General features: G+C 46.7%; 65 protein-coding genes, 2 tRNA genes, 1 pseudogene and 1 other annotated feature (1 of these 69 cut by a window edge). Of the genes and pseudogenes, 49 read left to right on the forward strand and 19 right to left on the reverse strand.

Translation table 11 applies throughout. The features are described 5' to 3' along the window. The 4 genes from QUA23_RS08585 to QUA23_RS08600 form a co-directional block, all read left to right on the forward strand. Positions 1-1,040, forward strand: the 3' portion of a protein-coding gene (locus QUA23_RS08585) for a ParA family protein (protein WP_333073870.1). 25 nt of this gene lie to the left of the window's left edge; 1,040 of the gene's 1,065 nt are visible here — the last part of the coding sequence; its start codon lies beyond the left edge, outside the window; its stop codon occupies positions 1,038-1,040. A 10-nt stretch (positions 1,041-1,050) separates the two neighbouring features. Continuing rightward, positions 1,051-1,653, forward strand: a complete 603-nt coding sequence (locus QUA23_RS08590) for a HEPN domain-containing protein (RefSeq protein WP_333073871.1) — start codon at positions 1,051-1,053, stop codon at positions 1,651-1,653. A gap of 92 nt (positions 1,654-1,745) precedes the next feature. Then, positions 1,746-5,873 (forward strand): amino acid adenylation domain-containing protein, encoded by a 4,128-nt coding sequence (locus tag QUA23_RS08595; protein ID WP_333073872.1) that lies wholly within the window; start codon positions 1,746-1,748, stop codon positions 5,871-5,873. 155 nt (positions 5,874-6,028) lie between these two features. After that, positions 6,029-6,265 (forward strand): hypothetical protein, encoded by a 237-nt coding sequence (locus QUA23_RS08600; protein ID WP_333073873.1) that lies wholly within the window; start codon positions 6,029-6,031, stop codon positions 6,263-6,265. Between the two features lie 52 nt (positions 6,266-6,317). Here QUA23_RS08600 and QUA23_RS08605 read toward each other — a convergent pair whose 3' ends face one another. Further along, positions 6,318-7,697 (reverse strand): inorganic phosphate transporter, encoded by a 1,380-nt coding sequence (locus tag QUA23_RS08605; protein ID WP_445243480.1) that lies wholly within the window; start codon positions 7,695-7,697, stop codon positions 6,318-6,320. A gap of 40 nt (positions 7,698-7,737) precedes the next feature. On the opposite strand from QUA23_RS08605, the gene rplS reads away from it, so the two are divergent. From rplS to rplL, 9 genes are all read left to right on the forward strand, one after another. Further along, entirely contained in the window at positions 7,738-8,121 is a 384-nt protein-coding gene (gene rplS, locus QUA23_RS08610; RefSeq protein ID WP_333054363.1) for a 50S ribosomal protein L19, read from the forward strand. Between the two features lie 133 nt (positions 8,122-8,254). Further along, a tRNA-Trp gene (locus tag QUA23_RS08615) sits at positions 8,255-8,327 on the forward strand. Beyond that, positions 8,298-8,507 (forward strand): hypothetical protein, encoded by a 210-nt coding sequence (locus tag QUA23_RS08620; RefSeq protein ID WP_333073875.1) that lies wholly within the window; start codon positions 8,298-8,300, stop codon positions 8,505-8,507. Before QUA23_RS08615 ends, QUA23_RS08620 begins: the two co-directional genes overlap by 30 nt. Positions 8,508-8,651: 144 nt before the next feature. Beyond that, on the forward strand, positions 8,652-8,885 hold the full coding sequence (secE, locus tag QUA23_RS08625; RefSeq protein WP_172186534.1) for a preprotein translocase subunit SecE: 234 nt from the start codon (positions 8,652-8,654) through the stop codon (positions 8,883-8,885). Then, positions 8,882-9,520 (forward strand): transcription termination/antitermination protein NusG, encoded by a 639-nt coding sequence (gene nusG / locus QUA23_RS08630; RefSeq protein WP_333070762.1) that lies wholly within the window; start codon positions 8,882-8,884, stop codon positions 9,518-9,520. The genes secE and nusG overlap by 4 nt, the downstream gene beginning before the upstream one ends. Positions 9,521-9,523: 3 nt before the next feature. Next, a complete protein-coding gene (gene rplK, locus QUA23_RS08635) occupies positions 9,524-9,949 on the forward strand; it encodes a 50S ribosomal protein L11 (RefSeq protein ID WP_006635588.1) in 426 nt (141 codons plus the stop codon). A gap of 199 nt (positions 9,950-10,148) precedes the next feature. Beyond that, positions 10,149-10,862 carry a 50S ribosomal protein L1 gene (gene rplA / locus QUA23_RS08640; protein ID WP_190663916.1) on the forward strand — a complete coding sequence of 238 codons (714 nt, stop codon included), beginning with the start codon at positions 10,149-10,151 and terminating at the stop codon, positions 10,860-10,862. Between the two features lie 110 nt (positions 10,863-10,972). Further along, positions 10,973-11,145: a sequence feature (ribosomal protein L10 leader region), on the forward strand. Positions 11,146-11,174: 29 nt separating this feature from the next. Beyond that, positions 11,175-11,783: a 50S ribosomal protein L10 gene (rplJ, locus tag QUA23_RS08645; RefSeq protein WP_333073877.1), complete on the forward strand. Its 609-nt coding sequence runs from the start codon at positions 11,175-11,177 to the stop codon at positions 11,781-11,783. Between the two features lie 138 nt (positions 11,784-11,921). Further along, positions 11,922-12,314: a 50S ribosomal protein L7/L12 gene (gene rplL, locus QUA23_RS08650; RefSeq protein ID WP_333037133.1), complete on the forward strand. Its 393-nt coding sequence runs from the start codon at positions 11,922-11,924 to the stop codon at positions 12,312-12,314. A 151-nt stretch (positions 12,315-12,465) separates the two neighbouring features. Here the strand turns inward: rplL and QUA23_RS08655 are convergent, their stop codons facing one another. Together QUA23_RS08655 and QUA23_RS08660 are read right to left on the reverse strand one after the other, a co-directional pair. After that, the gene (locus QUA23_RS08655; protein WP_333073879.1) at positions 12,466-14,082 is read right to left on the reverse strand and encodes an FAD-dependent oxidoreductase; all 1,617 of its coding nucleotides are present in this window, start codon (positions 14,080-14,082) and stop codon (positions 12,466-12,468) included. A 183-nt stretch (positions 14,083-14,265) separates the two neighbouring features. Next, complete coding sequence (locus tag QUA23_RS08660; protein ID WP_333110343.1) at positions 14,266-15,438, reverse strand: ribbon-helix-helix protein, CopG family; 1,173 nt, start codon at positions 15,436-15,438, stop codon at positions 14,266-14,268. A gap of 707 nt (positions 15,439-16,145) precedes the next feature. Between QUA23_RS08660 and QUA23_RS08665 the strand changes: the two genes are divergently transcribed. Together QUA23_RS08665 and QUA23_RS08670 are read left to right on the forward strand one after the other, a co-directional pair. Continuing rightward, complete coding sequence (locus tag QUA23_RS08665) at positions 16,146-16,445, forward strand: type II toxin-antitoxin system HigB family toxin (RefSeq protein ID WP_333073884.1); 300 nt, start codon at positions 16,146-16,148, stop codon at positions 16,443-16,445. Continuing rightward, positions 16,429-16,827 (forward strand): transcriptional regulator, encoded by a 399-nt coding sequence (locus QUA23_RS08670; protein WP_333073885.1) that lies wholly within the window; start codon positions 16,429-16,431, stop codon positions 16,825-16,827. The genes QUA23_RS08665 and QUA23_RS08670 overlap by 17 nt, the downstream gene beginning before the upstream one ends. Before the next feature lie 458 nt (positions 16,828-17,285). Here the strand turns inward: QUA23_RS08670 and QUA23_RS08675 are convergent. Next, positions 17,286-17,370 (reverse strand) — tRNA-Ser (locus QUA23_RS08675). 214 nt (positions 17,371-17,584) lie between these two features. On the opposite strand from QUA23_RS08675, the gene QUA23_RS08680 reads away from it, so the two are divergent. The 8 genes from QUA23_RS08680 to moeB all read left to right on the forward strand — a co-directional run bounded on the left by QUA23_RS08680 (position 17,585) and on the right by moeB (position 24,611). Continuing rightward, entirely contained in the window at positions 17,585-17,953 is a 369-nt protein-coding gene (locus QUA23_RS08680) for a 2Fe-2S iron-sulfur cluster-binding protein (protein WP_333073886.1), read from the forward strand. A 34-nt stretch (positions 17,954-17,987) separates the two neighbouring features. Further along, complete coding sequence (locus tag QUA23_RS08685; protein WP_333073887.1) at positions 17,988-18,503, forward strand: thermonuclease family protein; 516 nt, start codon at positions 17,988-17,990, stop codon at positions 18,501-18,503. Between the two features lie 96 nt (positions 18,504-18,599). After that, a complete protein-coding gene (locus QUA23_RS08690) occupies positions 18,600-19,415 on the forward strand; it encodes an inositol monophosphatase family protein (RefSeq protein WP_333073889.1) in 816 nt (271 codons plus the stop codon). A gap of 101 nt (positions 19,416-19,516) precedes the next feature. Beyond that, positions 19,517-20,461, forward strand: a complete 945-nt coding sequence (locus QUA23_RS08695; RefSeq protein WP_333073891.1) for a DnaJ domain-containing protein — start codon at positions 19,517-19,519, stop codon at positions 20,459-20,461. 482 nt (positions 20,462-20,943) lie between these two features. Then, positions 20,944-22,179 (forward strand): ATP phosphoribosyltransferase regulatory subunit, encoded by a 1,236-nt coding sequence (locus tag QUA23_RS08700; RefSeq protein ID WP_333073892.1) that lies wholly within the window; start codon positions 20,944-20,946, stop codon positions 22,177-22,179. 144 nt (positions 22,180-22,323) lie between these two features. After that, positions 22,324-22,551, forward strand: coding sequence for an indolepyruvate ferredoxin oxidoreductase subunit alpha (locus tag QUA23_RS08705; RefSeq protein WP_006635695.1), 228 nt, complete (start codon positions 22,324-22,326; stop codon positions 22,549-22,551). Between the two features lie 328 nt (positions 22,552-22,879). Further along, the gene (locus QUA23_RS08710; RefSeq protein WP_333073894.1) at positions 22,880-23,359 is read left to right on the forward strand and encodes a M67 family metallopeptidase; all 480 of its coding nucleotides are present in this window, start codon (positions 22,880-22,882) and stop codon (positions 23,357-23,359) included. A 79-nt stretch (positions 23,360-23,438) separates the two neighbouring features. Further along, positions 23,439-24,611 carry a molybdopterin-synthase adenylyltransferase MoeB gene (gene moeB, locus QUA23_RS08715; RefSeq protein ID WP_190743852.1) on the forward strand — a complete coding sequence of 391 codons (1,173 nt, stop codon included), beginning with the start codon at positions 23,439-23,441 and terminating at the stop codon, positions 24,609-24,611. A 211-nt stretch (positions 24,612-24,822) separates the two neighbouring features. Here moeB and alaS read toward each other — a convergent pair whose 3' ends face one another. Further along, a complete protein-coding gene (gene alaS / locus QUA23_RS08720) occupies positions 24,823-27,474 on the reverse strand; it encodes an alanine--tRNA ligase (RefSeq protein WP_333073897.1) in 2,652 nt (883 codons plus the stop codon). Positions 27,475-28,599: 1,125 nt separating this feature from the next. Between alaS and QUA23_RS08725 the strand changes: the two genes are divergently transcribed. From QUA23_RS08725 to QUA23_RS08755, 7 genes are read left to right on the forward strand one after another with little or no spacing between them, the layout of a single operon-like run. Further along, complete coding sequence (locus QUA23_RS08725; protein WP_333073898.1) at positions 28,600-29,208, forward strand: hypothetical protein; 609 nt, start codon at positions 28,600-28,602, stop codon at positions 29,206-29,208. A gap of 6 nt (positions 29,209-29,214) precedes the next feature. Continuing rightward, entirely contained in the window at positions 29,215-31,932 is a 2,718-nt protein-coding gene (locus tag QUA23_RS08730) for an OmpA family protein (protein WP_333073901.1), read from the forward strand. Between the two features lie 2 nt (positions 31,933-31,934). Further along, entirely contained in the window at positions 31,935-32,471 is a 537-nt protein-coding gene (locus tag QUA23_RS08735; RefSeq protein WP_333073903.1) for a Rab family GTPase, read from the forward strand. After that, positions 32,468-34,024 (forward strand): PAS domain-containing sensor histidine kinase, encoded by a 1,557-nt coding sequence (locus tag QUA23_RS08740; protein ID WP_333073905.1) that lies wholly within the window; start codon positions 32,468-32,470, stop codon positions 34,022-34,024. Before QUA23_RS08735 ends, QUA23_RS08740 begins: the two co-directional genes overlap by 4 nt. Positions 34,025-34,081: 57 nt before the next feature. Beyond that, a complete protein-coding gene (locus QUA23_RS08745) occupies positions 34,082-36,907 on the forward strand; it encodes an adenylate/guanylate cyclase domain-containing protein (protein ID WP_333073907.1) in 2,826 nt (941 codons plus the stop codon). Between the two features lie 44 nt (positions 36,908-36,951). Then, positions 36,952-40,659 carry a PAS domain S-box protein gene (locus QUA23_RS08750; protein ID WP_333073909.1) on the forward strand — a complete coding sequence of 1,236 codons (3,708 nt, stop codon included), beginning with the start codon at positions 36,952-36,954 and terminating at the stop codon, positions 40,657-40,659. Between the two features lie 4 nt (positions 40,660-40,663). Next, positions 40,664-41,782 carry an ATP-binding protein gene (locus QUA23_RS08755; RefSeq protein WP_333073910.1) on the forward strand — a complete coding sequence of 373 codons (1,119 nt, stop codon included), beginning with the start codon at positions 40,664-40,666 and terminating at the stop codon, positions 41,780-41,782. Between the two features lie 4 nt (positions 41,783-41,786). Here the strand turns inward: QUA23_RS08755 and QUA23_RS08760 are convergent, their stop codons facing one another. After that, positions 41,787-42,989: an FAD-binding oxidoreductase gene (locus tag QUA23_RS08760; RefSeq protein WP_333073912.1), complete on the reverse strand. Its 1,203-nt coding sequence runs from the start codon at positions 42,987-42,989 to the stop codon at positions 41,787-41,789. A gap of 212 nt (positions 42,990-43,201) precedes the next feature. Here QUA23_RS08760 and QUA23_RS08765 point away from each other — a divergent pair, with 212 nt between their 5' ends. Both QUA23_RS08765 and QUA23_RS08770 read left to right on the forward strand, forming a co-directional pair. Further along, complete coding sequence (locus QUA23_RS08765) at positions 43,202-43,480, forward strand: hypothetical protein (RefSeq protein WP_333070811.1); 279 nt, start codon at positions 43,202-43,204, stop codon at positions 43,478-43,480. 51 nt (positions 43,481-43,531) lie between these two features. Further along, positions 43,532-44,071, forward strand: coding sequence for a DUF2231 domain-containing protein (locus QUA23_RS08770; RefSeq protein ID WP_333070813.1), 540 nt, complete (start codon positions 43,532-43,534; stop codon positions 44,069-44,071). Between the two features lie 67 nt (positions 44,072-44,138). Here QUA23_RS08770 and cutA read toward each other — a convergent pair whose 3' ends face one another. The 3 genes from cutA to QUA23_RS08785 all read right to left on the reverse strand — a co-directional run bounded on the left by cutA (position 44,139) and on the right by QUA23_RS08785 (position 48,395). After that, positions 44,139-44,459, reverse strand: a complete 321-nt coding sequence (gene cutA, locus QUA23_RS08775; RefSeq protein WP_333073913.1) for a divalent-cation tolerance protein CutA — start codon at positions 44,457-44,459, stop codon at positions 44,139-44,141. Positions 44,460-44,732: 273 nt separating this feature from the next. Beyond that, complete coding sequence (locus QUA23_RS08780; RefSeq protein WP_333073914.1) at positions 44,733-45,632, reverse strand: pentapeptide repeat-containing protein; 900 nt, start codon at positions 45,630-45,632, stop codon at positions 44,733-44,735. A gap of 252 nt (positions 45,633-45,884) precedes the next feature. Next, positions 45,885-48,395, reverse strand: a complete 2,511-nt coding sequence (locus QUA23_RS08785) for a VIT domain-containing protein (RefSeq protein ID WP_333073915.1) — start codon at positions 48,393-48,395, stop codon at positions 45,885-45,887. Positions 48,396-48,724: 329 nt separating this feature from the next. On the opposite strand from QUA23_RS08785, the pseudogene QUA23_RS31015 reads away from it, so the two are divergent. The 3 genes and pseudogenes from QUA23_RS31015 to QUA23_RS08810 all read left to right on the forward strand — a co-directional run bounded on the left by QUA23_RS31015 (position 48,725) and on the right by QUA23_RS08810 (position 52,468). Next, a pseudogene (locus QUA23_RS31015) lies at positions 48,725-49,643 on the forward strand (Rpn family recombination-promoting nuclease/putative transposase). Between the two features lie 279 nt (positions 49,644-49,922). Beyond that, the gene (locus tag QUA23_RS08805; protein WP_333073920.1) at positions 49,923-51,581 is read left to right on the forward strand and encodes a CTP synthase; all 1,659 of its coding nucleotides are present in this window, start codon (positions 49,923-49,925) and stop codon (positions 51,579-51,581) included. 464 nt (positions 51,582-52,045) lie between these two features. Next, positions 52,046-52,468, forward strand: a complete 423-nt coding sequence (locus QUA23_RS08810; protein WP_333073922.1) for a hypothetical protein — start codon at positions 52,046-52,048, stop codon at positions 52,466-52,468. A gap of 152 nt (positions 52,469-52,620) precedes the next feature. Here QUA23_RS08810 and QUA23_RS08815 read toward each other — a convergent pair whose 3' ends face one another. The 4 genes from QUA23_RS08815 to QUA23_RS08830 all read right to left on the reverse strand — a co-directional run bounded on the left by QUA23_RS08815 (position 52,621) and on the right by QUA23_RS08830 (position 56,064). Further along, positions 52,621-53,508, reverse strand: coding sequence for an ROK family protein (locus QUA23_RS08815; RefSeq protein ID WP_333073924.1), 888 nt, complete (start codon positions 53,506-53,508; stop codon positions 52,621-52,623). Between the two features lie 224 nt (positions 53,509-53,732). Beyond that, positions 53,733-54,437 (reverse strand): tetratricopeptide repeat protein, encoded by a 705-nt coding sequence (locus QUA23_RS08820; protein WP_333073926.1) that lies wholly within the window; start codon positions 54,435-54,437, stop codon positions 53,733-53,735. A 153-nt stretch (positions 54,438-54,590) separates the two neighbouring features. After that, positions 54,591-55,814: a murein transglycosylase A gene (locus QUA23_RS08825; protein ID WP_333073928.1), complete on the reverse strand. Its 1,224-nt coding sequence runs from the start codon at positions 55,812-55,814 to the stop codon at positions 54,591-54,593. Beyond that, positions 55,807-56,064, reverse strand: a complete 258-nt coding sequence (locus QUA23_RS08830) for a hypothetical protein (protein ID WP_172192361.1) — start codon at positions 56,062-56,064, stop codon at positions 55,807-55,809. The genes QUA23_RS08825 and QUA23_RS08830 overlap by 8 nt, the downstream gene beginning before the upstream one ends. Positions 56,065-56,305: 241 nt before the next feature. Here QUA23_RS08830 and QUA23_RS08835 point away from each other — a divergent pair, with 241 nt between their 5' ends. The 3 genes from QUA23_RS08835 to carB all read left to right on the forward strand — a co-directional run bounded on the left by QUA23_RS08835 (position 56,306) and on the right by carB (position 60,751). Beyond that, positions 56,306-56,566, forward strand: coding sequence for a hypothetical protein (locus QUA23_RS08835; RefSeq protein ID WP_333073931.1), 261 nt, complete (start codon positions 56,306-56,308; stop codon positions 56,564-56,566). A gap of 60 nt (positions 56,567-56,626) precedes the next feature. Beyond that, positions 56,627-56,866: a hypothetical protein gene (locus QUA23_RS08840; RefSeq protein ID WP_333073934.1), complete on the forward strand. Its 240-nt coding sequence runs from the start codon at positions 56,627-56,629 to the stop codon at positions 56,864-56,866. Between the two features lie 573 nt (positions 56,867-57,439). Continuing rightward, a complete protein-coding gene (gene carB, locus QUA23_RS08845) occupies positions 57,440-60,751 on the forward strand; it encodes a carbamoyl-phosphate synthase large subunit (protein ID WP_333073982.1) in 3,312 nt (1,103 codons plus the stop codon). 100 nt (positions 60,752-60,851) lie between these two features. Here the strand turns inward: carB and QUA23_RS08850 are convergent, their stop codons facing one another. Next, complete coding sequence (locus QUA23_RS08850; protein WP_333073936.1) at positions 60,852-61,106, reverse strand: DUF6737 family protein; 255 nt, start codon at positions 61,104-61,106, stop codon at positions 60,852-60,854. A 52-nt stretch (positions 61,107-61,158) separates the two neighbouring features. Further along, positions 61,159-61,761 carry a Uma2 family endonuclease gene (locus QUA23_RS08855; protein ID WP_333073938.1) on the reverse strand — a complete coding sequence of 201 codons (603 nt, stop codon included), beginning with the start codon at positions 61,759-61,761 and terminating at the stop codon, positions 61,159-61,161. Between the two features lie 244 nt (positions 61,762-62,005). Between QUA23_RS08855 and QUA23_RS08860 the strand changes: the two genes are divergently transcribed. From QUA23_RS08860 to QUA23_RS08890, 7 genes are all read left to right on the forward strand, one after another. Beyond that, positions 62,006-62,668 (forward strand): VWA domain-containing protein, encoded by a 663-nt coding sequence (locus tag QUA23_RS08860; RefSeq protein ID WP_332953856.1) that lies wholly within the window; start codon positions 62,006-62,008, stop codon positions 62,666-62,668. A gap of 177 nt (positions 62,669-62,845) precedes the next feature. Beyond that, positions 62,846-63,619: a PP2C family serine/threonine-protein phosphatase gene (locus QUA23_RS08865; RefSeq protein ID WP_333073940.1), complete on the forward strand. Its 774-nt coding sequence runs from the start codon at positions 62,846-62,848 to the stop codon at positions 63,617-63,619. A gap of 92 nt (positions 63,620-63,711) precedes the next feature. Beyond that, a complete protein-coding gene (locus QUA23_RS08870; protein WP_333073942.1) occupies positions 63,712-64,374 on the forward strand; it encodes a hypothetical protein in 663 nt (220 codons plus the stop codon). Positions 64,375-64,524: 150 nt separating this feature from the next. Then, positions 64,525-65,217: a hypothetical protein gene (locus tag QUA23_RS08875; RefSeq protein ID WP_333073944.1), complete on the forward strand. Its 693-nt coding sequence runs from the start codon at positions 64,525-64,527 to the stop codon at positions 65,215-65,217. A 352-nt stretch (positions 65,218-65,569) separates the two neighbouring features. Continuing rightward, entirely contained in the window at positions 65,570-67,336 is a 1,767-nt protein-coding gene (locus QUA23_RS08880; protein WP_333073947.1) for an NACHT C-terminal helical domain 2-containing protein, read from the forward strand. A 264-nt stretch (positions 67,337-67,600) separates the two neighbouring features. Next, positions 67,601-69,718, forward strand: coding sequence for a DNA-binding protein (locus QUA23_RS08885; protein WP_333073950.1), 2,118 nt, complete (start codon positions 67,601-67,603; stop codon positions 69,716-69,718). A gap of 268 nt (positions 69,719-69,986) precedes the next feature. After that, positions 69,987-70,526, forward strand: a complete 540-nt coding sequence (locus QUA23_RS08890; protein ID WP_333073953.1) for an MgtC/SapB family protein — start codon at positions 69,987-69,989, stop codon at positions 70,524-70,526. Between the two features lie 949 nt (positions 70,527-71,475). Here the strand turns inward: QUA23_RS08890 and QUA23_RS08895 are convergent. The 3 genes from QUA23_RS08895 to QUA23_RS08905 form a co-directional block, all read right to left on the reverse strand. Next, positions 71,476-71,769 carry a helix-turn-helix domain-containing protein gene (locus QUA23_RS08895; RefSeq protein ID WP_333073955.1) on the reverse strand — a complete coding sequence of 98 codons (294 nt, stop codon included), beginning with the start codon at positions 71,767-71,769 and terminating at the stop codon, positions 71,476-71,478. 206 nt (positions 71,770-71,975) lie between these two features. Then, on the reverse strand, positions 71,976-72,953 hold the full coding sequence (locus QUA23_RS08900) for a hypothetical protein (protein WP_333073957.1): 978 nt from the start codon (positions 72,951-72,953) through the stop codon (positions 71,976-71,978). Positions 72,954-73,270: 317 nt separating this feature from the next. Next, complete coding sequence (locus QUA23_RS08905) at positions 73,271-73,459, reverse strand: hypothetical protein (RefSeq protein ID WP_333073959.1); 189 nt, start codon at positions 73,457-73,459, stop codon at positions 73,271-73,273. Positions 73,460-73,555: 96 nt separating this feature from the next. On the opposite strand from QUA23_RS08905, the gene QUA23_RS08910 reads away from it, so the two are divergent. Continuing rightward, positions 73,556-73,786, forward strand: coding sequence for a hypothetical protein (locus QUA23_RS08910; protein ID WP_333073961.1), 231 nt, complete (start codon positions 73,556-73,558; stop codon positions 73,784-73,786). Between the two features lie 6 nt (positions 73,787-73,792). Beyond that, positions 73,793-77,464 carry a WD40 domain-containing protein gene (locus tag QUA23_RS08915; protein WP_333073963.1) on the forward strand — a complete coding sequence of 1,224 codons (3,672 nt, stop codon included), beginning with the start codon at positions 73,793-73,795 and terminating at the stop codon, positions 77,462-77,464. A 15-nt stretch (positions 77,465-77,479) separates the two neighbouring features. Here QUA23_RS08915 and QUA23_RS08920 read toward each other — a convergent pair whose 3' ends face one another. Further along, complete coding sequence (locus QUA23_RS08920; protein WP_333073965.1) at positions 77,480-78,583, reverse strand: precorrin-8X methylmutase; 1,104 nt, start codon at positions 78,581-78,583, stop codon at positions 77,480-77,482. Between the two features lie 411 nt (positions 78,584-78,994). On the opposite strand from QUA23_RS08920, the gene QUA23_RS08925 reads away from it, so the two are divergent. Continuing rightward, entirely contained in the window at positions 78,995-80,908 is a 1,914-nt protein-coding gene (locus QUA23_RS08925; RefSeq protein ID WP_333073967.1) for a heavy metal translocating P-type ATPase, read from the forward strand. Positions 80,909-81,229: 321 nt separating this feature from the next. After that, a complete protein-coding gene (locus QUA23_RS08930) occupies positions 81,230-83,296 on the forward strand; it encodes an elongation factor G (protein ID WP_333073969.1) in 2,067 nt (688 codons plus the stop codon). Positions 83,297-83,373: the final 77 nt, after the last annotated feature.

Below are 83,373 nucleotides of genomic sequence, written 5' to 3' on the forward strand. Positions count from 1 at the left end.
ATAAAGGTGGTGTCGGCAAAAGCTTCCTTTGCTTTGTCGCTGCTTCTGAATATGCTCACCGTCACCCCGATTCTGATGTCTACGTAATTGATCTATGTCCGCAAGCGAATGTTTCAGAAACTCTATTTGGTGGATATCTCACTAGCCCAGAGGCAATACGTTCTTTGAACACTAAGACTCCGCGTGCGACGGTAGCTGGATACCTTGAAGCACGCCTGAACTCCCCTTTTAGAATGATTGACGACGTATCACCCTACCTGTGTGAACCTAAACAATTCAATCCGAACATACCAGAAAATTTGAGGCTCATATGTGGGGACAATCTCCTCGAAATAATCTCTGAAGCAATCCGACAGACATCCCAACTTTCGATACCAATTGATGCTTGGAAACAGGTGCTAACTTGGGTACAGGATCTGACAGTTGCTCTCCGCAAACTAAGTGGCGATCGAGACACCCTCTTCGTCATTGACTGTAACCCTAGTTTTGCAATTTATACACAGCTTGCTTTAGTTGCCGCAGAAGGCGTTGTTGTGCCATTTACAGCCGATGATAGTTCGCGTCGTGCCATAGAGAATGTCGTTGCACTTCTCTATGGTATCACCGATCAACATACAGCACCATACGCACGAATCAGCTTTGCAAAACGTGCCAAGGAAGATGGTGTACCTGTACCAAAGTTACATACTTTCGTGAGCAACCGGGTAACTTTATACGAAGGAAAGGCTAGCAAGGCATTTGAAGCTGTAAATAAAACTATTAAGCAGACGATGGATAATATATATAAGAAGCATCGTCATATTTTTGCTAACCCCAAAGAATTTCCCAGTAATAGCTTTATCGAGATCCCATCTCCGAGTAACAGCTTTATTGAAATCCCTGATTATCATAGTGCCTGTGTGGTTGCTGCTACAACTGGCACCCCGTTGCATAAGCTAACACCTGGACCAAAGAACATCGTAGGTGAGCGCGTGCAATTGAATCCAGGTCCATTGGACAGATACAGGGAAGCCCTTGCACAGTTCGTAAACTGTCTCTAGGAGCATCGCCGTGGCGTCACCAGCAGCATTGAGGTACAAGAGCGCGTCCAACACGGCTAGAACACTTCGCCAAACAGCTACCGATCCGCGCTTGCAACCAATATCGCGCAGCCAAACTCAAGTCTACTATCACTCCGCTCTAGCTGCATTTGTTGCTGTATGGGATGCTTACATAAACGAACTCGTTCGCAATTTTTTCGCTGCAACTGCAAATCCTTTAGATCCCAAATTTCATGCCGTACATTCTATTGCTAGAGATGCGGCGGAACGCGCACTTGAAAGATTTAATACGCCAAACGCGGACAACACGCGAAACCTTCTGATTCAAAACACTGGTTACGATCCTATTGGCGATTGGATTTGGTCTGCAAGAAGCCTGAACGGATTAGCCGTTCGGCAGAAGCTAAATGAGATTTTAAAAGTGCGGCACAGTTTTGCACATGGTTTTGCTATTCCCGCTTTTTCTTGGACTCAAACAGCAACCGGAAAAGTTCGGCTTACGGCTAAAGCGATAGACGATGTTGATGTGTTTTTTACACATCTTGTGAATGTTACCGACCTCGGCATGAAGCAGCATATCGAAACGAGTTATAGTCTAGTATTGCCTTGGTAAAGATCTTAATCAAAGAGATGAAATCTTCTCTATGTAATATTTGTAGGCTACTTTGTACGCGCTTTCCTTTGAGGCTTGCCTGATAATTTGATATGACTCAGTATCTTTCCAACAATTCCCTCCCGGCTGGTGAAGAAAAGCTTAATCTTCCCGAAGAAACAGAAGTTTTTGTATTCCCCGCATCATTTGCTCAGCAGCGGCTTTGGTTCCTCAATCAATTAGCACCGGGCAATCCTTTCTATAATGTTTCAACAGCGCTCCGCTTAACTGGTTCGCTTAACTTAAGATGCCTAGAGCAAACCTTCAATGAAATTGTGCAGCGGCACGAAACTTTACGCACCACTTTTACGCTTTTGGAAGGGGAACTCGTACAAGTTATTGCTCCCATTTTAACCGTATCTATCCCCACTATCGACTTACAAAATCTCTCGCCAACTCAGCAGGAAACCGCAGCGCTGCAACTCGCAACCGATGCAGCGCAATGCCCTTTCGATTTAGCCTCTGGGCCGTTATTTAAAGTAACGCTGTTACAACTGAGTGAAACAGAACATATATTGTTGCTGAATTTACATCATATTGTGGCTGATGGTTGGTCGATTGGAGTGCTTATTCGAGAGCTGGGAATGCTTTACACAGCCTTTGTAAAAAATGGGATCTCGCACTTACCAGCACTGCCCGTGCAGTACGCCGACTTTGCAGAATGGCAGCACCAATGGTTGCAGGGCGAAGTATTAGAAACGCAGTTAACTTATTGGCGGCAGCAGTTAAACGGAATTACCACACTCAATCTAGCAACAGACAGGCAAAGGCCAGCCGTTCCATCCTACCGCGGCGCTAAACAATTTATAACACTATCACCTGCTTTGAGCGAGGCGCTAAAGTCATTGAGCCAGCAAGAAAGCGCGACTTTATTTATCACTCTACTAGCCGCTTTTCAAACTTTGCTGTACCGCTATACAGGACAAGTAGATATTGCAGTAGGAACGCCGATCGCCAATCGCAACCTGAGCGAAATAGAAGCATTAATCGGTTTTTTTGTCAATAGTTTAGTGCTGCGTGCAGATTTATCAGGAAATCCAACTTTTCGGGAACTATTGCATCGGGTAAAAAACGTCGCAATGGCAGCCTACGCTCACCAAGATTTGCCTTTCGAGAAGTTGGTTGACGAAATGCACCCCGATCGCGAGTTGAGCCGCAACCCCCTATTTCAAGTTAGTTTTAGCCTGCAAAACACTCCTGTAGCAGCGCTAGAATTGCCGGGAATTGCTGGAGAGGCGATCGACTTTGACGCGGGAACCGCCAAGCTCGATTTAGAGTGCCACTTGTGGGAAAATGCAGGAAGTATTCAAGGGCAATTTGTCTACAGCACAGACTTATTTGATAGCGGCACAATTGCGCGCATGGCGGGACATTTCCAAACGCTGCTCGAAGCCATTGTTGCCAATCCCAAACAGCGCCTCAGCGACTTGGCTTTGCTGACAGCGGCAGAATACCAGCAATTATTAATCGATTGGAATGACACTCAGAGAGATTATCCGCAAAACCAGTGTTTCCATCAGCTATTTGAAGATCGAGTCGCGCGTGAGCCCCATGCTGTAGCCGCCGTCTTTGAAAACCAGCAGTTAACCTACCGCCAACTCAACAACCAAGCCAACCAACTTGCACGTTACTTGCAGCAATTGGGAGCAGCACCAGAAATCTTAGTGGGCCTTTGTGTAGAACGTTCCTTAGATGCGATCGTCGGATTGCTAGGCATTATCAAAGCAGGCGCAGCCTACCTGCCTTTAGATCCAACTTATCCTCAAGAGCGGCTTAACTTCATGTTAGAAGATGCTCAGGTGTCGATTTTGGTAACTCAGCAGCACTTAGCCCAAAACTTGACGCAGCCGAAAAATTACGGAGTTTTTTCAGTAGTGTGTTTGGACTCCGACAGAGAAATTATCGCCCGACAAAGCCCAGAAAACCCAACTACAAATATCCTACCAGAAAACCTAGCCTACGTCATTTACACATCTGGTTCAACCGGAAAACCCAAAGGCGTTTTAATCGAACATCGGGGACTCTCCAACTTAGCCATAGCTCAAATAGAAGCTTTTAACTTAAACTCAAATCACCGCATTTTGCAATTCGCATCCCTGAGCTTTGATGCCTCAATCTTTGAGATTGTCATGGCCTTGGGAACCGGAGCAACACTTTACTGTGCCAAGAAAGAATCTTTGTTGCCAGGACAAACATTAATCCAATTTTTGCAGGACAATGCTATTACTCACGCTACCCTCCCGCCCTCGCTGCTAGGTGTCCTTCCAAACGCCAAACTTCCCGCACTGCAAACAATCATCTGTGCTGGCGAATCCTGTTCCCCGGATATTGTTAAACGCTGGGCTTCCCGGCGCAGATTTTTTAACGCTTACGGCCCTACAGAAGCGACAGTCTGGTCAAGTTTCGCCGAAATTGGCGATTCCCTGCGGGATAGCTTCGCTTCACGCAAAAAACCGCCAATCGGCCGCCCAATAGCTAACACTCAACTCTATATTTTAGATAAAAATTTACAGCCTGTACCCGTTGGAATTCCCGGTGAATTGTACATCGGCGGCAGCGGATTGGCGCGAGGCTACCTGAACCGCCCCGAATTAACCGCCCAGCGATTTATTGCTAATCCGTTTAGCCAGAAAGCAGGAGAACGAATTTATAAAACAGGTGACTTAGCTCGCTATTTTTCCGACGGCAATATTGAGTTTTTAGGCCGCACAGACGAACAGGTAAAAATTCGCGGTTATCGAATAGAATTGGGAGAAATTGAAGCGCTGCTGGTTCAGCATCCAGCAGTCAAAGAAACAGCAGCGGTTGCTGTGGATGATTTGTCCGGCAACAAACGCCTAGTTGCTTATGTTGTCCCCAATCACAATCAGACGCTTAATCCCGGGGAACTACGCAATTTCCTCAAACAACAACTGCCCAATTACATGATTCCCAGTGCTTTTGTGGCGCTTGATTTTCTGCCCCTAACTCCCAATGGCAAAATCGACCGCCTGCGCCTACCTGCACCGGGGAATCTAACAAGCTATTCCATAGATAAAAGCTGCATTGCACCTCGCACGCCAACCGAGTCAACCCTCGCCCAAATTTGGGCCACAATCCTCAACGCCGAGTGCGTTGGCATTCGCGACAACTTCTTCGATTTGGGTGGAGATTCCCTGCTGGCAATCCGCCTCATCAATGAGATTAACCAGCAATTTGAGCGCGAGTTGCCGCTATCTGCCCTTTTTTTAAATCCGACAATTGAAGGTTTAGCAGATTCGCTATCTTCAGAAACAAATTCTCTGGAATGGTCGCCTTTAGTTGCAATTAAGCCTCGCGGTAAAAATCCCCCGTTATTCTGCGTCCATCCCATCTTTGGCGTGGTATTTCCTTATGTCGAGTTAGCCTTTGGGCTAGGAGAAAATCAACCGTTTTACGGGCTGCAACCAAAGGGTATTGACGGCGAAACTTCTCCGTTAACTAGCATTGAAGACATGGCGGCTGACTACATCGCAGCCTTGCGTACAGTTCAACCAAAAGGGCCTTATTTTTTAGGAGGCTGGTCTTTTGGAGGTTTGGTTGCTTTTGAGATGGCTCAACAGTTGCTCGCAGCGGGGGATGAAGTGGCTTTACTTGCTGTGCTGGATACTTTAGCGCCGGTTTCTGCTAACAAACCTTCTTTTTGGGACGGTTGCAAGTTTATTCTGACTACTGTTTCGCGCTCTATCTGGCCTTTTGTAGTAGATTATTTTCGCTTGGTGGCTGCTGCGGAAAATGTTCAAAGTGGCGGTATTGCTGCCAAATTTCCGAAATTAAATAAGATGCTTAATTTGGCAGCTAACTTTTTGCATCGCTGGAATTGGAAACAGGCCGTTATGGTTAGCATCCTATCTCAGGAGTCAAAAGAAAGAAGCTGGCGCGAGCTGGCAATTCCCTCAATGTTTACTGTATTTCAGGCTAACAGTCAAGCAACTCTCAGCTATGTACCGAAAATTTATCCGCAGCGAATTACTCTGTTTAGATCGAGGGAAAAGCTAAGCAGGGGTCATCAAGATCCGACTCTTGGCTGGAGCGAATTAACGACCCAAAAAGTAGAGGTGATTAGAGTTGCTGGAAATCATCTTACTATGTTGAGAAAGCCCTGCGTCGAGGTGCTGGCTCAACAGCTAAAGCATTGCTTGGAGAAGGAATTAAGTGATTGAGTGGCAGTTTTGCTTGCTTGTACCCGGCAACCGGGTTTGATGTGCAAAAGCGCTATTAGTCATGAAGAAGTAGGCAATCTGATGTCCGGTCAAATCACCGTTATCACGTTTGTAGTTAGGATGTAAAAAAATTGCGATCGCCCGAAGAACACTTTTTGCAACTAGAAATCATTATGCAGCGCCACGCCACAGCACTCGAAGCTGAAGTCAGAGCTTTGCAAGCCGCTGACGAAACCGCCCAGTGGCCCGCTGACTGGAAGCGTTACTATAATTGGCGTTTCGCTAAAATTTTCGCTTCAGTGAAGATTTTTCGCAACTGGGGTGCAGATGCTGCGGGTTGGAAGCTTTTGCCTTCGAGAGTTTATCCCAACCGAGGCAATCAGAAAGATTAGTTAACAGTTGACTGTTGACTGTTCTGAAATGCCTCAATCTAAAATCTAAAATCTAAAATTGCCCAATGGATTGGGCGATGCTGAAGATGATAGCAGCCAAACCTGCTGCGATCGGAATTGTCACCAGCCAAGCCGAACCAATTGACAGCAAAGTTTGCAAGCGTACTGTTTTCCAAGCTTTGATCAGCCCGACTCCGACGACTGCACCGACTAAAGCGTGGGATGTGGAAACTGGCAAACCGAAGCGGGATGCTAGCAAGACTGTGGTGGCTGTGGCTAATTCCGCGCAAAATCCGCCGCTGGGTTGCAGTTCGATGATCTTTTCGCCGACTGTGGCAATTACATTTTTGCCCCAGATGGCTAAACCGATGACTATTCCTGCGCCTCCGAGGACTAAAATCCACAGGGGAACGCTGAAATCTTCTGAGGGAAAGGAACCTGTGCGCCGGATGTAGGCGATCGCAGCTAGGGGAGCAACGGCATTTCCTACGTCGTTGGAACCGTGGGAAAATGCTACAAAACAGGCGCTCAAGACTTGAAATCTCGCCATTTGTTGCTCGATGAGAGAGTGACGGTGTGTCGGAGTGGAGGAGGAGTTTGTACTTATTCCTTCTGCCTTTTCCCCTCTGGCTTCTGGGTTTTCAACTGATTCTAATTTTTTCCAGCTATTGAGTGTCAAGGCGATCGCCCCCATACTCCCAATGCCAATCACAATATCGTGAATTGGCAGATTCCAGCCAAATCGATCGTGCGCGGCGGCGATCGCCCCTGTCTGCACCAAAGCGACATTCACAACAGACGGCAGTACAATTATCCCAAATACGCTCAGCATTGCTGCACTCAGCCAAGGTATCCACTCGCGCATTTGAGATAAAGGATCTGGCCGATCGAGAATCGAATACTTCACGACACTGTAAAATAGTGCGGCTAAAGTACCGCTAGCAACAGGTGTCGCCACCCAAGTTAGGGAGATTGTGCCGATGGTTCGCCAATCAACCGCATTAATTCCGGCTGCAACACAGCTAAAACCCGCGATCGCGCCCACCACTGCATGGGATGAAGAAACCGGCAAACCTCGACTGGTAGCGATTTGCAGCCATATCCCGCAAGCTATCAGCACTGACACCATCCCGATCAAAAATACTTGCGGTTTGGCCGCGAACGCTTGTGCATTCACAACTCCTGTTGCGAGAGTTTCGGAAACTCCTTGCCCGAAGAGCACTGCGCCGGAAAACTCCAGTATGCCTGCAACAATTATTGCCTGTCGCAGCGTTAGCGCCTTCGAGCCTACGGATGTTCCCATCGAGTTAGCGACATCGTTGGCTCCCAAGTTGGCGGCGACGTACAAGGCGAGTGCGGCCATTGCCCCTAGTTGCAGAAATACGACCCCAGAGGTATCTAACATAGAAATTTTTTGACATAAAACGGGCATTTCGATATATGATAAGGGATTGTGAGTTTTGGTAAATCCGATGAAAGGCGCAGAAATAATCCGTTCTATCGAGACGGCAGAAATAGATAGAGTCAAGCAAGAACTCAATAAACAAGTTCCCGAAATTTACGTCGGCGACACAGTGCGAGTCGGCGTAAGAATTAAAGAGGGTAACAAAGAACGGGTTCAGCCCTACGAAGGGACTGTGATTGCCATGCGTAACGGCGGGATTAATGAAACAATCACCGTCCGCCGCGTGTTTCAGGGCGTCGGAGTGGAACGGGTGTTTTTGATTCACTCGCCCCGCATCGCCACGATCCAAGTGATGCGCCGCGGGAAAGTCCGCAGAGCAAAACTTTACTACCTGCGCGATCGGGTGGGCAAAGCTACTCGCGTCAAACAGCGGTTCGATCGCTCCCTGTAGGAATGCACCCAGCTTTCCCTTGGTTCATGGTTCATGGGAACTTGAAAAAAATCAAAAAAAGTTTTCCATTTACGAGCGCACTGTGTTAAAATAGAAATCTAGAGGTTAAGCGAATTTCAGCAACCTCACCTGTGCGCTCTTAGTTCAGTTGGTAGAACGCAGGTCTCCAAAACCTGATGTCGGGGGTTCAAGTCCTCCAGGGCGCGCTGAATCACCAAACTTTAAATTCTGCCCGAAAGCGCCCGGATTATTGGCTGGCAACAGTCAAAACCGCAAACTTTCGGGTAGAATTAATTTTTGTGGGCGGTTCGCAAAAAATGCCATCAACAAATGCTCGGTGTGGCTTCTCGATCATCGATTTCGGCGATCGGCATTTACGCCGTTGATTGGTTGGGCTTGTAAAAAAGTCGTGGCTTTAGATGTGAGATTTAAGACTTGGGCGTAAGTGGTTAGTGTCACAAAATCTGAGAGCCGCGGGCCACTCACACCATCTAAAATCTAAAATCTAAAATCGCAAGGGGGATTAAATCGTGGCGAAAAAAGACGAAGCTCAAGAAACTCAAGAAATAACGGCGCCTGGGTTTAACCCTGCGGGCTTTTTTAAGGAAACTAGAGAAGAACTCGACAAAGTGGTTTGGCCCAGCAGGCAGCAGTTAATCAGCGAGTCTTTGGCCGTGCTTTTGATGGTAATCCTCTCAGCAAGCCTGATTTATTTGGTGGATAACTTCTTTAACTGGGGCGCGGGAAAGGTGTTTGGGCCATGACTTTTGCATCAGAAGAATCTGAGTATTCCACAGAAGCGACGGGACAGGCAGCATCGCCAGAGGTGCCGGAGATTGATGCTCGCTGGTATGCTGTTCAAGTTGCCTCTGGCTGCGAAAAGCGCGTGAAGGCAAACTTGCAGCAGCGGATTCAAACTTTGGATGTTGCCGATCGCATCGTTCAAGTAGAAATTCCGCAAACTCCGGCGATCAAAGTCGGCAAAGACGGTTCCAGGCGGCAGTCAGATGAAAAAATCTTTCCCGGTTACGTACTCATCCGTATGTTTATGGACGAGGATACGTGGCAGGTGATCAAGAATACCCCGAATGTAATTAATTTTGTCGGGGCAGAGCAGAAACGCCGCTACGGGCGCGGCAGGGGTCACGTCAAACCGCTACCTCTGAGTCATTCGGAAGTAGAACGGATCTTCAGAAACGCTCAGGAATCAGAACCAGTTGTCAAAGTATCGATGTCTACTGGAGACCACGTTGTGGTACTTTCCGGGCCGTTTAAGGATTTTGAAGGTGATGTGATTGAAGTTAGCCCGGAACGAAACAAGCTCAAAGTTTTACTCTCGATTTTTGGGCGCGATACGCCTGTAGAATTGGAGTTCAATCAGGTTCAGAAACAGAACTAACTAATGGCAAAGAAAGTTGTTGCAGTAATTAAGTTGGCGATTACGGCGGGAAAAGCCAACCCAGCTCCTCCGATCGGCCCAGCCCTGGGTCAGCACGGCGTCAATATTATGATGTTTTGCAAGGAGTACAATGCTAGAACCGCAGACCAAGCAGGTCTGGTGGTTCCGGTAGAAATTTCGGTTTTTGAAGACCGCAGTTTTACGTTTATTCTCAAAACTCCGCCGGCGTCGGTTTTGATTCAAAAAGCCGCTGGCATTGCTAAGGGTTCGGGAGAACCTAACCGCAAGCAAGTAGGGACGATTACACAGGCTCAGTTGCGAGAAATCGCTGAAACCAAAATGCCTGACCTCAATGCTAATGATGTTGAGGCTGCTATGAAAATTGTGGCAGGAACGGCTAAAAATATGGGCGTGGCGATCGCGGATTAAAGTCAGTTGCCAGTTGGCAGTTGTCAGTAATTCATGATTTTGAAGCTAAAATCTTCAAGCTCAAATCGTAAGTCCTAAGTCGATTCAGGGGGAGAAGCAAAGCTTCGCTAAGAATCGCAAATGTTTTAGATTTGAAATGGCCAAAACGGCTCAATTCTAAAATCTAAACTCTAACATCAACTGACCCCAGGAGATAACAATGGCAAAGAAAGTATCGCGAAGACTGCAAGAACTTCAAAAGAAAGTTGAAGACAGACCTTATCTACCGCTGGAAGCTCTGCAACTTTTGAAAGAAACAGCAACCGCTAAGTTTGGCGAAGCTGCTGAAGCTCACATCCGTTTGGGAATTGACCCGAAATATACTGACCAACAGTTGCGGACAACTGTATCGCTACCAAAAGGAACTGGTCAAGTAGTCAGAATTGCGGTGATTGCTAAGGGCGAAAAAGTTAAAGAAGCTCTGAATGCCGGCGCGGATATTGCTGGTTCGGAAGAGTTGATTGATGAAATTCAGAAGGGCATGATGGACTTCGATTGCCTGATTGCTACCCCAGACGTGATGCCGTTGGTGGCAAAATTGGGTCGGTTGTTGGGCCCGCGCGGTTTGATGCCTTCTCCGAAAGGTGGCACGGTGACGACTGACATTGCTCAGGCGATCAACGAGTTTAAAGGTGGTAAACTAGAATTCCGTGCCGATCGAACTGGCATCGTTCATGTTATGTTTGGCAAGGCAGCTTTCTCAGCGGAAGATTTGCTCGTCAACCTTCATGCTTTGCAAGAAACTGTTGACCGCAACCGTCCTTCTGGTGCTAAAGGTCGCTACTGGCGCAGTTTGTACGTATCCGCAACAATGGGCCCGTCGATCGAAGTCGATATCAGTGCCCTGCGCGATACCAAACTTGATGCTGCCTAGTACAGAATTAAGCAGAAGGCAGAAGGTAAAAGACAGCTTCGGCTGTCTGTGTAAATCTCTCACAAGACTTACGCCAGACCCTTGCTAATCTCTGCCTTCTGATGATAGCCTAATCAAAAATCAATAAGCTGAAGACCGCAGGTGCCGACCGCTTAATTTCCTGCCGAGGCTGAAGAAATAAAAACTCAAGACTCAAAGATTAGAAATTTTCTATTTTTAATTCTGACTTGTTAATTTTTAATTCTCTGCCCCGGCTCTAAGGTCGGGGTTTTTGGTGGGCAGTTTTCGATCCTAAAAGGAGGTGAAATAAGTATGGGCAAAACTTTAGCAGTAAAAAATGAGATTATTGCAGACCTCAAGCAAACCTTGAGCGAATCTCAACTGGCGATCGTGATCGACTACACGGGCTTAACTGTTGCTGAAATCACAGATTTGCGTCGGCGTTTGCGTCCGAAAGGCAGCAGTTGCCAAGTGGCAAAAAACACGCTGATGCGAATTGCGGTTGAAGGCAACGAAACCTGGCAGCCGATACAGGAATTGCTGACCGGTACGTCGGCATTTCTGTTCGTGCAAGAAGATATTGGCGGCGCAATTAAAGCTTACCAAGAATTCCAAAAAGTCTCTAAGAAGACTGAACTTCGCGGCGGCGTCATGGAAGGACGGGTGCTGAAAGAAGCTGATGTTAAAGCATTAGCTGATCTGCCGTCGAAAGAACAACTCATGGCTCAAATTGCTGGCGCTATCAACGGTGTCGCAACCAAGTTGGCTGTGGGTATCAATCAAGTTCCTACTTCGATCGCTCGCGGTCTTAAAGCTTATGCTGAAAAAGACGGCGGTTCAGCAGAAGTAGCAGCAGAAGCACAACCAGAAGCACAAGCAGAAGCGCAACCAGAAGCAGAAGCAGAAAGCGCATCTGTGTAAGTCATTAGTAATTAGTCATTAGTCCTCAGTCATTAGTATTTAGCAATAGATAGAAGACTGGAGACGAAAAACTAATGATGAATGAGCAAATCTCAAATTCCAAATCCCAAACCTACAATCGAACTAGGAGTTTAACGAATGTCTACTGCAACTGATGAAATCTTGGAAAAACTTAAGTCTCTGACTTTGCTCGAAGCTTCTGAATTGGTCAAGCAAATTGAAGAAGCTTTCGGCGTCAGCGCTGCTGCTCCTGTCGGCGGCATGATGATGATGCCCGGTACAGGTGGTGGAGCCGCTGCTGAACCCGTAGAAGAGCAAACCGAATTTACTGTCATGCTGGAAGAAGTTCCTGCTGACAAGAAAATCGCCATTCTGAAGGAAGTCCGCGCAATTACTGGTCTGGGTCTGAAGGAAGCAAAAGATTTGGTAGAAGCCGCACCGAAAGCAGTTAAGGAAGCTATTGCTAAGGAAGCTGCTGAAGAAATGAAGAAACAGCTTGAAGCTGTGGGCGCAAAAATTTCTATCAAGTAGTCAGAGAATGTAGTTGATATCAATTCCGGTGACACCGGAATGATGGTTGACTGTTGACTGTTGACTATTCCCTAAAATTAATCGCGCGATAGTTACATCTCTCGCGCGATTAATTATTTTTGGGGTCGGGAAACGGCATTGCCGTGTCCTCTTAGATTTTAGAGGCGGCCTCCATTTGTCGCACTACTGTTAAAGCAGAATAGGAAACACCGGCAGTGCCTTCTCCGGGATGGGTGGAGTCACCTACTAACCACAAATTTTTAATTGGTGTGCGGTTGGCAAATCCGAATGGCCCGAAGGTTGGTATTCGCTGCCCGATTCCACCTACAACGCCTCTATCTCTCGCTGTGTAGTGGGCAAAGGTGCGGGGTGTGGCGGCTTCTTGATGTACGATCGACTCTGGCGTCAAATTGAAATATTCGCTCAAACGCGCGATCGCCCCTGCGGTATATTTTTGCTTTAATCCTTCATAATCAACAGAATTCCACCACATTCGAGTATCAGTAAATGAGGAAGCGATAATTGTCGCCATTCCCTCCGGTGCTCGACCATCACCCGGATGGCTGACTGAAACAAATAAGGAATTATTCTCCCCTATCTCGCCGTCGTAATCGTAGAGAAACTGAAGGTGCGGCGGACAATTTTTCGGAATTGCGCTTTCATGCACTCCCAAATATATGACAAATGCACCGGATGCGGGCGGCAGTTTATCGACTCGATATTTGTAGCCTGCCATTTGATTTGGGAGTTGATTTGTTGTCTCTGAAGTCTCTGATTTAACCGATAAATTATCTGTTAAATTTTCGACAATCGGCTCGCTTGACAACAATTTTACTAAATTTTGCGCGGTCACGTTGGCAACAATGCGATCGGCAGTTTCTGTCCAAACTTCGCCTGTTTTTTGATTGCGAATCACTGTACCTGTGGCTTTGCCGTTGGCTGTGACAATACTTTCAACTGTGTGCCGCAACAAAACTTTGCCGCCGTCTCGTTCGATCGCCTCTACCAGTCGATCGCTCAATACCTGCATACTTCCTTGTAGATGATACAATCCCTGTGGCTCTTGCGAAACTCCTAAAGCCGTCGCCGCGTAAAGTAGCGCCGTTTCTTCGGTATCGACTTGAGAATACAATTTTAACTGCAAATCCAGAAAAGTTTTCAAGCGCAAATTGTCGCCCAACCCACAAAGCCGCAAAGCATCTCCCACTGTCATAAAAGTGAAAGGCAAAGTAATTAGAGTATCGGGGCGAACAGCTTGAATTAATTGCCAGAAATCCCATAAGTTTCTGGGCGGTAAAACTGGATCGCGCCCTTGAAAGTTCCAGCTAGCTTTGAACAATGCAGACAATAATTGCCAAAAAGCTTCGCTTCCAGGAAACTGCCGCTGCCTTTCTTCCTGCCACTTTTGCGGATCTCGCCACACGCTAATCGGTGCGGTTTCTCCCGGCAAAAACACCGCACAAGCGGGATCGCAGGGTGTGGCTGCGGGGAGTTCTATGTCTAATTCTGAGAAAATTCGGTGGTGAATGCCTCCGGGTTCCAATCCTGCAACCTGCGTGGCGCCGACATCGAAGGTAAAGCCTTTGCGTTTGAAGGTGGAAGCGCATCCTCCGGGGACGATCGCCTGGTCTAAGACTAGCACTTTGTATCCTCTGCGGGCTAGCAGAGCTGCTGCTGTCAGCCCGCCGATTCCGCCTCCAATTACCGTGACGCGGCCCTTAGTGTCTGCTGGATTGGATTTGCCAAAAGGGGTGCGATCGCCTCTCATAATTTATTTATTGTAATATTTCTTAATAGTATGCTCATATTTGGCAATAAAAAGCTCTTGTGGCGACAGTTTTAAATCTATCGCTACAAGAGGAAGGAGTCCGAGTTGACAGGACATTTCAGGGGTAAGGTGCAGCCGGATCGCCCAAAGCAACCGGAGTTTTTGCAGTAGCCGATGGGAGAATCAGGGACGCCGCCACTTGTTGAGATAAGCTTCGCCAATCCCCGCCACAGCCTGCATTTGAGCTAGCTGTTCCCGTAAAGCTTTGATGGTTCTTAGCTGTTCTTGAGACTGTTGCTGCAAAGCCTCGTAATTTCGCTGTATCGCCGCACTCTGGCTCAATTCATTTTCCAGATATTGCAACTTGGTCAGTTTAACTTGGAAGTCGCCGATCGCACTTGACTTTTCTGCTAACTCGTGCTTCAAAGATTCGTAACTCGACTTCGACACGGTTTCCTGGAATTGGCTTTCGAGATTTTGCTTTTCGGTGGCGAATTGCTGCTGCAAAGATTCCAGAGCAATGGATTTTTCGGCTAGTTGCTGCTGCAAAGATTCCAAAGCACTGGATTTTTCGCCTAGCTGTTGCTGAAACTCGTGTTCCCGGTGTTCTCTTTCGGCCAATTGCTGCTGCAAAGATTCCAGAGCACTGGATTTTTCGCCTAGCTGTTGCTGCAAAGATTCCAGAGCACTGGATTTTTCGCCTAGCTGTTGCTGAAACTCGTGTTCCCGGTGTTCTTTTTCGCCTAGCTGTTGCTGCAGAGATTCCAGAACACTGGATTTTTCGCCTAGCTGTTGCTGAAACTCGTGTTCCCGGTGTTCTCTTTCGGCCAATTGCTGCTGCAAAGAAGCGAGCGAACTTTCGCGCTCACTCAACTGCTGCTGTAAACTTTCGTAACTTGACTTGGCTACTGTTTCTTGCAATTGGCTTTCGAGATTTTGCTTTTCGGCAGCTAATTGCTGCTGCAAAGAAGCGATCAAACTTTCGCGTTCACTCAACTGCTGCTGTAAACTTTCGTAACTTTCTTGCAGCGGATTTGGCTTTACACTCACCGAGTCCGATACAGTTTCTGCCGTTACAGCCTCATTAATTTCGCTTTCTTCGGCTGTTTCCCCTTGCAAGTCGGGGGCATCTACCTGCGTTTCTTCACCTTTTTTCCAAGTGACAGTAACTTCCGTCTTGTCCTTAGAAATATCCAGAGCGCCTTGTGCCAAGCGTTCTAGGAGTTCTGACCTTGATATTCCGAGCTTGCGAGCGATCACGTTTAATCGATCGGCACTAGAAGAAGTCAGCGAAAGTCCGACTTTGACTTTACTTTCTGAATTGGAACTAACTACATTGCGATTTTTTTTGACCATTGGCATTTTCCTCATGCCAACCTACACTAATAAGTGTAGTGGCTGAAGTTTCTATTAAAATTAATTCTTGTTACTTACCAATTGTGCCAGCTTCTGTTCCCAATTGAACAAAAATTCGTGAATATACCCTTCGGTCGATTCCTCGCCGTAGAACCCCGTGAAGATTCCCTGGCACGGTTTTTTTTTCGGCACGATACCGCAGATATAACAGTTGAGCTTGTTAGATACTATCTAACTTTGCGCCCGATTTGACCGGTTCGGCGCGATCGACCAAATCGCAATAAGATGCCCGATAGTCTTTGAACGCTGCAAAAAGGCTAGTGGCCACAACTTCCATGTGATCAGCCCGAACCACGCTGCTAGAAGCTTTTTTACACGATGAGGATCAAGTCGGGGGAGGAAGAGTGGGATTAAAGACAAAGCCTGCGGTTTCCAACCCCGCCTACACACACAAAACCTACTTGGAGTGGGTTAAAGAATTTTTAGTCGATCGGGCCTTGACATTTTCCTCTCAGATTGAGAGTATGAGTACATAACAGGACTTACGCAAAGACTGAACTTTTACACCACTTGTAGAGTTGTGGTGGGCAGTACCTACCATACAAATAGAGTCTGTGCGTAAGTTTTGTATAGGTAGGGATGGCAATAAATCATGTGTGGAAGCTTCAAGATTATGCAAAACAAAAAAACCAAAAAACCAAAAACAGATGCACGTAATCTCGATTCGCACCCTCCGTAATGATGCTGCCCAGTATCCCGATGTCAAAAATAAAATTGATAGCTGGAACGCAACTGTAAAGCAAGCAGAATGGCAGAATTTGGAGGATGTTCGCAAGATTTACCGGGATGCCGAAGCCGTAGGAAACTTCACCGTCTTTAATATCAAAGGCAACGAATATCGCCTGATTGTCGGCATTAACTACGAGGAGCAAACTATTTTCTACAAATATTTCCTAACCCACGCTGAATACGACAAAGACAAATGGAAAAATGATCCTTACTTTTGATGGAGCCACTTATAGCAAATTGCTTGCAGAAATTGCTCCTAGGGCGATCGAAACCGAAGAGGAATACGATCGCCTCCTGGCAGTGGCAGAACGGCTAACCTTCGCTAAAAACCTCACTCCAGAGGAGAGAGCTTTATACAAGTTGTTAGTCACGCTGATTGAAGTTTATGAGAGAGAAAATTATCCGATCGACAAATCGGAGCCTCATGAGATTTTGCAACACATCATGGAATCCAGCGGCACCCGTCAAGCGGACTTGGTAGGTATCATTGGATCGAGCGGTGTGGTGTCTGAGGTTGTGAATGGGAAAAGAGCGATTAGCAAGGCACAAGCTAAGGCACTAGGCGATTATTTTAAAATCTCACCTAGCTTGTTTATTTAATTTGGAAATTGGGCATTGGGCATCGGGCATTGGTTATTGGTGATTAGAAAAGCTACTAACCAGTAACCGCTAACTATTACCCATGCCCAATGCCCGATGCCCATTTCAGAGACATCTGCCCCTATGCCGGCAGCCCCTGAATGTTACCGATTATTAGGCGTTGCGGAATTAAGGTATGATTAGTTCAAAGATAAATTTGGAAAAAACAATTAAGTGAGGCTCCTAGACCATATCGCTGGCGATTGGTGTAGGAGCCTCACTATGGTTTTCTACTATTGGCATTAGATATGGGCGTTTATTCTCGGCGCGATCGCCCGTAATTTACACTCAAACATTGAAAAGCGAGATCCCTTGATTTTTCTAAAAGAATTCAAGGGATCTCGCTCTAATTAAAGTATTTATCTCATATCAGAGATTTTGTTTGCAAACTGTTTTTTTTGCCTAAACAGCTTGTTTAACGGAGAGGGAGGGATTCGAACCCTCGTTAAGTTGCCCTAAACACACTTTCCAGGCGTGCGCCTTCAACCGCTCGGCCACCTCTCCAGGGCTAAATTCATTCATTTAGCCACAGCTAAACTATCTTAGCAGAACAAATCTGATTTGGGAAGGGGTAACGGCATAAATTTGCTGTTTAATATGGGTAGGGTGTGAAACGGGCAGGCTTGGGTTCTCCTATCGGGGTCACAAACCCATTCATTTCAAGGATCTGGCCCTGCCAACCCCAATCTAAAATCTAAAATCTAAAATCTAAAATTCCATGACTGACTCTTACACAATTAAAATTCATAACAGACAGACAGGCGATCGCCACACCGTGCGAGTACCCGAAGACCGCTACATCCTCCAAAGCGCCGAAAACCAAGGAGTAGAATTGCCCTTTTCCTGCCGCAACGGCGCTTGTACCGCCTGTGCGGTGCGCGTCAATTCGGGGGAACTGCACCAGCCAGAAGCAATGGGGCTTTCTGTGGAACTGCAAAAAGAAGGTTATGCCCTGCTGTGCGTCAGCTATCCCCGTTCCAACATCGAGGTAGAGACGCAAGACGAGGACGAAGTGTACGAACTGCAATTCGGCCGCTACTTCGGCAAAGGTAAAGTTAAAGCGGGTTTGCCGTTGGATGAAGAATAAGGCAATTTGATAAATAATCAACTACCAATTATCCATGCTTTATCGGTTATTTGCGATCGCCCTTTGTCTGTTGTTAGCTAGCTGCCAAAAACCAGAAATGCCTCAAGGTACGATCGCCAAAGTAGAAAGGGCCATCAGCGGGCAAACAATCGAAGTTATCAGTACAGCCGACAAAATAGCCTTATTAGAACAAATCAGGCTGATTGGTATTGATGCACCGGATTTAAAACAGCAGCCTTGGGGAGAAGCAGCCAAACAAAGACTAGAACAGCTAACTAGGGGAAAACAGGTATTGTTAGAATCCGACATCGAAGAGAAAGACCAGTTCGATCGCAAACTAGCCTACTTGTGGCAAGATAAAAATTTGCTCAACGAACAGCTAGTCAAAGAAGGTTATGCCCTGGCCTCAGGGCGATCGCCCAACACAAAATATCAGCAGCGACTCGTGAACGCTCAAGAATGGGCGAGACTCATGGGTAAAGGCCTGTGGAATCCAGAACGAGCTTTGCGCCAAACTCCCGCAGAATTTCGCCAGCAAAATCGGAAATAGTCAGTTGACAGTTGACTGTTGGCAGTTGACAGTTGTCATTGGAAGCAATTCCCAATTCCCAATTCCCAATTCCCAATTCCCACTTCCCAATTCCTAATGACTGACAATCAACTGCAAAACTTCTTAGAAATAGCCACCGAAGCAGCCCTAGCCGCCGGTTCCGTCCTGAAATCTTTCTGCGGAAAATTAGAAAAAATTCAAGAAAAAGGGCGATCGGGCGATTTAGTCACAGAAGCCGACAAAGCCTCAGAAGCGGTTATCTTAGAAATTCTCGGCCGCCACGTACCCGACCACGCCATCCTCGCCGAAGAATCCGGCAAATTAGGGGATGCCAGCAGCAAATACCTGTGGGCGATCGACCCTTTGGACGGCACAACCAATTATGCTCACCAATATCCTTTTTGGGCCGTGTCGATCGGACTTTTAATCGACGGAATACCACAAATCGGAGTAATTTACGACCCTTTTCATAACGAATTGTTTCGGGCAGGCAAAGGATTAGGAGCAACCTGCAACCGTTCGCCGATCGAAGTTTCCCAAATCTCAGAATTGAGAACCAGCTTGCTAGTCACTGGCTTTGCATACGATCGGCGCGAAACAGCAGACAATAACTATGCCGAATTCTGTCACCTCACCCACCTCACCCAAGGCGTGCGGCGCAGCGGTTCCGCATCCCTAGACCTCGCACACCTCGCGATGGGGCGATCGGACGGATACTGGGAACGGGGACTCGCCCCTTGGGACGTAGCAGCAGGTGTACTCATCGTCTCCGAAGCCAGAGGTCAAGTTACAGCTTATGACGGCAGTGCATTTGAGATGAACTCCGGTCGGGTTTTGGCCACAAACGGCAAAATACACGCCGAACTCAGCAGCGAACTGCTAGCAGTTCCTCCCTTATCTTCTTGGAAGTAGCGCCCCCCAGCAATAGATCGGGGGTAGTACGGGGGTCACAACCCCTTGACTCAAGCTACATTAAAGAATAGTGAAAAGCCAGGAAAGGAAGAGTAAAAGTTATGTCTTTTGAAATGACAAAAGGGCTGTTCAAATACGACTTTACAGATCAGCACGCAATTTTGGGAATTCCCTTAGACGCCGAGTTTAACGACATCCGCAAGCGCTACATGAAAATCGCCCGCCGGTTGCATTCGGATACTTGCTCTTTTGAAAGCCAAGCCGATAAAGATTGGGCTAACCAATTTTTGTCAAAAGTAGTCAATCCGGCTTACAACAAATTTTCCAAGGAAAGCGATCGCAAAGAATACAGCCTGCTATTAGCAGCCATCGGCAAGCGCGTTGTTAAAGAACAGGCGAAAATGCAAATTGAAAGCGAAGCAGCCAAACAGTTAGCTACCGCTAAAGATTGGGAAGAAGCTTACAAAACAGCAGTTAGCAAACTCGCTCTCAAGCAGTACGAATCAGTTAAGGAAACGCAAGAGGCGATTAATCTAATTAGCGAACTCAACATGGTTTACCTGCTGCGAAAAGAGCGCCTTGGTGGTGTTGGGGTTGCACCCGCTTCACCCCCGAAAGCTGCAACCCCAACTAGCACAGCAAAAACAGCAACCCCAGCAACCCCAGCAACCCCAGCAACCCCAGCCACCGCTACTCCAGCGCCATCTCCGCCCAAAGTCCAAGACTCGCCGGCCGAAGCCTATTGCCGCCGAGCTCAAGGATTCATGGACAGCAAAAGTTACGCCAAAGCAATTATAGAGTTGAAAGAAGGCGTGAAACGCGATCCGAAACACAGCAAGACCCACGCTTTGTTAGCAATGTGTTACGTTGAACAAAATCAAGCCACAATGGCGAAACTTGAGATGAACAAAGCTTTGGCATCAAATCCTGAAGAACCGACGGCTTTGGAGGTTAAGAAAAAGCTGGAACAAGCTTCCGCAAAAGCCAAAAAAGGTGACGAGAAACCAGGATTTTTTGCAAGTTTGTTTGGCGGTAAGAAGAAGTGAGAAGTGGTGATTTGTGAGTCTTGAATTTTGAGAAAATGGTGAAATGTACAGCAGTGGAGTGATCTCGATCAAAACAATCAAGACTTGGTGAGATCAAAGCCGGTGATATCGGAATGATACCGTCAGTGCGATCGTTCCGCGAGCGCGGGTGATCCACAAAGAGCGGGACGCTTGCACTGACCGGGAAAATGATTATTCCCATGCAAACCAAAACGCTATCACGCCTTAATTTGTTAAAGTCGAAGGTTAAGCTTGCGTGCTTCGACTTTAACACCGTCCATAAAGCTAAGCTTCTAAGCCCAATCTAAAATCTAAAATCGTTCGACTGAGCGCTCACGCCGAAGTCGAAAATCTAAAATTGATATGACACCTTAATTTGTTAAAGTCGAATGTTAAGCTTGCCTGGTTCGACTTTAACACCGTCCATAAAGCTAAGCTTCTGGGCCCAATCTAAAATCTAATGTCTAAAATCTAAAATTGATATGGTTCATCAACCCCCATCCGGTGCAAGAGATTTATTGCCCCTTGACGTTGCTCAAAAAATTTCGATCGAACGACGCTTACAGCAGGTTTTTCACCGCTGGGGCTATCACCGGATTATTACCTCTACTCTAGAAAGGCTGGAGACTTTGATGGCTGGGGGTGCGATCGACCGATCGACCTTAATTCAACTGCAAGACGCCGAGGATGGAGAACTTGGTTTGCGGCCGGAATTGACAGCATCCATCGCCCGCGCGGCTGCAATGCGGATGGCCGGGACTCGCTGGCAGCCTCAGCGCCTCTACTACAACGCCAACGTGTTCCGCAAAGGCCCAGATACTGGCTCAGGCGGGCAACAGGAGTTCTATCAAGCTGGCGTAGAGCTCCTAGGCGCGGGGGGGACGGTTGCGGATGCAGAAGTGCTGCTGCTGCTGTCTGAGTGCTTGCAGAGCTTGGAAATTGATGACTGGCATTTGGTTTTGGGAGAAGCGGGCTTGACTGCAAGATTGCTGGAACCGTTTCCGCCAAATGTGCGCCAAAAAGTTCGGGGGGCGATAGCCAATCTCGATCGAATTGCCTTGGAAACTTTGCCGCTGTCAACCGAATTGCGAGAAAGAGCTCTGCTGTTATTTGACTTGCGCGGCCGCCCAGAAGAGGTGTTGCCAATTGTTGCCAAGCTGGATTTAGATTTGCCACAGCAAGCCGCGTTAAATAATCTCAAATCGGCGATCGAATTGCTGCACCAATGTCAGTCAAAAATTCCCAATCTAAAATCCCACATTCACCTCGATTTGAGTTTAATTCAAACATTTGACTACTACACTGGAATTGTGTTTGAAGTTGTCAGCAGCAGCAAGACAGGACAGCGAGTTTTAGGACAAGGGGGACGCTACGACCAACTGTTGGGACTGTTCGATCCCCAAGGGCAAAATTCCCCTGGCATCGGGTTTTGTCTGAATATTGAAGATTTGCACCAAGTTTTGCTGACAGAGGGGCAATTGCCCACGGAGACGCCAGCTAGCGACTGGTTGGTTGTGGCTCAAACTCCTGAAGCTAGTGCCGCCGCGTTTGCTTACGCTCGCAAACTCCGAGAGTCTACTCACTTAGTTCGGGTGGAAATAGATTTGGAGAGTCGGGAGACAGCAGAGTCTGCGCGGGAATACGCGCGCGATCGACGAATTGCTCAAATTGCTTGGGTAAATGCCGAAGGATTGCCAACAATTGAAACGGTAAATTAGGCTAATTGGTAATTGGTAATTAGTAGTTGGTAATTGGTTAAAAATCACCCGATATGATATTATGTATCCTGCTGATTGATAGAAGGTTTTGCCAATTGCTAATTGCTAATTCCCTATCTACCTAAAATGTTTTGAGAGAACACTATGGCACACACTATTGTTACGAATATTTGCGAGGGAATTGCTGATTGCGTTGGCGCTTGTCCGGTTGCTTGCATTCATCCCGGCCCTGGCAAAAATGTCAAGGGTACTGATTGGTTTTGGATTGATTTTGATACCTGTATTGACTGCGGTATTTGTTTGCAGGTGTGTCCTGTCGAAGGTGCGATCGTTCCAGATGAACGCCCTGAGTTGCAGCAAACTCCCTCTTAATTGCAACTTGATTGCAATTGAGGGCTAAATAGCTACATTAACTAAGGGGTAAGGTGCGCGACCCGGCGCACCCTACAGTAACTTTTTTATGAACCACAGAGGGCGCAGAGGACACAGAGAAGAGGAGTGAGAAATAGTGGAAAAATCTAACGTTTAGATATCTAAGTGCAGGTAATTAATGAGGTTACTTTTGTGAGTTCTTTCTCTTCCCTTATCTTGTCTTCCTACCCTTCGGGAACGGCTTCGCCGAACGTGTCCTTCGCGTCTTCGCGGTTCGTTTAAAAAAAAGCCCGATCGCACTTTACAAAAAAAACTACAATAAAATCCTATGCAGCCGATCGCACTTTCCGACTCTCACATTTTATCCATCCGCACCCACGCCGAAAGCGCTTATCCTGAAGAATGCTGCGGTTTGTTGCTCGGTCGAGTTACTGGCGGTGTTAAAACTTTGGTAGAAGTTTGGCCGACTGATAATGCTTGGAGTTCTGAGGCCCAGGAGAATTGGCCTGAACAAAAAGAATTGACAGAAAGACGCAGATATGCAATTCGGCCCGAAGATATGTTGCGGGCGATGAAACACGGGCGCGATCGCACTCTGGATATTATCGGCATATATCATTCTCACACGGATTGTCCCGCAGTGCCCTCAGAGTGCGATCGGACATTAGCCTGGGCCCAATACTCTTACATCATTGTGTCCGTCCGACAAGGCTGTTCAGAAGACCTCCGCAGTTGGAGTCTTGACGGAGAGGGGAACTTTCAAGCAGAGGAAATTCTCGCACTGGAACCGACTGAGATTAAGAAATAATTAGTAAAAATAACAAACACGTAAAAATGCGAAAGATTCAGATAGGATATAATTCAAAATCTGCGCTACACACAATATCATGCTAAATCCTAATCTGGACGAGATCCAGCTCAACAAACAAGAATACGAACGCTACTCTCGCCACCTCATCCTGCCAGAAGTTGGATTGGAAGGGCAGAAGCGTCTCAAAGCTGCCAGCGTGCTCTGCATCGGTACGGGAGGTCTCGGTTCGCCGCTGCTGCTGTATTTAGCCGCCGCCGGTGTTGGTCGCATTGGGATTGTAGACTTTGATGTTGTAGACCATTCCAATTTGCAGCGGCAAGTAATTCACGGCACTTCTTGGGTTGGGAAACCGAAGATTGAGTCTGCTAAAAATCGGATTTTAGAAATTAATCCTTTTTGTCAAGTTGATTTGTACGAAACTCGCGTTAGTTCGGAAAATGCGATCGACATTGCCACTCCTTACGATATCATTATCGACGGTACGGACAACTTCCCGACTCGCTATTTGATGAACGATGTTTGCGTGCTTTTAAACAAGCCCAACGTCTACGGTTCTATCTTCCGATTTGAAGGGCAAGCAACAGTTTTCAACTACGAAGGCGGCCCGAATTACCGCGATTTGTACCCAGAACCCCCGCCTCCTGGGATGGTTCCTTCTTGTGCAGAAGGCGGCGTTTTAGGCGTTTTGTGCGGAGTTGTCGGTTCTATCCAAGCAACGGAAGCTATCAAGATTATCTTGGGTCAAGGCACTACTTTGAGCGGCAGATTGTTGCTTTACAATGCCTTAGATATGACGTTCCGGCAATTGAAACTGCGGCCGAATCCAGTGCGCCCGGTAATTGAAAAGTTAATCGATTACGAACAATTCTGCGGCATTCCTCAAGCAAAAGCGCAGGAAGCAAGTCAGCAAACGCAAATTCCTGAGATGACTGTCACGGAACTTAAAGAGTTAATCGACAGCGGTGCCAAGGATTTTGTATTGTTGGATGTTCGCAATCCCAACGAGTATCAAATTTGTCAAATTCCTGGGTCGGTTTTGGTTCCTTTGCCGGATATCGAACACGGCGCAGGTGTGGCCAAGGTCAAGGAATTGTTGAACGGCCACCGCTTGATTGCACACTGCAAAATGGGCGGGCGTTCTGCGAAGGCTTTGGGGATTTTGAAGGAAGCGGGAATTGAGGGGATTAATGTTAAGGGCGGGATTACTGCTTGGAGTGAAGAAGTAGACCCGTCTGTACCTCAATATTAAGTTCAATCTTTTTCTGGGGTGGGTTTAGCTAATATCACGAGATACAAGCGAGTAGACTCTGGTCATTAGTGTCAACTTACGCTGAAAAACCTTTGTATCTTTCGTTCACAGCCGAGTCTAGAACCCTCTAAATTCCCCTTTTTTAAGGGGAATTTGACCTTTAGTAGTGAAGCAGGACACGGCAATGCCGTGTCCCTACAAAAAACGCAGATTAACCCAACCCTTCAACTAACAGATTGCGAGCACTTTCCAACGCTTCCTGCAACTTACTTGCATCGCGTCCCCCAGCTTGCGCCAAATTCGGCCGCCCGCCGCCTTTTCCTCCGCAAATTTGAGCAATTCCCCCGATAAACTTGCCAGCTTGCAATCCTTTCTTATTGACTTCTGGACTAAAAGCTGCAACCAAACTTACCTTATCCGGTTCAGGAATTGAGGCCAAAACAACCGCAGCATTTCCTAACTTTTGCTGCAATCTTTCCGCCGCAGTTTTCAGCGCTTCTGTATCCACATCACCCAATTGAGCTACAATGATTTTGAATTCGCCGAGCTCCTCAGCCGCACTCAGCAACTGGTCGGATTTCGCGATCGCCAATTCCGACTTCACAGCAGCCAAATGTTTCTGAGTATCCTTCAACTCATTCTGCAAATTAGTAATCCGGTTCGGCAATTCTTCAGGCTTCGCCTTAAATCGATCGCCCAAATCGCGCACCACCTTATCCCGCACGTTCAAATAGTCCAAAACAGCTTGACCCGAAACCGCTTCAATCCTGCGAGTTCCCGCCGCTACCCCCGCTTCGGAAACAATCTTAAACAGCCCGATTTCTGCGGTATTGCTGACGTGAGTTCCGCCGCACAATTCCATCGAAACGCCGGGAAAATCGATAACCCGCACCACGTCGCCGTACTTCTCGCCAAACATCGCAGTCGCGCCTTTTTCCCTCGCTTGGGCGATCGGCATTTCTGCAACGACCGCAGCGTGCGCCTCAGCAATCCAACTATTAACTAAATCCTCAATTTTCTGCAACTCTTCTGCTGTGACAGCGCGCGGAGAATTGAAATCAAACCGCAATCTTTCTGACGATACCAGCGAACCAGCTTGCGAAATCGAATCGTCCACAATTTTCCGCAAAGCTGATTGTAATAAGTGAGTTGCTGTGTGGTTGGCCTGAATTCGGCGGCGACCGCTATTGTCAATTTTCGCAGTAATACTATCGCCCACTCTCAGCGTTCCCCGTTCCACCAAGCCGAAATGCACGAAGAAATCCGATTCCTTCTTCACATCATCAACTCTTACCAACAAACCATCACCATTATCTCCGCTTTTCAAATAACCTTTATCCCCAATTTGTCCGCCGGATTCTGCATAAAACGGCGTTTGGTTCAAAACAACTTGTACCTCAGTACCTGCAGTTGCTTCCTCGACAGATTTGCCGTCAACCAAGATAACTTCCACCTCAGCTAAACTCGACAATTCAGCATAACCGACAAACTCAGTTCCTTGGATTGTTTCAGCCAACTTATCCAAAGAACCCTGCACCGTCAAATCGATTGTTTGGCGAGCATCTTTAGCGCGAGTTTGCTGTTCCTTCATCGCCCTTTCAAATCCCTCCAAATCCACAGAAATTCCCTGTTCCTCAGCAATTTCTTGAGTCAGTTCTAAGGGGAAACCGTAGGTATCGTAAAGAGTGAAAGCATCTTGACCGCTGATTTGTTGGTTGGTTTGCTGTTTTGTACGATCGACAATTTCCTCCAGCAGCTTCTCTCCGCGTTCCAAAGTCTTGAGAAACTGCGCTTCTTCCCTTGCCAATTCCGCCTTAATTTGAGCTTCCCGCTGCCGCACGTTCGGATAAGCAGCTTCCGAAAGGGCGATCGCACTTTCAGCCACCCGCACCGTAAATTCGCCCTGAATTCCAATCAGTCGCCCGTGGCGCACCACCCGGCGAATCAAGCGGCGCAAAATGTAACCCCGACCAACATTCGACGCGCGAATTTCGTCCGCAATCATGTGCACCACAGCCCGAACGTGATCGCCAATTACTTTCAGCGAAACCTTGACTTTTTCATCGCTGTTGTGGTAATCAATCCCGGCAATTTCTGCTGCCGATTGAATGATCGGAAAAATCAAATCTGTTTCGTAATTATTGGGGACTTTCTGGAGGATTTGCGCCATCCGTTCCAGTCCCATGCCAGTATCAATATTTTGATTTTGCAGCGGTGTTAAATTGCCCTCTGCATCTTTATTGTACTGCATGAAAACCAGGTTGTAGAACTCAATAAACCTGCTATCATCTTCGAGGTCAATATTGTCGCCTCTCTCTGGGTGGAAATCATAGTAAATCTCCGAACACGGGCCGCAGGGGCCAGTCGGGCCGGATTGCCAGAAATTGTCATCTTCTCCCATGCGCTGAATGCGATCGCCCGGAATGCCAATTTCATCGCGCCAAATCGCAAAAGCTTCGTCATCTTCACGGAAAACGCTAACAACCAAATTCGACGCTGGTAAAGCGAAAACTTCCGTGGAAAGTTCCCACGCCCAGGCGATCGCCTGTTTCTTGAAATAATCCCCGAAACTGAAATTGCCCAACATCTCAAAAAACGTGTGGTGGCGGGCGGTGCGGCCGACGTTTTCGATGTCGTTGGTGCGGATGCACTTTTGAGAAGTCGTGGCGCGCGGTGATTCAGCGGCGCGCTGTCCGAGAAATATCGGCTTGAATTGTAGCATTCCGGCGATCGTCAGCAACACTGTCGGATCTTCGGGCACCAAAGAAGCACTCGGCAATATCTTATGTCCCCGCTGAGCATAAAAGTCGAGGAAGGTTTGGCGGATTTGGCTGCCACTGAGAAACTTAGGAGAAATAGACATGACAAAAACACTTAAGTATGTAAAGATGTAGCAACAATAGAATTTATAGGACTTACGCACGGGTGTCCAGAAACCCGGTTTTCAAACCAAAATACTTGCTTAAAATCCTCAATCTGGGTAGAAAAACCCGGTTTCTTGGTTACGAGTGCGTGAGTGCTAACTTACATCTATTTGGAGATTCATATCATTATACTTAGTAATGTAAAGACCTATCAAGTTTTGCAAATAGTGCTTTACTCCTCCGAAAGGTCATGCTAACTTAATAATAGACACCGGGACAGAAAGAGAAGGAGGTCGCTATATTTAGAAAGAAAGTTCAAGGATATAGGCATGGTGTCTCCGGTCTAGATTCCCAGGCGCAGCAGAAATTAACCGAACACAACTTGGAATAGTGGCGAACTGCCGATCGAGCAGTCAAGCCAAACCGCAGTCAAGTAAGACTTAGTTGTCGTTGCTGATTAAAAGTAAAGCTGCACAAGTTGTAAACCCTAGTAAATAACAGTTCTCAATCGGAAACACATCTCGTTTGTTAGAAAAAACAAAGTTCTCATATTATTGGGTCTGATCGCTGTCGATCGGGCCCTATGAATTTTTATAGGGCGATCGCAGGAGAAGAGGCTTCGAGGGGTACAGAGGGACCGAGTTGGGCTGTATAAGTGATTTCTGCTCAAAGGCTACATCCCTGGGAGCGATCGGCGAGCGATCTATGCAGCTTTTGAGTTATATATTATATATAATAGGACGTGGGCGCCCGCCCCCGCCCGCTTTTTGCCGGGGATCAAGCGCTGTGGTATGAGGCACTGTCAAGATGCGATATCATTGAAGATGTCAGTACAAAACCTTAAAACCTACCCCGCTGTCCTGTATAGCAGCAAATCTACGCTTCTCTAAGCTTGCTGCAAGCCAAGGATAGCCAACCGCCATTTTTGGTGACAAGACCAGGCTCAAAAATTTGAATCTCAGGATATTTAGAGTCAAGACTCTAAAAAATCCCATCTCCGAGGCAGGGGTGAGAGTTCAAAAAATAAAAGCCCGCCACTCAAAAAAGCTAGTGCCACCAACAACGGTAGTAAATCACTAGCACAGTTCTTAAACTCACAATCTCCGGAGATTCTAGGTACAAGCATGGCCGAAATAACTAAAGAAGAAATGCGCGAACGGCTGGGAAATATCGACCAAATTCGCGATATAATTTTTGGAGCGCAGCTTAGAGAATATGACAATCGCTTCGATAAAATAGATTCCGAGTTGTCGATGATGCAGCAAGATATGCAAACTCGCATCGAACAAGTAAAAACTGTTCTTTCAGGAGAAATGAGGGCTGCAGTTGATTCGTTAGAAAAGAAAGTTAAATCGCTCACCTCAAACACCCAAGAAGAAAGCGCAGACATCCGTCAGCAAGTCGATCGCGTTAACCGAAAATTCTCCAGCAGCATGGAAGCCCTCGACGAGGCTATTGACAATCAAACCCGTTCGCTTCGCGACGAATTCTCTCAAACCAGAGAGCGACTATCTGAAGAAACCCGCACTTTGAAAACACAGGTTTTTGAAGAGCTAGATCGTCGCTTTTCTATGCTCAGAGATGTTAAAGTTTCTAGAGACGACATGGCAGAAATTCTGTTTGAACTCGGCATGAGGCTCAAAGGAACAGAATTTGTACCCGAACTTAAAGGCGTTGCGGATAATAAGTTAAATACCGAATTTCTGTTGCCGGAGCGCCACCATAACGGATAATAACGCATGGCTTTACCGAAAGAAAATCCGGCTGACGAAAATGAGTTAGAGGGTTTTGTTTCTCAACCTGACGAGTCTGCTGCCGATGCAGCAACCCAGCTAGAACCCTTGCTGAATCTGTTAGTCGATCTCAAAATTATTGCAGGTTCCAACCAGCAAAATGTAGAGCCCGAAGATGACAGCAGTGGCGAAAATAATCAAGCTGGGGCCCTCGGCGGGTTGATGGATTTGTTAGGTATTTCTGAGCAAGGGCCAGAGGAAGTTACAGCGAGTGTACCCCAAACTGGATCTCGCCAACTGGAGTTTGACGATGCCCCGCCTGTTGCAGACGAGTTCAAAAGTTTGTTATTCGCTACTCACAAACTCAACACTTCAGAACTGGAAAAAGACTATTCCTCCGCTAAAACTATAGATGTTTCCGCGATCGCCCAGCCGGATTTGGAGGAGGAGTCACAGCCTGTAGCAGAATTGTCTAACTTGACAAGGAAAGATTCTCTACAGGAAGTACAGGGTCAAAAATCCCACGGGTTCGATCGGCATTTCCAAAATGTTTCGCCTCCCCCAACCGAGTCAAAATCCTCGGAAGTTTCCAATGACTTCATAGTTTCCACAGTCTCAGAGTCACCAGAAACTGCATATTTAGATCCGGTGGTAGCTTCGCTTCAATCGATGCCAAACTTGGTAGAACAGCCGACCACGATATCGCAGCCTACAGAAATATTAAGCCAAATTAAACAAGATTTAAATCAAGCCGACAGCGCGATGGAAACGCTGCAAAATCTGATTTTCGGCTCAAAAATATCAGATATCGAGCAAGTCAAAAATCTGCTGGCAGAAAACGATTTGCCTGGGGTGCGCCACCTGATGGCAACAATCGACGATAAATTAGGAAAATTGGAGCACCAAATCTACGAGCCCCAAGAGTTGATTGAGTTGATGCTGCCTTGGATCGCAGAAATTCTCAGCCGCAAAATTGCCGACTCCAGAGAAGAAGTTGTCAAGGCGATCGGGCCAATTATTGACGAAGTGATTCGGGCAAAAACTCAGGAAAACAAGTCGGCAATGAGTGCGGCAATAGCTGAGCTGCTTCCCGACGCACTTGCTCAACAAATAGTCAATTCGCCAGCGGATATTGCTCGCGCGATCGCCCCAGAAATTGGTCTGGCAATTAAAGAGCAAATTCGCCTCGACCAAGAGTCGATCGCCCAGGCCCTCGCCCCGGAAATGGGTAAAGCGATTACAGCCCAAATAAAACTCGAACGCGACTCTATGGTGGATGCCCTCTATCCCGTAATTGGCAGTACAATTTCCCGATATATGGCAGAAGCTATCAAGACAATCAATGAAAAAGTGTCTAATGCCATCAGCGTCGAAGGATTCCAGAGAAAAATTCGCTCCAAAGTACAAGGAGTCTCCGAAGCTGAATTAATCCTCCAAGAATCAGTACCCTTCACCGTCCAAGCAGCCTTCTTAATTCACAAAGCATCAGGCTTAATAATTTCCGAAGTTCAAAACTCAGAAAGCTACCAGTTAGAATCAGAAATGGTAGCAGGAATGCTCACAGCTATTCGCAGCTTTGTTAACGAGTGCATCGTGCAGCCGGGAGAATCTTCCGAACTAAATCAAATTGAATACGGAGACTCAAAAATTCTGCTAGAAGTCGCGGGATATTGCTACATGGCCGTCGTGATTAAAGGAGAACCGCCAAACTTGTTCATCCAAAAAATACGACAAACCGTTAGTCATCTCATCCTTAATTATGGTCAAGTCATTCACGATTTTAACGGCGACCCCGGTACTATACCGGACTCTCTGCACCCGTCTCTAAAAAATTTATTCGACCCGCTACAAACGGAAAAATCAACAAAACCCCCGATCGCCCTAGCGGTTATCAGTTTAGCCGCCTTGAGCTTAATCTTAGTACCTTGGGGAATTTATCAGTACCGCAGCAGCGTTGAGCGCCACCTCGAAGCCAATGCCATCGCAGCTTTAGCATCAACTCCCGAATTAGCAGTTTACCGCTTAGATGTTGCAGTTGATGGCAAAACTTTAAAGCTAACCGGAAAGTTGCCCAATCAAGAATTGCGGGCACAAGCGGAAAAAATAGCCGCATCAACTGCACCGAAATTGCAATTAGATAATAGAATTATAGCTGTCGATGTCCCCCCAGATCCAGTTTTGACGGCGGCTGAGGTGCAGCGAATTAGCGCCGTTTTGAACCAGAGACAGGGCGTTTCTATTTTTAGTCGGTATGGCGATCGTAAAGTTACAGTAGATGGCACAGTTATAGACCTAGCAGACACACAGAAAATAGCTCAGTCCTTGAAGCAAATTCCCGGTGTTCAGTCGGTCATCAGTACGGTTAAATTAGATCCCCTGAAAATTACAACCCGCATCTACTTCGAGCCAGGAACCACAAAATTAGACTCAACATATGAAGAAATCATCGCCAGTGTCAAAAAATTCATGGATCAATATCCTCAAAAACAGATTAAGATAATTGGGCACAGCGATCGAAGTGGAGAACTTGCTACAAATCAACAGTTGTCGCTCAGACGTGCCGCAGCAGTGCGAGATGCTTTAGTGCGGCAAGGTGCTGACCCAAAGCGCCTCCAAACTGTTGGCATCCCCCATCCTCCTGCCGACGTGGAACCCAATCAACCACGACTTTTAAGCAGATGCGTGGTATTTGAACCAATAACTAAGACCGTAAACAGTAAATAATTATGTCAGTTACTATAGCTAAAAAAATGTGTATGATCGGAGATTTTGGCGTGGGCAAAACCAGCCTGATCCGCCGTTTTGTCGATCGGCAATTCAGCGACCAGTACCTCTCCACTGTAGGAGTAAAAATTTCCAGCAAAATCGTAGAATTAGAAGGGGTAAAGCAGCGGGAAAACGTGACGGCAAAGTTGCTGATTTGGGATTTAGAAGGGCATACAAAATTCAAAGGAATAGCACCGACTTACTTGCAGGGAGCTAGTGGTGTTTTAATCGTTGCCGATGTCAGCCGATCCGAAACTGTTGAGCGAATCTCCGAACACATTCAGCTTTTTTCTTCAGTCAATCCTAAAGGATCGATAATCGTCGCTTTAAACAAAGTAGACTTGATTGACGAGGAAAAATTGGCGCTGCTAGTGGAAATATCCCATTCGATATGTCAAGACAAAGTAATAGCAGTTTACACGACATCTGCTAAAACAGGCAAAGACGTTGACGAAATTTTCTATAAATTAGCTTACACAATGGTAGAACAATTATGAATCCACTGTTAAGAAAGCTGTTAGGCCCGCGACAAACACAGTATTTTATAGTCAATCACCATTTTATCATTCAGGCAATCTCTGCCGAAGTGCAGCATTATGCCGATATTCCAGGCGATGCTATACCCGGTGCAGATGCTCGCCTGAGTTTTCCCGAACTGATTGGCATTGAAAATATCCTCATGTCTATCATTATGGGACGGCTGCCGGGTTTTGAAGTCAAAGGTATCGCTCGGTTTACCGACCCGAACCGCCCTTTATACTTTGATATGTTGGCTATCAAATATGAAGAAGAACAAGAAGATGTGCCAAGTAAATTGCTAATTTTGATTGAAGATACCACCGAAAAGATGGTGATGAAGCAATCGTTGATTCAGAGGGCGAATGAAGCTAATCTTTTGGTTAGTGCCTTAGCCGCTTCTAAAGACTATATAGATAAAGTTATTCGGTCGATGGGCGATGCTTTGTTGGTGACAACAACATTAGGAACTATCAAAACAATCAATCAATCGGCACAATGGTTATTTGGGTATACCGAAGCAGAATTGATTGGCCAACCCCTGTCTTTAATATTAATCGAAGACACATTAATTTACCAAGCTCGCCACCGCTATATTTTGTCTCAGAAAGAGCTGCGTAGAGAACTAGAAATAGTCTGCACTACTAAAGCAGGAGAAGAAATTTGGGTAGAATTTTCCTGTTCAGCAATTCAGACCGAACTAGAGGGACTTTACGATTTCATTTATATAGGCAGGGACATCACAGAACGCAAACAACAAGAAATAGAAATTCGCGGCTCTTTGGCAAAAGAGCAAGAACTCAGACAGGTAAAATCTCGTTTTTTCTCGATGATTGCTCACGAATTTGGCAATCCTCTAAGTACAGTATTATTTGCTACTAAAATTCTCCAAGACTACGGCGACGAAATCACCCACGCCGAAAAACAAAAATACCTGCAACACGTTAAATCAGCATCTCAACAAATGGCTCAGCTATTAGATGACGTGCGGTTGCTCAGCAGCGCCGAAGCCGGAAAACTCGAATTCTATCCCGCACCAGTTGACTTAAAAAACTTTTGCAGTGAGTTAGTAGAATCAATTAAAATTAGTTATGGAAAAAATCATACAATTAACTTTACTTATCAAGAATTAGTTACGCCAGCGCAAAAAAATGATAACGAGTCGCAGGAAACGCAACAGTTGCCCGCACTAGATACAAAATTGCTGCGGCACATCTTGACAAATTTGCTGTCAAATGCTGTCAAATATTCGCCCCTCGACAGCCATATTTATTTTGAATTAACTTGTCAGAATAATAAAGAAGCTACATTTAAAATTAAAGATACAGGCCTGGGTATTCCTCTCGAAGACCAAGAACAACTCTTTGAATCTTATTATCGAGCCAAAAATGTCGGAAAAATACCCGGTACAGGACTGGGTTTATCCATAGTCAAGCAGTGTGTAGATTTGCACGGAGGTCAAATCGAATTTTCCAGCGAAATAGGGTTAGGCACTACATTTTTAGTTAGAATTCCATTTGATAAAAAGAGATAAATAGATTGATTTTAGATAATTCCATCCTCATGGTGCCTTCAATAGTAAAAATCTCACATGAAAACCTTGTCAAAAAAACTGTTAGTTCCCCACCACTTGGAGTACCTAGCACTTGATAAAAACTTTTTAATCCAAGAAATCTCTCTGAAAGTTCAGCGATTTGCCGACTCTCCCAAAGAAGTAGTCGCCGGCAACGATGTTCGCATTCCCTTTCCAGAATTAGTGGGAACTGAAGAAATTTTCATCGATATTTTTGAAAAACGGTTGCCAAATTTTGAATTGAAAGCAATCACGCGGCTATTAGGAAACGGTTCGCGGCTTTATTTTGATATGTATATGGTCGAGTTCACCAATGACGAGAATTATCAGAGATTAATTATATTTTTTGAGGACGTAACCGATAGGATGGCTTTAGAACAAACTCTAGTGCAAGCTACCAATGAAATGGATATTTTATTGAGTACCTTAGCGGCTACTAATAATTATGTTGAAAAAATTATTACTTCAATGGCGGAAATTTTGTTGGTAACAACAGCATCGGGAAAGATTAAAAAAGTCAATCAAGCCGCTCAAGATTTGTTCGGTTACAGCGAATCAGAATTAGTAGGCCAGCAAATAGACTCTCTTGCTGCTTTTGGCTCCTCTTTGCAAGCAGTCAGCCAAGAGGAGACTCAACAATTACAAACTAATGCCGAAGTAATTTGCACAGCAAAAACCGGAGAAAAGCTAACAGTTTCGTTTTCCTGTACGGCGATTTCGGCTGACATTAAAGCTATTTCTGGATCGGGACCCGCCCTTCAAGATTTCGTTTACATCGGCCGCGATGTCACAGATAGACAGCGGGCCCGCAAGCGACAAATAACTCAGTACGTCACCACTCGCATCCTGTCGGCATCCGAAACAATAAAAAAAGCTATAGCAGCAATTCTCCCCGTAATTTGCGACAGCTTGGGATGGGATACCGTCGAACTTTGGATGCCAGAATCTGGGGAAAAACTTCTTTCAGAAACTAAGAGAATAACTGGGGTGTCCGACTCCAATTTGCTTCGGTGCGTCGCCAGTTGGACAAAACGCTCAGTCTCTATACCCAAATTTGTCGAATTTACCGAACAAATGACTTGTGCGTTTGGCGAAGGATTACCCGGTTTCGTTTGGGCCCGCGGTTCCTCTCAGTGGATTGCCGATGTCACAAAAAGCGATAGTTGTATACGCCGCGAAATCGCTGCTGAAGAAGGACTGCACGGAGCTTTTGGTTTTCCAATTTTGGGCGACTACGATCCTGAAAATTCTGCAAAGTCTGTATTGGGCGTGATGATTTTATTCAGCCGCGAAGTGCAGTATTTTGATGAAGAATTACTCCAGATAATGGCAACCATCGGCAGTCAAATCGGTCAATTTATCAAGCGAAAACAAGCGGAACTAGCTTTGCGGGAAAGCGAAGAACAACTGCGAGACTTATTTGAAAATGCTACTGACTTAATTCAAAGTATTGGAGCCGACGGTCATTTTTTGTATGTAAATCGGGCTTGGCGGGAAACTTTGGGCTACACCGAAGCAGAAATTGCTCAAATGACTGTTTTTGATATCATTCATCCGAACAGTTCCCCAGAGTCTCTGGATATATTGTATCAAGCTATTTCCAAAAAAACGGTAAATGAAAATACATTGTATCCCGAGTCGATCGAACTAACATTTATTACTAAATATCATGAAAATATTTTGCTTGAAGGCAGTATAAGCTGTAAATTTGCGGCAGGTTCGCTAGTAGCTATTCGCGCTATTTTGCGAGACATTACTGCTAGAAAAAGGGCAGAGGAGGCCCTAGCAAAATCTGTGTCCCTGCTGCTAGCAACTTTTGATTCTACTGCCGACGGTATTTTAGCAATTGACAGGAACGGAAAAATTGTCACTTTCAATCGACAATTTGTGGAAATGTGGGGCATACCTAATGAAGTGATGGCACTGCGAGACGACGCCATAACGATCGCCTTTGTCCTCAAGCAACTCAAAGACCCCCAAGCATTTCAACAGAGAATACAATCACTTTACGAGCAGCCAGAAGCCGAAAGTTACGACTTGTTGGAATTTCAAGATGGCAGATTTTTTGAACGCTATTCGCAACCGCAGCGACTGGGAGATACAATTATCGGGAGAGTCTGGAGTTACCACGACATTACGGAACGCAAGCAAGCAGAAGATGCCTTGTGGGAAGAACAAGAAAAATCCGAAAAACTGCTGTTAAATATCTTGCCCAAGGCAATAGCAGAACGCCTCAAGCAAAACGAAACTACTATTGCCGAATACTTTCCGGAAGTGACTGTTTTGTTCGCCGACATTGTGGGGTTTACTGCTTTGTCTGCTGTCATGAATCCGATCGAACTTGTGGATATCCTAAATAAGATTTTCTCAGGATTCGATCTTTTGTGCGAACGGCACGGTTTAGAGAAAATTAAGACCATCGGCGACGCATACATGGCAGTAGGAGGACTGCCTGAACCCAGTGTAGACCACGCAGATGCGATCGCCCAAATCGCCCTAGATATGCAAGCAGAAATAGCCAGATTTAATGCTACAAATAATAAATATTTTAGCATCCGCATCGGCATTCACAGCGGCCCGGTTGTTGCGGGAGTAATTGGTATAAAGAAGTTTATTTATGATTTATGGGGCGACACGGTAAATATTGCTTCCCGCATGGAATCTCAGGGTTTGCCTTGGCGGATTCAAGTGAGCGAAACTACTTATAAACTGTTGGAAAATAAATATTTGTTTCAGGAACGAGGAATGATTGAAGTTAAAGGCAAAGGAGGAATGAAAACTTATATTCTTCTTGGTCGAAAACCAGCCAGCTCATCAGCCATCAGTCATCTGGCTGATGACTAAAAGTGTTGCTAAAGTTAATTAACAATTCTTTTTCACCAAGACTAATGCAACTTGCTAATTTGTCGGCCAATTTACGATCGCCCGACGAAGCTGTCGATCGCCACCCGGCCACGGTTGGGTCCTCAACTTCGCTCGCAGAGGCGATCGCCCTGATGCGTCGGACAAGCAACCCTTGCCCACTGCCTCATTCACCTGCATTTCCCGACTCAAACGAAACTGTAAAAGCATTTATTAGTTGCGTCTTAGTTGTCGATGAAAATCAGCTAGTCGGACTGCTAAGCCCGGAAGATGTGCTGAACTTAGCCGCGGCCGAATACGGATGGCCAGGCATGAAAGTTGCCGACGCAATGACGCGGAATTTAATTGTCTTACAAGAATCAGAATTTACAGATCTTATTACTGCATTTAAGCTATTTTGTCAATACTCGATCGACTGCTTGCCAATTGTAGATGAGCGGGGTCAGCCAGTAGGTATAGTCAGTGAAAAAAGGATTCGCCCAGCAATGTATAGCTGGATCGAGGCACTGAATCAAGAAGTGGCAAAACTCCAGGAACAATGCGAACTGTTAGAAGGCAATTGTGAACTAGAAAAAGTCAGCGATCGCCAAAAAGCCGAAAATGCCATGCGGCAGAGCGAGGCGCGCTACCTGGCGATTGTGGAAGACCAAACCGAACTCATTTGCCGCTACCTCCCAGACGGTAAAATAACTTTTGTCAATCAAGCTTACTGCCGTTATTTCGGCCTGCAGGCGTTCGACTTACTCGGCAAATGCTTCCTGTCCCTGCTGCCAGAAGCAGACCGAGAAATTTTTCAACAGCAATATACTTTTGTGTCTCCCGACAACCCTATTTTTACCTGCGAGCACCAAGTAATTTTGCCGAGCGGGGAAATTCGCTGGCAGCAGTGGATCGATCGGGCGATATTCGACGAGAGCGGACAAATCGTCGAGTATCAAGCTGCAGGCCGGGATGTCACGGATCGCAAACAAGCAGAAATCGCTTTGCAGCAGCTCAATGCAGAGTTAGAACGGAGAGTGCAGCAGCGGACACAATGGTACGAAATGGCAGTATCTGCAGGCAAAGTGGGGGTTTGGGACTGGAATTTGGAAACCGACGAAATCTATATTGCTCCGTCTTTGAAAGCTTTGTTGGGGTATCAGGACGCAGAGATTCCTAACCGCATGGAAAATTGGGCGTCTCACGTTCATCCCGACGATCGAGTTGCAGTCGAGGAAGCAGTAAATGCTTATCTAAAGGGTGTGACAGAAATTTATGAAGTAGAACACCGGATGCTGCGTAAAGACGGCAGCACCTGCTGGATACTTGCCCGCGGCAGCGCGATCCGATCGGCTTCTGGCAAGGCCTTGCGCCTGACTGGCACTGACACCGACATTACCGAGCGCAAATTGACCGAAGAAAAACTCCAAAAATCCGAAGCCGAACTGCTGGCGCTGTTTAACGCCATGACGGATATCGTGCTGGTTTTCGACGCAAGCGGCCGCTACCTCAAAATCGCCCCCACGGCTCCCGAACTGCTGTACAAACCCGCTTCTGAAGTGCTGGGCAAAACCCTTGCCGAAATATTCCCAGAAGCGGAAGCTAATTTTGCCCTGACTCACATTCGCCAAACATTGGCATCTGGGCAAACCCACAGAGTTGAGTACAGCATGGAAATTGGCTGCAAATTATTCTGGTTTGATGCCAGTATTTCGCCACTGGAGCTCGATCGGGTGATGTGGGTCGCCCGAGACATTACCGCTCGCAAACAGGCAGAAGCTGCACTGCAAAAGAGCGAGGAAAAGTTTCGCAACTTATTTGACGATGCTCCGATCGCGCTTGGTTTGGCAAGCCTGCGCGACTTCCGCACGATCAAAGTAAATGAAGCTCACCGCCAGATGTTGGGCTACAGCGATTCGGAGTTGGCTACCATGACTTTTACTGAACTCACGCATCCCGAAGATTTACAAGCAGATGTAGAGGAAGTCAAGCAGTTGGTCGAGGGCAAGATTGCTCGCTTCCAAAGGGAAAAACGCTTGATTAAGAAGAATGGCGAGCTGATGTGGGCAAACTTGACGGTGACGCTGATCCGCGACCGCGAGGGCATTCCTCTCTACAGCATGGGGGCGATCGAAGATATCAGTTATCGTAAGCGGGCAGAAATGGAATTTCAGCAGTTAAAAGAACGCCTGCAATTTTTGCTGGGTTCTAATCCTGCGGTAATTTTTACAGCCGCACCGATGGGGGACTTTTGTACTACTTACATCAGCGACAACGTTCAGACAATCTTTGGCTACAACCCCCAAGAATTGTTAGCAGATTGTAAATTTTGGTCTAGCAGGATTCACCCTGAAGATCGGCCACAATTTTTAGTAAACTTTTCGGATTTGTCCGAGGAAAAAAATTGCATTTCCGAGTATCGTTTTCTACACCAAGACGGAATTTACCGCTGGCTAAGGACGGAACTAAAACTATTGGTTGACAGCACGGGAATTCCGATCGAAATTATTGGTTACGCCGCTGATATCAGCAATTCTAAATACGCCGAACTCGCTAGGGGGCAGCAGTTCGAGCAAGAACGGCTTGTGGAGGCGATCGCCCGCCGTGTCCGCCAGTCTTTGCAATTAGAGGAAATTCTCAACACCACGGTTGCGGAACTCCAGCAAGTATTATTAGCCGATCGAGTTTTGGTTTATCAACTTTTACCCACAAGCGGCGGGCGAGTAATTGCTGAAGCCGTGGCAGAAGGATGCAGCAAACTCGTAGATAGATGTTTTGGCGAAGAGGTTTTTCCGCCTGACAGTTATCAGCTTTATTTGCAAGGGCGAATTTGTGCAATTTCCGAATTAGATTCTCCTAGCATTACACCTTGTGTGATGGAGTTTATGAAACAGATTCAAGTTAGGGCAAAGTTAGTAGTGCCGATTATTCAGCACAGCCAACTTTGGGGATTGCTGATTGCCCACCAATGCGATGGCCCTCGTGATTGGAAAGAATGGGAAATCAATTTATTTCAGCAGTTGGTGAATCAATTGGCGCTCGCCATTCAGCAATCTCTACTTTACCAGCAACTGCAAGCAGAACTGAGCGATCGCAAACAAGCAGAAGCAAATTTGAAAAACTCCCTCAGAGAAAAAGAAATTTTGCTCAAAGAAATTCACCACCGCGTCAAAAACAACCTCTGCGTAGTTGCCAGTCTGTTAGAATTGCAATCAAACACAGTTGCCGACCCGCAAGTAAGCAAAATGTTTGAAGAAAGTCAGAATCGCCTTTATTCTATGGCTCTGATTCACGAAAAACTGTACCGTTCGACTAACCTAGCGCAAATTAATTTTGGTGAATATCTTGAAGATTTGGTAAGTAATTTGTTTCACTCTTACAACATTAGCAACAACCAAATTCAGTTGCAGGTATTAGCTGAACCAATTTCCCTAAATCTTGAAACCGCTACTCCCTGCGGTTTAATTGCCAATGAGTTGGTTTCAAATACCCTGAAACACGCTTTTCCTGATGGCACAACTGGTACAGTTAGTGTAGAATGTTATCAAACGGGTGATCAAGAAATCAACCTCTTAGTTAAGGACAACGGCATTGGCTTTCCTCAAAACTTAGATTTTCGGAAAACTCAGTCGATGGGGTTTCAAGTTGTCTGCACTTTAACCGAGCAGTTGGAAGGAACCATCGAAATATCCAGAGAATTTGGTACATCATTTCACTTAAAATTTAACGAGTTAAACTACTTTCAAAGATTGTAATAATATGAGTTTTGCCGAAAAAACAATTACTATTTTGATTGTCGAAGACGAACTGTTAATTGCTAAGAATTTATCCCCAAAATTAGAAAAATTGGGATATCAAATCGCCGATATAGTTTCTTCAGGAGCGGATGCCATCCAGCGCGCCCGCGAACTAAGACCTGATTTAATTTTAATGGATATAGTTATCAAAGGCGACATTGACGGCATAGAAACAGCAGCAATAATTAATCAAGAACTAGATATACCAATTATCTATACAACTGCCTATGCTGACGACGAAACTTTGCAGCGAGCCGAAAATACTGGTTCTTACGGCTACCTCCTCAAACCTTTTAAAGAAAGAGAAATGCACGCTACTATCAAGATAGCACTCAGCAAACATCAAGAAGCAGTCAGTCTGAAAAAAATAATGGCATTAGCCGCCGAAAAAAGCGAAAATAGATCGCGCTTTATTTCAATGGCTTACCACGATTTAAACACTCCTTTAACTACCATACAGTTATCGGCTGAAATGCTAGAAGATAGCCACTTGGAGAGAACCCCCGGAACTAGCAATAAAAATGTCGATCGGATTAAAAAAGCCGTCAGTAATATGAGTGGGTTGCTGGAAGATATTTTAATGCTTAGCAAAGCAGAATCAGGCAAAATTTCCTTAAATTTAAATCCGATCAATGCGACGGATTTATGCAATTCTATTTTAGAAGAACTGCAACCTATCGTCACCGACAAACACCTAGTATATTTCCGCAGTCACACAAACCCGCTGCACGCCAATCTCGATGCTAAACTACTGCACCACCTTCTGACTAATCTGCTTTCAAACGCCATTAAATATTCTCCCAACGGTGGCAAGATCAGTTTAGACTTAAGCTGCGAAAACGAACAAATAATTTTGTGCGTTCGAGATGAGGGAATTGGAATGACACCCGAATATCAAGGAAAACTATTTCAGCAGTTTGAACGGGGTGCTAATGTAGGCAAGATTAAAGGATCGGGTTTGGGACTTTGCATTGTCAAACACATAGTTGACCTGCACGGCGGTACAATAAGTGTGGAAAGTGCGATCGACAAAGGTACTACATTTATTGTCGCGCTGCCTTTTTTAGTCAGTAGTCATTAGTCATCTATCCTTCTTCCTTCTTCCTTCTTCCTTCTGCGATAAATCTATTGGGAGACAAAAGCGCGATCGCCCTATCTTCTTCTCCCCCCGCCGCATTCGCAAATCGCTCAGCCAAAGCAGGTACAATCACCAAAGGATTGCTGAGACCGGAAAAAACGTGCAATCCAGAGCGATCAGCAATCGGCCCCACTACAGGCAAATTATCAGCGCTAAATGCCACACTACACTCGTGCCAAGTTGCCGGTAAACCTGCCAAATCGGGCAAAACCTTGCTGATTCCTGCACGAATTGCCGTTTCGCTGGTTTCGCGATCGACTTTAGCATTCAAATCGCTCAAAGTGCGCGACAATTGCCCGATCCGCAAACTCCCATCCTTAAACCCAATTGCACCCGCATCTAAAATCGGCGGCTGTAACTCTTTACCCGGTTCATCCCAAAGAAAATCCACCTCAATTCTACTCGATTCAGCTTCCAATTCAAAACGTTTTAATACCGCAGGCATCACCAAAGTCCTGAGTTTCAAATCCACAGGTGCAGTTTCCAAAATCTCCGTGCGAGTAAAATAAACTCCCACAGAAACACCAGCCACCTTCAGCAAACTCCGACTCCAACCTCCAGCACAAACCACAGCATTTTCACCGCGATAAATTCCCTGCGCCGTCTTGACTCCCGAAATCCGGTTTCCCTCTTCTATAAACCCAATTACTTCAGCAAATTCTATAGTTCCTCCCAACCGGAGAAACCCTTGACAATAAGCTTTATTTGTGGCAGTCGGCGAAATGTGACCGTGGCGCACAGTCAGAGCTCCGGTGATCGCACTTTTATTCAGCAAAGGTTCCAACTCGCCAGCTTCTGCAACACTCAAAAGCTGCGGAACAATCGCAAAATGCGCGTAATTAGCCGCCACTTTTTCGGCATCATTGCCCGCATCAATTGTCAGCAACAAATCCAACTCGCGAAACTCAGTATCAGCATCTAATTCCGCCGATAAATTGCGGTGGCGTTCGATACCTTCTTGACACAATTGGCGAGTTAAATCAGTCGTCCCCGACCAATAAGCCAAGCCACCATAACTAAAACGAGTAGCATTTTGCATGGCAGCATCTCGTTCCAAAAGCAGCACAGCAAAACCTTTTTTTGCCAGTTCGTAACTCAGTGATGCACCAGTAATGCCACCGCCGACAACAATCCAATCGTAACTTTTCATGGGCAACTCAAAGGGAAGGAAAATATCATGCTTAGATTTTAGCTTAGGTTTTTTTCCGAACCAGCCGAAAAACCTCTACCTACAGGAAGAGGCTGCCTGCGATCGGCATAACTGAAACTTCCACCCGTCGGGAGATGTTTGCGTAGAGATATTTTTCGTTCAATAGTAGGAATTAGAGTCAGCAAAAAATTAGAAATACCAGAGAGGTTTTTATGAGTATCGACAAACCAGGCAAAGATATGGAACGCACTGTCAATCCGGGCGATCGCATTTCCGACGAACCGCAAAGCATCGAAGAAAAAGCCCAGCAACTGGCGGTAGACCACGTGCCAGACATCACGGGCGATGTTGTTACAGTTCCAACTTATGTGATCGTAGAAGAACCCGATGGGGAAAAGAAAGCTTTGCACCACGTCAAAGACGCCGACGAAATTTCTGACGTAATTCGGCAGGCCCGCGTTGACGAAAATGGCGAGCGGATTTGGGATTAAGTTCAATCCAATAAAAACGGCTTTGTTGTACAAAATTAATCGCTAGAAATCATGGAAACAAATCAAAGAAATAGTACCCCCTATCCGAATATTCCGCCGATTCTAGAAAGTGACGACAGAGAGTATCGCGACGCCGGCATTACGAGTACGCTTTCAGTTGCAGGCCATCCCATCCACCCCATCATCGTCATCTTTCCGGTCGCCTTTTTAGTAGGAGCCGCGGGCACGGACATCGGTTATTGGCTCACAAGCGATCCGTTTTGGGCGAGAGCTTCGGTTTGGCTGATGGGTGTCGGTTTTGCAGCGGGGATTTTGGCAGCAATCACGGGCTTTTTAGATTTTTTCAAAGTTAAAAGAGTGCGCGAGCGCAGTGCTGGCTGGTTGCACATGGGCGGTAATGTGGCGGTTATGGTACTTACCCTGATTAACCTGGTGTTGCGACAAGGTAATCCGGCTGAGCCGATCGTATATACAGGTTTAGCAATATCGATCGTCGTGGCAACCTTGCTGGGCATTACAGGCTGGTTCGGCGGCGAACTAAGTTTTCGCCACAAAATCGGCGTCATTGGCCCTACAAGTCATAATTCCTAGGTTCCTGAGCATTTGTAGTAGGGACTTTCGTCCCTATTCATTTGACACTTTAGGACTAAAGTCTTGACTACAAACTTAAAGATTTTCCCAGCCAATTGAGATAAGCATCACTGCCAGCGATAATAGGAATAGCAATAATTTCGGGAACTTCATAGGAATGGAGTTCCTGAACTTTTGTTTTTAAAGCCTCAAATCTAGCCATATCAGTTTTAATCACCAACTGCCACTCTGACCCGGCATGAATCTCGCCTTGCCAAGTATAAATAGAGCGAATTGGCGACAAACTCACACAAGCAGCCAGCTTGTGTTCAACTAAATTTTTAGCGAGATTCTCCGCCTCCGCCTCCGATGCAGCAGTTACCAGCACCACCCCAAAATTAACAGTCATAGCGATTTTAGATTTGAGATTAAAGAATTGATTTCAACAGAAAACCTTGAGCGTAATTCTTTGTAGCTACAGAGCAATGCCCTTTCCGGCGAGGATATCTACCACTTTTAATAATTCTAGTTACCGGATTTAATCGATCGTGTCGCATCTAAATTTTACAGTCAAGTTGGAGGAAATTATTGGGGGGAGTAGGGGTTGGGCGGGATGCCCGCTCAAAAATCCACTTCAGATACGCAATTACCAATTCCCCACTTCCAACTTCCCCCTTTCCCATTAACCATTTTTAATTTCCGTAACTTCCCAAGAATTGACTTTGCCAGCCCCAGCTAAAGCAAAATAGCGCCTAGTAGATTCCGGCAAAATAGCTCCCGCCAACAAAGCATTATCTAAATTAGCTCCTATTAACGTCGCCTCGCTCAAATCTGCAGCCATCAAATCAGCTTGACACAACTTTGCCCAATTCAGATTTGCCCCTCTCAAACAACTTCCCCTCAACTTAGCGCCGGTTAAGTTTGCACCCGCCAACTTCACCCCACGCAACTGAGCCGCGCTGAAATTCGCCCCCACCAAATTCGAGCCTTCCAAATTAGCTCCCATGAGTTTAGCTTCGCTCACGTTAATGCCGCTTAAATCTACACCGCAGAGATTCACCCCTGTCAACTGCGCTCGCCGCAGACTGACTCCGGTTAATTGAACTCCAAAAAGTTTTGCACTATTGAGCCTTGCACCGTAAAGGTTGGCCCAGTTAAAATTAGCTGCCGTCAGATTCGCGCCCAGCAAGTTAACTAATTGCAAGTCGGCGCTGCACAAATTGGCATTCCACAACACAGCGCCCCGCAGGTTTGCGCTAGTTAAAGTTGCGCCGCTTAACCTTACTCTGGGCAATTTTGCTTTTACCAAAAAAGCTCCACTCAAATTAGCTTTTGTCAAATCTGCACCCGAAAGTTGGGTTTCGCCCATTTTGGCAAAAGTCAGATTTGTTCTTTGCATCTGTGCATCGTTGAGTGTTGCTTTGGTGAGAAACGCCCTGCTGAGGTTCGCCCCGGAAAGATTAGCTCGCGAAAGGTTGACTCCGATTAAGATTGCTCCGCTGAGGTTTTTCCCGCTGAGATCGGCTCCAGTAAAGTCTCTTTGTCCTTTTTCGTAATTGTTGAGCAGTTCACTAACTTCCATAGGGCATCATACCTTCTATGATTGGGGGTTTCGATCCAGAAATCTTTACTGTTAAGGTTGTTTCAGAAAGGAAACTGTTTCAGAAAGGAAACTGTTTTAGCGTTTGCCTCAAACGGTATAAATTTCATTAACATCACTTTCTGTTTAAAGGCAATCTCTTAATAAAGATTTTATATCTTCCACGGGGTAGCGATCGCGCTTTCGGTATTTTTGAATTAAAAGTTAATGTTTTGTGACATAGATAGTCCTTGCTTAAGGATCGACCGTAATTCGCAACTTCAGGCGCAGCGTGCCCTTGAACCCTGCAGGAGGTTGCCAGGAACTCAGGGCTCTCTTGAGAGTCTCTACGGCGTCTGTTGCTTGCAGCGTTGAGGTTTTAGTGTCGATCGCCACTAGGGCAACACGGCCGTCTTGTACCGATAACTCCCACACCATTTCACCGCTAACCCCCGCCGGGAGATTAACCGATTGCAGGTATTGAGTCAAAGCGGCGATCGCCCCGGCATCCAACCCTTCGGCGCTAACTACTTGAAGGCGAGAAGTCAAAGGCTTCGGGGCTGGCAACTCACCGTAAGTTCGCTGCCGCGGCATAGCAGGAGTTGGACTCACGGGTGCCGAGTGGCGATTCGAGGTAATGCTGGGAGAGCCGCCTCTAGTTGGCTCAGCCGCCTCGGACTCGAAAATACCCTCATAGCTGACACCCTGCGGTAATTCCACAGGCACTTGCACGCGGCGACGAGTTCCATCTGGTTCGACTCGCACTTCTTCGCTCACAGCCACAAAAGCCGTGTATTCCGACAGCAAGCGATAAGTCAGAGCAGTATTAGTCACAGCTTCCACCAGAGATTTAGTCTCTCCAGCAAACATTTGATTCATTAAATCTTTAATGCGCGATCGCCCCCAAAGTTGAGCTACCGCCGGATTGCCAAAATCCGTAGCGCCTGCTGCGACTGAAGTTGACTCCCGCTGCCGCCCGCCGGATTTAGCAAAATTAACAGGTAAAACTTGCTCGTAAGCTTTGCCACCTGCAAGAGTGCCGCGGATGCGAAGTTGGCCGGGGGCTCGATCGGTCTTTTTGCCAAACAAAACCAGCGGCCCACTAGCAAACAAGTCTGGGGGTGCGATCGGATAAATCTGCGGTTTTTCCCCCATTCCTTCCCAACTAATTTGAATATTAGTCAATACCGGACTATTAATTTCACGAAAAAACTTTTCTGCCGCTTCTGCCGACGGTTCATCATGACGAATTACCTGAGAAGTGCCTCTTCCCACTTCCGCCAAACGGTTAATCAAAAACCGATTCACTGAACCGCCGACACCAAAACTATAAAGTCGATTTCCCGGTTTCAGACTCCGCTGAACCAGAGCCAGCACTTCATTTTCATTACCAATGTAACCGTCAGTAATTAGTACAATACTCCGCAGCCTTCCCGTTGCCGCCGCCGGAAAATTCATAACTGTTTGAATGCCGTTAAGCAGTTCAGTACCGCCGTTTGCCTGCAATTTTTCGATATAATTAATTGCTTTTTGTCGATTTTCTGGAGTATTTGCTAAAGGAGTTGTTGAAAGCGCTTGCGCAGTGTTGGCAAAATCAATAATAGTAAAAGTATCGTTAGGATTCAGCCCTTGAATGAAGCGGCGCATCAACTCCTTAGATTTTGCCAGCGGTTCGCCCTGCTGAGAACCGGAAGTATCCATCAGAAACACGACATCTTTAGGTACAATTTCATTAGTTTTGTAGTTTAATGCCGGAATCAAATAAGTAGCAAAATGACCGCCCCGCTTGTCTGATTGAGTCAAAATAGTTGCCCGAGTATTTTCGCCCGCGACTCCATAGCGCAGAATTAAATCTTTATTGGGAATTGTGTCAGAATTGGCTAATTGGACTTGTACAATATTGCCGCTGCGGTCAGTTGTAATTTGATGGGAAGTAGAGCGGACATCGCCGATCGCAACTCCAGCATCTATTTCAACCGAAACAGCGATATTGTGACCCGATCGCCTTCCGGGAGGCAAGACAGGCGGGTTAATGCGATCGGCACCAGAACTATAGCCCCCCCTTGCTAAGGGGGGGTTGGGGGGGATCGTATTTCCCGAAATATAGCGCGGCCCTACCACCATTGGAAACACAAATTCGTAATCGCCGCCAGCAAACTTGAGACTTTCGGTGTAGCGAATCGTAACTTCAATTTTTTCTCCCGGTTTGATATTAGCGAGAGACTGAGTAAAAATATTGTCGCGTTCTTGTTCCAACAAACCAGCAGTCCGGCCTTGCTTTCTGGCTTGTTCGTAAATTTCCAAAGCTTCCTCGCGCAGTTTTATATCAGCTTTAATAATTCGTGAGCCTATTTTAATTTCCATATCGTCCACTGCCGCTTCGTCGGGCAAAGGAAATATATAAACAGCTTCTATAGATTCGGGAAAAGGATTTTCAAACTTCTGAACAACTTCGACGCGGGAGATATTGCCAGCAATTTTGGCTTTAACTTCAGTCTGCTTGAGAGGAAAGACTTGTTCTTGAGTCGTATTGGGAGTTTTGACGAACAAACCGCCTACTCGACAGCTAGTTTCGGGCGATCGCGCCCCATTGCAATTAACATCGTTACTAGCGAGGATTTTCGGCGACACAGACGAATAATTTTCCCCAGGAGCTTTTGCCCGCGCCCCATTTGGAGCGAGCCACGCGCCACACTCGATCGCAGCGAGCAATGCCATACCAGTAGAAAGCAACCGTTGAGGGGATAGAACGCAGACAAACTTCATAGCTGTTTTTTTTAGCAGACTTGAGGTGCTTTGTTTACCATGACTTTACACTTCGCGAAACGTTCCTGAGTTAGCTTTCTGGGAAAAATCACCAAGGGCCTAGGGCTGATTTTAGATTTTAGATTGACTAGCCTAGGGGCGGACTGGGCGCTGGAACTTTTGTCGAAGCCATGATTGCTCAGGGCGACTGCTGTCGGCCGCGCGATCCGTATTTGGGTGATGTCGGTTGGGGCGATCGTCCGCGACTCCAACCTAGAAAATTGTATGATAGTTAAATAATTAAATCACTCTAATCTCAACCTCTCCACCTCTAATAAATTGAAAAAGCCATGAATTTTATTAACCCTAAAACCGACTTGGGTTTTAAAAAAATCTTCGGTTCTGCTGAGAGTAAGGACATTTTGATTAGTTTCTTGAATGCCATGCTCTACGAAGCACAGCCAGTCATCGAAGATTTAGAAATTATCGATCCCTATTTAGCTCCCAAAATCAAAGGAGTAAAAGATACTTACTTGGATGTCTAAGCTAAGATTGATGGCAACAAAACGGTAATTATTGAAATGCAAGTATTGAATGTAGAGTCATTCGAGAAGCAGATTTTATACAATGCCACTAAAGCTTATTGAATGCAGCTAACCACAGGAAGCGGTTACAGCTTGTTAAACCCTGTGATTGCTCTGACCATTACAGATTTTCAAATGTTTGAGGACCTAGAAACAGTGATTTAGCACTTTGTTTTTAAAGAAAAAAGTTTTTCAACCGAATATCTAGCTGATGAATTTGAACTTGTATTTGTTTAACTGCCGAAATTTGACAAAACATTACAGGAATTAGAAACGCTGACAGATAAGTGGATATATTTCATGAAAACTGCTCAAATTTTACGGTCGGTTCCCGAAGAGTTGGGAAATGTGCCGGAACTCCGGCAGGCTTTTGCAATTGCTAATGAAGCGAATCTCGATCCTGATGAATTGGAAGATTTAGAAAGACGAGAAATTTTTATTCAAGACCAGCGGGGTGCAATTACCAAAGCTACCAGAATTGGGAAAGAACAAGGCATCGAACAAGGCATCAAACAAGGAAATTTGGAGTTAGTTGTGCGGCTGTTGGAGCGTCGGCCCGTTGTCGTCGCAGATTCAAACTCGCATCAGTCAGTTATCCGCTGAACAATTAGAGAATTTAGGAGAGGCCGTTTTAGAGTTGGCCAGTGTGTCAGATGTGACAGAGCGGTTGCAGAGATATGTTTGAGGAAAGGAAAATAAGCCTTGGTGAAGGTGGTTTTCTCAGAAGATCGATCGCCCTTGACTGGTGTCAGCCCAAAGCGCACTGATGAACAATCAACCGTTTTGGAATTGGCCCACCAGCTCAAAACCCCTGCAAACCGCCCGATCGAGGTTGTGGGCCACTCGTCATATCCCCAGCCGTATTTGATAAATGGTCAAACACTGCTGGACAATTTTTGATTTTAGCTCTTAGAGTTGAGTGTTACCTTAACTAGAAACAGAAACATCTAAAGTCGAAAATCCTATGAGCAAATTTGTGTTTGTGACTGGTGGCGTGGTTTCCAGCATCGGCAAGGGAATTGTCGGTGCTTCCTTGGGCCGCCTATTAAAATCGCGGGACTATTCAGTCTCGATTTTGAAGCTAGACCCGTATATTAACGTTGACCCCGGCACTCTGAGCCCGTTTCAGCACGGAGAAGTCTTCGTCACGCAAGACGGTGCGGAAACTGACCTGGATTTGGGACACTACGAGCGTTTTACCGATACTTCCATGTCTCGCCTCAACAGCGTCACCACGGGTTCTATTTATCAAGCGGTGATCAACAAAGAACGCCGCGGCGAGTATCAGGGGAGCACGGTGCAGGTGATTCCGCACATCACTAACGAGATTAAAGAGCGAATTCATCGGGTAGCAAAAAATACTAATCCCGATGTCGTGATTACGGAAATCGGCGGAACGGTGGGAGATATTGAATCTTTGCCGTTTTTGGAGGCAATTCGGCAGTTTCGCAAGGATGTCGGCCGGCAAAATGTTGTGTATATGCACGTCACGCTGATACCTTGGATTCCTTCGGCTGGGGAGATGAAAACTAAACCGACTCAGCATTCGGTGAAGGAATTGCGGTCGATCGGCATTCAACCAGATATTTTAGTCTGTCGGTGCGATCGCCCGCTGTCTTTGGGCATGAAACAGAAATTGTCGGAATTCTGCAACGTACCCGAAGAATGCGTCATCACCGCTCAAGATGCCAAAAGTATCTACGAAGTGCCGCTGATGATGGAACAGGAAGGTTTGGCGGAACAAACCATCAATTTGCTGCAACTCGAACATCGCCAGCCAGATTTGCATCAGTGGCAAACTTTAGTCAACAGGCTTTACAGTCCCAATCACAAAATTGATATTGCTTTAGTTGGCAAATACGTGCGGTTAAACGATGCTTATCTTTCGGTGGTCGAAGCTTTGCGACACGCGGCAATTGCGATCGGCGGCGACCTGAATTTGCGCTGGATTAACTCAGAAGATTTAGAATCGGGAAACATCGATAATTATCTCAAAGGTATCAACGGCATTCTTGTACCGGGAGGTTTTGGGGTTCGGGGAGTTGACGGCAAAATAGCGGCGATCGAATATGCCAAACACCACAAAATTCCATTTTTGGGATTATGTTTGGGGATGCAGTGTGCTGTGATTGAATGGGCGCGCAACAACGCCCAACTAAAGGATGCCAACAGCGCTGAATTTAACCCGGATACATCAAATCCGGTAATTAATTTATTGCCAGAACAGCAAGATGTAGTCGATTTGGGCGGTACAATGCGCCTGGGTTTGTATCCGTGCCGTGTCAACCCAGACACCCTCGCTTTCAAACTTTATCAGAAAGAAGTGATTTACGAGCGGCACCGCCATCGGTACGAATTCAACAACGCCTACCGCAATCTTTTCTTAGAATCAGGTTATGCAGTCTCCGGTACATCTCCAGACGGCCGATTGGTAGAAATGATCGAATTGCCGAACCATCCCTTTTTCATAGCCAGTCAATTTCACCCCGAATTCCAATCTCGACCTAGCGCCCCCCACCCATTGTTTCAAGGGTTTATCCAGGCTGCTAGCATCCAGGGAAAGCAGGATGTTTTAGAAGATGAGGGTCGCGGCTTGGTTGCCGAGAAAGTTGCAGCAAACTGATCTCGTATCATGTGCGATCGATTAGTTCTGATATATTAGAGGTCTGTAGGGGCGGTTCAGAGTAGACAATATTCAAATCGCCCAGACAATCGACATTACAAAACTCACCCAACAGACCAATAGGATTTGATAGGGGTCGCACTTATCGGACTAGATATCGGGCAGCATTCTCAACGAGTGAAAAACCTCCCCCTCCAGCCCCTATGCTATGGCTGGGGGGCTAGTACCACAAGGGAGAAGGCAGAAGGCAGAAGGCAAAAGGTAAAAATGCTGATATTTTTACTTAAGTTTTTACGGATTTCAAGGGTGATACCAGTTTCCAAAAAGAATGCAACTTTAGGCAACTTGCCAACCCAGATAGTCATCAGTCATGCCCAATCTAAAATCTACAATCTAAAATTTACAATGGTAGGAGTTGTCAAACTATCCTAAAATACCAGGAAACACAGGTTTGAGGAGGCTTTGTGGCTTATTGGAGCAAAATTACTTATGAGAAAAGTACATACATAATTGACCTTGACACTATTAGTGCTTTTTCTAGCGAACTGGATAACAAGCGTCTCACCTTTTGGCTGCCTAATAGCAGTCAGCCGATTATCCTCAATCCCCAAGGCAATTATGAGGCTTACAAGCAAGTTCTCGATTACCTCAAAAAAACCATCGATCGCAATTCTAGAGGTTCGTGGATTAAAATTCATTATGACCGCAAAGAATTTGCGATCGATATGAGTCGAATTAGCTCTTTTGCTTGCGAGCAGAACGGTCGGCTAAGCTTTTGTCTGCCTGACAGCGCAACTAATATTATTATCCTCCGCCAAAGCAACCCGGACGCTTATCAAGAAGTTCAGGAATACATTAAAAAGACGACTGGGCAATCTCTGCCATGAAGAAGTCATTAGTCATTGAAGGATGAAGGGAGACTATGTTTAGTAACTCCTCACATTCATTTAAAAATTTTTTTAGGTAAAGTGCTTAGGTTGCACCGTAAGTTTAGATATGAAAAAAGCGCAGTAAAATGCGCTGCATTTTTAAATTTTAACTATTGAGCAAGCTGCCAAGCTAATTTTGCCGCCCCTACCATGCCTGCTTGATTGCCCAATTCAGCAACCAATAACTGCAAATCTTCGCGAGAACTCGGCAGAACCCGCCGCTCAATTTCTTCTCGAACCTGCGGCAAGAAAAATTCCGCACCTGCACTAATTCCACCGCCGATAATAATAGCTTCCGGCGTCAAAATATAAATGAGACTTGCCAAACCGATACCCAGATAGCGCCCGTAATTTTGCCAAAATTCTAAAGCTTTGGCATCTCCCGACTTAGCTAAATTTGCTAATTCTACAGGTTCCAAACCCGTTTTCCGGCGAATTGCTTGCACGGAAACATATTGTTCTAAAGAACCGCGATTGCCGCTGTTGCACTCCGGGCCGTCAGGATTTATAGTAATCAATCCTAGTTCTCCGGCCGCGCCTTGATGACCTACAAATAGTTTGCCGTCTAGGATAACTGCACCGCCGACGCCTGTACCTAAAGTTAGTAAAATTAGATTTTTAAATTGCCTTCCTGCGCCCAACCAAGCTTCTCCCAATCCGGCACAGTTGGCATCATTTGCTAATATGGTCGGCAGTCCGGTTTTAGCTTCCAACCAGTCAGCTAGGGGGACGTTATGCCAGTTTTTGAGGTTAATTGCTACTCTCGCTATGCGGCCGGCGGCGTCTGCGGGGCCAGGAGTGCCGATGCCGATCGCACTTACAGCATTTTCGACCGGATTCAATTGTAAAATAGCATCGGTCATTGTAGCTAAAACGGCTTCTGGCGTTGCGGGTTGAGGGGTTGGAACAGTTAAGGATTGGTGACAAATGCCGTCTTCGCTAAATCTGCCGAGTTTAATTGCGGTTCCGCCTAAGTCAATGCCGATTACTTGTGTCATTCTATTTTGGTTGTGGATGCAAGAATTTGGGATTAATCATAATAGTATAAACATATTTTATAGTGCGGATTTTGCACCTTCCCAAGTAACTTTGTCGTGATAATTTACATTTTCCAACTCTTATTTTACTGTATAATAATTAGCGACAAAAACTGGGCTTAATTTTTAATATTATCATACCGATCGCAATACCTAACAAAAATTCTGGATACAAGGGAGTTCGCCTATTTAATTTCGCCTAACTTACGTTGCGCTACCTCTCGGTTGTGCAAAGCATCGTGATAGTCTGGTTCGAGAGCAATTGCCTGAGTATAAGATGCGATCGCCTCTTCAAATCTTCCTAAATTATACTGCTCATTCCCTCGCTCGCACCAGGCTTTCGCCTCTACATTAACTTCCGATTCTGCCTCCGCACCCTCAGCGCCTCTGCGGTTCACTTCCCTAGAAAAACCCAAACCATCCCCAACAAAAACTGCCTCAATCACCCTCCCCTTTGTATCCTCCTCCTCAACCTCCGGCAGCGGAAACCGTGTCAATATCTCCCGCCCAATTTGCCTGGCAACCTCTGACAATTCCCCGCTGGCAATTCTACCTAACAATACCAGCCGCTGCGCCAATTCCTGAAGCGATGCCACGGCATCAGCAGCAGCAGTTTCATCATGTTCGCCCTCTAACAATCTTTGCCCAAACCGTCGCAACCAAGTCGCCAATTCACCATCTTTAAGGCGTTTTGCGATTAAGAATCCCGCTACATCCCCTCGACTCCAGCCGGCATTCACTCCTTCCAATATTTCCATGAATTTCGACTCGTATTCCGCGTCAGTTAAGGCTGGGCGGATGGCGGTATTTCCCGGCGGGGTGGATGGGGTTGGGGCTCCGAATATTCGCTGAAATAGTCGTTTGAAGAATTGCAGAATTTTGTTGAGCATTTGTAAGATTGAGAGGGTGGGGTATTTTCTATTTTATAGCAATTATCAAAAATAGATTATATATTGATTGTCGGCGATATTTGTAGGGACACGGCGCATTGCCGTGTCCGGGATTGCAACGCACAGTAAACAATCACATCAAGTAGAATTAATCTACTTTAAAAGCGGATAATACAGTTCTCCTGTTGAGTTGATATAACCGGCCCTATCGCCCGCTAAATTCCCCGTTCCCATAAATACGTCCACTCTCCCCGCGCCTTTGATTGCACCGCCGGTATCCTGATCCAAAACGTACCGATTTACCGCATTTTGTTCGAGTTGTCCCGCCGCATTCGGATAAGGGAGTTTTGTACTAATTAATGCTAGTGCGCCAGGGGGCATTAAAGCTTTATCGGTGGCGATCGACCTTTCGGCAGTTACTGGCACTCCAATGCTTCCTGTAGCTGGAACTCCGTTAGTATCCCGGAAGAATACAAAGCTTTCATTTTTCGGCAAATATTTGTTCATATCTGCGGGAAAGTTGGTGAAATATTCCCTTAGTTTCGGCAAATTTAACTCTTCTAAAGTAAACTTTCCGTCTTTAACTAATTCTCGCCCGACTCCTGTATAACTGTGACTGGTTTTGCCTGCAAAACCGACGGTCATCACGCTACCATCGGTTAGCTGCAATCTCGCAGAACCTTGGACGTGCACGAGAAATGCTTGGAATCGATCGCGCAACCAAACTAATTCTAATCCCCGCAGCAATCCTTTACTTGCCTGCAAAGCATCTTCGCCTTCTAATTGCAATCTGGTCGGGTGAGGTTTCGGCCAAGATGCCATGTTTGGCGGCATCCGGTACAGGGGATAACGGTATTCGGAATTAGGAGTGCGAGATGCTGCGTAAGTCGGCTCGAAATAACCTGTAAATGCGACTGTTCCTTTGCCGTCTTTGCCCGTGGATTTGTAAAAGACAAATTCGCGCTTGACCGATTCCTGGAGTTGTGCCGGAGTTGTGGAACTGACAACTAATTGGCGAAATCTATCGAGAGAACGCCGAACTCGATCGCGCGTAACTCCTGCGACTGGATAGCGGCTGTAAGCAGTGGCGGCGGCTGATGTATCGAGATAGCGGAGGCTGTTGTCGATCGACTTTAACAGCAATTGACGATCGCCCGGTTTGCCATTTTCGCCCCAGATTTGAGCGTCAAAGGCGAGATCATCCGCCTCGCCAGCTTGCAATTGATTTAAACTAATTGGTTGCAGCGACGGAACTGCAACGGCGGGCACCGAAACAGCGATCGCCAAAACGCAACAGGCAATGGCTAATAGCTGATAGCGAAAAATCTTGCTCAATTTCCAATCTTTCCTACTCAATTGATTATTTTCCTTATTCATCGTATCGTTCGACACTAGAAGTAAATATCGGTTCTACGCGAATTGCGAGAACGCTGGTAGGCCGAACTACCATGTATTCGCCTTGAATATTTTTAATCGGGACGTTAAGAAATTCTCTTGAATCTTGTTTCGGCACCAGTGTACTGCTGTACCACTTTTGAAAATCTTGCAGCGTTGCGAAACGCACTTCTTCGCGGTGGCCGCCTTCAAGCAGCAGGTGCACGGAATATTCGCTGGGTGTTCTAGGCATAGGAGATAGGGAGAGTTGTTGGACGACAATCTAAAATCTAAAATCTAAAATCTAAAATTGATGTGGTTGCCATCAAGCAGCAGGTGCACAAAATATTCGCACTTGAGTTCTAGGCATATCTGTATTTTAGTTTTTTGATTTTAAGCTTTTGGAACGATTCCATATTTTACCTCTTCCTCGGCGCATTCCCTCATCTAGTAGGTTGGGTGGAGGGAGAGGGGGAGAGTGGGAGAAGGGGAGAGTGCGAGAGTTGTTGGAGGAAAATCTCAATCTTAAATCCAAAATCTTAAATCGATTGACGGCGGCCCCCATCTGCGGCTACGCTGTGAAATTAAAGCTGCTTTCCTCAGAGAGGAAGCAGCCCGCGTCGCTCAAAAATCTAGTTGCACTGCCCAAAGCTGCTACCAACAGCAATGGACAGCTAACCGCCAAACTGATTACAGCAGTCTGGAGGCTAATGGAGAATTTTAACACTCTCTGTAGCCGCCCTGCTCTGTGTTAACGTGCGGGGCGGCTGGGTTTTTGGGTTTTCCTAGAAAACCAAAAACCAGGAAACCATATTATGTCACAGGAATTCGTACCTGACGATAACTTTTCCGCGCGTCCAAATGACGACTCAGCAGTATCGGAACAGGAAGTCGTGCGGATAACGGTTGTCGGTTCCCGCGCAGCCGTGTTAGAAACCATCCACACATTGTACCGACTGGGATTTGCCCAAGTTGGCGATTGGAGCCCGCCACAGCGAGGTGCAAAGCCGGGACAAGTGATAAGCGTACTCATTCGCCGATCGCGCAAAGCTTAACAATAGGCTGAAATACGCTAGGGACACTCCAAGAACCCATTGGTGTCAACAATCGCCTGAAACCATTGATAAATCTCGCTTTTAACCCAGTCTAGATCCCCCTAAATCCCCCTTAAGAAGGGGGACTTTGAGAAGAATCTTGTCCCCCCCTTCTTAAGGGGGGCTAGGGGGGATCTAGATTTAATACTCAAACAACAGTCTGTGATTGGGTTAGACGTTAAGTTGACACGAAGAAGGGTTCTTGGACTGTCTCTACAATGATTAATCCGGCGGAATACAGGGATTGTGTATTTTAGAACACGATTTGACCGCAACACTTAAAATAGTCTTGATTTACCGATCGACTGCACCCTTTTCTCATCAATATTTCTGGTTAGCGGGGGGTGTCTGTCAGCCGGAGTTGCGAGGTTCTGCTTCCAAAAGGCGGATAATGGTGCACAATTTCAAATTAACAACAAAACTTACACTATTTTGAGTAAGCTTTGGGGGGAACAGCTTAGAAAGCCTGTTTCTAAGAGTGATGCAAAATATCAAATTAATCCTCCACCTTGTCCAATTACTAATTACGAACCTATGCCCCGTCGTCAAGACTTAAAAAAAATTCTTCTCATTGGTTCCGGCCCAATTGTTATCGGTCAAGCGTGCGAATTTGACTATTCAGGGACACAAGCTTGCAAAGCTTTGCGAGAAGAAGGTTATGAAGTAGTGTTGGTAAATTCCAACCCTGCAACGATTATGACCGATCCGGAAACTGCCGATCGCATTTACATCGAACCTCTAACGCCAGCCATCCTCGAACAAATCATCGCTAAAGAAAGACCTCAAGCAATTTTGCCGACAATGGGCGGTCAAACTGCACTAAATTTAGCAGTTGCTGTCGCTAAAAATGGCGTTTTAGAAAAGTACAACGTCGAGTTGATTGGTGCTAAGTTGCCAGCAATTGAAATGGCAGAAGATCGGCTATTATTTAAGGAAGCGATGGCGCGAATTGGGGTCGCCGTTTGCCCTTCGGGAATTGCCAACACTCTCGACGAAGCCAAAGCAATTGGTCACCAAATTGGCAGTTATCCGTTAATTATTCGTCCTGCTTTTACAATGGGAGGCACGGGAGGCGGCATTTCTTACAATCAAGAAGAGTTTGAAGAAATGGCACAAGGCGGGATTGATGCCAGTCCAGTATCGCAAATTTTGATCGAACAATCTTTGATTGGTTGGAAAGAGTACGAACTCGAAGTAATGCGGGATTTGGCAGATAATGTAGTGATTATTTGTTCGATCGAGAATCTCGATCCGATGGGCGTCCACACCGGCGATTCTATCACCGTCGCCCCGGCGCAAACTCTCACAGACAAAGAATATCAGCGCCTGCGAGATGCTTCGGTGAAAATTATCCGCGAAATCGGAGTTGAAACCGGCGGTTCCAATATTCAATTTGCCGTCAATCCTGTCAACGGAGATTTCATCGTTATTGAAATGAACCCTCGGGTTTCCCGTTCCTCCGCGTTGGCCTCGAAAGCAACTGGTTTCCCCATTGCAAAAATGGCGGCAAAATTAGCGGTAGGTTACAGCCTAGACGAAATTTCCAACGATATTACCAAGAAAACTCCGGCGTCTTTTGAGCCGACAATTGACTACGTGGTGACGAAGATTCCCCGATTTGCCTTTGAAAAGTTCCCCGGTTCCGAACCGACTTTGACAACGCAAATGAAGTCTGTTGGGGAGGTAATGGCGATCGGGCGCAGCTTCAACGAATCCTTCCAAAAAGCCCTGCGGGGATTGGAAACAGGCCGCGCAGGTTTCGGGTGCGACAAACCGGAAAAGTTGCCGAGTTTGGAACAAATTCGCGCCGGATTGCGGACGCCAAATCCCGATCGCATTTTTACAGTTCGCCACGCGATGATGATGGGAATGTCGGTGGAAGATATCTTCGAGTTTACAGGAATTGATCCTTGGTTTTTGGATAAAATGCAGGAATTGCTGGAAACTGAGAAGTTCTTGAAACGAACGCGGTTGGACCAGTTGACAAAAGAGACAATGTTTGAAGTAAAGCAATTGGGTTTTAGCGATCGCCAAATTGCTTACGCCACCAAAACATCGGAAGATCAAGTTCGCGCTTACCGCAAACAGTTAGGCGTAATTCCGATTTACAAAACAGTCGATACCTGTGCCGCTGAATTTGAAGCGTTTACACCGTATTATTATTCCACCTACGAAGCTGGAGCGGCAATTTGGGAATTGGGCGATGAAGAAAAGAAAGTTTCGCCTGTAGGCCACAGTCTCGCGCCGGAGTCGGAAGTTTTGCCTTCTACCAAACGAAAAGTGATGATTTTAGGTGGCGGGCCGAACCGCATCGGACAGGGAATTGAGTTTGATTACTGCTGCTGTCACGCTTCCTATTCCCTAGGAGAAGACGGCTTTGAGACAATTATGGTCAACTCGAACCCGGAGACGGTTTCGACGGATTATGATACGAGCGATCGCCTGTATTTTGAACCGTTAACCAAAGAAGATGTTCTCAACATCATCGAAGCAGAAAATCCAGAGGGAGTAATTATTCAGTTTGGCGGTCAAACGCCGCTGAAATTAGCGGTTCCTTTACAAAAATCTCTGGAAAATCACCCCGATGTACAAACACAAATCTGGGGAACTTCGCCGGATTCCATTGATACTGCTGAAGACAGAGAGCGATTTGAAAAGATTCTGCGGGAATTGGATATTCAGCAAGCTGCTAACGGTTTAGCCCGCAGTTTTGAGGATGCTTTAATAGTAGCTCAACGGATCGGTTATCCGGTAGTGGTGCGGCCGAGTTACGTATTAGGCGGGCGAGCAATGGAAATTGTTTATTCCGATACGGAATTGGAACGTTACATGACCTATGCCGTGCTAGTAGAACCCGATCATCCGATTTTAATTGATAAGTTCTTGGAGAATGCGATCGAGGTGGATGTCGATGCGATCGCCGATGTTACTGGCAATGTGACGATCGGCGGTATTATGGAGCACATCGAGGAAGCGGGAATCCACTCCGGCGACTCTGCTTGTTCTATCCCTTACCAAACGCTTTCGGACGCAGCTTTGACAACAATCCGCCGCTGGACTGTAGAATTAGCAAAATCCCTGAAAGTAATCGGGTTGATGAATATTCAATTTGCTGTTCAAGGGGAACAAGTTTTCATCTTGGAAGCTAATCCGCGAGCTTCTCGAACAGTGCCTTTTGTGTCCAAAGCGATCGGAGTTCCCTTAGCAAAAATGGCCTCGCGAGTCATGTCTGGCAAAACTCTAGAAGCTTTGGGTTTTACTGAAGAGATTATACCCACCCATGTTTCGGTAAAAGAAGCTGTATTGCCCTTTGCTAAGTTCCCCGGAACTGATACCTTGTTAGGGCCAGAAATGCGATCGACCGGCGAAGTCATGGGAATTGACACCGATTTTGGCAAAGCCTTTGCCAAAGCTCAATTAGGTGCCGGACAAATGATGCCGCTGTTTGGAACCGTGCTGGTTTCGATGCGCGAGCGCGACAAACTAGCAGTTGTACCCGTTGTCAAGGAATTCTTAGAATTGGGTTTCAAAGTAGTCGCAACTCACGGAACACGCAAAGTTTTGCAAGAGCAAGGTTTAGAGGTAGATTTGGAATTGAAACTGCACGAAGGGCGGCCGAATTTGTTGGATTCGATCAAGAATGAGAAAATTCAACTAATTATCACCACACCTTCGGGCGAAGAATCCCGGGCCGACGGAATCTTTATCCGCCGCACAGCTTTGACTTACAAAATCCCGATTATTACCACAATAGCCGGTGCCAAAGCGACAGCAGCGGGAATTCGATCGCTCAAATCCCACCCGATGGAAGTAAAAGCAATTCAAGACTATTACCCGCAAACCTAGACTGCGAAACACTCAAAGGTAGGGTGTGCACCGCGCACCTTACCCACAACATAGGGTGCACACCACCAAAACCTAAACATAGGGTGTGCACCACCAAAACCTAATCTGCATCGGAATCCAAAACTCCGCTAGACAGCATCAGCCTCGGCCAAACTAACAAGAAAAAACCCATCCAAGCTAATAAAGGAATTGCGACTAAAACAGTTATCCAAACAGTTTTTAATAAAAACCAACTACCGCTAATTAGGCTAGTACCAGTTAAAAGAATCGACCAAGGCTGACACCACCAAGGTTTGTAACTCCAAGGACTAATAGCTTTTTGATCGGAAAGTTTTTTATCAGAAATAGATTTCATATTTTCAGTAATTTTTTATGAATGATAGTCTGGCTAGGTGGATTAACGGAAGTTAAACATTCATCACCTCTTCTGCTTTCAGCGTTAATTTGGGAAAAGTCCGCGACACAATTCGTTCGCTGCCTTTAAACGCGCTTCTTTGATAGTTGCCCTCTGCATCCAAAAGGTGGACAAATACAGTTGGAACTTTGGGGTTTCCCAGGAATTCCCTGCTACCAATTGCTAAATAATCGACAATCCAATACTCAGGAATTCCGAGACGCCGATATTCGTCCAATCTGTCTATATAATCGTCCTCCCAATTTGTTGATGTTACTTCCACTGCCAGTTGAATTGGTTCCCGCAATGCAGCATAAGCAGAACGGTTCGAGCGCCACAAATCGCGATCGATTACGCTGACATCCGGTCTCCGCCCTTGTTCGATTCCGGCTTTAGTTACAGTTCTGATAACGGCGGTATTGTTGACTACATAATTTAAACTTAGCCGTTTAACTTGATCTTTAAATGAGTCAGACGTAAAATCAGCAACATCATCATGATTTCTTGTCGCATTCATCTCTACAATTTTTCCATTTACCAGTTCATAGCGTCCCTCTTCTGGACATTCTACAAGGAATTGGTCAAAGGTTAATTTCTGTGTGACTGTTGCAATCATAAAATTTATCCTTATTTTGCACTAATACTATTAGCCTATATTACCACAGGCAGGAAAAAATTTGTTTTTTTGACGGCAGACATCCAATTCTCAAATCTAAAATATACAATCAAAAATCAAAAATCGATTCACATAAATGGTAAAATGCGATCGCCCTAGCAATTTGCACTTAATTTTGTTACTGACTTGATACAGTAAAGTAATAAACCTAGAAATCGAGCCACTCCCAGGTCAACCCCGAACCATGAGACTAGACGAAGCCGTAGAATTTGCCGAAAACCCAGAGCCGCGCTGTCCCTGCGTCCTCCTGCTGGACACCTCCGGCTCCATGCAAGGCGCACCCATAGATGCCTTGAATGAGGGGCTGGAAATTTTTAGGAATGACCTAATTAAAGACGAACTAGCTAAAAAGCGAGTAGAAGTCGCGATTATTTCATTTGACAATCATATCAAAGTCGTGCAAGACTTCGTGACCGCCGACCAGTTCGAGACGCCACTGCTGACAGCTCAAGGACAAACCCACATGGGCGCAGGCATTCAGCTAGCATTAGATACCATTGCCGCTCGCAAATCCGAATACCGCAACAACGGCATTACCTACTACCGCCCGTGGGTATTTATGATTACTGACGGCGAACCTCAAGGTGAATCAGACGATGTTGTGGAAATAGCAGCACAGCGGATTAAAGAGGAAGAAACTAACAAGCGCGTGGCATTTTTTGCAGTCGGAGTGGAAGGTGCTAATATCACCCGTCTGGCGCAAATTGTCGAGCGCACGCCTGTAAAATTGAGAGGATTAGACTTTAGAGAGATGTTCATCTGGCTGTCGGCTAGTATGCAGAGAGTTTCTCACTCAAAAATTGATGAACAAGTAGCACTGCCGCCACCTGGATGGGGAACTGTGTAGTCATTAGTTGGAAGTCATTGGTCATTAGTAAGTGACCAGCGGTAAGTGCGGTGTGCATGGAACCCTACATCATAAGTAAGGTGTTGTGTGCATCGCCATACCTAATTAGGGATAAATAAACCCGTCCTGAATTTGCATAGTTTTGAATTTACAAAGTTTTGAATTAAAGAGTTATTAATGGAGAATTCATCCTTCAATTGGCAAGTTGTAGCGGCATCGGTGATAGGTACCAGCCACGAAAAAAGATCGCAGCCTTGTCAAGATGCCCACTGCTGGCGTCTCTTGCCAAACGGTGTTTTAGCGGCAGCGGTTGCCGATGGTGCGGGTTCGGCAGCACTCGCAGAAATTGGGGCAAAAATTGCTGTGGAAGCGGTTGTTGAAACGATTTGCCAGCAACAGGAAAGGCTGCCTCAAAATGACGATGAATGGCAGGTATTCTTGACAGCATCACTGCAAGTTGCGCGGGCGCAGGTGGAAGCAGAAGCGGCAGTGCGGGAAGTGGCGCCGAGAGATTTAGCCTGCACTTTAATTGCGGTTGTTGCTACGCCGGAATTAATCGCCGTTGCTCAAATCGGCGACGGTGCGGCGGTAGCGGGTGATAGTGCAGGAAATGCGATCGCCCTGACTGTACCTCCCTGCGGCGAATACATCAACGAAACCATCTTTTTGATTTCGCCGAATGCTATAGAAACAGCGCAATTTAAGGTACTGCGGGAAAAACTCCGGCATTTAGCGGTTTTTTCCGACGGCTTGCAAATGCTAGCGCTCAAAATCCCGGAAGGCACGCCCCACGGGCCGTTTTTTGCGCCTTTGTTTCGGTTTTCGGGCGAGTGGAAAGAAGAGAAAGATGCGAAACAGCAGTTAGAGTCATTTTTGCGATCGCCTCGCGTTTCCGAACGCACCGATGATGACTTAACATTATTGTTAGCCACTTTTTCTAGCCCTGTCTAATCTGTTTAAATCCACTGATCAAGTGTGGTTACAAAATAATGATAGATCACCCAATTAGTGCAATATACTTGTTACGAGAAACCTTTGCTAAGATGGGATCTATATACGCTCCTCTGTTGATAATCAACTCTCCCACTTTGATAATTATGCTGCTGAATAATTTTGGTTTGGGTTCAGCAGCTATTCCTTTGAATATTATCTACTTGTTCGTGCTAATTCCCTTCTTGTCGGGAGCTATGATTTTCTACAGTTACCGAAGTTTGACAGGAAATCAAGTAACTGTGAGTGAGGCTTTTAATCAAGCAAACAGGAGATTGCTGCAACTCATCTTGGCTTATTTTATTCCTGTAGTTCTTATTTTAGCAGGGATTATAGGGATTATGTTGTTCCATTTGTTTTTGCCAGGCTGGCTTCTACTCATAATAGAAATTCCCGGATGTTATATATTATCTCGTTTAATGTTTTCATCTTACGTTACTGTCATTAATAACTTTTCTGTACAGGATAGTCTTAACAGCAGTTGGAAATTAACTCAAGGGCGCTGGTGGTTGTTATTTCGCTCGAATTTTCTCATATCTATTGTGGCTCTTGTGCCAGCAATATTGATTTCTGGACTAATCGGTTCAAGATTGGGAAATTCGCTAGCATCTCAGATGGTGAGTAACCTACTGGGATTCTTAGTCGTACCGTTGATGACTGTTTATATGGTTTTATTGTACAAGGAGCTGCGGGAATCGGCAGCAACTATTGAATAGGCATCTACTCAAATAAAGTCAAGGGCTGGCAGGATACCTGCCCCACAAAAATTTTGGTAGATGTCTAATGAGCGGTGAAAATTTGGTGCGGTTCTATAATAAAATCGAGGTGTCAACAATTCTGCTTTAGTTTGTACAGTAGGTCGTCGTTTGCAAGCACAAGAGATTAAGGATAAGCTCAACTCCCTAATTAGCGCAGCAGATCCAATAGATCCGAGTTTGGCGAGAAGATTGGATGAAATCAATCGCTGGGTGAAAGATGTTAAACCCGGTTCGCTAACGGCTAAAAAATTTGTGATGGCTTTTTTGCTGCAGCTTATCCGAGATTCTCAGGTTTGGCTGGCCGTTCAATCTCTACCTTCGGAAAGAGAACAGCAAGCCGCTTTTGAGTTAATGACTCCGGGGGAAAGGTATTGGTACAGCTATCTGTTTCCTAAATGGCTGAGTGAAAACGATCGCAAATTTTACATCTGGAAACAAAAACTCAAGGCCGGCAAATTCGATCCGGGAGATGATATCGTGATTCGTGCGATCGCAGCCCGAATTGTCGATCGCCAAGGCACTGTTTTGTATCGATATGTTGCAGATCTTTCTATGGCAACCGATTCGATCGTTAGCAGCCGCCAACAGCAGCCCCTCTGCATTCAAGTCACAACTCTTTCGGATGAATTCTCTGAACAAAAATATCAGAATTGGCAACAAACTCTTCAAGATTGGGGGATTGACAGAGGATTATTTTTAAGTTATGATAAAAACGATGCAAATTTCCTGAACCAGTTAGTTAATATAGCATTATATAATAGCGATAATTTGCCCGCCGGTCGTTACCTCAAGTTCCCGTAAATCAAGCAGATCTGCTGCTGAGAATAGTTCGACTGCTCCAAACTCCGTGAAAAAAAAAATTTGACTAACTCACATATTGCATAATTCTCGACAATGCCAAAAACCTAACCCCCAGCCTGCTTCTGGAAAAGGGAAAACAGACCAAGATTTTTCCTCCCCTTTTCTGTTTCCGGGAGGGGTCTGCCAGACGGTGGCAAGAGGTGCTTGATACGAAGGCTAAGCAATGGGAACATTTACCGCAGCAATCAATCGGGTGAAATAACTAGCAACTCGGCCTAAATTGAATTGAGACTTGATTTAATTGCGGTGAAATTGTTGGAAATAAAATTAAAATACATCAAAATCAAATACTATGACTGTACAAGGTACACACACCGTTGAAAATAACTTGCAAAAAGTCTGGGAAGAACTGGAAGCAGCCAGAAAAATGCAGGATGAATGGATGAATCACGGGGTAGATTTTGTAGATCTGTATGTGGAAGATGCGGGCGGTGATTGGTTGGAAAAGTGGGGTAAATGTGAAGAAGAATTAGAGCGAATTAAACATAAAAATGTAGATATTGAAGCAGTCAAAGCAGCGATCGACATTCCCAGCTTTCAGCAGACAAAACTGCTGGAAATCGCCTTAAATTGCCGTTACTCTACCAGCTATTACTCCGATCGCCCCGAGGAGTCTCCCGCTTGGCAAGAGGTTAAGTACAAACGGCTGTCACTCTTAGGGGGAGCGATTTTTGGTGCCGTTGTTACCGATTACCTCTACCGTGAACATCCAGAACTCGACCCAGATGCTATCTCAACCTTAAAAGCTCGTTTAGCAGACTCAAAAAAAACTGCGGAATTCACACAAAACTTGAAATTAAACGAACTTAGTTGGCTAGTACGGAACGGGAAAGAAACAGACAAAAGCGAGTACACTAGATCTTTTTCAGAAAGTTTTGAGGCTTTGTTTGCCGCGATTTACTTGGAGTTCGATCGCGATTTTTCCAGTGGGGGAAACTGGCTGATTGAACACTTGATTGAACCAACGGTTAGCCAGCATCTGGATCTAACTGGGCGGCGACAAAGGGGACCCGAAAACGAGGTGAAGCGTCGGGAAATCCTGGGTGCGGATATTTTAGAGGCGATCGCGATCGACTATTTGTACAACCGCTTTCCCGAACGCAACGCCAGCCAGCTAACTCGCTGGAAAAATATGTTAGTGGCTAAAAAGATTTTTCCCAAAGACTTTAAGGCCAAATTAGGCAGCCATTACCTAGAGTTGGAGAGCAATTTCTCGCGTACCCGCGACTGGTTGGTGGATAACTTTATCAAAAGCGCAGTTGACGAACTGCTAGAGGAAAGCGAAACTCAACCAGAATATGTGATTGACAGTGCCAACCCTGACTCGCTGCCAGAATTAGTCAACCGAATTACCGACAAAAAGTGGAAAAATGAATTTGTGAGAGTTGTCAGCATTTTGCAACCTGCTGACGAACTTTTGCTGCTGATGCAACAAAAAATTGACAGCATGGCGGCTAAAGATGAAACCTTGCAGCAGTTGCTAATCTGGGCAAATCACAAGTCTCAGTTAGTGCAAAGGAATTTCAAACCAGTCGAAATTCGCGCTTTTTATGTTGCCTTAGTTTGCGTGCTCGATTTGGCTTTGACTCGCGTCCTCGATCCGAGTCTGAAGTTTGATAGATCGAAAGTTCGCAAGTTGCGGAATTGTTTGGCCAAGGCGGGAAAAAATGTAGAATTTGCAGATGTTAACGAGTCTCTGAAATTGGCTTTTGATAATGATGTGGCGGGTATTGTGGTTGGCATTTGGGCACTGGATATTGAACCAGAACTTAAACAACTGCTGGCACAATTTCAGACGGAGATGCCTGATTTGCAAAACTGGAAAAAGTGGCGCAAAGAGTGCGGTAGTTGTTGGCTGGCAAAATTCAAAACTGCGATGGGCTACAATGGAGACTTTCGCCCCCAACAGAAAACTCTGCTGAAACAGTATTACTATGCCCACAACTTGCTGGTGGAATGCCTCAACAGCGATAATTGTCAGGTGACACCGGCCGTCAGACAAAAAATTGAGGATAAAATGTTGTTATTGTCGGTGGATTTGAAGCTGGTTCACATTTAATTTTGATAGGGCACAGGGGCGGGATGCCCATCCCACTAAGGGATGGACGGGCAGGATGCCCATCCCACCAATGGAAACAGGGCTTACCCACTCCCACCCAGGATACCTGGTTTTTTACCGAATCTGCGGGCTGCAACACGTCTTTTGATGAAAAACCCGGTCTCTCCTCACCGGTGCCTAAGTCATAACAAAGGTAAGATTTAATGGGCAAGTCAAGTTTATTGAGTCATGGCTTCCAAATCCTGTATCCCATAACGGAATTCTATGCAGTTGCAGCGCCAATTTAGCGGACAACTGATTGCGATCGACACCAAAACTGCGATCGCCAGTGGGGGTGAAGGTCGCATCTACCCGATCGCCCAAGACTCGTCCCTTGTAGCCAAAATCTACCACAAACCGACAGACGAAGACGGCGACAAACTCACAGTCATGTTCAGTATGCCGCCGGATGCGCCGATCGCGGAACCGGGACACGCTTCCATTGCTTGGCCGATCGATTTGCTGCATACTGTGGGCGGGCGAGAAAAAATCGTTGGTTTTGTGATGCCGCGCGTCAACAAAGTGATGCCGGTACACACTTTCTACACTCCCAAAACCAGGCGCGAACAAAAACCGCTATTTAGCTATCTTTACCTCCACCGTACCGCCAGAAACCTCGCCTCGGCTGTAAATGCCCTCCACGTCAGGGGTTACGTCATCGGCGACGTAAACGAGTCGAACATTCTCGTCACGGATACGGCGTTGGTAACGCTGGTAGACACGGATTCGTTTCAAGTCCGCGATCCTTATACGGGTTACGTTTATCGGTGTCCCGTGGGGAAACCCGAGTTTACGCCGCCGGAGTTGCAAGGGCAGACTTTCCGCGATATCGATCGATCTCCAGAGCACGATTTGTTCGGTTTAGCGGTATTAATTTTTCAATTGCTGATGGAAGGTACGCATCCTTTTTCGGGAGTTTATCTCGGTAGCGATGAACCGCCGTCTTTGGAAGCGAGAATTCGATCGGGCCATTTCCCTACAGGTACGAAGCGGATTCCCTACCGCCCGATGCCTGCTGCGCCTCCTTTCGAGATGCTGCATCCGCGACTGCGGCAGATGTTTATCCGCTGTTTTGAGGAAGGACACGGCAATCCTTCGGCGCGCCCGGATGCGAAAACTTGGGTGAATGCAATTCGCGAAGCGGAAGATGCTTTAGTTACTTGCAGCAGAAACAGTCAGCATAAATACGGAAATCATCTCAGTCGGTGCCCTTGGTGCGATCGGGCAAAACTCCTCAAAGGTCGCGATCCGTTTCCTTCGCGACAAGCAGTCAGCAACGGATTGCACTTGCAGCCCGCGAAAATCAAGCGTAAAAAGCCCCAACCACCGCCCGTCGTGACCCAGCCCGCAGTGCGTCGGCAACAGCCCGCCACGGGGTTGCCACGCCCCATGGGCCAGTACGCAGTGCCGTTGCTGCCGATGCCGATGTCTTCTCGGAGTCGGACTCCTGCGCCTCGGGTTCCCGCGGGGAAGTTTGAGCGCATTTTTCAGGATGCTGCTTGGGGAGGTGTTTGGGGCAGTTTGTGTTTGGCGGCGATCGGGGGGATTTATTCGGTAATAGCTGAGGGCGGTGGCGCTATTTTGGGGGCGATTTTTGTTGGTACGATTTGGGGCTGTTTTTTTGGGATGATGTGGGGCGTTTTTACTTTGCCGCCGAACCAGATTTGGCGGAAGTGGGGGGGAGTTTTGGTGGGGGCGGCTTGGGGGGCTTTTTTGTTGGCGGCGATCGGCGGTGCGGTGTTTGGCGCGATTAATAGCACTCCGGGGATCGGGGAGAGGATTTTGGCTGGGGCGGGGGTTGGTGCTCTCTGGGGCTGTGTTTGGGCAACTTTTCAGCCTCCTCTGGCGCTGCCGGTGGGGAGGGTCTGGGGCCGGCGGGGAGGGTATTTGGGGGCGGTCTGGGGTTCGTTTGTGGGGACTCTGGCTGGTGTTTTGTTGGGATCTGGGCTGGTGGTTTGGCAGCAATACGGTGTCCAGATGCGGCCGGTGAATGAGTTTGCGGGTTTGCTGCTGGGTGTGGCGATCGTGGCGGCTGGTGTGGGTTCTGTTGGAGGTGTGCTTTCTGGGGGTGTGTTGGGTTTTTGCGGGTTCGCGCCGAAGTTGCCGATTTCGTTTCAGCCTTCGGGTGTAAGTGGTGGGACTTTGGGGGCGATTTGGGGCAGTTTTTTGGGGACTTTTGCGGGTGCGGTGTTGGGTGCGGGGGTGTCTGCGATGTTTCCGGCTGTTAGCGCTGGGGTGCCGGTGGAGTTGGGGCCTGTGGCGGGGGCGATCGTGGGGGCTGGTTTGGGGGCGATTTGGGGGGTGGTTTCGGGTACTGTTTGGGGGGCTTTAGGGAAGTGGTGAAGAAAGAAGCAACGATGTAAATTTGCCACTGCAGATATTTCTCTGCAACCTATTAGCCCAGCGCCTCAACAAAGCCTGCGAGTTCCAGCGTTTGACGTTTCGGCGCCGCACATCGAGCCGAACCTCTACTTGAATTTAACTTAGTCTTAACTTAAACTTAACCTGATTCCCTAGTAAATCCAGCGACTAACCGGAGTTACATTGAGTCAGCCTGCCACGCCTGGGAATGCGTGCGCGTGAACAGCCAGTTCTAGTAGGAGTACAGGCAATGAGTTCTATCTTTTTCAGCCCCAACGATTGGCAAACAGTCACCTTTAGGCTGACGGCTGCACTACTGGTAGGCTTCGCGATCGGCATGAACCGCCAGCAGCCAGGTAGACCAGCAGGTTTAAGAACCTTTATGATCGTGAGTCTAGGCGCAGCTATATTTGTAATGATTCCTTTGCAGATGGATGGCGACAGCACCTTTTCCTCTTCCAATGCTTTGAGCCGAACTATCCAAGGAGTTGCCACAGGGGTAGGCTTTCTGGGGGGCGGAATCATTCTGCAACAAACTCAATACCCAGTGGGTAAAGCTGAAGTAAAAGGATTAACTTCCGCCGCAACTATTTGGTTGGCTGCCGGATTAGGTGCAGCGGCAGGCTGCGGTTTGTGGGTGATGAGTTTGATAGGAACGCTGTTTGCACTCTTGGTTTTGAGTGGCGTCAAACGGCTTAAGAAATCTGCCTTGATTCGTGCTTATGCTACCAGCAAACCAAAAATACGAGTCAAAGGTGCAGCCTCAGCGCGAGATCGGCAGCCCGAATAACTAAACTTCCCTTTCAAAAAGTACAAGATATACTCAGCACGGTCACAGACAATGCTCAGTAGCTGAGTACCTTTTGCAGTTAATTGCTCTGGCTTGAAGCTCCGAAATTTTTAGGTTAAAAGAGAATCCAAATCTTGTTTATGGGTGATAGGAGCCTGAGTAATACCATTTTTTTAAAGATGTGCTAGAGATAAAGAATTTAGAATCCAACACAATCCTGTGAGAAAACCAATAACATGATTTGTTAAAGATGATCGGATTTCCTGAAGTTTTACACGGAGTTCGTCAAGATTACTAAAGACTAATAAAGCTAAAAATTCTTTGATGTATTCCCATACTCTTTCTGTTAGATTTACTTGACAGACAATGAGGATGTTGAAATAGTAAAATAATATTGTCTGGTAATTCAGATGTGCTTAAAAGATGACCGGGAGCATTATCGACTTGAATAATATGCAATTCATCGGGATATTGAAGCGACAATTGTTGCAAATATGCTTGAAAACCCACTCGCTCTAAAGGGGAAAACTTCCAAAAAAAACTTCTCTCAGTAGATGGGGATACGGCTCCATAAAGCCAAAATAATTTAAATTACCAGTGATGTTTTCCTACGGGTTTTACACCCCGCAGTGTTAGCCTTCGTCTCTGAATAGTATGCAGTCCTAATCGAGTTTCGTCACTACACCAAAACAGATACTTGTTTTAGTTTTTTACTCGGTCATAAGCCTTGTCCAGTAAAAGTTTGATTTGCTGAGACAGGCTATTTTTTAATTCATTGATGGCCGTTAGTTTTTGTTCACTACTCGCCCGGTATTGGGCTTTTTAATTTACTTTTTAACTTCCCTTTGACCGAGGATTATACAGCTAGATCAATACTAGGTATCTCTTTGATTGACCAGAGCCAGAGATGAACTTATTTATAACTGGAAAATCCTTCGGGGTTTCTCAATTATTTTTGTAACAAAGCCGCTACTTCAACTGAAAACTTTTTGGGTCTGCCAAAAATCTGCCGATTTTTTAACAAGTTTTCTATACCACCCTCTTTATATTGAAAGAACCAGCGATGAATTGTGGTTTCACTTTTACCCAAAACCGACGATACTTCTCGGACTGTTTCTACTTGTTTTGACTGAAATAAATAAAGTATTTGAATTTTATTATATGTTAAAATTATTTTTTGTTTCCGAATCTCTAGCAATACTTCTACAGATTCGGTAATCGTTATATGAGGACTGCAAGACATTTTAATGTTCTCCTTTACTTTTCATGTAAGTCTATCATAACTTCATAAAAATGGTATTAGTTGTCATTGCCAGCGACAGCGAAGCAATTGCAGTAGCTTAGGAATAGTTGTCATTGTCAGCGAGGAGCGAAGCAATCGCAGCAGCTTAGGAACGGGCATTTCGTGTTAATTCACTTAACCCAAAATGCCCTCCAACACCGCAATACTTACACTTTCAAAGACAAGGCATCGACATCAGATTGCACCCGAGAATTCAAGTTTGCCAAATCGAATTGCGAAAAGTCAGAAGCCGACAACTGATTCGGTTGAACACCTTGCAACACTGCCAGCGAGTTGCTACCCGCATTCACCAAAGTGCCAGTTCCTTGTTGGACAAAACTCAAATCCTCAAACTTCAAATCGTTGGCTAAGCCAATTTTGTCTTCACCGATATGGAAATCTAGGAAACTATCAAAACCGAAGTCGCGAGCCAAGACAAACGTATCGTGTCCCTTATTTCCGGCGAGGGTATCTTGGCCCATACCGCCAAACAGCAAGTCATCACCTTTGCCACCCTGGAGCATATCATCATTATCACCGCCGATCAAGATATCATCGCCGCCATTGCCGTCGATAATGTCCTTTCCTGCTAGTCCGACGAGAGTACCGTCTAGGTTGCTACCGTTAAGAAGACCGCCCTCTTGTGAGGCAATTTTTCCATTAGTAGGACTAGACAGTTTGTTGATGTCATACTCTAGCCGATACTTTGACCCACTGCCATTCATGATGTTGACAAAGTGAAAATTACCTTGTCCGAGCAGGGGTTCGCTACCCTTAGCGACATAACTGGTTGTACCGATGAAATCATCACCGCCTTCAAAGATACCATCCGCATCATAGACATCGAAACTCATACTGTTGCTAAAAGGGATGGTCTGAATGAACTCTCCATTCGGGAGGAAGGCACCATCACCAATTGTTGTGGTTCCTGTTAAGGGGTAAAGGGTAGCTGTGTCTCCCGTCCGCATTTCCTTGGCTCCGGGGCGTGTATTATTTGTGAATCCAGGAGCCTGCTGAAGTGAATTACCATAGCCAAAACCAAATTTGAAACCGTTGACATTCATATAAATGTCGTCGTCGCTTAATACGTCTGCACCGTTTTGAAGACTGGTGAGTTTGATATTGGTAGCTACGAATTGTGTCATGATAAGTTTCTCCTTTGAAATTAAGTAAAAGAATTGCGAGCTAATTTCGTCGCAGTAAAACCTCGGCCTGTCTACCGGGATGCGGTAGCGAGACTCGATTGCTGCACAAGCCTGGTGAGGCTAAGAGCTAGAAATCGTTGAAATTTTGCGGAGATTGCCAAGCGTTTTGCGAGCGAGAGTTAAACAATTAGCTATTAGTTTTTTGCTGTTTGTTATCGCTTGAGATGTGCGCTTTGGAACCTGATATATCTACATTAGATTGGGATTCTTGATGTGTCTGTACAGTAAAAGTATGGACTTGAGTTGCAAAAGTCAGGTCAGGCAAGCCAACCGTCTGAGTGATGGGCCCGGATAGCTTGGCCTGCAACGGCTTGGGGCGAAATGGGATGGCTCAGAACGATCGCCCGCGCATCGCTATTTCGGCTGAAATTATCAAAAAACATTTCTCGAATACCAAAAAGTATGGAAATGTCAGGTAAGGTATCTAAGTAGGTATACTGATACACACCATTGGTGTCAGCTTAATGTCAAACAGCAGTCTCGGACTACTGTTTGACGATTAGGCCTAGAGCCCCCCTAGCCCTCGTTAAGAAGGGGTGAACATGATTCGGATCGAAGTTCCCGCCACAATTCGGGGGATGCGAGGGGGATCTGGCCTCTGCGGTAAACCAAAGATAAAAAGGTTTTCAGGCTGGTTGTTGACACCAATGGGATACACGCAATATCATTCCCAGCCAGCGCAAAGTCCTGCGATCGCCTCGCTTCACTCGCTGACGCTGGCAATGGCACAGTTGAATTTATTCGTACCTACCTATTCAATGAAGCCTAGGTAAGCAACTATGGACTTAGATCGAGCCCTGGAAGTGGTAGATCGAGTCGTCTGCACTGCAACCGGTCGCCAATTGACGGATGTAGAGACGGCAATCTTCAAAGGGGCTTGGCACAACCAAACTTACGGACTAATTGCCGAAACCTACGGGTATTCCGAAAACTACCTGCAACGGGATGTCGGCCCGAAGTTCTGGAAATTTCTCAGCAAAGCCTTTGGTGAATCAGTCAGTAAAACTAACTTTCGGTCGGCTGTAGAACGCCAGCAGCGCAGCGATGATGCAGCAGGAAGGGCGGTAGAAGAGCAGGAATACAGGGGAGTAAGGCAACAGGAGAGCAAGGAGACAGAAGAGGCAGGATCGGCGGATCGAGCTGAGGTAGTAACTTCACCTGAAAATCTACGGGCTTTCCGCGCAGATTGGGGGGAAGTAGTGGATGTTTCGATGTTTTACGGTCGATCGCCCGAAATGGCGACGCTAACTGAATGGGTGGTGGGCGATCGCTGTCGGTTAGTCGCGATCTTAGGCATGGGCGGCATTGGCAAAACGGCACTGTCGGTAAAGTTAACTAACCAAGTTTTGATCGCGTCGAAATTGCAAGGAAAAAACGAATTTGAGTGCGTAATCTGGCGAAGTCTACGCAACGCTCCGCCCTTAGAAACTCTGCTCACCGATTTAATCTCGTTTTTGTCGAATCATCAAGACTCGCAGGTTAATATCAGCCGATTCGCGCATTATTTGCGTACCTGCCGCTGTCTGGTAATTTTAGACAATATGGAAACAATTTTGCAGTCGGGCGATCGCGCCGGACAATGGCGTTCGGGCTACGGAGATTACGGCGAATTGCTGCGGATTGCCGGCGAATGTTCTCATCAGAGTTGTTTGATGCTTACCAGTCGGGAGAAACCCGCTGAGGTGGCTGCTGCTGAAGGCATGGGTTTAAAAGTGCGATCGCTCCAATTACAAGGTTCGCCACAAGCAGCCCAAGCGATTTTTCAAGCCAAAAGACTGACAGGAACGCCAGAACAAAAGCAGCTTTTGGGGGATCGCTACGGCAACAGTCCTCTAGCACTGAAAATTGTTGCGACTTCGATTCAAGACATCTTTGACGGCAATATTGCAGAATTTCTCCAAGAAGACACCATTATTTTCAACGGGATTCGCCGCCTGCTAGACCAACAGTTCGATCGCTTAACGCCGTTAGAAAAGTCGATTATGTACTGGTTGGCAATTAACCGCGAATGGACAGCGGTTTCAGAACTGAGCCAAGACATTGTACCTCCGACTTCTAGAGGAAATCTGCTGGAGTCTTTGGAGTCGTTGACTTGGCGATCGCTGCTAGAGAAACAGTCGGGCAAATATACGCAGCAACCTGTAGTGATGGAGTACGTGACGGACAAATTAATTGAGCAAGTAAGTGCAGAGATTGTCACTTCAAATCAACCGTCTATTCTGGTTTTTCAAAGTTATGCGCTAATCAAAAGCACCGTCAAAGATTACGTCCGAAACACTCAAGTCCGGCTGATTTTACAGCCGATTGCCGACCAATTCGGGAAAACCTTTGGGGCAAAAAGTGCGATCGAACAACAGCTCATGAGTATTCTGGCAATGCTCAGAAGTTCAGCAGCGCAATTTTCCGGCTACGGCTGCGGCAACCTAATTAACCTCTGCTGTCACCTGAAAATTGATTTAACCGGCTATGACTTTTCTCGCCTTACAATTCGCCAAGCCGATCTCCGAGAAGTCAATTTGCACCGCGTCAATTTTGCCCGCGCCAATCTAGTTCAGTCGGTTTTTACTCAAACCTGCGCTGCCATCTTGTCGCTAGACTTTAGCCCGAATGGAGAGCTGCTGGCAACCGGAGATGCCAACGGCGAGGTGTGTTTTTGGCAAACGGACGGTCAACCTCTCTGGCTCTGTAGAGGACACACGAGTTGGGTGAGAGCCGTTCACTTCAGTCCAGACGGACTCACCCTCGCCAGCAGCTCTTTTGACCAAACGGTGAGGCTCTGGGATACCCGCACGGGGAAGTGTCTCCACACTTTGCAAGGTCATAGCAATTTGGTCTGTTCCGTGGCCTGGAGTCCCGACGGACAAACCCTAGCCAGCGGCAGCGGCGACCAAACCGCGAAACTGTGGGATGCCCGCACGGGTCAATGTCTCAACACCTTCCAGGGACATACCGATTGGGTGTGGGCGGTGGCATGGAGTCCCGACGGACAAACCTTAGCCAGCGGCAGCGGCGACCAAACCGCGAAACAGTGGAATGCCCGGACAGGTGAATGTCTCAAAACCTTGGAGGGACATACAAATTTGGTCTATTCAGTCAGCTACAGCGGGGACGGGCAAACTCTGGCCACTGCCGGTTACGACCAAACTGCCAAACTGTGGGATACCGACACGGGTGAATGTCTCAACACCTTGCAGGGTCACGCCAGCCGCATCAATTCAGCGGTATGGAGCCGTGTTGCGCAAACCCTGGCCACCGCCAGTAGCGACCAAACCGTCAAACTGTGGGACGCCCGCACCGGCCAATGCCTGAAAACTTTGCGCGGGCATACGGGTCAGCTATGGGCTGTGGGTTGGCATCCCGACGGACAAATCCTTGCCACTGGCGGTGACGATCAAACGGTGAAACTGTGGAAGTGGGACACTGGTGAATGCCTCAAAACTTTCGTCGGTTACTCGAATCCGATTTGGTCGGTGGCCTGGAATCCCAACGGGCAAACCCTTGCCAGCGGGAGTACCGAGCCGGCCGTCAGGCTGTGGGATGCCAGCACGGGCGAGTGCAGCACAATCATGCGAGAACATCAGGGTTTGCTCGGTGCACTGGCCTGGAGTCCTGACGGGCAAATTCTTGCCAGTGGCGGCAGTGACGGAACAGTCAGCTTGGGGGACGGCAACACCGGGCTGTGTCTCAAAAACTGGCTAGCTCATGGGGCTTGGGTTTGGGCGGTAACGTGGAGCCCGGACGGGCAAATCTTTGCTACTGGTTCTCAAGACGAAACTGTGAAAATTTGGGATGCGCGTACGACCGAGTGTCTCAAAACTTTGGAAGATGGAGTTAATTGGGTTTGGTCGGCAGCATGGAGTCCGGACGGGCAAATCCTTGCTATTGGCAGCGCGGATCACACGATCGGGCTGTGGGATGTCGGTACGTGGGAATGTGCGAACATTTTGGAGGGACACGCTAGCTGGGTTGGTGGCGTGGCATGGAGTCCCGACGGTCAAATCCTCGCTAGCAGCAGCAGCGATCGAACGGTGCGGCTGTGGGATACTCGTACCTGGCAATGTCTTCACATCCTGGAGGAGCATACGAATTGGGTGTGGGCGGTGGCATGGAGTCCCGACGGGCAAATTCTTGCCAGCGGCTCTCAAGATGAAACTGTGAAACTGTGGGATGTTCGCACTGGAAAGTGTTTGAAAACTCTGGGGCAGCACGCCAGTTGGGTACGGGGAGTAACGTGGAGTCCCGATGGGCAAATCCTTGCCAGTTGCAGTGCGGATGAAACTATTAAACTGTGGGATTTGCAGACGGGCGAGTGTTTGAAAACGCTTCGGGGCGATCGGCCTTATGAAGGCATGAATATTACCGAAGTAACGGGAATAACGGAGGCACAGAAAGCTACGCTTGAGGCGTTAGGTGCGGTGGCAAAAAATCATTCTGAAGCTTTCGGAATTTGATATGATTTCATATTTTCACTTGAGATGACAGTGACAATTCGGCTTTTCAATCAAAGACTCAACCAAAGCATTCAAAGCAACCGCCGCCAACAAACCGCCGCCAAAAGTTCCCACAGTTGTAATATAATCAACGCCCGATCGCACTAACCGCCGTTTCGCCACCGGAGAATGACTAAAACCGATTGGCATACCAATTACCAAAGCAGGTTGCAGTTCCCCGTTCTCGATCGCCTCGCAAACCGCCATCAGCACAGACGGCGCATATCCGATCGCCAATATACATCCTTTTTCCAGTTTCAACAACTTTTCAAACCACTCACCCTGCTGCCAGAATTCCTGTTCCGCTTCCGCCGCAGCATTGATGTGCGGATCGTCAATTAAAGTTTCAATACTTGTTCCCAAATGCGCCAATCTTGTCCGATCCAAAGCTGCAAAAACAGGCGGCACATCAGCCACAATTTGACACTGATTTTTCAAAGCTTCCCGCGCCGATTTAATCGCCGTTGCGCTCAACTTCACAAACGGCAGCAGCGAACAATCACCGCAGGCTAACACCAGTTTAGAAAGCAAGTCTACCTCTATTTCCGAGCGATCGGCCAAATCCGGCAACAAATGCTGCAACGACTCCCCAAAATCCTCCGGGTGAGTGTGCGCCCCCGCATCCCAACCCTCCCAAAATTGTTCCAACTCATCCAACCCCCCCTCACTTTCCGCCTGCAACAGCCTTAATTGCGCCAGGGCGTCCGCTTGCACCGCTTGACAGGAAATATCCCGTCCCAGCAATCCTTCCAGCGCCGAAGCCGTTTCTCTGAGGCGAACAATTTGCTGAATAACCGACAGATATTGCCGTTGCAGAGTGGCCATCAGCGCGTCAGGCGAAGCATCCGCGTCAGTTTCTAACAGTTTGCGGATGTGAGACAGTTGAAAGCCTTGCTGCTTGAGTGCGACTATTCTTTGCAGTCTTTGCACATCGCTGCGGGTATACAATCTATAGTTAGAGGTCGATCGCACGGCCGGAGATAGCAGCCCCAAAGCGTGATAATGTCGCACCATCCGAGGGGTAATTGTGCCTTTTACCGCTTCTGTAAGTTGTTTGATTGTCAGGTATTCTTGTTGCATTGGTTGAGAGTGATTAAGACTCGGCGGTTGGAAACCGCGTCTACACACACGAAACCTGCCTTCGCAGGTTGACAGAATCATGTATCCCAGTCCGCGGAGGCGGACTTTGTTTGTGTAGCCGCGGTTTCTAACCGCCGGGGCCTCCGTTTATTTGTGTGCCCGCAAACTCTACGGTTTCTAACCGCCGGGGCCTCCGTTTATTGGTGTGCCCGCAAACTCTACGGTTTCTACCCGCCAGGGCCTCCGTTTGTTTGTGTGCCCGCAAACTCTACGGGTTCTAACCGCCAGGGCCTCCGTTTGTTTGCGTAGTTATTGATGAGTTTTGTAACTTTGTTGGGTTTTACTCTTGACATTAACATTAATGTCAAGGTTTAGGCTACAGAAGTCATTCTACCAAATCAAGCTTTACAAATGACTTCTAATTCTTTGTCAATTTCTCGCATCTCCCAGTTAGCAGAAGAACATCCCGACGCTTTAACAGCCGCCCTGTGCGGAATTCTAGTAATCTTGGGTTCGCTAGCCCTGCAATTCGGCTGGCTGGGTTTAGCCGTATTCATCTTACCCGCGGCTTATGTTATCGGCGGCTATTCCAGCACCCGCGAAGGCTTAACTACCCTTTTTCAAGAACGCGAATTAGATGTAGATTTGTTAATGATTGTCGCTGCTTTGGGCGCGGCCGGTTTGGGGCTGTGGCGGCAAGAATATCATTTAATTGTTGACGGTGCGGTGTTGATTTTAATCTTTGCAATTAGCGGCGCGCTTGAAGGTTATGCTATGCAGCGGACTGAACGCAGCATCCGCAGTTTGATGAGTTTGACTGCGGATACTGCTAGGGTGGTAATGTACGGCGGGGAACGGTTCGTTGCGATCGACAAATTGGAAATTGGCGATTACATTTTAGTCAAGCCCGGAGAAATTATCCCCACAGATGCGATAATTATTGAAGGCTACAGCGCGATCGACCAAGCATCGATTACCGGCGAATCGATGCCCGTGGAAAAAACCAGGGGCGATGAAGTCTATGCAGGTACAATTAACGGTGTCGGCGCGCTGAAACTCGAAGTTCATAAAACTCCAGAAAGCAGCTTGATTCAGCGAGTGATTCGGCTGGTTCAAGAAGCGCAAACAGCAGCGCCGCCTTCTCAAATGTTTGTGGAAAAATTCGAGCGCGGTTATGCCAAATTAATTGTCGGTGTAGGCTTGCTTCTCGCAACTTTGCCGCCCTTTGTTGTGGGCTGGAATTGGGAAGAGACAATCTATCGGGCGCTGATTTTCCTAGTAGTCGCATCCCCCTGCGCGCTGATGGCTTCGATTATGCCGGCGCTGCTTTCGGGAATTGCTAATGGGGCGAGACAGGGGATTTTGTTTAAAAGTGGCGCGCAATTGGAGATGATGGGTAAAGTCAGGGCGATCGCCTTTGACAAAACCGGAACTCTCACCACGGGAAAACCTGAAGTTATCCAAATTGTACCAGCAGCCGGATATACTGAAACAGAAGTTCTGCAATTGGCTGCAGCCCTCGAAGCTCATTCCGAACACGCGATCGCCTCTGCAATTGTCAGCGCCGCCCAGCAGCAACAGTTACCATCGTCAACCGCTACCGATGTACAAGCAAAAATCGGTCAAGGAATTATCGGCAAAATCAACAATCAAATCATTGCTATTGGTAAAGCCAACTTTGTCCAAGCAACTTCCGAATTGAGTCAAATCAGCCAGCAGTTGCAAGCCGAAGGTAAAACCGTTGTTTGGGTGGCAAAAGGCGAGCAGCTTTTAGGAATCATTGCAGTAGCAGATACCATCCGCCCCGAAGCAGGAGCAACGGTAAAACGCTTGCAAAAATTAGGCGTAGAACATATAATTATGCTAACCGGCGACAACGAGCAAACAGCTCAACACATCGCCCGTCAATTAGGCATCAATGAAGTGTACGCCGAACTTTTGCCAGAAGACAAAGTGCAGGCAATTAAACAACTGCAAACCCAGTATCAAACTGTAGCAATGGTGGGAGACGGCATCAACGACGCCCCTGCCCTCGCTCAAGCTTCCGTGGGTATTGCGATGGGGATTTCCGGCAGCGATGTTGCTTTAGAAACTGCTGATATCGTATTAATGGCTGATAAGTTAGAGCAACTAGCTAAAGCAATTATTTTGGGTCGCCGCGCTCAAAATGTTGTCAAACAAAACATTGTTTTTGCACTCAGTTGCATTGTGCTGTTATTGGCAGCTAATTTTTTTGGAAATATCACCATGCCTTTTGGCGTCATCGGTCACGAAGGCTCTACAGTAATAGTAACCTTAAGCGGTTTGCGTCTCCTGAGAAATTAGACACCAAAAACAGCTAAAATCGAAGCAGAGCAAAAGAGAAATACGTTCCCAGGCAGAGAGAGCCTGGGAACCAGAGTCTTATCTGCGTTCACCTGCGTTAATCAGCCTTCATCTGCAGTTAAAAATTCAAAAAAATATTAAGAAAAACTACAATTTGTGTTTGGGTCACTCAAAATACGCTAGCGTCAAAAGTATTGAATCATACCAAAATCTGAAATTGCTCGAAACTGCAATAAAAATTAACCTAGAAAAAGTCTAGAAAATGGTATAGAACAGATTGCACCAAGAGCAATGGAAAACAAGTTTTCTGTTGGAGGCAATATGAACGAAAAAGTCCTTGGGGCCACGCGGAACGTTGCAATTGTTGGCCCTTATTTAAGCGGTAAAACCGCACTGCTGGAAAGTTTGCTGTCGGTGACAGGGACAATTACCCGCAAAGGAAATGTTAAAGAGGGCAACACAATAGGTGATAGTTCGCCGGAAGCGCGCGATCGCCAAATGAGCGTAGAAGTAAACGCCGCCACCGCTGAATATGAAGGCGTCCGCTTCACATTTCTCGACTGTCCGGGCTCGGTAGAATTTGTCCAAGAAACTTACAATGCGCTGATTGGTGTGGATGCGGCGATAATTGTTTGCGAACCAGTTGCCGATCGCACTTTAACCCTCGCACCCCTGTTTAAATTCCTCGATGATTGGGAAATTCCCCACTTAGTTTTCATCAACAAGATCGATCGTGCTTACACAGACGAAACTACTTGCGGCACCAACTTCACCGAGGTGATCGACGCGCTCAAATCCGTTTCCAGTAGACCGATCGTACCTCACCAATATCCGATCGGCAAAAACGAACAAATCATCGGTTTTATTGACTTAGTAACCGAACAAGCTTACCACTACCATCCGGGCGCCGCCGCAGATCCCGTCCCGCTTCCAGAACACCTCAAAGCACAAGAAAGCGCAGCGCGGCAGCAAATGCTCGAAGAATTGGCGAATTTTGACGACCATTTACTCGAAGAATTGCTCGAAGAAATCAATCCCGACGCCGAAGAAATTACCCGCGATTTAAAGATGGAATTAGGCGCAGATTTAATTGTGCCAGTATTCATCGGCATGGCAGAACAAGATTTCGGCGTGCGGCCTCTGCTGGAAGCTTTGCTGAGGGAAGCGCCGACACCCGAAACTACAGCCGATCGCCGCGGCATTATACAAAGTGAAAACAAAGTTCTGGCTCAAATCCTCAAAACCTATTACACGCCGCAGGGAGGTAAACTATCGTTAGTGAGAATGTGGCGGGGGACGCTGGCAGACGGAGCAATTTTGAACGGCGTTCGAGTTAACGGTTTGTATCGCTTGACCGGCCAGCAAACGCAAAGTTTGCAGTCTGTCAGCGCGGGGGAAATTGTGGCTGTGGGAAGGCTAGAAGGCGTGAAAACAGGCGATACGCTGGCGCTAGACCGATCGGAAGAATTGCCAAAAGCCGAAATCATCCCGCCTGTCTACGCACTGGCGATCGTCCCAGAAAAGCGCAACGATGAAGTTAAGCTGAGTTCCGCTTTAGCTAAATTGTTAGAAGAAGACCCATCTTTAGTCTGGGAACAGCACGGCGACACTCACGAAATTATACTTTGGGGTCAAGGCGAAATCCACCTGAAAGTAGCCTTAGACAGGTTGCGCCGCAAATATAATTTGCCGATGGCGACTCACTTACCCCAAGTGCCATACAAAGAAACCATCCGCAAACCAGCATCTTCCATCCACGGGCGCTACAAACACCAAAGCGGCGGACACGGACAGTTTGGCGACGTGTACCTCGACATTCAACCGCAGCCCCGCGGAGAAGGTTTCACCTTTAGCGACAAAATAGTCGGCGGCGTCGTCCCAAAACAGTACATTCCCGGCGTGGAAGTGGGAGTGCGCGAGTATTTGGATCGCGGCCCTCTGGGTTTCCCGGTGGTAGACGTAGCGGTGACGCTGACGAACGGTTCCTACCATTCCGTTGACAGTTCCGAACAAGCTTTCAAGCAAGCGGCGCGTTTGGCGATGCAGGAGGGAATGGCCAAGTGCGAACCTGCATTGCTGGAGCCGATCGCCAAAGTTGAAATTTGCGCTCCGAACGAGTGTACATCAAAGGTGTTGCAGTTGGTCAGCGGACACCGCGGCCAAATTCTCGGCTACGAAGGTAAAAAAGACTGGAAGGGATGGGATGCAGTTTCTGCTTATTTGCCGATCGCAGAAATGCAGAATTTGATCGTAGAATTGCGCTCCCAGACAATGGGAGTAGGATTTTTTAATTGGGAGTTCGATCGATTGCAAGAAGTGCCGGAACCTTTAGCTAAGCGGGTTTTGCTAACGACTGCCGGCAATGGAAACGGTAACGGTAAAAGTTAGTTAGGGCTTGCTGAAAATAAGCGAAAAGCTGACTGTACAAGGCTGATAGAAGTCTTACAAGGGCAAAGAGGACACGA

Origin of the sequence: Microcoleus sp. Pol1C5, assembly GCF_036701115.1 — a bacterium.
GTDB lineage: Bacteria > Cyanobacteriota > Cyanobacteriia > Cyanobacteriales > Microcoleaceae > Microcoleus.

Coding starts and splice junctions, on each gene's coding strand:
- QUA23_RS08860 (WP_332953856.1), top strand. CDS start 62,006: ATGAGACTAGACGAAGCCGTAGAATTTGCCGAAAACCCAGAGCCGCGC.
- QUA23_RS08700 (WP_333073892.1), top strand. CDS start 20,944: ATGGTTCATCAACCCCCATCCGGTGCAAGAGATTTATTGCCCCTTGAC.
- QUA23_RS08815 (WP_333073924.1), bottom strand. CDS start 53,508: ATGACACAAGTAATCGGCATTGACTTAGGCGGAACCGCAATTAAACTC.
- QUA23_RS08685 (WP_333073887.1), top strand. CDS start 17,988: ATGCTTTATCGGTTATTTGCGATCGCCCTTTGTCTGTTGTTAGCTAGC.
- QUA23_RS08745 (WP_333073907.1), top strand. CDS start 34,082: ATGAAAACCTTGTCAAAAAAACTGTTAGTTCCCCACCACTTGGAGTAC.
- QUA23_RS08785 (WP_333073915.1), bottom strand. CDS start 48,395: ATGAAGTTTGTCTGCGTTCTATCCCCTCAACGGTTGCTTTCTACTGGT.
- QUA23_RS08915 (WP_333073963.1), top strand. CDS start 73,793: ATGGACTTAGATCGAGCCCTGGAAGTGGTAGATCGAGTCGTCTGCACT.
- QUA23_RS08755 (WP_333073910.1), top strand. CDS start 40,664: ATGAGTTTTGCCGAAAAAACAATTACTATTTTGATTGTCGAAGACGAA.
- QUA23_RS08680 (WP_333073886.1), top strand. CDS start 17,585: ATGACTGACTCTTACACAATTAAAATTCATAACAGACAGACAGGCGAT.
- rplJ (WP_333073877.1), top strand. CDS start 11,175: ATGGGCAAAACTTTAGCAGTAAAAAATGAGATTATTGCAGACCTCAAG.
- QUA23_RS08670 (WP_333073885.1), top strand. CDS start 16,429: ATGATCCTTACTTTTGATGGAGCCACTTATAGCAAATTGCTTGCAGAA.
- QUA23_RS08870 (WP_333073942.1), top strand. CDS start 63,712: ATGGGATCTATATACGCTCCTCTGTTGATAATCAACTCTCCCACTTTG.
- QUA23_RS08840 (WP_333073934.1), top strand. CDS start 56,627: ATGTCACAGGAATTCGTACCTGACGATAACTTTTCCGCGCGTCCAAAT.
- QUA23_RS08730 (WP_333073901.1), top strand. CDS start 29,215: ATGGCTTTACCGAAAGAAAATCCGGCTGACGAAAATGAGTTAGAGGGT.
- QUA23_RS08620 (WP_333073875.1), top strand. CDS start 8,298: ATGTCGGGGGTTCAAGTCCTCCAGGGCGCGCTGAATCACCAAACTTTA.
- QUA23_RS08890 (WP_333073953.1), top strand. CDS start 69,987: ATGAGTTCTATCTTTTTCAGCCCCAACGATTGGCAAACAGTCACCTTT.
- rplA (WP_190663916.1), top strand. CDS start 10,149: ATGGCAAAGAAAGTATCGCGAAGACTGCAAGAACTTCAAAAGAAAGTT.
- carB (WP_333073982.1), top strand. CDS start 57,440: ATGCCCCGTCGTCAAGACTTAAAAAAAATTCTTCTCATTGGTTCCGGC.
- nusG (WP_333070762.1), top strand. CDS start 8,882: ATGACTTTTGCATCAGAAGAATCTGAGTATTCCACAGAAGCGACGGGA.
- QUA23_RS08735 (WP_333073903.1), top strand. CDS start 31,935: ATGTCAGTTACTATAGCTAAAAAAATGTGTATGATCGGAGATTTTGGC.
- QUA23_RS08805 (WP_333073920.1), top strand. CDS start 49,923: ATGAGCAAATTTGTGTTTGTGACTGGTGGCGTGGTTTCCAGCATCGGC.
- QUA23_RS08930 (WP_333073969.1), top strand. CDS start 81,230: ATGAACGAAAAAGTCCTTGGGGCCACGCGGAACGTTGCAATTGTTGGC.
- moeB (WP_190743852.1), top strand. CDS start 23,439: ATGCTAAATCCTAATCTGGACGAGATCCAGCTCAACAAACAAGAATAC.
- rplK (WP_006635588.1), top strand. CDS start 9,524: ATGGCAAAGAAAGTTGTTGCAGTAATTAAGTTGGCGATTACGGCGGGA.
- QUA23_RS08710 (WP_333073894.1), top strand. CDS start 22,880: ATGCAGCCGATCGCACTTTCCGACTCTCACATTTTATCCATCCGCACC.
- QUA23_RS08695 (WP_333073891.1), top strand. CDS start 19,517: ATGTCTTTTGAAATGACAAAAGGGCTGTTCAAATACGACTTTACAGAT.
- alaS (WP_333073897.1), bottom strand. CDS start 27,474: ATGTCTATTTCTCCTAAGTTTCTCAGTGGCAGCCAAATCCGCCAAACC.
- QUA23_RS08780 (WP_333073914.1), bottom strand. CDS start 45,632: ATGGAAGTTAGTGAACTGCTCAACAATTACGAAAAAGGACAAAGAGAC.
- QUA23_RS08705 (WP_006635695.1), top strand. CDS start 22,324: ATGGCACACACTATTGTTACGAATATTTGCGAGGGAATTGCTGATTGC.
- QUA23_RS08665 (WP_333073884.1), top strand. CDS start 16,146: ATGCACGTAATCTCGATTCGCACCCTCCGTAATGATGCTGCCCAGTAT.
- QUA23_RS08760 (WP_333073912.1), bottom strand. CDS start 42,989: ATGAAAAGTTACGATTGGATTGTTGTCGGCGGTGGCATTACTGGTGCA.
- QUA23_RS08605 (WP_445243480.1), bottom strand. CDS start 7,697: ATGCCCGTTTTATGTCAAAAAATTTCTATGTTAGATACCTCTGGGGTC.
- QUA23_RS08595 (WP_333073872.1), top strand. CDS start 1,746: ATGACTCAGTATCTTTCCAACAATTCCCTCCCGGCTGGTGAAGAAAAG.
- QUA23_RS08750 (WP_333073909.1), top strand. CDS start 36,952: ATGCAACTTGCTAATTTGTCGGCCAATTTACGATCGCCCGACGAAGCT.
- rplS (WP_333054363.1), top strand. CDS start 7,738: ATGAAAGGCGCAGAAATAATCCGTTCTATCGAGACGGCAGAAATAGAT.
- QUA23_RS08830 (WP_172192361.1), bottom strand. CDS start 56,064: ATGCCTAGAACACCCAGCGAATATTCCGTGCACCTGCTGCTTGAAGGC.
- QUA23_RS08920 (WP_333073965.1), bottom strand. CDS start 78,583: ATGCAACAAGAATACCTGACAATCAAACAACTTACAGAAGCGGTAAAA.
- QUA23_RS08910 (WP_333073961.1), top strand. CDS start 73,556: ATGATTCGGATCGAAGTTCCCGCCACAATTCGGGGGATGCGAGGGGGA.
- QUA23_RS08660 (WP_333110343.1), bottom strand. CDS start 15,438: ATGGTCAAAAAAAATCGCAATGTAGTTAGTTCCAATTCAGAAAGTAAA.
- QUA23_RS08895 (WP_333073955.1), bottom strand. CDS start 71,769: ATGTCTTGCAGTCCTCATATAACGATTACCGAATCTGTAGAAGTATTG.
- rplL (WP_333037133.1), top strand. CDS start 11,922: ATGTCTACTGCAACTGATGAAATCTTGGAAAAACTTAAGTCTCTGACT.
- QUA23_RS08655 (WP_333073879.1), bottom strand. CDS start 14,082: ATGAGAGGCGATCGCACCCCTTTTGGCAAATCCAATCCAGCAGACACT.
- QUA23_RS08770 (WP_333070813.1), top strand. CDS start 43,532: ATGGAAACAAATCAAAGAAATAGTACCCCCTATCCGAATATTCCGCCG.
- QUA23_RS08690 (WP_333073889.1), top strand. CDS start 18,600: ATGACTGACAATCAACTGCAAAACTTCTTAGAAATAGCCACCGAAGCA.
- QUA23_RS08725 (WP_333073898.1), top strand. CDS start 28,600: ATGGCCGAAATAACTAAAGAAGAAATGCGCGAACGGCTGGGAAATATC.
- QUA23_RS08865 (WP_333073940.1), top strand. CDS start 62,846: ATGGAGAATTCATCCTTCAATTGGCAAGTTGTAGCGGCATCGGTGATA.
- QUA23_RS08900 (WP_333073957.1), bottom strand. CDS start 72,953: ATGACACAATTCGTAGCTACCAATATCAAACTCACCAGTCTTCAAAAC.
- QUA23_RS08825 (WP_333073928.1), bottom strand. CDS start 55,814: ATGAATAAGGAAAATAATCAATTGAGTAGGAAAGATTGGAAATTGAGC.
- QUA23_RS08880 (WP_333073947.1), top strand. CDS start 65,570: ATGACTGTACAAGGTACACACACCGTTGAAAATAACTTGCAAAAAGTC.
- QUA23_RS08885 (WP_333073950.1), top strand. CDS start 67,601: ATGCAGTTGCAGCGCCAATTTAGCGGACAACTGATTGCGATCGACACC.
- QUA23_RS08855 (WP_333073938.1), bottom strand. CDS start 61,761: ATGATTGCAACAGTCACACAGAAATTAACCTTTGACCAATTCCTTGTA.
- QUA23_RS08765 (WP_333070811.1), top strand. CDS start 43,202: ATGAGTATCGACAAACCAGGCAAAGATATGGAACGCACTGTCAATCCG.
- QUA23_RS08850 (WP_333073936.1), bottom strand. CDS start 61,106: ATGAAATCTATTTCTGATAAAAAACTTTCCGATCAAAAAGCTATTAGT.
- QUA23_RS08925 (WP_333073967.1), top strand. CDS start 78,995: ATGACTTCTAATTCTTTGTCAATTTCTCGCATCTCCCAGTTAGCAGAA.
- cutA (WP_333073913.1), bottom strand. CDS start 44,459: ATGACTGTTAATTTTGGGGTGGTGCTGGTAACTGCTGCATCGGAGGCG.
- QUA23_RS08820 (WP_333073926.1), bottom strand. CDS start 54,437: ATGCTCAACAAAATTCTGCAATTCTTCAAACGACTATTTCAGCGAATA.
- QUA23_RS08740 (WP_333073905.1), top strand. CDS start 32,468: ATGAATCCACTGTTAAGAAAGCTGTTAGGCCCGCGACAAACACAGTAT.